Here is a 115,343-nt window from a genome sequence, read left to right as displayed (position 1 = left end):
GCGCGCAGGGGCCAAGGATGCGAGCGCCAAGGGCGCGACCGCCGTCAACTACAGCTATTTCATCCAGGATCCCTTCACTGCCATGATCCGCCAATCGCAGTGCAATCTGGCACCGCCAGCGGGCACAAACTGGGGCTATTATTGCGACAAGGATATGGATGCCCTGTTCGACAAGGTGCGCAACACCTTCGATGCGGCGGAACAGGACAAGGTGATGCAGCAGATCCATGAGAAATATGTCAACGACGCTCTCTTCCTCATGGTGACGCATGACGTTGCCCCACGCGCCATGACGGGCAAGGTCAAGGGCTTCGTCCAGGCGCAGAACTGGTTCCAGGACTTCTCGACCATCTCGATGGATTGAGTGACACACGGGCGCGCCGGTCTTTACGATTCCGGCGTTCCGCATCAGCCGCCCGGCGCGCCCGACTTGTTTGTGCCAATTCAACCGATCGAGTGAGACCCTTATGCTGCTTTATGCGCTCAAACGAATTTTGCATGTCATCCCGGTCACGATTGGCGTCAGCATTGTTTGCTTCATGCTGATCCACATCGCGCCGGGAGATCCCCTCGCGGCGATCCTTCCGTCGGATGCTTCCGCAGAGATGCAGGCGCAAATGCGCAGCTTCTACGGTCTTGATCAGCCACTTCCGGTTCAATATCTGCTCTGGGCATGGCATGCACTGAAAGGTGACCTTGGCACATCGATCGCCAGCGGACGTCCAGTCCTCGGCGAAATTCTCGATGCCTCGGTAAACTCCATCATCCTGGCTGTCGCTGCTGCCTGCATCGGCTTCATCACCGGTTCGGTGCTGGGGTTTCTGGCAGGCGTCTTTCGCGGAACATGGATAGATCGCGCGGCCTCTGCTGTTTCGATGCTTGGCGTCAGCGTGCCTCATTACTGGTTGGGCATGGTTCTCGTCATCGCATTCTCGGTCACGCTAGGCTGGCTGCCGGCCATGGGCGGCGGTCCGGAAGGGTCCACGGGACGCGGGTTCAGCTGGGCCTATCTCCAGTTTTTGATCCTGCCTGCCGTCACCATGTCAGTCATCCCGATGGGCATCATCGCCCGCACTATCCGTTCGCTCGTTGCAGACATTCTTTCGCAGGATTTCACGCAGGCGCTCGCGGCCAAGGGGCTGATGAGCAGGCAGATCATGCGTCACGTCATTCGCAATGTCGCCCCAACGGCGCTTTCGGTCATGGGCCTGCAACTTGGATATCTTCTCGGCGGGTCGATCCTCATCGAAACGGTCTTCTCCTGGCCTGGCACCGGATTTCTTTTGAACGGCGCCATTTTCACCCGTGACCTGCCGATACTGCAGGGCACGATCCTCGTACTCGCGATGTTCTTCGTGCTGCTGAACCTTGCCGTCGACGTGCTCCAGAGCGCCATCGACCCCCGTATCCAGAGGAGCTGACCATGAGCGCAGTCACTGCAGAAATCGGCGCGCCTGTTCTCGTCCCCGTCGCAAAATCCCCTGGCTTCTGGAGCAATGTTCTGCGTCGGCTCGCCCGCGATCCGGTGGCCATGATTGCTCTGGCAATCATTGTCATTCTGGTTCTTATCGCGATTTTCGCGCCTTACATCGCACCATACGATCCATCAAAGGGCAGCGTAATCCGCCGCCTGAAACCGATTGGAACGCCCGGATATCCTCTCGGCACCGATGAGTTGGGCCGAGATATGCTCTCCCGCCTGATCCACGGCGCTCGCCTGTCCTTGATCATGGGCGTGATCCCGGTGCCGATCGCTTTCATCATCGGCTCCACCATTGGCATCATCGCCGGCTATGCTGGCGGCATCGTCAACACGCTTATCATGCGAACGATTGACGTATTCTACGCCTTTCCATCCGTCCTTCTCGCGGTGGCATTGTCGGGCGCGCTGGGATCGGGTCTGACCAATGCGCTCGTTTCGCTGACTGTCGTCTTTATCCCCCAGATTGCCCGCGTTGCAGAAAGCGTCACCACCCAGGTGCGCAAGCTCGACTACGTGGATGCCGCCCGCGCATCGGGAGCTTCCGCAGCAACGATCATTCGCGTTCATGTTCTGGGTAACGTACTTGGGCCGATCTTCGTTTTCGCGACCAGCCTGATTTCCGTCTCGATGATCCTCGCATCGGGCCTCTCCTTTCTGGGCCTGGGCGTAAGACCGCCCGATGCGGAATGGGGTTTGATGCTCAACACGCTTCGCACCGCCATCTACAGCAATCCGTTTGTGGCAGCGCTTCCCGGCGTGATGATTTTCATCACCTCCATTTGCTTCAACCTTTTCTCCGACGGGCTTCGTACAGCCATGGATGTGAAATCATGATCAACCTTGTCGGAGAACCCACACATCTCCTTCCCGTGGGCGAGAGGGGCGGTCCGGCTCAGCCTCTCATTTCCGTAAGGGGCCTGCTGAAGCATTTTCCGGTCAAGGGCAGCGGCTTCCTGAAGCCGAAAAAAGTCGTCCACGCAGTGGATGGCGTGAATTTTGACATCCTGAAAGGCGAAACGCTGGGTGTTGTGGGTGAGAGCGGCTGCGGGAAGTCAACCACCGCCCGCCTGCTGATGCAGCTCATCACGCCGGATCGCGGAGAAATCCTGTTCGATGGTGAGACGGTTGGCGAGACGCTACCGCTCTCGGAATACCGGCGTCAGGTGCAAATGGTGTTTCAGGACAGCTATGCCTCCCTCAACCCACGCCTGACGATCGAGGAATCCATCGCGTTCGCGCCCCGCGTTCATGGCGTTCCGGCCGCCAAAGCCATAGCAAGGGCTCACGATCTGCTGCACCGGGTAGGACTTGAGCCGGTTCGGTTCGCCGGACGCTATCCGCACGAATTGTCTGGCGGTCAACGCCAACGCGTGAATATTGCCCGCGCTCTGGCACTGGAACCGCGTCTGGTCATTCTCGACGAAGCAGTCTCGGCTCTGGACAAGAGCGTGGAGGCACAGGTTCTCAATCTGCTGCTGGACCTCAAGCGCGATTTTGGCCTGACCTATCTCTTCATCTCCCATGACCTTAACGTCGTCCGCTTCATGTGTGAGCGAGTGATGGTGATGTATCTGGGAAAGGTGGCGGAGATCGGCGAACGCGATGCCATCTTCGAACGGACTCGCCATCCTTACTCGTCCGCCCTGCTGGCCTCGATGCCGAAAATGGACCCCGGTGAGAGGACGCTCGAACCGCCTCTTTCCGGAGATCCGCCGAACCCTATCGATCCGCCTGCGGGCTGCCGCTTTCATACACGCTGCTCCTTCGCGGAAGATGTCTGTCGCCAGACCCTTCCGCCCCTCGCCCGCATCTCTGGCGCACAATCCGCAGCCTGCCTGATGGCCATGCCGAATTCAGGCCATAGCGGCGCACCGGTACAAATGGAGGCATGACCTGATGACCGATCCAATGATCGATATCCGTAACCTCTCCGTGACATTCAACCGCGGACGAAAGCCGGTCAAGGCCGTCAACGGTGTCAGCCTTTCGGTAAACAGTGGCGAGGTTGTTGCACTTCTGGGAGAGTCTGGATCGGGCAAGAGCGTGACCATGAGATCGCTTCTCCGGCTCCATCCGAAGGGAACCAGCATAGAGGGGTCCATGCGCGTGGCAGGCAAGGACGTGACAGAACTTTCTGCGCGCGAACTCGCAGACTATCGCGGTGCGACCGTTTCCATGGTGTTTCAGGAGCCGCGCCTTGCGCTCGATCCGGTCTACACTCTCGGTCAACAGATTGAGGAAGCGATCATGCGCCACGAAGGCGTCTCCCGACGAGAGGCAGCTTCGCGGGCTCTTGGGCTTTTCGAAAAAGTCCGTATCCCCTCCCCCGAGCGAAGACTTATGAACTACCCGCATGAAATGTCAGGCGGCATGCTGCAACGCTCGATGATCGCCATGGCGATTGCCTGCAATCCGAAGGTTCTGCTTGCAGATGAACCGACGACGGCGCTCGATGCGACTGTCCAGATCCAGATTTTGCTGCTGATCCGCGAGCTACAAAAGGAATACGGGCTATCTGTCATTTTCGTAACGCACGATATCGGTGTTGCCGCGGAGGTCGCTGACCGGATCGCAGTCATGTATGCCGGGCGGATCGTGGAAGAAGGCAAGGTGGCCGACGTCATCCAGAATCCGAAGCATCCCTATACGAGAGGTTTGCTGGGCGCGCGCGTCGAGCTCGCACACGGACGCGACCGGCTGATCACCATCCCCGGCGCGCCTCCGGACCTCGCAGCCCTGCCGCCGGGCTGTGCATTTGCGCCACGTTGTGCAGAGGCCGCCGCACAGTGCCTCACCGATGTGCCTCGCTTGACAGCGATCGACGGTACGGCAAGTGTCGCCTGCGTAAGATACGCCTAGACGATCCTCGCCATGCCCCAAATCACCTTGATCAATCCGAATACATCGCAGGATACCACGGCGATGATGACGGAAATCGCGCGCAAAGAGCTTCCGCCGGATTTCAGTGTCGAAGGAAGGACCGCTCGCCACGGCGTTGCCATGATCCTGAATGCGTCCCAACTTGAGGATGCTGCCGAAGAGACAATCTCGATCGGGCTTCTGGCATCAGCGAAAAGCAAAGGCCTCATCATTAGCGCCTTCGGAGATCCGGGACTGGAGAAACTGAGAGCCGGATGCAGCATTCCGGTCGTTGGCATTTGCGAAGCGAGCATGATGGAAGCCACCATTGGAAAAAGGCGCTTTGGAATTGCCACGGTAACGCCGGAACTGGTTCCAAGTTTTGCGGCAAAGGCGGATGCCTTGGGTGTCGCCAATCGCTACACCGGAACCCGGCTGACACCGGGCGATCCTGTGGATCTGGCCGGATCTCCCGAGCGGCTGTTTGAAGCGCTGGAGAAGGCTGTGAGGGAGTGCGTTGAACTGGACGGTGCCGATGTCGTCATTATAGGCGGGGGCCCTTTGGGACAGGCCGCCCACGCGCTCCAGAAAGCTTTGGCCGTTCCCGTCATCGCCCCTATCGGATCGGCTGTCCGCTCTATCGTTGCCGAGGTCACGAAACGCGCCGCTCCCGCAGAACATCCAACATAGACCTTGCGGCCGCTCGAATTGAGCGGGAAGATCCTGTGCAACGGCAGTATGGAGCGCGGATGCCAAAAGATCGATCTTTTCTTTTCAGGGTAAGGGAGGCCTTACCTGAACTGCGCCCTGCCGAACGACGTCTGGGTGAATTCGTTTGTGACTTTCCGGGCGAACTGGCCAGCTATTCTGCTCAGGAACTGGCATTGCTTGCCCATGTCTCCAAGGCGACGGTCACCCGTTTCATCCAGCGGCTGGGCTATGCCAACTATGAAGAAGCTCGACGCCATGCCCGGATAGACAAGCAGAGTGGATCGCGGCTTTTTCTGAACAGGGCTGAGGAACCGGGGAGACCGCAAACGATAGAAGCGCATGTTGCGCAAGCCATTTCCAATCTGGAAACGACATTCCTCACCATCTCCGAAAGTCAGATCGAGGCTGCGAGCCAGGCGATGATGACAGCCCGCAAGGTATGGGTGCTCGGGTTTCGCAGCAGCTTTCCCTTCGCCTCCTATCTGCAGTGGCAGTTGACGCAAGTTCTGGAGGAGATCGTTGCCATCCCCGGCCCTGGCCAGACACTTGGGGAACACCTTGTGAGTATCGCTCCCGATGACATGGTCGTATTCTTCGCGTTACGCCGCAGGGTGGCGCAGGGGGAAAACATTCTCGCGCATATTCGGAAGACCAAAGCACAGCTTCTCTATATTACCGATGAAAGTGCCCAGTTCGAGAGCGGGCCGACATGGCATTTTCAGTGCCAGACGCTGGCACCAGGGCCTCTCTTCAACCACACGGCTGTCATGACGCTCTGCCATCTGCTGATCACCCGCTGTCTTGAAAAGGCCGGCGTCGAAGGCAGGAAGCGCCTGCGGCAGATCGAGACGTTAAACGAAAAGCTCGATGAGCTGTAGGATCGAAACCACATCAGCTCGAAACTTCAAATTGACCTTTGGCATCGCTGTACGTGATGCTCTGTGTTGCATCGGATGCCGAAAAGCTCAACGTGATGGGAGGCTGCACGGTCACCCCCTCAGCGAGACTGATGTCACAAGTCGCGGAAGATGGGGGAAACGCATAGGTCGGCACTGCCATTCCGACTGCGGCATTTGACATGACCGTGACCATGATGTCGTTTGTTGGCCAGAAGGTCGCCAGACCTTGAACGAGAAGCGATATCGCGGTGGTAATTGCCAGTGATTGCGTTTGGCTGTTCACTGTGAAGGTATTCGCCAATCCAGTCGTGATCGTACTGCCAGAAGCATTCGTCAGCTGTACAATACTTTGCGCGCCTGCAGCTCCGGCGGAACTGATCAAACTTCCATTGAAGGTATAGGCATTTCCGAGAACAGCGCTCTCCCAGGAATTGATAGGGACGACCTGATTTGTCGAAAGCTGCGTCGATGACGTGTAGACCGTGAGGGTATCGGACCAGGTCACCTGAATGTTCATGAGCGGTGCAGTCAGGACTGCAACGACCTGATATTGGGATGAGGCTTGCGGCACGAGAATGGCAACTGAGCCACCCGTTGTGCTAAGCGCCTGGATTCCATCGACATCGAAGGCGATGTTCAGCAGGAAGTTTGTCACGCGTTCTCCTAATGGTAGAGGTGGCCGACCCCTCCCCCGAGAGATCGGCCACCAGCCCTGTAAACCCTCTGCCCGAAATGCCAGGTTTTCCGAGCAGGAAGCTCTAAAGCGTCAGAAAGACGCTTTACCAGGACAGGGTCAGGTTATCGGGACCGGGCGCGGGTGTCGTATTTGACACTTTAACGCTCCGGCCACCGACGTTATAGGTATGGATCTCGCCCAACGGGATGACGTGCGGCTCAGGCTCTCCTTCGCCAATCGCGATGGTGTAGGGCGTCATGACGCCCGTCACCTGGAGTGGTCCCCGAACCTGCCCTTCCCTCAGAAAGGCAGACTGCCTGCGCGGCACTGTTATGACCGATAGCATGACCGATACCTCAATCCATTGATGCTTCGATTGCCGCCTCAGCTCATGATGAACTGATTGTTCTGGTCGTTATAAGCGACGCTCGCAGTGGAGTTGGTGGTATAGGTTACCGTCAGTGCGTTGCCAGCAACCTGCGAGATGACGATACCGTTGTTCGAATAGCTGGACGTATAGATCTGAATCGTCTCGATCGGCGTGAAGATCGCCTGCTGATTGAAAAGGATGCCAACAGCGCAAATCGGAGCGGAAAGCGCCGCGCCGTTGACCGTCGCACCCTGTACGAGACCGCCGGTCACCATCGCCACGTTGTTGATCTTGAGGTTCGGATCGCCGTTGTTGATCTCATACTGCGTAGTACCGACAGATCCGGGGACACCCGCATCGAAATATCCAGCCGTGTTGAGGTTATAGCTGCTACCGGCAATCGCTGTTGCCTGCGAGCTGGTGATGATCTGGGCACCAGCTTGGGCATTGGTCGTCGATGCGTAGACCGAATACTGCTCCGTCCAGCTGACCACGTTGTTGAGCTGAGGCTGGAAAGTGATCCATGCGGTCTGGAGGCCACCAGCTGACTGCTTTGCAATCGTAACGCTCTGCCCTGCCTGGCTCAGAGCCTGCAGACCTGCCTGATCGAATGCAATATTGAGAGTATAATTTGGCATGGTAATATCCTTATCAAGACTTATGTTGGCGGTATGGGGAGATTCCCCGGCGTCTCGTCATGAGCTCCTCCCCGTTGGTGGCTGCATTCCTTTAGATCAATCATTATGAATCAACCTAAAGGTTTTTTATTTGGATATGCAACCTGAAAGAGAAGTTAGAGGTCTTCTCTGACGGTTTCTTCTTCGTCAGTCATCCTGACGTTTGCGTGCTTCATCTCTTCGGTATTGAAGGGGTGATTTGCCGAAATGACGCTTGAACGCCGTCGCGAAGTTGTTCGGCGATGGATAGCCAAATTCGGCTGCGATTTCGGTGATCGAATCCATGCTTCGCATCAGACGGTAGGCTGCACCTTCCAATCTGAGTTTCCGTTGCCAGGCGAGAGGCGGAAGTCCGAACTCCTGCTTGAAAAGGCGGTTTATGGTGTTGTGGTTGCTATGGAAATTTCTGGCTAGCGACCGGACAGATACAGTCCGCTGCGGATCCTCGCTCATGAAGTTACAGATGCGTTCTACAAGTGGGATGGGCGAGAAGCGGTGATATCCTCCTTCATGAGACCAGATCCCGCAACGACCGAGAATCCGAACGCTTAGTTCGGCCGGCGTTAGGGGCCATGCGATGAAGTCGGTAAATCCGGACGCATAGGTTGTTTCACGATTGGCCAGCGCGGGGGGTACGAGAGCTAGATTATGGACATTCGACGAAACCTTCGTGGGGAATTCGTGTCTGCAGTCGAAGATAGCAAAACCCCAGGACCTTGCCTGGTTCTGCGGTTCTCCGTGGTATAGCTGCAAGCCATTCAACGACTGGATTGCAGTGATGATGATCCCCATGAGATTCTGGTCGGTCGAATGAATTTCGAGCGCGATGGAGGTTCCGGTAATTTTGTGAGTGAAATAGATTGAGTGCATGTTACTACCAAATTGCTGTTTAAACAATTTCTGGTAGCAGATTAGTTGTACTACTCTCGATAGCTGGAATCGATCAAATTTATCACTGGTTGCAATTTGCCGTTCTGCACATATGGAAAATCCGCTGCCACAGGGTGACAGCGGATAGAATAGGTCCGGTGAGAAGGACTGTCATGCGTCTATCTAATCGCTCTGAGGTCGGCTCAATCGCCCGGCGCTTTGAAAAAGCCATAGAGTTTGCCGGGATTGCCGCGCCAGATGGAATTCTTCTCCAGAATTTCACCCTTCATGATGAAGCAATCCAGATCCGCAGTAGAACCTTCCTGCATGACGACGCCATAGTGAATGAACGCGCCTGTGGCCAGGGTGCATCCGTTGCCGATACGGATATGGTCTGATTTGAATGCCCCCTCCTCCAGAGAGTGAGCCTGGATGACACAACCTTCGTTCAACGTTACATCGTCACCAATTTGGACCAGCGAACGCTCGGTCAGATTCGCGCCGCCATCATAGACGCGCTTGCCCATTTTGACGCCAAGCGCTCTCAAGATCATGGGCCTGAATGGTGTTCCCGTAAACAGGTTGGTGATTGGCGAGTCCGCCAGTTTCCAGTGCCGTTCATGCCGCCAGAACGAGATATCATAGATCGTTGTCATGTTCGGCTTCAGAGGGCGGAAACGCAGGCTTGCCCATTCGATGAAGATGTGCAGCACAACGGTGACACCGGCAGTCAGGACGACAGCGCCGAACAAGGCGAGGTGCCCCCAGTCTGTGTAGTAGTTCAGCGCGCGATCCCAGATTGCGAGCGTTGAAAACAGCATGATCCATTGAACCGCAAAGAATGTCAGGCCCGTTGCCGCATTGTGCCTGTTCTTCCTCGGCAGTTGCGCGCGTCGCTCGTCCTCGGTGACCCCTTGGATCAGGTCGACATCGCGTTGAACGATACGGGGGATCTCGAAGGGTGGGGAACCCAACAGTCCTACATTTTCGCGCATCGGGCCATCAACAGGGATCATGACCTTGGTTCCGAGAAGAACATTCTCCCCCGTGCGGCCATTCGGCGGATAGAAGATGTTGTTTCCAAGGTAGTTGCGCTCACCAATCTTGGTTTTTTCCAGGCGGAACGCAGTCGCAGACTTGTTGACGTTGATCATGTACAGACCGTCCGAAACCATTGTCCCGGAGCCGATCTCGCAAAAAAGCGGGTTATCCTGCTGTTGATTGCTGCCAAAGTTGGAACCAGTCTGAACCACCTTGTTCAGTTTCCACCCGAGAGCTCGAATGTAATGAACGATGGCAGAACTGTCGCCAAAAAGAAGGTTGAGCAATCGCGCATTGGTGACAACTTCAACAATGGACTGAAGCCAGAAATGGAAACCATAGAGCTTGTAGGTCCGGTTCGGTCGCAAGACGAAGCTGAATAAACGAGGCAGAATGAGCGCGGCAGCCAATAGACCCGCGAACAAGGCAACCAGCGTTACGGTCGTGCCAATCGCCACGACGCCGATGGATTCCTGGTAGTCGTCGGAAACATTCTGCCAATAGCTGTGGAACCACAGCGGGATAGGAGTGACAAAGACGAACAGCGTAATGACCTGGACGATTTCGTACAGAATACGGCGGGTCGTCGAAATCTGGACCGGAGGAACGGGGCAGTAATTGGCAGTCGTCTGGCTGGCAGGAGAGCCGTGCCAATGCTGATCATCAGGTATCCGCTGCCCCCTCAGGAGCGAGGAGGCATGGCCGAGTTGCGACCGATTACCAATACTCGTATCGATGTCGATCATGCAGCCCATTCCCACAAAGGCATTATCGCCAATCGAGATAGGGCCTGTGTGAATGTATCCCGACTGCGCGCGATAGCCCATGAGCATGGACTCCTTCCGCAGGATGGAATTGTCACCAATCGAAATGAGGTCTGTGCAGACAGGAATTGAGCGGCATTCGATCGTCGTATTGTCGCCCAGACGGGCACCTAGCAAACGCAGGTAGAGGCTGTAGAGCGGACTTCCTCTGAAAAGGACGACAGGTGCCGTTTGTATGAGCGTCTTGACGACCCAGAAGCGGTAATATCGCAAACTCCAGATGGGGATGCATTCTGGTTTCCAACGTCCGATCAGCAGCCACTTCATCAGAATCGCAAAGCCGGACATACCGAAGAAGATAGCAAGCGATAGAAGCGCGCATCTCGCATAGAGCTGGGCGGGATCATCCAGCTTATCGTAGACCCAGTTCAATCCACGATTTAGCAACCATAGATCTGCATATGCATAGACTCCATAGAACAAGAGTTGCGCCGCGCCACAGGTCCAATAGGCGAGATTGCTGGCTCGGTGACGGAGATAGGTTTCCTCAACCGCGGCAACCTCCTCCTCTGGTCCCTTGAGGTGTTGCGCCAAACTTGCAACAGAAGGATGCATGTAGATGTCGCGCATCGAGGTGGTGGCCCACTCTTTGCGCATTCTCAGCTTTGCGCAAAAGCGCGCCAGAAGGAGAGAGTTGGCGCCCAAATCGTCGAAGAAATGATCTTCGATCGAATTGACCTTCATGTTCAGCGCTTCCGACAGCGCATCGGTGATGAACTGTTCTTCATCGTTTGATGGAGGAACATGCGGCCGTTCCTTGCTAACCCTCAAGCTCACGGGCCGCGGCAACTTGCGCGTATCGACCTTGTCGGAAACCGTCATTGGCAATGCCGGCAATTCCTCAAGAAAAGATGGTACCATATAGTCTGGCAGCCGCTTTCGCAGCTCTGCGGCAATGGCGCTCCGAGACATCGGATCGACGCCGGACTTGTATGCATAGTATCCGACGAGCTCCACCCGCCCTGGCTCGATCTCCCAGGTGGTCACGGCAGCCTGCGCGATGGACGACTGCTCCAGAAGCACCGACTCAATTTCGCTCAGCTCGATGCGATAGCCACGGATCTTCACCTGAGTATCGATGCGGCCGTGATATTCGATATCGCCTTGTTCATTGATCCGGCCGAGGTCACCTGTCCGGTAGATGCGATGAGAGGGATTGTTCGGCAGTCCAATAAAGTCGGGAATGAATTTCTGCTCGGTCAGATCCGGACGGTTGAGGTAACCAACAGCAAGTCCGATACCAGCAATACCGATTTCACCCAAGTCTCCCGGAGAAGCAAGCTCGGGAGATTCCGGGTCGAGAAGGACGATTGAGTATGTGGGTAACGGCTTTCCGATTGTGACCGGATGATCAGGAGACAGATAGCACATCGTCGCTGTGACGGTGGCTTCCGTCGGCCCATAGGTGTTCAGGATCTGCCGATCGGGACGCCACCATCGCTGCACCAGATTTTGCGGACAATGCTCCCCCCCAACCAGAATAGCGCGAAGTGACGGAACATCGCTCTCGATGGATGACAGGAGGGTTGGTGAGCACGCCATGCAGGTGATTTCGTTGGCACGGAGGAATTCTGCCAGTTCCTCACCGACAAGCGTCATACGGCCGGGTGCCGGCACAATGGTCGCACCGGCGGCGAAGGGAACCCAGATCTCCTCTGTGGAGAAATCGAAGGCAATCGTCATGCCCTGATAGATGCGGTCTTGCGGGCGATAGCCGTAAGCATCGGCTGCAACGCGCACGAAATTGCAGATGCTTCGATGCGCTACAGCCACCCCCTTTGGGCGGCCTGTCGTGCCTGAGGTATACAGAATGTAGCACAGATCATCGAGGGCTGGACTAACTTCAACCGGCGTAGCCTCGAACCTGGACAAATGCTCGCGGTCGAGCGCGACGACGAGATGGGGTACGGACAAGTTCCTCGCACGATCAGCATAGGCCTCCATCGTCACAAGGAGATTGACATTGGCATCCTCCAGAATGAGTGCCATGCGCTCATCGGGGAAGGCCGTCGCAAGCGGAACAAAAACCGCACCAGCCTTTATAATGGCGAGAATGATGATGTATGTTTCAGCTGAGCGATCAACCAGAAGCGCCACGCGGTCGCCCGGCTTCACATTTTGCTCCATCAACATGCGCGCAAACTGATTGGCGCACGTATCGATCTCCGCATAGGTCCACTGGCGGCAGGCATCGATGACCGCCACTGCATCGCCGCCGGACACGGCGCGTTCCGCAAAGATATGCTCGAGCCTCTCGCCATGCCGGGACGGGGTGGGAGATACTGGACCAAAAAGGATCGGGGCATTCTCTCCGACGTCGGAAAGGACAAGTCCGCGCAAATGTGTCCCAATCAAATTCATAATGTCCACCTGCCTACGCTGCGCCACCGCTGATCATATTTGAGGAGACGGTATTACCGGTTCAGGACTCATAATGATTGCAATGAATTCTTGCAGACTCTCGCCTATTCTAGAGCTGCGCCACACCTATGTTTCGGGGCGCCCGGTTCGGTCAAGACTTCTGTTTGGTTCGCCACTTTTTTTTGCATAGTGTGCTAATTCTTCAGCAGATCGACCAAGATCCTTTTACACATGCCCCGATTCTGACCTTTCGTTTTCACACATTAGCCAGCGCTTCAGCGGAACGAGATATCGGTAGATCCCATCATCAGATGTAGACCTCGACCAAGGCTTAAACAATGAGGCTATGGGTCATGTTCCCCGCGGGGAACTACGACCGAAGGCGAGCTATAGCGAGTTCCCCGCGGGGAACTATTGCCCATTCACCCCCGCTCCGAATCGATATAGGTTTGTAGTTGCGCATAATTGCCGCAGTTCCGGTTTTTTGCGAAACATCACCCTCGTTAGAGACATGTTAACCAAGGCTGCTTCTATCTATCGCAATGCAATTGAGGACCCGAATCGTGAACCGCCATCTAAGTAGCCTTGACTTCATGCAAAGCTTTTCGAGCAAGCTTGACAGCGCGCTTCAGAGCTTGACGCTTGCGCAGTACCCTCCGGACTCGCGTCGCGAAATGCGACTTTTTCCTGCGGCTGAAGTGGCAACGCTGCTCGATGTTTCGGAAGCCTATATTCGCCAGATCGTCCAGAAGGAGAAGGGGCCCACTCCGGAAGTCAGCGGCAATGGACGCCGTATGTACACTCTTGAACAAATTCTAGAGTTGAGAATGATGCTTGCGGAAAACGGCCGCAAGAAGTGGATGAACCCTCGCCGCGTTTCCGGCGAAGCCTGCCAGATCATTTCGGTCACGAATTTCAAGGGCGGCTCCAGCAAGACCTCGACGACGGTGCATCTGGCCCATTACCTCGCCTTGCGGGGTTACCGCGTGCTGCTGCTGGATCTCGATCCTCAAGCCTCGCTCACCAGTCTTCATGGAGCGCTGCCAACCTTTGATCCACGGACAGATGACACTTTTTATGCCGCCATCCGGTTCGATCAACCGCGTCCAACACGCGAGCTCATTCACAAGACGCACATCACCGGTCTCGACGTCATCTGTGCCGGACTTGAACTGACGGAATTCGAAACCGCTGTCGCACTCGAGATGCGCAAAAGCGGCACAAGCTTCCTGCTGCGTGTCTCTCAAGCTCTGGAGCAGGTAACGGACGATTACGACATCATCCTGATGGACTCAGCACCGTCATTGAACTTCCTCACGCTCTCCTCGCTGACAGCGGCAACCGGCGTCATCATTCCGGTGCCGGCCCATATGCTGGACGTGGACGCGACCGGTAAGTTTCTGGAACTGGCATCGTCCTACATGCAGATCCTCAACGATGTTGGCGCATCCGTCTCATGGGATTTTGCGAGGTTCCTGATTACCAAGTATGAGCCGAACGACCATCCGCAGGCCAATATGGCTGCCCTCATGCGTCAAGTCTTCGGTGAGAACCTGCTGCTGAACATGATCATCAAATCAACGGCAGTGGCCGACGCACTGACCTGGAAGCAAAGCCTCTATGAAGTGCAGCGTTCGAGATTTTCGTCACCCAAGACCTACGACAGAGCAATTGAGTCGCTGAACGCATCCAATGAAGAAATCGAAAAACTCATCTGGACTGCATGGGGTCGCCAATGAGCCGTAAAGATTCAAAAGGGATGTTCGCCAATGTGCTGGGACAGATGCAGGCTCCGGCCCCTGCCATTCCGACACAGGCGCCGAATTCCCAGTCTCCACATCTGAAGAAAGTCGCCGACGGCATTCGCCAGATGCAGGAGAGGGGAGAAATTCTCGACCGACTGCTGAAGGAAGGCGACCGCATTGCTGAAATCGATGTAGAAGATATCGCCCAGTCGGCAATTCAGGATCGCTTCGAAGGCGCCTATGACGATAGTGCCATGGCAGAGATGCTGGAGTCGATCAGGCAGCAGGGCCAGATCGTACCCGGCCTTGTTCGACCGACTTCGGACGGAATAAAGCCTTTTCAAATCGTCTACGGTCGGCGCCGTCTGGCTGCCGCCAAGGCTTTGGGTCTGAAGTTTCGGGCGATCGTCAAGGATCTGACCGATGAACAGGCAATCATCTATCAAGGCGAAGAAAACACCAATCGAGATGACCTTACCTTCATCGAAAAGTGCAGTTTCGCTCTGGCCCAACAAGAGGCAGGTTTCAATCGCGATGTTATCTGCGCCTCGCTTTCTACGGGCAAGTCGCACATCTCCGAAATGATCCGCATCGCAACAACAGTGCCGGGAGATATTCTGCGTCTTATCGGTCGTAGCCCCGATACCGGTCGGCGACGCTGGATGGAGTTTGTCGAACACTGGCATCAGGCTGACAATGCCGATGGACAGGTGAGGGCGGCTCTTGCCTATGTCAAGGATGGCGCGGACCGTTTCGCGCTGGCGCTCAACGCGCTGAAAACCCAACAGGTCAAGCAGAATACGTCTTCAGTTCACGAGATCGAAGCGAGTGGATTGATTATCGGAACGCTTGCTCATGCAAAATCGGGCTCGAAAATCAATTTCAACAAGTCTGTTCCGACCGACTTTGCGGAATTCATCGCCGAGCAGCTCCCGCTGCTGCATGCCCAGTATCTGAAGAAAAACAGGAAGGAATAGTCCGCAAAAGAAAAAGGCCCCCGAGACGTCGCCGTCGTGGAAGCCCTTCTCATATCCTTAAGCAAGACAGAGAATCGCACTTTCACGAATCGCAGTCAAGAGTTTTTGGCACCGTTTTGGTGAGCGGATTTCTTTTGCCTATTGAAAGGCAAGGAAGATGCATCTCGAATCTATAACGACGCCCTTTGGGCGGCGGCCGTTGACGCGTGCTCAATTGAAACACCAAGCGACCGCGAATTCCGTCGCTGGGTCTCAGATTGTCGATAAGTGGAAAGTGTTCCGGCACATCGCCGAAGCTCGCTCAAAGCTTGGCCTTCAGGATCGGGCACTTGCAGTGCTGAACGCGCTTCTGTCATTTCTTCCAGGAACCGACATGGACCCCAAAGCGCCATTGGTCGTGTTTCCTTCAAACGAACAACTCTCGCTTCGCGCCCACGGCGTCTGCGCCAGAACGCTACGGAGAAGCATAGCCTCGCTTGTTGAGGCCGGACTGATCTGCCGGAACGATAGTCCAAACGGTAAACGCTATGCCCATCGTTCGCGCAGTGGCGAGATCGAATGTGCTTATGGCTTCGATCTGCGCCCTATGGCGTTACGGGCTACAGAGTTTGCCGAAATGGCAGCCAAAATCGTGGACGAAGCGATGCGCCTGAAGCGAACAAAGGAAGCGATAACAATTTGTCGCCGGGATCTGAGAAAGCTCCTGCAGTTCTACATCGACGAAACACGCTCGGAAGAACTCGTTGCGATTTCCTTGCGCCTGGATGAAATCCTGGCTCATCTTCCACGCCAGGCAACAGCGGCAAACTTGGAAGCGTCGTTGCGCGCGCTTGAAGCTCTGCGCTCTCAACTGCTCAACAGTCTGAATAACATCGAAAAACCGGTTAATACGTCCGCCAATGAGGGACAGGATGACCGCCACAAAGAGGAGTCAGAATCCGAATCCTATATTGAAAGAAGGACCGAAAACCCTTGCGGAGAAGGGACGCAGGCTCAGCTCCACACGAATACGCTCCAGCAGACCGTCGTCAAAGGAAGCCGCATCTCACTGGACGTGATCTTGAAAACGTGCCCCAAAATCCATGAATGCAGTCCTGCAAGACCCTTGAGGGACTTGATATCTCTGTCGCATGCCTGTGAAATTGCACGGGTGGTTCTGGGTATAGACAAGGAACAGTACCTTCGCTGCGTTCGGCTGAGCGGCGAACTGACAGCAAACATTCTTGTGTGCATCGTATACCAACGTCAGGAACAGATCAGATCACCGGGCGCTTATTTCTGCGAATTGCTCAAGCTCCTGATCTCGAATCGCCTTGATGCCGAACAGCTTCTGTTGTCGATGCTGAAACGGAGCTACACCACGGCGCAGGTTAAGCCAGTTCCATCCGAACAGCCAATCGCGGTCTCTCACCAACTTCTGAAGCTCTGTAGCCGAGGAGCACGTGCAGGGAGCACAGAGGAGAAAAGGATGGTTCGAATCAGCACAACAAACTAGAGTAACTCAGCTTGGAGCGTTTGAAGCGCTTGGGACGGTCGGTCAGCCTCGATACCAGCGAAAGCGGAATCCTAGTAGCGGACATTAAATGTCATTTCATGTCTGTTTAACGAGTTATTCACCATGACATCAACGGCTTGGCTTTCTTCCAAAATCGACGTCGATGGCTTGTTGAATGATCTAATATCCGCTGATGCTGCGCTGGTGCGACTTGACGAACGCCTCGGGAAATCGCCCATCCGGGAAGGCTTTCTTGAACGGTTTCATTTCCTCGATGCCTGTGCCTCTTTGTGGATCGATGGTGAACTGGTTCATCTGGAAGATCTCGTTTTGCATGATGCCTCCCAAGACAGCCGGACTCCCAGCCACGAGTTGACGATTGCAAACGACGTTCTTAGGCAACGCAGACGAATTGCGGCCAACAAGATTGACTGGGCGTTGACAGCCTCTGGCATCACTTCATTGCGTGGGAAAAGCCTCATGGAGGACACTCCACGGCTGGAACTGAAATCGCTGATGGTTGACGACGACCGCGAACAGGATGATCTGGACAGCAGCATCGCTGCCATGGATGCTTTGCTCGCAAAGAGTGAAGCCGTGCTGCATGATATCCGCTTCACCAAGCCAGAAGCCAAGGGAAACCTGATCTATGACGAAGATTGGGACGAGGAAGAGCGTCTCGGTGAATGGCTTCAGGTCGTTTCCAGAAATGCGCACTATCCCGCGCTGCTGCAATGTGTCATCGCCCTGGATAGCTGGAATACGCTCCAGGTTTTCCAGCATGGAAACTGGCTTGGGCGTTTGCTTGCCGCCTCACTGTTGCGACAGCGACATCTCGTTACGTGTCAGCATCTTCCCGCGCTGAACCTCAGTCTGAAATTGGTGAGCCGGGAAGATCGCACCACGCGCGATACGAATGTCCGACTTCGGAACCTTCTGGGTGGCATTCGTGCAATGGCAGAATTCGGGTTGAAAGAGCACGATAGACTGTCACTCGCGCATCAGATGATGTCCCGCCATCTGGTTGGACGACGATCATCTTCGAGGCTTCCGCAACTGATCAATCTTGTTTTGTCCAAACCGGTCGTTTCGACGGACATGGCTGCACGTCATTTGAAAATCACACAGCGTGCGGCATTGCGCCTGATCGAAGAACTCAACCTTCGGGAAGTCACGGGGCGAGGGCGTTTTCGCGCCTGGGGCATTCTGTAGCATGGCTGGGTTGAGACACTCGGGTTTCTGAGCCAGGCTCGCGCTTTACGCTTTCTACACGGTCCACAGGCTAGGAATGGCGCGGTGGCCCAAGTGTTCCGGGCCTTGCGAGAGGCTATGTCGAAGGTCAGGACGTTCGAAGCAGCAGATTTGGATGACGTTGCGAACTTGTTCCAGCGGCTTCTTCGAAAGACGTCGCAACCTGCAAACGACGACCTGAGATCCTACTTCCGCCAGATCTTTCTCGATAATGCGCGGCCTGAACCGGCTTTCAGATCACGGGTTCATCTGCGAGACGATGGAAGCGTATCGGGTTTTATCGGGGTTCTCCCGGTTTCGATGCAATTCAAGGACAGGCAGATCCTTGCACTTGATTGCGGGAGCTTTGTTTCCGATGATCGGGATGTCGATCCATTTGCGGGCGCACGCCTGTTGCGGGACGTTCTATCCGGTCCCCAGGATCTCTCCTTTACAGAGACTGCCAATGATATCTCGACAGAAATGTGGAAATCCATGCGGGCCACGGTCCTGGGGTCATACAGTCTCGGCTGGCTGAGGATCTTGCGTCCGGCATCATTCGCCATAGAGGCTGCGACAAACCATATGCGCGCTCTCAAAGTGATGAGGCCATTTGGCCAGGTGTTTGACGGCGTCCTGTCTCGCGCACTTGGGCCCTCAAGTTGGCTCGGCTACGAGCGGACACCGGGTAAGGCAGACGCCTTCTTGACCGAGCCGATTTCAGATTCGGACTTTGCCGAGCTGCTGCCAGGACTACTGACCCAGTACGCAATCCGACCCGTCTGGAGCAACGGACAACTGGAGGCGATGCTTCAGCATGCGACTCGCAAACGCAATTATGGAGAACGTCACCAGCGCGCCGTGAAAAATCGTGGTGGGAAGATCATCGGGCTCTATCTCTTTTATGGCAACAAGGGGGATATCGGCAGAACGGTTCAAGTCGTTTCGGAACCGGGCCTCGAGTCCATCGTCATCGATTGCCTGTTGAGAGATGCATCCGCCTTGGGGCTTGTGGCCATCCGAGGCGCCAGTCAGCCGAGTATCATTCAGGCGATGATCGGCAAGAAATGCGCATTCGTTCCTTCCGCGGCAACCATCGTTCATACGCATGATCGGGAACTTCTGGAGGCGCTGAAGAGCGGTCAGGCGTTTATCAACGGTCTGGTGGGCGAGGGCTGGACCCGGTTCATCGGCGACAGGTTCGAGTGATCCGTGATGTGCGCTATCGCAGGCTACTTTGGCGGAAACTTTTCAGGTGAAACCGGCGCTTCCTATCTGCATCTCATGCTCGACCATCTGAACCATCGCGGACCCGATGGAAATGGCATTCTGATCAATGGCGATGTCGGGCTGGCCCATGCGCGGCTCTCGATTGTCGGACTGGCAGATGGCGCTCAGCCTATGGTCAGCACGGATGGCAATCTTTCCATTTCCTACAATGGAGAGGTGTTCAACTACGTGGAATTGCGCCAGGAGCTGAACAGGAAAGGCCATAACCTCAGATCGAGCTCCGATACGGAGGTCCTTCTCGCGTCCTTCGGTGACAAGGGGCTGAATTGCCTTGCGGATCTTAATGGCGATTTTGCTTTCGCGATCCATGACAGATCCCGGCAACGCCTGATCCTTGCGCGAGACAGGATGGGCGTAAGACCCCTGTTCTACACACAATGTAACGGTGCGGTTTTCTTTGCTTCCGAAGTCCAGGCTTTGCTCGCACTGCCGGGCGTCTCCCATGAGCTGGATCCGATCGCTCTTGATCAAACCTTCACCCTGTGGTGCCCCATATCGCCGCGCACGGCCTATGCTGCGATCAAGGAGGTACCGCCCGGCCACGTCATGGTTCTGGAGGCGGGTATGCAGCGGGTCGATGCCTGGTGGAAGGCAGAATTCCCCGATCGATCCGATCTCGCAATCGACGCGTCTCCTGAAGACCAGCTCGAAGAGCTTGAAGCACTGCTGATGGACGCCATTCGCCTTCGGTTACGTGCGGATGTTCCGGTCGGAGCCTATCTGTCCGGCGGTCTGGATTCCTCCCTGCTGTCGGCATTGGCTGCCAAAATCCATGGCCACGAGCTTCGGACCTATTCGCTGCGTTTCGACAGTGTCGAACATGACGAAGGACGATGGCAGGAAATGATGGCGCAATCGATCGGCTCCCATCATGTCAGCGTAACGTCCTCGCATGACCAGATTCGGGATGACCTGCCGAGGGTCATGCGTTTGATACGTCAACCAATTCTACGCACCGCGCCGGTGCCGCTTCAGGGGCTTGCCCGGTCCGTCAGGGACGATGGCATGAAGGTTGTCCTCACAGGGGAGGGGGCTGACGAAATCTTTGCCGGTTACGACCTGTTTCGAGAGGCGAAGGTAAGGCGGTTCTGTGGCCGCCAACCGTCCTCGACGAGGCGTCCACGACTATTCCAACGTCTGTATTCTTACCTTCCGGGCGTTCAGCAGCAGACACCGGAATATCTGGCTCGCTTCTTCGGTGTCGGTTCGGAAGATCTTCAGGATCCGCTCTATTCTCATCGGCCGCGGTTCAAATCGACAGCATCGGCAAAGCTGTTCTTTTCTTCCGAACTTCGTGGGATCCTTGGCAATTATGATGCAGCGGAAGAACTGGCAAGCCAACTGCCGGAAGACTTCAGGCGCTGGCATCCTCTCAATCAGGCGCAGTATCTGGAGACTCGATATCTCTTGCCGGGTTACATCCTGTCAGCGCAGGGCGACCGGCCGATGATGGCCAACGCGGTGGAGGGGCGTTTTCCGTTTCTCGATCATCGCGTTGTCGAATTCGCCTCACGGCTGCACCCGGATCGCAAACTGAAGGGGTTGCGCGAGAAGCATATCCTGAAGGACGTTGCCCGCCGCCATATACCCGGCGGAATAATCGACAGGCCCAAACAGCCCTATCGCGCTCCCGATGCTGCCAGCTTCGCCAAACCAAAAGGTTCTGACTACCTCAGGACCGTCCTCTCGCCAGAAAAACTGAAAGCCTCTGCATTCTTCAATCCTGCTGCCGTCGGCAAACTTGTTGACAAGGCGATGCAGGGCGAAATTGCAAGCTTCAGAGATAACTCCGCATTCATCGGAATCTTGTCCACGCAGATCCTGGCCGTCGGAACGAGCGACAGCCTCTCCAATTCCAAGAACGGGACCGACCTCAATCATGTCAGATGACACCAAAGCCATCCTTCGCGCCTTCATTGTCGAGAACTTTCTCTTCGGCGACGAGTCACAGCCGCTGACGGCGGACACATCTCTCATCGACAGTGACTATGTGGACTCAACCGGTATCCTGGAGCTTGTGAGCTATCTGGAGGAGAGGTTCGGTATCAAGGTTGCAGATACCGACATCATTCCGGCAAATCTGGATAGCTTGGCCCGGATCACAGCATTCGTCGAGCGAAAGCAGGCAGGTTGACCGGTATATGACGCGGATCGAGCAGTATCTGGTTCACAGCGCACAGCTGCATGCGGGCAAGAACGCAATCATCTCAGATGGAATGCGACTGAGTTATGCTGATCTGCTCGATCGGTCCGCGCGATTGGCCCAGTCGCTCGCCAAAGGCGGCGTCGGCGAAGGTGATCGCGTTATCCTGTTTCTTGATAACGGCTGGGAGCTTGGTATAGCCGTGTTTGCAGTCTGGAGGGCGGGTGCCGTCATCTGTCCGGTCAACCCGTCAACGAAGCCAGCGCGTCTGCAACAGATCGTTCAGGATTGCCAACCATCTCTCATCATCACCGAGCCCAGGCTTGTCGGACACCTGGAGGCGATGGACGGAGGCATTCCTTGCATTGTCGCCGGGGAAGGTCGCAGCCTGAGACAGACGTTCGAGTCAGATCCATTGCCTTTCCTGTCGCGTTCGCCAGAGGCGCTGGCGGCCATTATCTACACCTCCGGCTCTACGGGATTGCCGAAAGGCGTGATGCTGTCCCATGCAAATCTCGACGCTGCCGTCACCTCCATCACATCCTATCTCGGAAACACCTCCGATGATGTTATTCTGGTGGTGCTGCCAATGTCATTCGGTTACGGGCTCAACCAGTTGATGAGTTCAGTGAAGGTCGGCGCGACGCTGGTTATCGAAAAATCCTTCGCCTTTCCGGAACAGATCTACCAGACCCTCGAGAGGGAGGGTGTAACGGGCTGGCCGATCGTTCCCTCGATCGCCGCGATCATGGTGCAGGCGCGTGAACTCGACCCCCGACGGTTTGCCAGTCTGCGCTATGTGACATGTGCCGCCGCGCCTTTGCCGCTTGCCCACCAGGATTGGCTTTGCGATTTCCTGCCGCACGCTGACCTCTTCATCATGTACGGCCAGACGGAATGTACGCGTGCAACGTGGTTGCCGCCCGCTCAACTCAACCAACGCCGGGGCTCGGTTGGAATAGCAATCCCCGGGGTGAAGTTGAAGATCGTCGACGAGGAGGGGAAATCTTTGGCCCCGGGCCACGTGGGTGAGCTTCTGGTTTGTGGACCGAACGTCATGCAGGGTTATTGGCGAAACGAAGAGGCCACTAGCCGCGCGCTTTCCATTGATCCGTCCACCGGAAAGCGCTGGCTGCGAACAGGTGATCTCTTTAGCGCCGATGAGGATGGTTTCGTCAGTTTTGTTTCGCGCATGGACGATGTCATCAAATGTCGCGGCGAGAAGGTTGCGCCGCGTCTGGTGGAAGAGGTGCTTTGCCAGATGCCTGGTGTTTCCGAGGCCGTTGCACTCGGCGTACCACATGATCTGCTCGGTCAGGCGATCAAGGCCGTCATCGTCAGCCAGGAGGCTCAGATGACGGCACGCGATGTTCAGCGATTTTGTGCCCGGCATCTTGAAGAGCATATGGTGCCGAAGCTCGTCGAGTTCAGAAACTCGCTACCAAAAACGCCTTCGGGCAAGGTCAGCCGCAGGCTCCTTATCGAGCCGGAACAGCCCATGGAGTAAGCTGAATGGGACACCAATCAAATCATATCCCTTCTTTTGCTCCGCTGATCCTGGATGCAAAGGCTGAAATTGAGGCGACTGCTAACTGGTTGCGCGAGCGACTTCGCACGGACCTGCGTAAACGCGGACTGGTGCTCGGTCTGTCCGGCGGTATCGATTCCAGCCTCTGCGCGGCCCTGGCTGTCGAGGCGCTCGGAGCAAAGAACGTTTTCGGAGTCTTCATGCCGGAGAATGACTCCGATCCGGAAAGTCTGCGTCTTGGTCAAAAGCTTGCCGCCCGGTTTGGCATCGAGACGATCATAGAGGATATTGGTCCCGCTCTTGCCGCAGCCGGATGCTATGAGCGGCGCGACGGCTTCATTCGTGAAGCGGTGCCGGAATATGGGCCCGGGTGGAGCTCCAAGATCGTCTTCGACAATCCGTTGACCAGTGGCGGCTACAATATCTCCTCGCTTGTTGTTCGGACACCGGACGGAGAGATGCAAAAGGTTCGGTTGAGCGCGAAGGCCTATCTCGGCATCGTGGCAGCAACAAACATGAAGCAGCGCACGCGCAAGCAGATCGAATACTACCATGCCGATCGTCTGAACTTTGCTGTTCTGGGAACCCCCAACCGGCTCGAATACGATCAGGGTTTCTTCGTCAAGAATGGCGACGGAGCTGCTGACATCAAGCCAATCGCGCATCTGTACAAAAGTCAGGTGTTTCAATTAGCAGCCGAACTCGGCGTGCCGGAGGAAATCTTGTCCAGACCGCCTACAACGGACACTTACTCGCTACCTCAGACGCAGGAAGAGTTCTACTTTGCGCTGCCATACCAGAAGATGGATATCTGCCTCTTCGGTCTGGAAAGCGATTTGTCTTCGCAAGAGGTCGCTGGTGCAGTCGGCTTGTCTCCCAAGCAGGTCGACCTGGTCTGGCAGGATATAAAGGCGAAGCGCAAGGTCGCCCGATATCTCCACGCAGCACCGCTGACGCGGCTTTGATCGGAATGATGAAAATTAAGGCATTATCGTTGATGCCTTAATTTTCATCGATTGATCTTGTCAACCATGTTGCGTTGCGGCATGGTTGCGGCCATGAACCATCTCGACCTCACCATTCTTGTCATCGATGAAAACGCTGTCCGTGCAGCGATCATCGATGAAGGTTTGCGCGAGGCTGGGCATCACCGCGTCACTGTCGTTCATGAAGTTCACGGCATCGCCCGGTTGATCGAGAATCTGAAGCCCGACGTCATCATTATAGATATCGAAAATCCCAACCGCGACATGATGGAGCATCTGTTCCAACTGACGCGTTCGATCAGCCGGCCGATTGCCATGTTTGTCGATCGTTCGGATACGGCCTCCATCGAAGCAGCAGTCGATGCCGGCGTATCCGCTTACATCGTCGACGGGCTACGGAAGGAACGGGTCAAGCCCATCCTCGATATGGCGGTGTCTCGCTTCAACGTCTTCAACCGTTTGCAGCGAGAATTGGCAGAGGCTAGATCGGCGCTGGAAGAGCGCAAGGTCATTGAGCGCGCGAAGGGCATTCTGATGAAGATGCGTAATCTTTCCGAAGAGGAAGCCTTCACGCTTCTGCGTCAGACAGCGATGAATGAAAAGAAGCGATTGGCAGACATTGCCCAGTCGGTCGTGACTGCGGCCGGGATGTTGCTGTGATGACAGTTGATCGCGGCACGTCAAAACCTAAGGGCGCGCAATGTACAGGATGACGAACGTGCCGGACAGCAAAAGCAATCTCACGGCTCCATCTTTGGGCGGAGAGCCTCAGCAGAAGGTCCTGCGAGCCGGTTTCATTCCCTTGATGGATGCCTCCGTCCTGATTGCTGCGGTCGAGATGAGCTTTGCTCAGCGCGAAGGTCTTTCCATCGAATTGGTTCGGGATGTCTCCTGGGCTAATGTGCGCGATCGTCTTGCTTTCCGGCAATTTGACATTGCCCATATGCTGTCTCCCATGCCGGTCGCGGCAAGCCTCGAGCTGGGCTCCAATCCATCGCCGACGATGACACCGTTCTCGCTTGGGAGAGGTGGCAATGCCATAACGCTGTCCACGCGTCTGTTCGAGAGGATGCAAGCCATTACCGGGTTGGGAGAAGACGCATCCGCTTTGGGAAATGCCCAGGCGCTTGCGGCGGTTCTCGCTGATATGCGTGATAGAGGCGAGAGCCCACCGACACTGGGCATGACTTACCCGTTCTCGTCGCACAATTACGAGTTCCGCTATTGGTTGGCAGCAGGAGGCATCAATCCGGATCGTGACGTCAAAATGGTCGTCGTGCCGCCGCCGCTGACATCAGATGCTCTGGAGGCTGGTGCTATCGACGGGTTCTGTGTTGGTGCACCCTGGAACATGGTGGCGTCCGAACGCGGGGTCGGGCGTATCGTTGCCGCCAAGCAGGATATCTGGCCCTCGGCACCGGAAAAGGTGATTGGCATGCGCCCGGAATGGGCGGAGGCCAACAGAGACACTGTTCTGCGTCTGATCATTGCACTGGATCAAGCCGCGCGATGGTGCGACGAACCGGCAAACCACGCGCATCTCGCGGAAATCCTGTCGGCTGACCGTTACATCGCAGCGCCCGTCGAGATTATCCGTCAGGTTCTCGCAGGCCGCTTCTCGCTGGATGCCAAGGGAAATCGCCGCATCATTCCAAACTATTTTACCTTCCACCGCCAGGGCGCCAACATTCCGCTGCCGCGTCAGGCGCTCTGGATCTTCAGTCAGATGGTGCGTTGGGGCCAAGTGCGATTCTCTCAACAGGCCGCGGATGCTGCTGCATCGGCATTCCGGCCAGATCTCTATCAAGCCGCGCTCGGGCAGGTCGGCGATCATGACGGCGATCTCGCGCCTGCGGGAAGCGAGCCCGACGATATTTTCATGGACGGCAAGATTTTCGATCCGGCCGCCATCGAGGCTTACGTCAAAAGCTTTGCGGTGCGGGCAGAGGAGAATGGGACGCTGCCGTCGACGCTGGAAACTTGAGGCCTCCTCTTGCTGCGCCTGCTCAGAATGGCAGCAGCTGACCAAGCTCGACGCTTCCAAATTAGGCACACGGACGAGTGCCCAAATTTTGGATCGTCCACTTCAAATCGAAAATAATTCAATCTTTACAGTGTCATGTATTTGACTGCCAGAACTGGCACGCAGCTTGCAAGGATAACAACGCACCGGTCAATGGCGATCGGCAGGCAGATGAGCGTCCGACAGGGCATCATATAGATCATCAGACAACGACGTCGCAGGCTTCCTTGCCGTCCGGCTCCTCCCGCCCGGATGCTGCATTCAAGCACGCGGCGTTTTTTCGTTTTGGCACTCCGTCACAGAGGGGAATGAAAAAAATGACGAAGGCATCCGATACCGGCATCAGCCGCCGTACGATTTTGAAGACGTCCGCGACCGCCGCCCTTCTTGGCGCAGTCAAGACCGCATTTCCCTCGGGAGCATTTGCGCAAGGGGCAGGCCCTGAAACAACCAAAGCCGTACTGGGCTTCATCGCATTGACTGATTCCGCGCCGCTGATCGTCGCAAAGGAAAAGGGACTTTTCGCCAAGCACGGAATGCCGGATGTCGAAGTCGTCAAACAGGCCTCCTGGGGCACGACGCGAGACAACCTCGTTCTCGGATCCGCAGGCAGCGGCATTGATGGTGCCCATATCCTCACCCCCATGCCCTACCTCATCTCTACCGGCAAGGTGACCCAGAACAACCAGCCCTTGCCCATGGTTATCCTGTCGCGTCTCAACCTCGATGCGCAGGCCATCTCTGTGGGTTCTGCCTATGCGGACCTCAAGGTCGGGCTCGATTCAGGAGCGCTGAAGGAAGCCTTTGCCAAAAAGAAAGCTGCCGGTACGCCTGCCAAGGTTGCCATGACCTTCCCCGGTGGCACGCATGACCTCTGGATCCGTTACTGGCTGGCTGCTGGTGGCATCGACCCGGACAAGGATGTGGAAACGATCGTTGTTCCCCCGCCGCAGATGGTGGCCAACATGAAGGTTGGCACCATGGACTGTTTCTGCGTGGGCGAGCCGTGGAACGAACAACTGGTCAATCAGGGCATCGGCTACACGGCGGTCAACACCGCTGAGATCTGGAACAAGCATCCGGAAAAATCCTTCGCCATGCGCGCCGACTGGGTGGAGAAGAACCCGCGTGCGACGAAAGCGCTCTTGATGGCCGTTCTGGAAGCGGCGCAGTGGTGCGACGACATGAAGAACAAGGATGAACTGGCCGAAATCGTCGGCAAGCGCAGCTGGTTCAACGTTCCGCCGAAGGACATTACCGACCGCATCAAGGGTAAATACAATTACGGCAACGGCAAGCTGGTCGAAAACAGCCCGCACTTCATGAAGTTCTGGAGAGACCACGCCTCCTATCCCTACCAGAGCCATGACGCCTGGTTCCTGACGGAAGACATCCGCTGGGGCAAGTTCGAGCCAACGCTCGATATCAAGGCGCTCATCTCCAAGGTCAATCGCGAAGAACTCTGGCGTGACGCCGCAAAGGCCCTCGGCGTGTCCGACATGCCCGCCTCGACATCCCGCGGCAAGGAAACCTTCTTCGACGGCAAGGTCTTCGATCCGGAAAATCCGGCTGCCTACCTGAAGAGCCTCAGCATTTCCCGCATGGCCTGAGCAAACCTGCTTCGAGGGCGCCGATTGCATGCGCCCTCGCACTCGGAATTCAACAAAGGAAAGCGGCCATGTCCGTTACGCAACTGAACATCAAGGAAAGCAAGCAGGTCAGCCCGAAAGCACAGGTGGTGGCCTTTTCTCCTGCCAAGCCGACAAGGTCGATTGCCTCGAAGGTGATCGAAAAGGCTCGCCGCCTGAATGCGACTGTCCTGCCGCCGCTTCTGACGCTCGCGCTTCTGGTGCTTGCCTGGGAAATCCTCTGTTCCTCGCCAACCTCAAGCCTTCCGTCTCCGAGCCGTGTGCTCAGCGAAAGCTGGGAACTGATCATTCACCCGTTCCATGTGGGGCAGGGGGTTGATCAGGGGATGTTCTGGCATATCGCCGCGAGCCTTCAGCGTGTTGCGCTGGGCTATGCGCTGGCCGCTATCGCCGGCATCGCGCTCGGTGTTCTCGTCGGTCAGAGCCAATGGGCGATGCGGGGCCTGGACCCAATCTTCCAGATCCTTCGTACCGTTCCACCGCTCGCCTGGTTGCCCCTGTCGCTTGCCGCCTTCCGGGATGGGAATCCATCCGCAATCTTCGTCATCTTCATTACAGCAATCTGGCCGGTCATCATCAATACGGCTGTGGGCATCCGCAACATTCCGCAGGATTACCAGAACGTCGCCAAGGTGTTGCGACTCAACGGTTTCGAATATTTCGGCAAAATCATGCTGCCTGCAGCAGCGCCCTACATCTTCACCGGCCTGCGTATCGGCATCGGCCTCTCCTGGCTTGCCATCGTTGCAGCGGAAATGCTGATCGGTGGCGTCGGCATCGGCTTCTTCATCTGGGACGCTTGGAACTCGTCTCTGATCAGCGACATCATCGTGGCGCTTGTCTATGTCGGCGTCGTCGGTTTCCTGCTCGACCGCCTCATTGCTTTCGTCGGGCGCCTCGTCACCCGCGGCACTGCCAACGCCTGAAGGATCACGACCATGGCACAATCCTATCTCTCGCTGGAATTCATCGACAAGACCTTCGAGCGCAACGGCACCAAAAGCGAAGTGCTGAAGCAGGTCTCGCTCGGCGTCGACAAGGGTGAGTTCGTTTCCATCATCGGTCATTCCGGCTGTGGCAAATCCACCGTCCTCAACATCATCGCTGGATTGATCGACGCTACATCCGGTGCCGTTTTCCTGGATGGAAAGCATGTCGATGCACCCGGTCCGGAGCGCGCGGTCGTGTTCCAGAACCACTCGCTTCTACCGTGGCTCTCGGTCTACGAAAACATCAACCTTGCCGTCTCCAAGGTCTTTCGTGGCAAGAAGAGCAAGTCCGAGCAGCATGACTGGGTGATGCACAATCTCGATCTCGTGCAGATGGCGCATGCGAAGGACAAACGTCCGGCAGAAATTTCCGGCGGCATGAAGCAGCGCGTCGGTATTGCCCGCGCGCTCGCCATGGAGCCGAAGGTGCTGCTGCTGGATGAGCCTTTCGGTGCGCTGGATGCGCTGACCCGCGCCCATCTGCAGGATGCGGTGATGGAGATCCATGCGCGCCTCGGCAATACCATGATCATGATCACACACGATGTGGACGAGGCGGTTCTTCTCTCCGACCGCATCGTCATGATGACCAATGGTCCGGCAGCAAAAATCGGCGAGGTGCTGGAAGTTCCCATTCCCCGTCCCCGCAACCGCATCGAGCTGGCGTCTGACCGCACCTATCTTAAGTGCCGTGAGGCCGTTTTGAAATTCCTCTACGAGCGTCACCGCTTCGTGGAAGCGGCGGAGTAAGCGAGATGACCCAGAGACTCGTCATCATTGGCAATGGCATGGCGCCGGGCCGAATGCTGGAACATCTGTTTGAACAGGCTCCCGGTGCCTACGAGGTTACGATCTTCAACGCGGAACCCCGCGTGAACTATGACCGCATCATGCTTTCCCCGGTTCTGTCCGGTGAAAAGACCTATGAAGATATCATCATTCATGGTGACGCCTGGTACGAAGCCCATGGCGTGACGCTCTATCGCGGCGACAGGATCGTGGAGATCGACCGCGCCAAGCGCACCGTGACCTCGCAAAAGGGTGTGGTCGCCAACTACGATCGGCTGATCATTGCGACCGGCTCCAACCCCTGCATCATTCCGGTGCCGGGCAAGGACCTGAAAGGCGTTGTCGCCTATCGCGATCTGGATGACGTGGATGCCATGCTTGCTGCTGCCGAGGCGGGAGGAGACGCCATCGTGATTGGCGGCGGGCTGCTGGGCCTTGAGGCCGCTGCCGGCCTCAAGGCTCGCGGCATGAACGTGACGGTTCTGCATGTGATGCCCAGCCTGATGGAGCGCCAGCTTGATCCTGCTGCCGGTTATCTGTTGCAGAAGGCACTGGAGGATCGCGGCATCCATGTTCTCTGCAAGGCCAATACCAAAGCGATTCTTGGCGATGGCAAGGTGGAGGCCGTGGAACTCGAGGATGGCCGGATCATTCCCGCATCCATCGTCGTCATGGCGGTGGGCATCCGTCCGAATGTGCAACTGGCAAAGGATGCAGGCCTCGCGGTTAACCGCGGGATCGTCGTCGACGATGGCATGATGACGTCGGATGGTCACATCATGGCGCTCGGCGAATGCGCGGAAGTTGGCGGCCAGGTCTACGGGCTCGTTGCACCGCTTTATGAAATGGCCCGTATCGCCGCCTCGCATCTGGCGGGTGACAAGACACCGGCCTTCGTTCATTCCGACACGCCGACGAAACTCAAGGTCACCGGCATCGATCTCTATTCGCTGGGTGACTTTGCCGAAGGTCCAGATCGTGAGGAAATCGTGCTGCGCGACGCGACGGCTGGCATCTACAAGCGGCTGGTCATCAAGGAGAACCGTATCATCGGCACCGTGCTCTACGGTGAAACGGCTGATGGCGCCTGGTTCAACGACCTGAAGAAGAAGCAGACCGATATTTCGGAGATGCGCGATACCCTTATTTTCGGCCAGGCCTATCAGGGAGGGTCTCCGCTGGACCCTATGGCGGCCGTTGCAGCCTTGCCGGATGATGCGGAAATCTGCGGCTGCAACGGCGTTTGCAAGGGAAAAATCACCTCGACCATCACGGCTAAAGGCTTGACCTCGCTGGATGAGGTGCGCGCCCACACCAAGGCTTCCGCCTCCTGCGGGTCCTGCACAGGTCTTGTCGAACAGCTGATGACACTGACGCTGGGAGACAAATATAACCCGGCAGCCGTGACGCCCATGTGCACCTGCACCGAGCTCGGGCATGACGATGTGCGCCGCCTGATCAAGGCCAAGGGGCTGAAAACCATTCCCGCCGTCATGCAGGAGCTGGAGTGGAAAACCTCCTGCGGCTGCGCCAAATGCCGACCGGCGCTGAACTATTACCTCGTTTGCGACTGGCCGGATGAATATGCCGACGACTACCAGTCCCGCTATATCAACGAACGTGTTCACGCCAATATCCAGAAGGATGGCACCTATTCCGTCGTGCCTCGCATGTGGGGCGGCGTGACAAACGCGAAGGAATTGCGGGCCATTGCCGACGTGGTCGACAAGTTCCAGATCCCGATGGTGAAGGTCACCGGCGGCCAGCGCATCGATTTGCTTGGCATTGAGAAGGAAGACCTCCCCGCCGTCTGGGCGGATCTCGGGCAGGCCGGTTTCATCTCCGGTCAGGCCTATGCCAAGGGTCTTCGCACAGTCAAAACCTGTGTGGGTTCAGACTGGTGCCGCTTCGGCACGCAGGATTCCACCGGCCTCGGCATCCGCATCGAAAAGTTCATGTGGGGTTCGTGGACACCGGCCAAGCTGAAACTCGCCGTTTCGGGCTGTCCCCGAAACTGTGCTGAAGCCACCTGCAAGGATATAGGCGTCATCTGCGTCGATTCCGGCTTCGAGATCCATTTTGCCGGTGCCGCTGGTCTCGACATCAAGGGCACGGACGTTCTGGGTCTGGTGAAGACCGAGGATGAGGCCTTGGAGGTGATCGTGGCGCTGACCCAGATGTATCGCGAACAGGGCCGCTATCTGGAACGCATCTACAAGTGGGCGAAACGCGTGGGCCATGACGAGGTTCGCGCTCAAATCCTTCACGATACCGAGCGGCGCAAGGCCTATTACGACCGCTTCGTCTTCAGCCAGCAATTCGCGCAGGTCGATCCTTGGTCGGAGCGCGTATCGGGCAAGGACAAGCACGAGTTCAAACCCATGGCAAGCGTCGGTTACGGCGAGGCTGCAGAGTGATCTGGTTTGCGAAAGGATTCATTCCATGAACTGGAAAACCATTGGACATATCGACGATATCCCGCTGCGGGGCGCACGTTGCATCAAGACGCCGGGCATGAACATCGCCGTGTTTCGCACCAGCGAGAACGAGGTTTTCGCGATTGAAAACCGCTGCCCGCACAAGGCAGGACCACTGTCGGAGGGCATTGTGCACGGCAAGTCGGTCACCTGCCCGTTGCACAACTGGGTCATTTCGCTGGAAAACGGGATGGCGCAGGGTGCGGATGAGGGGGAGGTGCGGACCTTCGAAATCAGGAATGAGGACGGTCTGCTGTCGATCCTTCTCGATCAGCCGATGATGGTTGCGGCGGAGTAAGAGCTTGAATATGGCCGGTTCACTCCTCTCGACAGCATGGATTGACCGCGACGGCGGTGCTTTGGCGCGTCATCCTCGGGCTTGTCCCGAGGATCTACAGAGGTCGCAAGTGTTGCAATGCTGGCAGATGGTCGGGACAAGCCCGACCATGACGAAAGGAGCATGCCAGAGAGTAGAGGGCAAAGCTCTCCTGTTATGGAGCACACCACATGCCAACTGAAACACGCACCACCTGCCCCTATTGTGGCGTCGGCTGCGGCGTCATCGCCAAGGTCGAGGATGACGGTCGGGTGAGCGTGAAGGGCGATCCCGATCATCCGGCCAATTTTGGCAGGCTGTGTTCCAAGGGCTCGGCACTGGCGGAAACTCTGGATATGGAAGGCCGTGTTCTGGCTCCGATGGTCCATGGCAAGCCCGTCAGCTGGAATAATGCGCTTGATCTGGTTGCCGAACGCTTCTCTTCCGCCATCCGCGACCATGGACCGGATTCGGTCGCTTTCTATCTCTCCGGCCAGCTTCTGACCGAGGATTACTACGTTGCCAACAAGCTGATGAAGGGCTTCATCGGCTCTGCCAATATCGATACGAACTCGCGGCTCTGCATGGCCTCGTCAGTTGCGGGTCACAAGCGCGCCTTCGGTTCCGATACGGTTCCCGGCACCTATGAAGATCTGGAGCTTGCAGATCTGGTCGTTCTCGTCGGGTCGAACATGGCGTGGTGCCATCCGGTGCTTTATCAGCGCCTTGCGGCTGCCAAGGCGAACCGCCCGCATATGAAGGTCGTGGTGATTGATCCGCGCCGAACCGCCACTTGTGACATTGCAGATCTTCATCTGGCGGTGAGGGGCAATGCCGATGTGGCCCTTTTCAATGGTCTGCTTCATCATCTTGCGCAAGAGGGCCATGTGGATGAAGCTTATGTGGCGCAACACACGACCGGGTTTACTGAGGCACTGATGGCGTGCCAGCACACCAGCCTTAGCGAACTTGCGGAAGTAACAGGCGTATCCACCCTGCAATTGCGGCTGTTCTTCCAGTGGTTTGCAAATACGCGGAAGGTCGTCACCTGCTACAGCCAAGGCGTGAACCAGTCTTCGGTGGGAACGAACAAGGTCAATGCCATCATCAATTGCCATCTTGCCACAGGCAGGATCGGTAAGCCGGGATCTGGACCCTTTTCCCTGACTGGCCAGCCTAATGCCATGGGAGGACGGGAAGTCGGTGGTCTATCCAATATGCTCGCCGCGCATATGGACATCGCCAATGATGCAGATCGTGATCGTGTCCAGCGGTTCTGGCAATCGCCGATAATGGCTCAAAAGCCGGGCCTGAAGGCGGTAGAACTGTTCGAGGCCGTGGCAGCGGGCAAGATCAAGGCGCTGTGGATCATGTCCACCAATCCTGTCGTCTCCATGCCGAATGCCGATTTCGTCAAGGCGGCCATCGAGGCCTGCCCGTTTGTGGTTGTGTCGGACATGTACGGCAGTACCGACACGGCAAGACTTGCCCATGTTCTGCTTCCCTCCGCCGGATGGGGTGAGAAAAGCGGAACCGTTACCAATTCCGAGCGCCGCATTTCGCGCCAGCGCCCGTTTCTGGCCGCCCCTGCCGAGGCGCGAGCCGACTGGTGGCAAATGGCGCAAGTGGGCTGCCGGATGGGTTTCGGTGCCGGATTTGCCTATCAGAACGCCAGCGAGATCTTCCAGGAGCATGCAGCTCTTTCAGCCTTCGAAAACGATGGCAGCCGGGATTTTGATATCGGTGCTCACGCCGCGCTGGAGCGGCAGAAGTATGATGCACTCGAACCCTTCCAATGGCCCCAGCCAGCAGGATCCAAGCCTGACGAGACGCGCTTCTTCGCCAACGGTCGGTTCTATCACCCGGATGGCCGTGCCCGCTTCGTAGCGGTTCCAGCAAATCTCGACCATCGTCCTTCCGCCGAGTTTCCACTCATTCTGAACACGGGACGTATCCGGGATCAGTGGCACACCATGACCCGTACGGGAAGAAGTGCCCGCCTTTCGTCGCACATGGCCGAGCCCTTTGCAGAGATCAGCCCCTCCGATGCCCGGCAGTTTGATCTGGAGGATGCGGATCTGGTGGAACTGACAGGGACCACGGGCGCCAGATGCGTGGTCCGTGCCCTGATCACGGATCGACAGGCTCCGGGCTCGGTGTTCGTCCCCATGCATTGGAACGACAGCAATTCGGCGCGCGCGCGTGTCGATTCCTTGGTATCCAATGAGCGCGATCCGATTTCCGGCCAGCCTGCACTGAAGAACGCTGCCCTTAAAATGCAGAAGTTCGAGGCATCCTGTCATGCCTTCCTGATCTGCCGCGAAAAGCCTCTCGAGCTCGATTTCGACTATTGGGCTATAGCGCCGTGCGACGGCGGGTATCGATTGGAACTTGCAGGTCATCCGCCAACAGATGGCTGGCAATCATGGCTCGTAAGAACACTTCGGCTTCCCGAAAACATGGACATCGTCGGACTGTCTGACGAGCCGACCGGTGCCGTGCGCATGGCCGCATTCGCCGCACAGCAATTGCTGGCCGCGCTCTTCGTGGCATCTCGACCGGTTGCCGTGTCACGTCAATGGGCAGTAGGCCAGTTGATGGAGACGCATGACAGGCGGTCACGCATTGCCTTGATCGCCGGGCGACCACCTGCGGATCAGCCAGACAAGGGCGCCATCATCTGCTCCTGCTTCAATGTCGGGCTTAACGAGATCGCGGCAGTGGCACAAACCGGATGCAACACGGTTGACGCCATCGGAGAGATGCTGAAGGCGGGAACAAATTGCGGTTCCTGCCGTCCCGATATCCGCCGGATCATCGCTGAGCGTCAGGTCATCGCCGCCGAGTGATGGCCATCTGGTCCAGTTCGCTTTGAAACAGGGCAGCGAGCAGGTCCGATTGGCTGACGATACCGACAAGCCTATTGTCGGCATCTACCACGGGCATCTGGTCAAGGCCCTGGTCGACCATCGGCGAGACAAGCGATGTGATGCGCGTTTCGGGAATGGCTGATTGAACCCGCGTCTGCATGATTTCGTCCACCCTGGTGGGCAGCTGCCGCTTGCTGAACAGCGCAAGCATGCGATGGCCAAGCCCAAGTTTCAGCGATCCGTCACTGGAAAGAACGGAGTTCTCGAGGAAGTCTTCCAGACCCACGATCCCGGCGAGCTTACCGTTGGCGTCCACGACCGGCAGTGCCTTCACATGGCGCGTCATGAAAATTCGCCAGACGGATTTCAGGCTTTGGCCCATCGTTGCGAAGATCACATCGCGAGACATGATATCGCTGCAGGTCACTGCGCTGGTCTGCCGCTCGAATGCACGGATCTGCGCCTTGTGAAACAGGAGATCCAGATCCTCCGGGCTCACATCGATGAACTCATCCTGCTCCTGTATCACCGCCTCGATGTCCGATGCCACGACACCGATGCGATGAGAGGGCGCGGGATCTGCCGTTCCCTGTCGGGATGGCTGGCTGCCGGGTGTTGCATGCGGATAGCGCCGGCCCGTCACATTGTTGAAAAGCAAAGCGATCACGAGCAGGATGACGGAATTGAGCGCGATTGGCGAAAGAACGAACCAATAGCCCGCCTTCTGGATTGCCGGACCGCCCAGAACAGCCGTCAGGGCCACGGCGCCGCTTGGCGGATGCAGGCAGTTCAGCATCAGCATGATGGCAATTGCGGCCGAGACGGCTATGGCAGCCGCCAGCAATGGTGCGCCGAGAAACTTCGCGCATGACACGCCAATGATTGCAGCGATCAGGTTGCCGCCGAGGATCGACCAAGGCTGGGCCAGAGGGCTGGCGGGTGCTGCGAAAAGCAGCACGGCGGACGCGCCCATTGGCGCGACAAGCAGTGGAACGCTGGCATCGGACTGGAGGGCGATTGTGCTGACCAGTCCGGTCGCAAGGATGCCGGTCAGTGCCCCCAGCGATGCGCGAAGCTTTTCGCGTGGGCTGGTCGGCACGATTGCCGGATTGAGTTTATGAAAAAGCGACATGCCTGGCATCTCTGCGCAACGGAACGATGCGCTGCAATAGCATGTTGCCCATCCCTTAGGCAGAAGAGATTTTCTAAACTTCAGGGATTGCTGAAATGTTTGCTTCGGAGCGGGGCAGGTGGCATCAATTGCGCGTTGCCGTGCTGGAAGCGAAAGTCCTGCTCGCATCCCCAACAATCGACACGTGGGAGTAGGCGGCGCAGGAGGCCGCCGCTCCATCGCGGTTCAATATGGCTCTGACGATACCCTCGTGCTCATCCCAGGAGTGCTGCAAGCGGCCCTCCAGGCGAAACTGTGCGCGACGAAAGGGTGCGAGGCGTGCCCTTGTCTGGAGCACGGTTTCCTGAATATGCGCGTTGTGGGCGCCGGAATAGAGCCGGTTATGAAACTCGGTGTTAAAGGCTGCGTAGTCTTCCGAAGCTCCGGTCTTTACGATGTCGAAGCTTTCGCGATGCAGAGATTCCAGCTCCTCGCGCTCCTGCGTAGTCATGCGTTCTGCGGAAAGTCGGGCGCAGATTGCCTCCAGTTCAGCCATGGCCTCGAACATCGAGCTCAGAAAATCATCGGAAACATTGGTCACGATAGCGCTGCGGTTAGGCGGACGCTCAACCAGCCCCATGGCGCAGAGTTGTCGAAGCGCTTCACGAACGGGCGTTCGCGAGACCTGGAAGCGGCTGGCCAGCCCACCTTCGTCAAGCTTTGCGCCAGGTCGAAGATCACCACTGATAATGAGGTCGGAGATCGCGCGGACCAACTGTTCGACCGTGTCTCCTGTTCTGACCAGTTCCCTCACAATACCGATGACCTTCTCCAAGCTGCATGCACTTATCCGAGCTTAGCGGAGATTCGGTTAAAGCGAAACGCCATCCTGCACAGCAGCTGGAGATAATGCGTGAATTTTGCGCAGACTAAAATTTTGCCTCAAAATACAGCGCCTCAATTAAAAGTGCATACAGTTTGCGCATTGGACCTCAGGGTTCAAGGGAATTCATACCGGTTTAGCAGCTGTTTCAGGCTGGCATAGGGATTGCATACACTTTTTTAGAGCCGGCAGAAGCCGGATTGAAAAAGGGGAACGACCAATGATCAAGTTGCCTTCCGTATCTCGCAGACAGTTTCTTCAGACGACCTTGGCGGGCGCCGCAGCAGCAGCCACGCCGGGCCTGCTTTCCTCCGCAGCCTTTGCTGCGACGCCGTTGACGATCGGCTTCATCTACGTCGGACCCAAGGATGACTACGGTTATAACCAGGCGCATGCCGAAGGTGCAGCCGCCCTGAAATCCATCGAAGGCATCACGCTGGTGGAAGAGGAGAACGTGCCCGAGACCGTGGATGTCCAGAAGACCATGGAATCCATGATCAACCTTGATGGCGCGAAATTGCTCTTCCCGACATCCTTCGGTTATTTCGACCCCCATGTACTGGCCATGGCCAAGAAATATCCGGATGCGCAGTTCCGCCATTGCGGCGGTCTCTGGACCAAGGAAAAGCACCCTGCCAATGTTGGCTCCTATTTCGGCTACATCCATCAGGGCCAGTATCTGAACGGCATCACCGCCGGTTATGCCTCGAAGAGCAAGAAGATCGGTTTCGTGGCTGCCAAGCCCATTCCGCAGGTTCTCCAGAACATCAACGCCTTCCTGCTGGGTGCCCGCTCTGTTGATCCGTCCATCACCTGCCAGGTCATCTTTACCGGCGAATGGTCGCTGGCCGTGAAGGAAGCGGAAGCCACCAACGCTCTCATCGATCAGGGCGCCGATGTCATTACCTGCCACGTCGATAGCCCGAAAGTCGTCGCCCAGACGGCTGCCGGTCGCGGCGCTTTCGTCTGCGGCTATCACGCCAACCAGTCGGCTCTGGCCGGTGACAAGTATCTGACCGGTGCCGAATGGGCCTGGGGCAATGTCTATACGGACTTCATCAAGACGATGCAGGCAGGCAAGCCAATCGGCAACTTCGTGCGCGGCGGCCTGAAGGACGGCTTCGTGAAAATGAGCCCGCTCGGCAAGGCAGTTTCCGCCGATGCGCGCGCCAAGTTCGAAGCGACGCAGAAGACTATGCTCGGCGGCAATTTCGCGGTCTTCAAGGGCGGCCTGAAGGACAACAAGGGCAATGTCGTCGTGCCCGCTGGCAAGGACTATACCGAGCAGGCGATCGAGCTTGAAAGCATGAACTATCTCGTTGAAGGCGTCATCGGCTCCGTCGCCTGATTGAAGGAGCGGAAGTCATGGCTGCCGAGATCGACATATCCTCCGTGGCTTCCGCCACCCGCAGGTTCACGCTGTCGCGCCTTCAGGAAGAACTCGCGCGCAGGCTGGAGCCACTTGCCATCACCTTTCTCGCCATTCTGGCGGGAATGGGCCTTTTCAGCCTCTTTCTTCTGGCGCTGGGCAAGTCTCCCCTCCAGTTCGTGCAACTGGTCTATGCGGGAGGTTTCGGCACCTGGTTCTCGCTGCAAAACGCATTCAGCCGCGCGGCACCCTTGTTGCTGACGGCTCTGTGCGTGGCACTTCCCGCACGCCTTGGGCTTACCGTCATCGGTGGGGAGGGCGCGCTGGCTCTCGGCGGTCTTGGAGCCGCCGCAATCGCCGTGCCCATGCTGTCTGTTTCGCACGGCTGGCCGCTGTGGATTGCAATGGGTATTGCCGGTTCCGTGGTTGGCGGTCTGTGGATCGCCTTTGCCGGTGCCTTGAAGCACTACCGGGGTGTGAACGAAACGATCTCGTCGCTTCTGCTCACCTATATCGGCATCGCCGTCATGAACCACCTCATTGAAGGTGTGCTGCGCGATCCCGCAAGCCTCAACAAGCCTTCCACCTTTCCGCTGCCAGCAGATGCCATGTTCGGCAAGATCTGGGGCATGGATGTCCACTGGGGTTTCGCCACTGGCATCGTCTGCTGCGTGCTCGCCTGGGTCTTGATCGAGCGAACCACAATCGGCTTTGCGGCCCGCGTTTCCGGCGGCAATCTCCGGGCCGCGCAAATTCAGGGATTGCCCGTCGGCAAGCTCATCGTCGGCTTCACCTTTCTTGCCGGTGCCTTCGCGGGTCTCGCAGGCATGATCGAGGTGGCGGCGGTGCAGGGCAGCGCCAATGGCTCCATCATTGCCGGTTACGGTTACACCGGAATTCTCGTTGCGTTTCTTGCGCGGCATAACCCGCTCGCCATCATCCCGGTTTCCATTTTGCTCGGCGGTGTGGCGGCGGCAGGCGGCTTGATCCAGCGGCGCATGGGCCTGCCGGATGCAACGGTTCTCGTGCTGCAAGGCACTCTTTTCATCAGCGTGCTGTTCTTCGAAACGCTCTATGGCCGCTTCAAGCTCTTCAACCCGGAGATGTGGCGCACGACACGCGCCGGAAAGGATGGCGAGTGATGGAAGAGACCGCACTTGGGCTCTGGGGCGTGCCGCTTGCCATTCTGGCAGGTGCTATTCGCGTATCCACCCCGTTCATTTTCGTCAGCCTCGGCGAAACCCTGACCGAACGCTCCGGCCGGATCAATCTCGGCCTTGAAGGAACGCTCGTTTTCGGGGCCATGTCTGCTTATGCCGTGGCCGTTCTAACCCAGTCCGCATGGCTGGGCGTACTGGCCGCCATGATGGCCGGTGCCGTGTTCGGCCTGCTGCATGGCTTTATCTGCAAATTCCCGAAGGTGAACGATATCGCCATCGGTATCGCCATGATGCAGTTCGGGCTCGGGCTTGCCTTCTTCCTCGGCAAGCCCTTCATCCAGCCGGTTGCGCCAAAGCTTCCGTCCATTCCGCTGGGCGGCTGGTCGGCTTTGCCGCAGGTGCAGGCGGCGCTCACCATCAATGTGCTGTTCATTGTCGGTCTCATCCTGACATTTTCCATCGCCTGGATGCTCAAGAACACCCGCGTCGGCCTCATTCTGCGCGTGGTGGGTGACAGTTCCGATGCCGCGCGTGCCATGGGCATCAACCCTAATACGGTGCGCCTGCTGGCAACTTCTGCGGGCGGGGCGCTGGCGGCAATCGGCGGGGCCTACCTGTCGCTGTTTTATCCCGGCTCATGGAACGAACGCATTTCGTCGGGCCAAGGGTTGATGGCCGTTGCGCTCGTCATTTTCGCCCGCTGGAACCCCAAGGGCTGCCTGTTTGCCTCACTGCTGTTCGGCGGGGCTGGCGCGCTCGGCCCCGCGCTTCAATCGGTCGGCGTCACGCAGGGCTATTACCTCTTCTATGCGGCACCTTACGTGCTGACCTTGATCATTCTCATCATGACCTCTTCGCCGACGACGCGCCTTTCGGGTGCGCCGGAGGAACTTTCGCTGACCAAATGAACATGTGACTGGAGATCTGCCATGAACGGCTTGGGCGGTTTGAACAAATCGGAACACGGTGTCGGTATCGGACTGGTGCAGTTGCAACTGCCCGTTACCGTGACGAAAGAGGATCTGGCGCGGCAGACGCAGCGCGTTGTCGAACTGGTGGGCAAGGCACGACGCAACCAGCCGGGCATGGATCTCGTCATCTTCCCGGAATATGCGCTGCACGGCCTGTCGATGGATATCAATCCCGAGATCATGTGCACGCTGGATGGGCCTGAGGTCGCGGCTTTCAAGGCAGCCTGCAAGGAGCACCACATCTGGGGTTGCTTCTCCATCATGGAGCTCAATCCCGGCGGCATGCCCTATAATTCCGGCATCATTATCGACGATCAGGGAGAGTTGAAGCTCTACTATCGCAAGATGCACCCCTGGGTTCCGGTCGAGCCGTGGGAGCCGGGCGATACCGGCATTCCCGTCATCACCGGCCCGAAGGGCGCGAAGATCGCGCTCATCATCTGCCATGATGGCATGTTCCCGGAAATGGCCCGAGAATGCGCCTACAAGGGCGCGGAAATCATGATCCGTACCGCAGGCTACACGGCGCCCATGCGGGACTCCTGGCGTTTTACCAACCAGTCCAACGCCTTCTGCAATCTCATGGTCACGGCCAATGTCTGTATGTCCGGGTCTGACGGCACCTTCGACAGCATGGGCGAAGGCATGATCTGCAACTTCGATGGCTCGATCATTGCCCATGGCACCAGCGGACGACCGGATGAGATCATCACCGCTGAAGTGCGGCCCGATCTGGTGCGCGAGGCAAGGCTCGGCTGGGGTGTTGAAAACAACATCTACCAGTTCGGTCATCGCGGCTATGTGGCGGTCGCAGGTGGCGCGCAGGATTGCCCCTATACCTACATGCACGATCTGGCCGCCGGTCGCTATCGCCTGCCCTGGGAAGACGGCGTGAAGGTAACGGACGGAACCTCCTGCGGGTTTGAAAAGCCCACACGCCGCTTCGGCGAAATCACCAAAACAGCAGCCGAATAGGGATATCGTCATGGATACGCTGACCAACACAGCCACCAACTTCGTTTCTGCCGATCCCTATCCATGGCCCTATAACGGCAAGCTGCGGCCGGACAATACAGTCTTGATCATCATCGACATGCAGACGGATTTCTGCGGTCCGGGCGGCTATGTCGATCATATGGGCTATGATCTGTCGCTGGTGCGTGCGCCCATCGAGCCAATCAAGGCAGTGCTCGCTGCCATGCGCGACAAGGGCTACCACATCATTCACACGCGCGAAGGCCACAGGCCGGATCTGGCGGATCTGCCCGCCAACAAGCGCTGGCGTTCGCAGCGCATCAATGCAGGCATTGGCGATGCCGGACCCTGCGGACGCATTCTTGTGCGTGGCGAACCGGGCTGGGACATTATCGACGAACTGAAGCCCCTCGAAGGTGAAACCATCATCGACAAGCCGGGCAAGGGATCCTTCTGCGCCACGGATCTGGAGCTGATCCTCAACCAGCGCCGCATCGAGAATATTATCCTCACCGGCATCACCACGGATGTGTGTGTGCACACCACCATGCGCGAGGCGAATGATCGCGGCTTTGAATGCCTGCTGCTGGAAGATTGTTGCGGCGCGACCGATTACGGCAACCATCTAGCCGCGATCAAGATGGTCAAGATGCAGGGTGGTGTGTTCGGCTCGGTGTCGAATTCCAAGGCGCTGATCGAGGCGCTGCCATAACCGACGTTCGGCCAAGGGAAGGATCGATACCCATGACAGGCACCACGCTAGGCCCCACAACAGGCAAGGCACTCTCGCTGGAAACGGTTGGCATGACCATGCGTTTCGGCTCCTTCACGGCGCTGGATGATGTCTCCATCAAGGTCAAGGCAGGCTCGTTTCACGCACTTCTGGGGGAGAATGGCGCGGGCAAATCCACGCTCGTCAAATGCATCATGGGTTTCTATCGCCAGACAAGCGGCCAGTTGATGGTGGAGGATCGCGAGGTCTCGGTTGCTTCGCCGAAGGATGCCGCAGCTCTCGGCCTCGGCATGGTCTACCAGCATTTCACGCTGGTGCCGTCGCTGACAGGTGCGGAAAATCTCGTCATCAGCCGCAATGATGTTCCCGGCGTCATCTCCTGGAAAATGGAGCGTGAGGCGCTGGATGCCTTCATCCAGACCATGCCGTTTCGCATTCCGCTGGATCGTCCGGTACGGGAGCTGGCGGCAGGTGAAAAGCAGAAGCTGGAGATTATTCGCCAGCTTTATCTCGGTCGCCGCTTTCTGATCCTGGATGAGCCGACCTCCGTTCTCACACCTGCCGAAGCGGATGATATGCTGGGCCTTGTGCGCGGCATGACGCAGCAGGGGGATTTGAGCGTTCTCATGATCTCCCACAAGTTCCACGAGGTTATGAAGTTTGCCGATGCGGTATCGGTGTTGAGACGCGGCAAACATATCGGCAGCGGCAGCACTTCCGAGCTTAACCCGCATGATATGGCCGCCATGATGATCGGGAATGTGAAGCTTGCCGAGCTGGATAGCCGCCTGCCGATCAAGAATGACGCCCGCACCGTTCTCGAACTGAAGGACTTGCGCGCGAAAGACCGCAGTGGCCTGAAGACCATCGAGGTGGAAGCGCTCGGCATCAAGGCGGGAGAGATTGTCGGCATCGCCGGGATTTCCGGTAACGGGCAGAAGGAGCTTGCCGAGACGCTGGCCGGTCAGCGCAAGGCAGAAACCGGTGAATTTCTGGTGGAGGCAAAGCCTTATCAGGCCACACGTAAGCAGTCTCGCCAGTTTCGAGTCCGCTTCATTCCCGAAGAGCCGTTGCAGAACGCCTGCGCGCCGAAAATGTCGGTCATGGAAAATCTCTCGCTGCGCAGCTTCGATATCGATCCGTCAGGCAAGCCCCGCTTTTTTCTCGATCGCGCCGCCATGCGTGCAAAAGCCGACGCGCTGATTGCTGCCTTCAAGGTCAAGACCGCCTCGCCATCCTCTCCCATTGCCTCTCTATCAGGTGGCAATGTGCAGCGGGCCGTGCTGGCCCGCGAACTCACAGGCGAAGTCGATCTGCTGATTGTCTCCAATCCCTGTTTTGGACTGGACTTCTCGGCGGTGGCCGAAATTCGGGCCCGCATCATGAAAGCGCGCAATAGCGGCACGGCGGTTTTGCTGTTCTCGGAAGATCTGGATGAGTTGATGGAAATGTCGGACCGCATTCTGGTGATGTCGGATGGCAAGCTCGTCTACGAGACGCCGGCACGCGGCGCAGATATCTCCATCATCGGTTCCCACATGGCAGGACATGGCTGATGCCCACAATCAAGGCGCTTCCCTTCGACTTCCGTTTCGAACCGGCGTCCACGGCGCTGATCGTCATCGACATGCAGCGGGATTTCATTGAGCCGGGCGGCTTTGGCGAAACGCTGGGCAATGATGTGAGCCGCGTTTCGGTCATCGTGCCCGATGTGAAACGGTTGATAGAAGGCTGCCGCAGGGAAGGGCTTACCGTCATCCACACCATGGAATGTCACAGGCCCGATCTTTCGGATTTGCCGGACGCCAAGCGAAACCGGGGGAACCCAACCTTGCGGATTGGCGATGCGGGGCCGATGGGCCGCATTCTCATTGCAGGCGAGGCGGGCACTGAAATCGTGACGGAGCTTGCGCCGCTACCGGGTGAGATCGTCATCGAAAAGCCGGGCAAGGGAGCCTTCTATGCCACTGGTCTTTCGCAGGTTTTGGCGGAAAGGGGCATCACGCACCTCATCTTTGCAGGTGTCACCACGGAGGTTTGTGTGCAGACGACCATGCGCGAAGCCAATGACCGCGGCTTCAACTGCCTGCTCGTGGAGGAGGCGACCGCCAGCTACTTCCCAGAGTTCAAGCAGGCTGCGTTGGAAATGATCCGCGCTCAGGGCGGCATCGTCGGTTGGACCGCCCACCTCGCAGATTTCCTGGAAGGAGTGAACCATGGCTGAAACCATACGGTCGGGCTTTCATGCCGATGGTTGGAAGGAACTGGCGTTTGAAGCGTTCCGCGAGGGCGTGACAATCCACTGGATCAGGCGTTTCGAGGGTGAGGCGCCGGGTGTCGCACTCTTGAAGTATGAAGCTGGAGCATCTGTGCCGCGCCACCTTCACGTTGGGCTTGAAACCATTCTCGTGCTGGAGGGCAGCCAGTCCGACGAGACGGGCCGGTATCCCACGGGTTCCTTCATCGTGAATGCACCTGGTAGCGAACATTCTGTCTGGAGCGAGGATGGCTGCGTGGTGCTGATCCAGTGGGACAGACCCGTCCAAATCCTCAATTAGGTTTATCTCGGCGAGTTTTCACGTGAACTCAGATCGCTGCGCTTTTGGCCACACCGCGCTTTATCCGGCGAGCCTCTGATGCAGCGGATCGCTCGGGATGGCGAGTGCAACCAGATCCTCAGACCGCATCGGCCGACCAAACAGGTAACCCTGTCCTTCCTGGCAGCCCAAAGCTTTCAAGATGTCCCATTCCTCACGTGTTTCTATGCCTTCGGCGACTGCCCGCAGGTTCAGCCCATGTGCCATGGACAGCACGGACTGGATGATGACGAGGCTTGCGGGGTCGGTGGAAAGCCGCTTCACGAAGGACTGGTCGATCTTCAGCTTGTCGAGCGGCATCGCGGTCATGTAGCTGAGGCTTGAATAGCCGGTGCCGAAATCGTCCAGCGCGACTGAAATGCCCATGGCGCGGATGTTTCCAATCAGGTCCAGAACTGCGCGCGAACCCTCCACGAAGGCGGATTCGGTAATTTCCAGATGCAGCCGCTTCGGCGCGAGGCCGCTTTCCAGAAGGGCCAGCTGCACCTCCTCCAGGAGGCCAGCGTCCTGGATCTGGATACCGGATACGTTTACGGCAACCGTCATGTGGTCCGGCCATTTACTTGCCTGTCTGCAGGCTTCGAACAGGGCAAAGCGCCCGAGTTCGCGGATGAACCCACTGGCTTCCGCCACCGGAACGAATTCTGCGGGCGAAACCGGCCCGGCATCGCAATGATCCCAGCGCAAAAGCGCCTCGGCGCCACGCACGGCACCGGTCTTCAGGTCCACCTGGGGCTGATACAAAAGATGAAACTCTCCGCGTCGCAAGCCTTCGCGCATGTCATTTTCGAGCTTGCGCGCCCGTTCCTGGCGACGGGCGAGCTCCGGATCGAATGCGCGCCACCAATGGCTGCCGATCTTGTAAGCACTCTCCAATGCTGCCGCGCAATAATCGAGAATGAGCGAAGGATGTTCGGCAAGGGTCTGCGTTCGAAAGAGACCGATCCTGACATCTACCGGAATGGGCGATGATCCGAGATCGACAGGCTGCGCGAAGGTTTCAGCGATGGCGTCGATAAGCCTTGTCGCGGCGCCCTCTTCATTCAGCGATGCAGACACCACAAAGGAATTGGGGCCAAGCCGTCCCACCAGATGGATTTTCGGCAGCGAAGCCAGGCGTGCTGCTAGGGCCTGTAGCAGTTGGTCGGAGAGCGCACTGCCCAGCACCTTGGCGACCACCTCGAAGCGGTGAAAACCGATGGCCGCGACGATGACAGGCGTATCCTGATTGCCGAGGCGCGAAGCAAATTCCCGGCGGTTGAGCAGGCCCGTCAATTCGTCGGTCTGTGAAAGGCGCAGAAGCTCCAGCTCGTGCAGTCTCTGGGCCGTCTGGTCCCGGACAATCAGACTGCCGACAAAGGAGGAATGATCGGTACGACCGCTTTCAAGATGGAGGATGCGCGGTGAGAGTGTCAGCGCCGCTTCGAAATACCGGGTCTCGTCTCCAGCCTCGGTGGAGAAATGCACGGTCTGCGTAAGCGATTTGCCCTGGTCCAACCCATAGGCGGTGACCATTCGCTTCACTGCCTCAAAGAGATCGGATGGGATGCAATCACCAAGCCGCGACCCTTTCGCATTGCCGCGCTGCCAGTGCAATTCGGTCGACTGGCTGGCCTCGATGATGTTCAACTGATCATCGAAGACGATGACGGCATCCGAGCTTTCCGCGATGATCTGCTGCAGGACCGTGCGCGCCAGGCGGCGGTCCGCAAAGGCGCGACGCAGTAGAAAGCGATTGAAATCGAACTTCTCGCCGATAAAGAGACAAAGTCCGATCAGGACGATCATCCAGATCTGACCCGTCTCAAGATACATCCGGCCCGATTGCTGGACCCAGAATGCTGCGGCTTCCACGCCAAGCACCGCAAGTCCGGCGGCTGCGAGCGCCACCAGAACCGAGGCTCTACGCGCAGCCAGTGCAAGGACGACGACCATTGCGGCCAGAAACAGTTCGGCGACATGCTGGTCTGGCGCCGTCAGCAGGCGGTTTTGCAAAATGGTTTCTGTCGCCAGAATATGGATCAGTGGGCCAGCCAGCGCTCCGTGAACCGGGACGGGATAAATGTCCTTGAGCTCGGTCGCATAGGCTCCGATGACCACGGTCTTGCCGTCCAGCCGCGAGGGCGGAACCTTTCCAGACAGTAGATCGGAAACGGAATAGGTCGGGACGGTCGACGGCCGAATGGAAAAGTCGATTGGAAAGACGCCATCCCTGCCGCTGTAGCTGGCCAGAGCCGCTGCAACCGATTGCACACGAAGACCGTCCGCTTGGTCGGATGTGGAAAAATGGCTGACGAGACCCGCATCATCAAGCTCGACATTGGCGAAGGCCGGCCAGGCCACTTTTCCAAATTGATCAATCGGACGTGTCAGCTCGACGGTCGAGGTTTCTGCGGCTTTTGCATGCTGCTTGAAAATGGGGAGAATGACGCCCCCTCCGGCATTCTCCAACGCCTCGGCGAGCTTGCCATCTTCCTGTGGCGCAGAAGGGGTGCTGAAATCAATATCGAAAAAGATATCTTTGGGATTGGACTGTGAAAGAACAGTCAGGATGTCGGCATAGACGCTGCGCGGCCAGGGCCAGACGCCGACCTTGTCTAGGCTCTCCTTGTCGATCGCCAGGAAGACGACCTGTTGCGAAGCATTTCGCTGAAGCAGGGAGAAGCGAAGATCCGACAGGAGCTGATCGACGAGACCGGTGACCGGTCGAAAGGCTCCAACCGGAATCAGCAGCATCAGCATGATCAGGCCAATGCGCGGAATGTAGGATAGAACGCTTCGCAATCTGCCCGTTGTCATCGTCTCTGTTCCCTACGCGCTCCTACTTACCGTTCCCACCGCCGTTACCGCCGCCATTGCCGCCACCGTTGCCNCGCTTCGCAATCTGCCCGTTGTCATCGTCTCTGTTCCCTACGCGCTCCTACTTACCGTTCCCACCGCCGTTACCGCCGCCATTGCCGCCACCGTTGCCGCCGCCGTTGCCGCCGCCGTTCCCACCGCCGTTACCGCCGCCGTTCCCACCGCCGTTACCGCCGCCATTGCCGCCGCCATTGCCGCCACCGTTGCCGCCGCCATTGCCGCCGCCATTGCCGCCACCATTGCCGCCGCCATTGCCGCCACCATTGCCGCCGCCGTTGCCGCCGCCATTGCCGCCGCCGTTGCCGCCGCCGTTGCCGCCGCCGTTGCCACCGCCATTGCCGCCGCCGTTGCCGCCGCCATTGCCGNCGCTTCGCAATCTGCCCGTTGTCATCGTCTCTGTTCCCTACGCGCTCCTACTTACCGTTCCCACCGCCGTTRCCGCCGCCATTGCCGCCACCGTTGCCACCGCCATTGCCACCGCCGTTGCCACCGCCGTTACCGCCGCCATTGCCGCCACCGTTACCGCCGCCATTGCCGCCACCGTTACCGCCGCCATTGCCGCCGCCGTTGCCGCCACCATTGCCGCCGCCGTTGCCGCCACCATTGCCGCCGCCGTTGCCGCCGCCGTTGCCGCCGCCATTGCCGCCGCCATTGCCGCCACCGTTGCCGCCGCCGTTGCCGCCGCCGTTGCCACCGCCATTGCCGCCGCCGTTGCCGCCGCCATTGCCGCCGCCGTTACCGCCGCCATTGCCGCCGCCGTTGCCGCCGCCATTGCCGCCACCGTTCCCACCGCCGTTGCCGCCGCCGTTGTTGCTGCCGCCGTTACCGCCACCGTTGCCGCCGCTGTTGCCACCGTTTCCGCCGCCGATGGCGCTATTCTCGTTTCGGTCGCCGCTCTGCTTGCCCGAGCTGTTTCCACTGCCTGAACCGCTGCCCGTCGAACTTGAGGCTGCACTGCCGGTGGAGGATGCATTGTTGCCGATGCTTGCTGGGGCATTGTTTGCCTGGGACGCCCCTTCAAGCGCTGTGGCGCCAGCTGCCCGCACTCTTGCGGACGATGGTTCGCCGACGGAAACAGAAGGTGCCGAGGCCGCGCCAGCAACGCTCATGCCTTTATCCCTATCAACCGCTGCGCTCTGGCGTGGACCCACATTGGTTTCCTGGCCCGTCGCGAACGCCTTGACATGGACCAGCCCATGCTCGACCGAGACCTTCGCCGACTTCTTGCCGACGGAAACCCGGAAGCTGGTGCCCTTGACCACGGCGGCAAGATACGGAGTCTGGACCGTTGTATGCGGGCGTGCGCGTTTCTCGATTTCCAGATCGAGCGTTCCGCTTTGCTGGAAGACTTCCGTCGTCGTTTCGAAAAAGCCGGATGTTGTTATACCAGCCATTGTATTGGGCTGGAAGGTGACGCTTTCCTGTCCGCGTGTCAGTTGGACCCGTCCTTTCGGACCGGTGGAAATCCAAGCCTTGTTGGGAATGGTGTCGCCGGCGCGCACCGGTAACCAGTTCGTCTTGTCGACCGTGAAATTGACCTGACGCGTTGCCATGGCAACCTGCCAATCTTCGGCAGCTTTTCCGGGCGAGGCGAAAAGAAACGCCAGCAAAACGACAAGCAACAGACGAACCATGTTTCTCTCCCACATTCACCGTCAGTCTGTGGGAGAGCTCAATTAAGATCTGCTGAATTATGTGTGACAATCTATCAGATTGCCGTTTAATTGCTGCACAGGGTTAAAAAACAGGCAATTTATACTTCGGAACGTCACAAGCGGGAGACTGCCCGCCTCCCGGAGGTGTTTAGTCTAGGGCGGGGTTTGACGTTCGGCATCATGGAATTGACCACCCCCCAACAGTATGGCCATTGCCCGGCGCTGGCTTCCAACAGCAGGAGGCCGCGACATCAGCGGCATTGTCCTTCATGACATGCGCAAAAACCCAGCAGGGCGAGCCAATGGTCCTACATGATATCTCGATCGAGTCCACTCGGCGAGATTAGGGTCATCGTGGGGCTGGAACGCCCTCTGGGAGCAAGACCGGTAGTGTAAGCCCGCAGCATCTTGGCTCCCACACCCTCGTTGACTAGATGCGCGGCGTCTCGACACCCTAGTCCATCAGCAGTTCTACCAAGTCATCACGGTGCTCCGTAGGCAGAACAACGGCGATGGCACGAGGCTGAAGTTTTCCTTTCTATCCTTCGCGTGATAAACCCGCCAGAAAGTCGTGAAAACGATCCGCTTGGATCGTGATGTGATCCCAAAGCGCCTGTTCGGCTTCATTTGAATTGCCGTTGACAATAGCGGTGACAATCCTGTCGTGCTCGGCAAACGACTGCTCAATTCGATTGAGCGAGCGTAGCTGGATGCGGCGATAGGGCTTCAATCGACGATGAAGTGCGCGGGCCTGTTCCTCCAGAAACGGATTTCCGCTGGCCTTGTAGATGACCATGTGGAAGCGCTCGTTCTCGTAATAATAGGCATCTGACCCCTGGTTGACGGCAGCCCGGCATGCTTCGTGCGAGTCCAGCAGTTCCTTCCTTGAAGCCTCGTCCAACCGGCGGGAGGCGAGACGTCCCGCCATGGCTTCCAATCCTCCCATGACCTCGAACATGTGGATCAGCTCAGATGGGCCGACGATGGTGACCGCCGCTCCCCGGCGCGGCTTGATGTCCACCAGGCCAGCCTCCTGCAACTGGCGCAGAGCCTCCCGCACAGGGGTGCGGGAAACACCATACTGTTCAGCAAGGCTCTGCTCCTCCAGCCGATCGCCGGGCCGATAGGTACCCGACACGATGGCTTCCTCAATCTGGTCACGAAGCGACGGAGTGCCATTGGATCTCATATTCATGTCACGCATACCTATCTAATTTTCATGTATACACGAGATTGACATCTGCATGCTTGAAGCGATACCTATCCATATCATCATTGAGCGATCGTACGCAATTATCGTGTACCTTAATCCGACAGGTTCTTGGGAGGAGCCGACACATGATATCGAAGGCCTTGAAAACGTTAACGGCAGCGACAGTCCTGTCGCTCGGCATGCTGGCGGCAGCGCAGGCGGAAAGCGTCCTGCGTATTCGCGATGTGGGCGATATCCAGCAGATGGACCCGTTGCTGAGCACGAATTACCCGATGCGCGACATGTCCTATCTGCTTTGGGACACCCTGTTTGCGATGGACGCCAATTTCGAGGTCAAGCCTCAGATGGTGGACAAGTATTCGATGAGTGCTGACGGCAAGGTCTATGATTTCACCTTGCGCGACAAGCTGGTTTTCCACGATGGCGCACCGGTCACCTCGGCAGACGTAATTGCCTCCGTCAATCGCTGGATGACCAAGGATAGCCTTGGCCAGGAAATCGCCAAGCGTCTGGACAAGATTGAAGCAACGGGCACCAACTCCCTCCGCATCACGCTGAAGGAGCCCTTTGCCCAGCTTCTGAACGGGCTTGGCCGCATGACGGCCTATCCGCTCTTCATCATGCCGGAGCGAATTGCCAAGACGCCCATTGGCGAGAAACTGCCCGCACTCGTTGGCTCTGGTCCCTTCAAGCTTGTGGAATGGCAGCCCGGTGTTAAATTCGTCGTCGAGAAGTTCAAGGACTATGTGCCACGTAGCGAACCGGCCAGCAATCTGGCGGGCGGCAAGGTCGTAAAGGTCGATCGCATCGAGCGTATCACGATCCCGGACGACACGAGCGCGGTGAATGCACTCCTGGCCGGAGAGATCGACTTCGTTACCGAGGTTCCCTACGATCAGCTCGCCATCATCGAGGCGGACAAGAATTTTGTCGTAGCGTCCAAGCCCCTGCTTGGCAAAAGCCTGCAGATCGTGCTGAACCACACGCAGCCGCCACTCAACAACGTCAAGGTTCGCCAGGCTGTGCAGCTTGCCTTGAACCAGCAGGATTTCATGTCGACACTGCTGGGAGACCGCAAGGATCTCTATAAGCTGTGTGCGGCCATCTTCATGTGCGATGCGCCCTATGCGACCGATATCAACAGCGATCGCTACATGAAGCCAAGCGTCGAAAAGGCCAAGGCGCTTCTAAAAGAGGCTGGCTATGACGGCACGCCGATCACCTTCCTGCATCCGACCGACCAGCTGTTCCAGCGGGACATGGGAACGGTTCTCGTTCAGGCGCTGCGCAAGGCAGGGTTTACCGTGGACGACCGCCAAATCGATCTGGCCACCATGTTCTCGCGCCGCAACAACAAAGGTACCCCGGCCGAGGGTGGCTGGAACATGTTCCTGACCGCATTCGGCGGTGACGCCATGATGGACCCGTTGACCAATCCTTATGTGACCGGCGCCTGCGAGAAGGCATTCGTCGGCTGGCCCTGCGACCAGGATCTGCAGGCGCGCTGGAAGTCCTTCCTGCTGGCTGATGGTCAGGCCGCGCGCAAGGATGCGGCGGTGAAGATCCAGGAGCGAGCAAACGAGATCGTCACCTTCATTCCGATGGGGCAGTATTACGGTGTCTCAGGCTGGAGCAAATCGGTTTCCGGCATGATCTCGAGCCCGCTGCATCTCTACTGGAACATTGAGAAGAAGCAGTGACATGAAACGGCGGCGTCATCCTGCGGGATGGCGCCTGCTGTCTTCAGGAGGCAAACATGTCCAATTTCGTCGTCCGGCGGCTTCTGTCGGTCATTCCGATCGCGTTCATCGTTCTGATCACCGTCTTCCTGCTGCTGCATATCGGACCGGGCGATCCGGCCGCGCTGATTGCGGGCGAGAATGCAACGCGAGACCAGATCGAGGCCATCCGCGAACGCCTTTTCCTTGACAGGCCGCTGCTGGAGCAGCTCTTCCTTTACCTGTCGAACGTTGCCCGCTTCGATCTTGGACAATCCGTCTATTCTGGTTTTCCGGTGGTGCAGCTCATTCTTCAACGTGTCGAACCAACGGCAATGCTGGCCGTATCGACGCTGACGCTGTCCGTCCTGATCGCCGTTCCCATGGGCGTCTGGGGCGCATGGCGCGCCGGTTCTGCCATCGATACCTTCCTCATCGTCGCTTCGGTCATCGGCTTTTCAGTCCCGGTCTTCGTGATCGGCTATGTGCTGGTGGACCTGTTTGCACTGCGTGCCGGATGGCTGCCGGTACAGGGCTACAAGCCGCTTTCCACCGGCCTATGGAACTGTCTGCGCAGCATCACGCTGCCATCCATCACGCTATCCTTTCTGTTCTCGGCCCTGGTCGCGCGCATCACCCGCGCCACCATGCTGGAGGTGCTGGCGGAGGATTATATTCGCACTGCCCGGGCCAAGGGCGCCGGCAATGGCCGCATTCTGATGGTTCACGCTCTCAAGAACATTGGCGTGCCCGTGGTGACCGTGGTCGGAACCAGCTTTGCAGCGCTGCTCGGCGGCGTCGTCATCACGGAATCCGTGTTCAACATTCCCGGCATGGGCCGGTTGACGGTCGATGCCATCCTGACCCGCGATTATCCCGTCGTGCAGGGTGTGCTGATCGTGTTTTCCTTCGTGCTGATCGCGGTCAATCTGCTGGTCGATCTTTCCTATGCTCTCTTTGATCCACGGGTGCGCCAATGACGACCGTCCCTTCTCCGGCTACTCCACTGGCCAGATTGCGGCGCCCGGGTCTGGCCGTGTCGCTCAGCATCGCCGCCCTTTCGATCGTCATCCTGATGGCAATTTTCGGACCGCTCATCTTCGGGCTTGGCAATGACCTCAATCCGACCATGCGCCTCAAGCCGCCAAGCGCGCTGGCATGGTTCGGCACCGACAATCTGGGCCGCGATGTCTTCGTCAGAACCATTTCCGGCGCCCGGAATTCGGTCACCGTCGGCGTGTCGACCGCAATCGTGGTGCTTGCCATCGGCGGAACGCTCGGCGTCGTCGCAGGCTATTTCAACTGGGTCGATCGCATCGTCATGCGGCTTGCCGACGGCCTGATGGCCATTCCGGGTATCCTGCTGGCAATCGCTCTCGTATCGGTGCTGGGCGGTGGTCTCGTCACCGTCATCATTGCCATATCTGTTCCGGAAATTCCGCGCACTGCGCGGCTTATGCGAAGCGTGGTGCTGAGCATCCGCGAGCTTCCCTTCATCACTGCGGCGATCTCCGTCGGTTCCTCCACACCGAAGATCCTGCTGCAACACATCGTTCCCAATGCCATCGGCATGCTGAGCGTACAGGCGACCTATGTGTGCGCAGCCGCCATTCTCTCGGAAGCGGCACTGAGCTTCCTGGGTGTCGGCACACCGCCGGACGTTCCAAGCTGGGGCAATGTGATTGCCAGCGGCAAGGAATACTTCCGCCTCGCGCCGTGGATCATCGCATTTCCGGGCCTGCTTCTCTCCATCATGGTCCTCTCCATCAACATTCTGGGTGACCGCCTGCGTGACCGGTTTGACCCGCGCCTGGCGGCAAGGAGGGCCTCATGACCGTTGAACCGTTCCTTAGTGTGCGCAACCTGACCGTCGGCTTCGGCCCCCAGGGTGCCATCCGGGCCGTGCGGGAGGTGTCCTTCGATCTCCAAGCAGGCAAGACGCTCTGTCTTGTCGGCGAATCCGGCTCCGGGAAGAGCGTCACCGCAACATCGATCATGGGCCTGCACAAGCCGGGAAGCGCCAGAGTCGAGGCCGATCGCATGCGTCTCGATGGCATTGACCTGCTGGACTGCGACGAGAAGCAGCTTGCCCGCTTGCGCGGCTCTCTGATGGGCATGATCTTTCAGGACCCCATGTCTTCGCTGAACCCGGCTCTGACCATAGGCTTCCAGTTGCGCGAGGCGCTGCTGCTGCATGAAAAAATGAGCACGCGGGCAGCGAATGCGCGAGTGATGGACGTTTTGCAGCTTGTGCGCATTCCCGATGCCGCGCGCCGCATGACGGCTTATCCGCACCAGCTTTCGGGCGGGATGCGTCAGCGCATCATGATTGCCATGGCCCTGATCTGCCGGCCACGGCTGCTGATCGCCGACGAGCCGACAACCGCGCTCGACGTGACGGTACAGGCGCAGATCCTGTGGCTGCTTTCCGAACTGCAGCGGGAGTTCGGCACCGCCATCATCTTCATCACGCATGATCTCGGCGTGGTGGCGGAAATCGCCGATGATGTCGCCGTCATGTATGCCGGTTCGCTTGTCGAACGTGGTCCGGTTCATTCGATTTTCCAGCAACCGGCGCACGGATATACCGCCGGTCTCTTGCGCGCCACGGCGGAATTCGTTCCCGGCGAACCGAGCCGCGGCAGGCTGGAGGAAATTCCGGGCAATGTACCGAGCTTCTCTCTTCTGCCCAAAGGTTGCAGTTTCGTGGATCGCTGCCGCTTTGCCGCGCAATCCTGTCGTCAGCGCATGCCGGACTGGCGCGATGCAGGCGCGGCCCATTCTTCGCGCTGCGATCAACCCGTGGTCTACGGTGCCGCTGCAATTTCAAATGTCGAGGCTACCCCATGACTGCTGACACAACTGTATTGCGGGCGGAAAATCTGGTCCGGCATTTCAAGACCGGCAAGGGGCAGACCGTTCACGCCGTCAACGATGTTTCGCTCTCAATTGCGCCGGGTGAAACCTTGGCACTGGTTGGCGAAAGCGGCTGCGGCAAATCTACCCTTGGGCGCATGATCATGGGGCTTGACCGCCCCGACAAGGGTTCCGTGAAATTGCTGGGCCAGGATCTCTCCGGCATGGGTCGCCGGGAACTGCACGAGGCGCGACGGTCCGTGCAGATGATTTTTCAGGACCCGTCCGCTTCGCTCGATCCGCGCTGGACGGCGGAAGCGATCGTGCGCGAGCCCCTGGACAATTTCCGCATCGGGACCTCCGCCGAACGGCGCGAGCAGGTGTTGCAGCTTCTCGGCAAGGTCGGGTTGCGGTCCGACCAGGCAAAACGCTATCCGCACGAATTGTCCGGTGGACAGCGCCAGCGGCTGGGCATTGCCCGCGCCCTTGCGACACGGCCCCGTCTCGTTGTTGCCGACGAGCCGGTTTCCGCGCTCGATGTCTCCATCCGCGCCCAGGTCATCAATCTCCTTTGCGACCTGCGGGATGAAATGGAGCTTTCGCTGCTCTTCATTTCACACGATATCGGCGTGGTATCCCATATCAGCAAGCGAATTGCGGTCATGTATCTGGGGCGGATCGTGGAGGCTGGGGAAACCTCGGTAGTACTAAATGCTCCGCAGCATCCCTACACGGTCGGACTGCTGCAATCCGTGCCGAGGCCGCGTCCTGCCGAGCGCCGCCAGCGTGCCCCGCTGGAGGGTGATCCGCCAAGTCCTATCAACCTGCCCTCCGGCTGTGCCTTTCGCACGCGGTGTCCACTAGCGGCCGACCTGTGTGCGAGCGTTGTTCCGCCGCTGCGGTCCATAGCGCCCGGCCGCTTCAGTGCCTGCCATCGCGCCGAAGAGATGACGAACAAGGAGTTGCTGAATGTTTGAATTTCCGACGCCGCTTGCCACCAATCGCTTCGAGGACGATGTTGTTGCGATCCTGACACGGCTGCAGCGTGGTCATCTGCCGGAGCGTCCGATCGCTTTCTACGGCTCATCGTCGTTTCGCCTCTGGGGCACGATGCAGCAGGACCTGCGCTCGCTCGACATCGTGAACCTCGGTTTCGGTGGCGGCACGAACCTGTCCGGGCGCCATTATCTGCACAAGCTTCTGGTTCCGCTCCAGCCTCAGCGCGTCGTTCTCTATTTTGGCGAGAACGACATTGCCAATGACGGGTTGACAGGAAAAAGCACCTTCCAAAATCTGCAAGCGCTTCTCGACGACATCCGGCGTGCGCTGCCCTCTGCGGCGATCTTCGTGCTGGGCACGAAACAGAGCCCCACGCGCTGGATCTATGCCGACGAGGTCGACGAATACAATTCCCTGACCGCAAGCTGTTGTCAGGAACGCGGCGATGCGACCTTCGTCGACGCCTCTGCAGGCCTGATCGGAGAGAACGGCAGACCCATGGGACGCTATTATCAGCCGGACTTCATCCATCTGAATGCTGGTGGCTACGCGGTTTGGGCCGATATCCTTCGGGACGTTCCGGGTCTTTTGACCTGACGCGGGCAGTATCTTCGAGACAGTCATGGCGGTGAACCCGCCATGGCCCATCTTCCTTGTTTTCACCCTTGCCCGAAAGAGAGTGGACCAATGAGTGTCTTGTCCGACGTTCTGGACCTGGTCTTCCGCCGCACGATGAGAGTGACGGTTCCTGCGCAGGCAACCGCTGCCGCGATGCCGAGGCTGATCGAGGATCTTCTGTCTTCGAAGGGCGAAATCACCGGAGTGATGACCGCCAGACACATTCTCGACCGCTACAACGTCATGACGGACGCAGAGAAGCTGCAGTTCTTCACGCATCTGGCAGAGGATCTCGATCTGGATCATGCAGACCTGGAGACGGCTCTCCATGCCTTGAAGGCAAAGCCTGACCGGAAAAGCTACGACCGGTTTCTGGCCGCTGCCGAACCACGACGCCAGGAACTGGCGCGGCGCCTGAACCGAATGCCCGGCGCCACGCGGCTGCTGGTCGACATGCGCGCCGATCTGCTGAGACTGGTACCGCCGGATGACCCCATCGCCCGCATCGACAGTGATTTCCGCCACCTGTTCGCAAGCTGGTTCAATCGCGGCTTTCTGGTGCTGCGGCGCATCAGTTGGGAAAGTCCGGCCCATATTCTCGAAAAGATCATCCGCTACGAGGCCGTACACGCGATCACCTCCTGGGAAGACCTGCGCCGACGTGTCGAACCGGAGGATCGCCGCTGTTTTGCCTTCTTCCATCCGGCCATGCCCGATGAGCCCCTCATCTTCGTCGAGGTTGCGCTGACGAAGGGTATTGCAAGTTCCGTCCAGTCGCTGCTCTCGGATGATCGCACGCCGCTTGCGGCACACGAAGCGGATACGGCGATCTTCTACTCCATCTCCAATTGCCAGGTGGGGCTTGCGGGCATCTCCTTTGGCAACTCGCTCATCAAGCAGGTGGTGAACGATCTGACTGCGGAACTGCCGGGGCTCTCAACCTTCTCCACCCTTTCGCCCATGCCGCTCTTCTCACGCTGGCTTCTGGAGCAGGGCTTCGATGCGTCCGACTGGACCAAGCCACAGCTTCTGGCAGCGGCCGCGTATTACCTGACGTCGGCAAGACGGAACGATGGTCATCACTATGATCCCGTGGCACGCTTCCATCTCGGAAACGGGGCTCTGGTTCATGCCGTGCACGCACAGGCAGATACCTCGCAACGTGGAAAGAAGGATAGCCTTGGGGTGATGACCAACTACCTGTACGATCTTGCCCGGCTCGAACAAAACCATGAAAGCTTCGCCAATCAGAAGCAGGTCGCCGCATCACCGCCAGTGCAAACTCTTACCCAGTCATTTCAGTCCGTCGAGGTTCTTCAAAATGCCTAATCTCCTTTACGATACATTGTTTGCACCCGGCCGGGACAGCGATCGAACCTTCCTCACGGATGTGAGCGGGCAGGCTCTCAGCTACCGTGATTTCCATGCGCTGGCGGCGCGACAGGCCAATGTACTGGCCTCGGCGGGTCTGGTACCGGGAGACAGGCTGGCGGTGCAGGTGGAAAAGACGCCAGAAGCGCTGGCGCTCTACGCAGCCTGTGTCATGGCGGGGATCGTCTTCCTGCCGCTCAACACTGCCTATACGCTAAGCGAACTCGATTATTTCATCACCGACAGCGGTGCACGAGCCGTCGTGTGCGGAGCTGAGACCGCGGCGGACCTGAAGGCGCGATCCGCAGCGAGCATTTCCGTTCTGACCCTGGACGCCGAGGGCAAGGGCTCCCTCACGGATCTCGCCGCAAGCCAACCGCCGACATTTGCAGTGGCCGAACGGGTTGATAGTGATCTCGCAGCGCTTCTCTATACGTCGGGAACGACGGGCCGGTCGAAGGGGGCGATGCTCAGCCACTCCAACCTCCTGTCCAACGCGCGGACGCTGGCCGATCTATGGCGTTTCGACAGCCGCGACGTTCTCCTGCATGCGCTGCCGATCTTCCACACACATGGCCTCTTCGTCGCCTGCAACGTGACACTGATCGCACAGGCTTCACTCATCTTTCTTCCGAAATTCGATCTCCCCACCATGATGCGCATGCTGCCACAGGCAAGCGTACTGATGGGTGTTCCGACCTTCTACACCCGGCTTCTTGGTAACGCTGCTTTCACGCGTGATCTCGTTGCGCATATGCGACTGTTCATCTCTGGTTCTGCGCCGCTTCTGGCTGAAACGCACGTCGAATTCGAAGCGCGCACTGGCCACCGGATCCTCGAACGTTATGGCATGACGGAAACAAACATGTCGGTCTCGAACCCGTATGACGGGGAGCGGCGCGCCGGAACAGTGGGTTTTCCTCTGCCGGATGTGGAACTTCTGATCACCGACCCGGAAAGCGGCGCCATTCTGCCGGCAGGCGAGACAGGGATGATCGAGGTGCGAGGTCCGAATGTGTTCAAGGGCTATTGGGGCATGCCGGAAAAGACGAAAGCGGAACTGCGCGAAAACGGCTTTTTCATTACCGGAGATATCGGTCGTGTGGATGAGGATGGTTATGTCCATATCGTGGGCCGCGCCAAAGACCTCATCATATCGGGTGGGCTCAACATCTATCCGAAGGAAATCGAGATGCTTCTGGATGAGCAGCCCGGCGTTCTGGAAAGCGCCGTCGTCGGCGTGCCTCATCCGGATTTCGGCGAGGCGGTACTTGCCTTCATCGTTGCCCGTCCCGGACAGAGCCCCGACACGAAGGCCATCTCCGAGGCCGCATCGACCAACCTTGCCCGCTTCAAGCAGCCACGGGATATCATTTTGCTGGACGAACTGCCACGCAATACCATGGGCAAGGTCCAGAAGGCAGCCCTTCGCGAGCGCTACAAAAACCGGTACGTGGAATGAAGCAGGCTGTCGTTTTTCAAGTCCGATTGCAATTATCGCTTGTCTGTAGCCAGGATGTGTCGTTAGGCATCTGCAATGTTTGATATGTTGCTAATTTACGACATGCCCATGTTAAGGCTCGCCATTTCAGATTATGATCAGCAATCACATATTTCCATGCAACCAGACCTATGCCAATAATCAGTCAGCGCAAAGAATCGGGGGACGCGAAAGCGATCTGGATTTGGCGCTCCTTAAAACACACAGATGACTGTGAACTGGAGGTCATTATGAACATCAAGAGCCTTCTTCTCGGCTCCGCTGCTGCCCTTGCAGCAGTATCCGGCGCCCAGGCTGCCGACGCTATCGTTGCTGNACTGGAGGTCATTATGAACATCAAGAGCCTTCTTCTCGGCTCCGCTGCTGCCCTTGCAGCAGTATCCGGCGCCCAGGCTGCCGACGCTATCGTTGCTGCTCAGCCGGAGCCGATGGAATACGTTCGCGTTTGCGACGCATTCGGCGCTGGCTTCTTCTACATCCCGGGTTCTGAGACCTGCCTGAAGATCGGTGGCTACGTTCGTTTCCAGACGGGCTTCGGTCGTGACTTGTCCGGTACGTCTGACTGGGATAGCTTCACACGCGCACAGCTCGAAATCGACGCCCGTTCGGACACCGAACTCGGCACGCTTCGTGGCTTCATCGGCCTGCGTGGCGACGCTGACAACTCTTCCAACCGCGGCGTAAACGTCGACCAGGCCTTCATCGAACTCGGTGGCCTCAAGGTTGGTTACTTCTACAACTGGTGGGATGACGGCCTTTCTGGCGAAACCGACGNGCGGCGTAAACGTCGACCAGGCCTTCATCGAACTCGGTGGCCTCAAGGTTGGTTACTTCTACAACTGGTGGGATGACGGCCTTTCTGGCGAAACCGACATTCTGGCTTCCCACACGACCCAGTATAACGCAATCCGTTACACCTACACGGCTGGCGCATTCTACGCTGGCGTTGCTGTAGACGAGCTGGAAGGCGTTATCCACGGCACGAACCGTGACAACAATGTTGGCATCGAAGGCATCATTGGTGGCGCATTCGGTCCGGCAAAGGTTGCTCTTCTCGGCGGTTACGATACCGATCAGGAAGAAGGCGCAGTTCGCGTCATCGCCACTGCTGAACTCGGCCCGGGCACGCTCGGTCTCGCAGCAGCATGGGCTTCCGGCCAGAACGCTTACTACGACACCTCCGAGTGGACTGTTGCAGCTGAATACGCTGTGAAGGTTACCGATCGCTTCAAGATCACCCCCGGCGGCCAGTACTTCTGGAACCTCGATTCCACGGCAACCGGTGGCTTCAACGGCGACCGCGACGGCTGGAGAGCTGGCCTGACGTTCGACTACCAGCTCGCAACCAACCTCTCCACGAAGGTTGCTGTGAACTACCAGGACTTCGACAATCAGCAGGAACAGTGGACCGGCTTCGTACGTCTGCAGCGCGCATTCTGATCTGATCGAACAGATGCTGTTTTGGAGCCCGGCACTCGTGCCGGGCTCTTTTTTTTCTAGGCTGGGCCGGTGTCTTAAACGTGCACTTATCCCCCAATTGACCACAGGAAATAGTTTGGCTGACTTAGTTTTTTCGAGACAGAGGCACTGTTTCGATGTAAATATGATAATGAGTTAGATGTAAGCATTCAGAGCAATTTGTCCCTGCCGATGAGTGTATTCCTGCTGGGAAATGACATTGAACTCCAGTCACGCCATCGATCTCTCCAGTCGATGACCTTAATCTCCTCGGTCACTCCGAGGAGATTTCTGTTTCCGAAGCTTTCATCAGTCGGTTCGTCAGACCAGGAAGTGCAGGTGCGGCTTCGTATGATATGGTGACGTGTCAACGCGCGCCTCGACGCAGAACACCTCTTTGAGGAGGCGCTGGGTCAAAACGGCCTCCGGCGTTCCGCATGCCACTATGCGTCCCTTGTCCAGCACGATCAGTTCATCGCAAAAAAGTGCTGCATGATTGAGATCATGCAACGCGATCACCGTCGTCAGCGGCAATTGCGACACGAGTTTCAGCAGCGAAATCTGATGCTGGATATCGAGATGGTTCGTCGGTTCGTCCAGAATGAGTTCCTGCGGCGATTGAGCCAGTGCCCGGGCGATCTGGACGCGCTGCTTCTCGCCGCCGGACAGGCTTTGCCATCTGTCCAGACGCTTGCCGTGGATCCCAGTGTTTTCCATCGCCCGTTCGACCGCATCCTGATCCTCAAGCGACCAGCCGGAAAACAAGGACCGATGCGGAAAGCGGCCAAGCCGGACGACGTCGCTCACCGTCAGGCTCGCATTCGTCGCTGCATGCTGTTCAACGAAGGCAATTCTGCGGGCCAGTTTCTTGCGCGGCATGGTCTTCAGGTCAGAACCTGCCAAGCTGATGCTGCCCGAAGCCGGCGACTTGAGACCAGCAAGAAGCCTCAGAAGCGAGGTCTTGCCGGAACCGTTGGGCCCGATAAGACCCACCATCTTGCCAGCGGGGATGTCGACAGAGACATCCTTCAGAATGGTTTTCGAACCGATGCCCCAGGTAATGTGGTCTACGACGAAGCTCATGAGGCGCGCTGGAATCTGTAGAGGATGACGGAGAAGAAGGGTACACCGACCAGGGCTGTCACCACGCCGATCGGCAGAACCTGACCTGGGATCAGCGCTCGAGACGCGATATCCGCCAGCACCATGAAGATTGCGCCGACAACAGCGCATGTCGGCAGCAATCGGATGTGCAGCGGCCCGACAAGAAAACGCGCAACATGGGGCACCACCAGGCCAACAAAACCGATCGTGCCGACCATGCTGACAATGGTCGCCGTCATCATTGCGGTCAGCGCAAAGAGGAGCACGCGGGTCCGGCTGACATTCACGCCAAGCGAGGCTGCCGCCTCGTCGCCGAAGGCAAAGGCGTCGAGAACCCGCGCTGACAGCAGACAGAGGACGAGACCCGCTCCAATCACGAGGGATATCAGGGTAAATTCCGGCCAGCGCACGCCGCCAAAGCTTCCCAGCAGCCAGAACATGACATCCCGCGCCTGCTGGGCATTGCCGGACGTGGTCACCACATAGGATGTAGCGGCATTGAACAGTTGTGAGGCAGCCACGCCCGCCAGAATCGTTCGGTCTGCGCCACCGCGAGTCCCGTTGGAGAGCAAGGCCACGAACAGGAATGCCAGAAAGGCTCCGGCGAATGCGCCCACAGACAGCGAAACGGCTCCGGCTCCAACGCCCAGAATGACGATTGCGACTGCCCCGGTCGATGCTCCCGCCGAAATGCCCAATACATACGGCTCGGCCAGCGGATTGCGCAGCAACGACTGGAGAATGGCACCCGACAATGCGAGGCCCGCGCCGCAGAAGACAGCGACCAGTGCCCGGCTCAGCCGATAGTCCCAGATGACCGCCTCATGAATGCGGTTGAGCGTGACATGTGTCCATCCAAGCTTGTTGGATACGGCCAGGAGCGTCGTGGAGATCGGTATCGGAAGATCCCCGATACCGACGCTTAGCGAGACGACGAGCAGGATCAGGCCGAGAGATGCGGCAAGAAGCAGACCCACTCTGACTGCGTTGCTGATCATAAACCCGGCACGATCCGTTCAATTCACTTCTGAAGACCGAGCGTCTTCAACTGTTCGGCGATCTGCTGGGCACCATAGATCGTGCGGATCGTCGGATTCATGGCCTGTCCGTCCATGACGACAATCGCCCCGTTCTTCACAGCGGTGATCTGGCTGACGGCCGGATCGGTCTTCAGGAACTTGATCTTGGCCTCTGGCTTGTCGAGTTCCCAGCGGTTGCGATCAAGGCTGGCAACGACGATCACATCCGGATTGGCTGCGATGATGCTTTCCCAGCCAACGGTTGGCCAGTCGGCTTCGGAGGCAATCGCATTCTTTCCGCCGAGAATATCCGCAATGTAGCCGGAGGGGCTATTCTTGCCGCCGAGATAGGCATCGGCAGTCGGAGAGGGGCTGGAGAACCAGAAAACGTAGGAGAGCTTCTTCTCGCCCGGCGAGATGCTGGCACGAAGATCGGCTTCCCGTTTCTTGAGATCGGCGATCAGGGCCTGTCCACGGTCCTGGACGTCAAAGATCTTCGACAGCTCATCGATCTCCTGAAACAGCGAGGACATGTCCCAAAGCGCGCTGCGGTTTCCATAGCCGTACTTGTCTTTTGCGGCATCCGGGCTCACGCAGGTACTGGGCGAGATATAGCTTGGCACGCCCACCTTTTCGAAGTCTTCGCGTTTCGCCACCTTGCTCGAAGGCCCGATCAGGGTTGGCAACATGGCTGCAACGAAATCAGGATTTTCTGCAAGCAGCGCTTCGAAGGTGGGAAACTCCACGGTCAGCAGTTTCACCTTGGCATTGTCTTCTGCCAGCTGTGGCATGACCTTGCTTGGCCAGAAGGCGGTTGCCGCCATTCTGTCCTTTAGACCCAGCATCAGCATGATCTCGGCACTGTTTTGACCAAGACCAATTGCACGGCTTGGTGCCTTGTCGAAGGTGACCTTTGCGCCGCAGTTTTCGATCGTCAGCGGATACTGGGTCGATGCCGCGTGCGCTGATCCAGAAGAGATGATGGCCGCGAGCGTGAGCCCCGCGACGGCTGCGATCGATCGTGTCAGGTACATTTGTCACCCCAAAATTAGAATGACGGCACCCCTAACCAAGTCCAATCGAAAAAACAAGATAATTTCAATCCACTTTCACCTGATCCCGGAACTACGGATTCAGGCCCGCGCAGCGAGCTGTATTGCGAATATGCGTCTCCATCTCTTCCTTGGCCAGGGCGCCATCATTGCTGCGAAGCGCCTCTATAATGCGCCGGTGCTCGGCAATGGATTGCTTCATGCGCTCGGGATCCGTCATCGGGATCGGCTGACGCTGAGTCTCCGTGATGAGTTCCCGAACTGTCTGATAGAGTGCCTGAAGCATCTGGTTGGAGCAGGCTGACACGATGGTGCCATGAAACTGCAGGTCCGCTTCCACATTCGAAAGAACATCTTGGCTAGCCCAGCACTCTTCCATCGTCGCCGTGGCGGTTTCCATCTCGCTCAGTTGTCGCTGGGTGAGGCGGCCGGACGCCAGCCTTGCTATCTCACCTTCCAGGAATATGCGCGTCTGGAACACGTCGAAAGCCGAATAGCTGTGAGAATATCGCCAGGGCGCCATGTTGGCCGCTGGACCCGCCGCCCGCTCACTGGGAGAGGTAACGAATGTGCCGCGGCCTGCTTCAGTTTTCACCAGCCCCAGTGTTTCCAGCGTCAACAGGGCTTCCCGCAGGGACGCACGGCTCACCCCGAAACGCTCTGACAGCTCACGCTGTGACTGGATCCGCTCACCCGGTTTAAGGGCGCCGGTCTGGATCAATGTCTGGATTTCCCGTGCCACGGTTTGCGGCAAAAGCGTCTTGTTGAGCATTTCCTGTTGTACCCGCAGCCCTTCGTTCAACTCGGTCAATCTATTTTCCGCCATCCATCTTGCAAAGCGGAAAGAGGCATGCTTGTTTGGCCTTACTGGTCTGACCAGTTAGACCATTGTATGTGACATCGTGCATCAAATAACAAGGGGAACCTCATGACACGCGTGACTACATTCGCCGCCGCAATCGTTTCCGGCGTTGCAGCCTTCTTTACCTTGCAAACCGCTCAAGCGGCAGATCTTACCGTCGGTGCCAACATCGGCAACGTGCCGTGGGAATTTCAGGATGCGAGCGGTAAGGTCGTCGGCTTCGAAGTCGACCTCGTCAACGAAGTGGCTAAGCGGTTGGGCAAGACGGTCGAATTCGTCAACACGCCCTTCAACGGTCTTTTCCCGGCTGTACAGTCCGGCCGTATCAATATGGCAATCTCCTCGATCACCATCACCGAAAAGCGTCTGGAATCGGTGACCTTCGCCCAGCCCTATTACGATAGCGACCAGTCGCTGACGGCAACGGCGAAATCCGGCATCAAGGGCCTGAAGGATATGACCAGCAAGGTCGTCGGTGTCGACACGGGTTCGACGGGGGACATGTGGGCGGAAAAGAACAAGGCGCAGTATAAGTTCAGCGACATTCGCCGTTTCGAGGGCCTGTCTCCGGCCATGCTCGATCTCGTGGCTGGCCGTATCGATGGCTACATCAGCGATATCCCGGCGCTCCTTTACTACGTGAAGGACAAGCCGGAGCTGAAGGTGGTTGAGCGTATCCCCACGGGTGAGAAGTATTCCATCATGTTCAACAAGGGCGACAAGCTGGCGCCCCAGGTGAACGATGTGATCACCACGCTCAAGAAGGAAGGTTATATCGCCAAGCTGCACGAAACATGGTTCGGCGCCAAGGCTGAAGCATCCACCTCGACTGTAATGGTCGCGGACATGCCGAAGGGCAAATAAGGCCTGACAGAGCGGCGGTCTCTTCAACCGGAGAGGCCGCCAGCCAAACGGAGCCGCACCGGCATGAATCTCATCAATACATTCTTCAATCTCAAGGTCTTTCTTGAGAGCCTCCCCCAACTGCTTTGGGGCCTCGTCGTCACGCTCGAAATCGGCATCGTCAGTATTGTGGCGGGACTGATCGGCGGACTTTTTCTGGCGGTCGCGAGGCTATACAGCCCTGCCTTCATCAAGCTCCTCATCCGCATCTATATCGATATCTTTCGTTCGATCCCGCTGCTGGTGCTGCTGATCGTCGTCTACTACGCGCTGCCTTTCGTCGGTATCCGGCTGTCACCATTCCTGTCTGCCGTCACCGCTCTCTCTCTTGTGTCTGCGGCCTACACGGCGGAAATTTTCCGCGCCGGAATTGAAGCCATTCCGCATGGTCAATTCGAGGCATCCGAGGCGCTTGGACTGTCCAACCGGCATACGATGGTGGATGTCATCCTCCCACAGGCCATTCGCATCGTCATTCCGCCGCTCACCAACAACTGCATCAACGTGCTGAAGGATACCGCACTGGCCTCCGTCGTTGCCATGCCGGACCTTTTGAAGCAGGCCACACAGGCGCAGGCGCTTGCCGCCAACCCCACACCGCTGATTGGCGCTGCCGTCATCTACATTCTGCTTCTCTGGCCCATGGTGGCTGTGGTCTCGCGCCTGGAGAAACATTTCAGCCGGGGGAAACGCTGATGTCCGCGCAAACGAAAAACATCATTTCCGTGCGCGGGCTGGTGAAGTCATACGGAACCTTCACCGTGTTGCACGGCATTGATCTCGATATTGCGGAAGGCGAAGTGGTCTGCGTCATCGGGCCATCCGGCTCCGGCAAATCGACCCTGATCCGCTGCATCAATCATCTGGAGGCCTTCTCTCCCGACAGCACGATTACCGTTGACGGCATTCGTGTGGAGCCCGGGGCGGCTCTCGCCAAGGTGAGAGCAGAGGTCGGGATGGTCTTCCAATCCTTCAATCTCTTCCCGCATATGACGGTTCTGAAAAACGTCATGCTGGCCCCCATGCGTGTGCGTGGTACGTCGGAAGCGGAAGCGGCGCGCAAGGCCCGCGAACTTCTGGCCCGCGTTGGCATTTCCGAGCAGGCCGAAAAATATCCCGGCCAGCTATCCGGCGGCCAGCAGCAGCGTGTGGCGATTGCCCGCGCACTCGCCATGGAGCCGAAGGTGCTGCTGTTCGATGAACCGACTTCGGCGCTTGATCCGGAAATGGTGGGTGAGGTGCTGGATGTCATGCGGCATCTTGCAGGCACGGGCGTCACCATGGTGGTCGTTACCCACGAAATGGGTTTTGCCCGGCAGGTGGCCGATCGCGTTATCTTCATGGATGGCGGCAAGCTGATTGAAATGGGGTCGCCTGCCGAAATCTTCGACAATCCCCGTGAAGAGCGCACGCGCGGCTTTCTGCGCGCAGTGCTCAATCATTGAACTCTTGAAGTCACAAGGAAATTCATCATGGCCGACCAACCCTCGCTCGATCTCGACTTCGTCCGAAGCCAGTTTCCGGGTCTCAATCGCGGCTGGACCTTTTTCGATAACGCCGGGGGTTCACAGATCCTCCAGCCCGCGATGGACCGGATCAACAGCTTCCTGATCGAGCGCAATGTGCAGATCGGCGGCTCATACGAAGTCTCACAGAACGCAGCCAAAGCGCTTTATGAAGCCCGCACAGCGGCCATGCATTTGGTCAATGCCACCCGGCCGGAAGAAATCGTGTTCGGCAGTTCGACGACGTCGCTCTTGCAAAACCTCGCTCGCGCCATGCAGAGCCAGTTGAACCCAGGCGATGAAATCATCGTCTCGATCAGCGATCACGAATCCAATATCGGCCCCTGGGATCGGCTGCAGGATGCGGGCGTCGTGCTGAAATTCTGGCCGCTCAACAAGGATACGCTGACGCTGGAACTGGCCGATCTCGAAGCCCTGATGAGCGAGCGCACGCGACTTGTCTGCGTCACCCATGCTTCCAATATTCTGGGCTCGGTCAATCCTATCCGCCAGTTTGCCGATTTCGTTCATGAGCGCGGCGCGCGGATCTGCGTGGATGCGGTGGCCTATGCCCCGCACCGCCTTGTCGACGTCCAGGCTTTCGATGTCGATTACTACGTCTTCAGCCTCTACAAGACCTATGGCCCGCATTACGCGCTGATGTACGGCAAGTACGATCACCTGCTGGAGCTGGATACGCTGTACCACTACTTCTACGGCAAGGATAAGGTGCCGGGCAAACTGGAGCCGGGCAACCCCAATTACGAGCTTGCCTACTCGACCTGTGGCATCGTGGATTATCTCAGCAAGCTCGGCGAACAGGCGGGCGATACGGGCAGCGTTCGGAGCCGCATCGAAACGGCATTCAAGGCCATTACCGCGCAGGAAGATGCGTTGACGGAGCGGCTGCTCTCCTATCTCCGCTCCCGCAACGATTGCCAGATTGTTGGCCAGAGCCACAACCGCGAGAGCCTGCGCGTTCCCACAATTGCCTTCCGTTTCGATGGCCGCAACGCCGCCGATCTCTGCAAGGCCATGGATGAGTACAAGATTGCCATGCGGTTCGGCGATTTCCATTCCCGCCGTTTGGCCGAATATCTCGACCTGACCGATCAGGGCGGCATGTTGCGTGTCTCTATGGTGCATTACAATACGCTGGAAGAGGTGGATCGCTTCACGGCGGCGCTGGACCGGATTCTGTCCAGCAATGCCGGTCTGGCGAAGGCAAGCTGAGGGGCGGGCGAGATGCGTTTTGACACCATCATTCGCAATGGCACCGTTGCGACGGCCAGCGACACATTCGTCTGCGATATCGGTATCCGGGACGGGCGGATCGCGGCGCTTTCCACTGGACTGGAGGGTGCAGACGAGGTCATTGATGCGACCGGTCTCTTCGTTCTTCCAGGCGGCATAGACAGCCATGTGCATCTGGACCAGCCATCCGGCGATGGCATCGTCATGGCGGATGATTTCGGTAGCGGCACGCGCTCGGCAGCCATCGGCGGCAACAGCACGGTTCTCGCCTTCTGCATGCAGGAGAAAGGACAGACGCTTCGCGAGGCGCTAAAGGTCTATCACGAAAAGGCGCAAGGCAAATGCCATGTGGACGTCGCCTTCCATCTGGTGATTACCGATCCGACGCCGGAGGTTCTGGGGCAGGAACTGCCTGCCCTCGTGGAGGACGGCTATACCTCTCTGAAAGTCTTCATGACCTATGAAGGCCTGCGCCTGCGCGACGACCAGATCCTGGACACGCTGGATGCTGCCCGTCGCACCGGGGCTCTCGTCATGGTCCATTGCGAGAACGAGGATGCTATCCGCTATCTGATTGGACGGCACGAGGAAGAGGGCAAGTTCGCGCCTAAATATCATGCGACGACCCGGCCCATTCCCGCCGAGCGGGAGGCCACGCACCGCGCTCTCTCACTCGCGGAAATCGTGGATGTTCCAATCGTCATCGTCCACGTGTCCAACCGGGAAGCCATGGAGGAAATCCGGCGCGCCCGCCAGCGCGGCCAGAAGATTGCCGGGGAAACCTGCCCGCAATATCTGATGCTGACGGCGGATGATCTCGACCGTGATGCGCTGGAGGGAGCCAAATATGTCTGCTCTCCGCCACCGCGTGACAAGGCCAGTCAGGATGCGTGCTGGGAAGGGCTGGAGCAGAATGTCTTCGACCTCTTCTCATCCGATCACTGCCCCTTCCGCTATGAGGATGTGCACGGCAAGCTGAACGAGAAGGGCAAACGCCATTTCCGCTGGATACCGAATGGCATTCCGGGTGTTGCGACACGCCTGCCGATCCTGTTTTCGGAAGGTGTCATGAAAGGGCGTATCACGCTCAATCAGTTCGTGGCGCAGACTGCAACCAACCACGCCAAGCTTTATGGTCTTTATCCGCGAAAGGGCACGATCTGCGTTGGTGCTGATGCGGATCTGGCGCTTTGGGATCCGAACCGTCAGGTCACCATCACCAATGATATTCTGGCCCACGGCTCGGATTACACACCTTACGAAGGTGTGGAGGTACGCGGTTGGCCGGTACGCCTTTTCATTCGCGGAAATTCGGTGATGGAATCCGGTGCAATGGTCGAGGAGGCGCCGAGCGGCCATTATCTTAGCCGTCAGCGCTCTTCTCTGGTTTCGAAACCCGCCTGAAACCCTGTATGAGGAATGGTCAGCCGGTGCTGACCATTCTTTCGTCCTCTGCCGCGGCATTCTTGACGAAGCCAGCAATATCGGCATGCGTTGCGAACCACACATCGTCATGCTGCTGGATGTGGGCGATCAACTCTTCAAGAATAAAGATGCGTGAGCGATAGCCCGTGACATGCGGGTGCATGGTCAAGAGAAACAGCCCGCCCTCCTGATAGGCGCGATCGAACTCCCGCTTGAATATATCCAGTACTGCCGGTGGCGGCGTGTATGGGCGGTGCGCGGTAAAGCGGTTCATATTGAAATAGACCGCATCGTCACGGATCCATTCGACCGGCAGTTCCACCATGCCGGTCGCTTCCCCATCTTCCACCAGCTCATACGGATCATCGTCCGCCATCAGCGATGAATCATAGAGCAGACCGAGTTCGCGCTGGATCTTGAGCGTCGCGGCGGAAAAATCCCATGAGGGTGTGCGCATGCCGACCGGGCGAATGCCGGTGATCTTTTCCAGCGTATCAGCCGCGCGGAAGTGCAATTCGCGCTCTTTCTCTGGCGGAACCTTGGTATTCACCTCGTGGATCCAGCCATGCAGGCCGATTTCATGGCCTTCTGCGATGACCTGGCGTTGCTCATCCGGATAGAGCAGGGCGGCTACGGCTGGCACGAAGAAGGTGGCCGGAACTCCCGCCTGTTTCAGCACCTGAAGAATGCGTGGCACGCCGACGCGATTTCCATATTGTCCCTGCGACATGCGGCCAATGGATTCGCCGCCATCGCGCAACTCATTGGTCTCGTGGTCGCTATCGAAGGAGAGGGCAACGGCGCAGCGCGCACCGCCTTGCCAGACCTTCGGCTTCAGCGAGCGCCCAGCGCGCACCTTTTCCACCTTGCCGCGCCAAGTGGCCTCATCCCATTCCCAGGGTTCCATTGTAGAATTCCTCTTTATTCAGCCGCCACGGGCAAGGCAGGGACCGCCGCGAGCAGGCGGCGCGTATAATCATGATGCGGGTTGTCGTAGATCGCAGCCGCATCGCCTTCTTCGACAATCTGGCCGCGATACATGATGGCGACCCGATCGCACAGATGCCGCACGACCGAGAGATCGTGGCTGATGAAGATCAGCGAGAGATCGAGTTCGGAGCGAAGGCGGATCAAGAGATTGATGATCTGCGCCTGGATAGACACATCAAGCGAGGCAACCGGCTCATCACACACCACGACATCCGGCTGCATGGCAAGCGCCCGCGCAATGGCGATGCGCTGGCGTTGCCCGCCGGAAAACTGGTGCGGGAAGCGGTTGGCGAGAGATGGATCAAGTCCAACGGCAGCAAGCCAGGATTGGACGTAGGCGGCGGATTCCGCCCGTGTCACCAGACCATGAGCAATTGGCCCTTCCGCCACGATATCACCAATGCGCATACGCCCGTTCAGCGAGGCAAACGGATCCTGAAAGATGGTTTGGACTCGGGTGGTCACTTTGCGTGGGCTTCGACCTGCACTCATGACCGGCTGGCCATTCAGGCGAATACTGCCGGAGGTGGGAACTGTAATGCCCGCCGCCATGCGCCCCAGCGTCGATTTACCCGAACCAGATTCGCCAACCAGTCCCAGAACTTCGCCGCGCTTCAGGACAAGGCTGACATCGCTTACCGCATGCACCGAGGGATGCGGCTGCGCAATGCCCGATTTGATGGCGAGTTTGAGGAGGAAGCCAGTTGGTTTCTCGAACCGTTTCACCGCATGGTCGATGACGAGATAGGGGCTGCCGAGCGGTGGCAGGTTGGCCGTCTTTTCCTTGCGGGGCGGCGGGGCTGCATCCTCAATGCCGCTGCCGCGCAACAGCAGCTGACCCGGTTTGGCGCGAGAGGGTAGGGCATCCAGCAGCGATTTCGTATAGTCGTGCTGCGGTTTTGTGAGAACGCCCATGGCAGGGCCGATTTCGACAATCTTGCCCGTTTTCATCACGGCCACGCGATCCGCGATGGAAGAAACGATTGCGAGGTCGTGACTGATCCAGATCAGCGTCGTGCCAAGCTCTGCCACCAGTTCCTTCATTTCCGTCAGAATTTCCGCCTGAATGGAAACGTCGAGCGCCGTCGTCGGCTCGTCGCAGATGATGAGTTTCGGGCGATGGAGCAGGGCGATAGCAATGGCCACGCGCTGGCGCATGCCGCCGGAAAACTGATGCGGAAAGAAATCGATCTTGCGTTCCGGTTCCGAGATCCGGACTTGGCGCAATGCCTTGATCGCCCGTTCACGGGCATCCGCAGGGCTGATCTTTTCGTGGGCCTCCAGTGCCAGCCGGATCTGCGTTCCGATGGAGAGCACGGGGTTCAGCGTCATCATCGGGTCCTGAAAGACCATCGAAATCGTCTTGCCGCGAATGGCACGCAGTTCATGCGCAGAGAGGCCGACGAGTTCGCGACCCTCCAGCTTGATCGACGAGCCTTCGACAATCCGGCCCGGTTCATCGATCAGGCCGATAATCGAAAAGCCGGTGATGGATTTGCCTGAACCGGATTCGCCCACCAGACCCAGCACTTCGCCGGATGCGAGAGAGAACGAGACCCCGTCCACGGCCTTGATTTCGCCGCGTGCCGTCGCAAACCAGGTGTTGAGATTGCTGACTTCCAGCAGCGGTGTCTGTGTTGCAGCCATGTTTTGCACGGTCATCGGCGAAGCCTCGGGTTAAGCTGGTCGCGGATCTGGTCACCAACGAGGTTCAGCGACACGATGAACAGAATGAGCGCTATGCCGGGATAGATCGAAATCCAGTAGCGGCCGGACAAGAGATACTGGAAGCCGTTCGCGATCAGCATGCCCAGCGAAGGTTCGGTTGGCGGAAGGCCCACGCCCAGGAACGAAAGCGTTGCTTCCAGCGAGATGGCGCTTGCCACCTGCACCGTTGCCACGACGATGAGTGGCGGCAGTGAGTTCGGCAAAATGTGCTTCAGCACGACCCGCAGCGGCGAAAGGGGAATGGACAGTGCCGCCTCGACATAATCCTTCTGCCGTTCCGCCGATGCCGCACCATGGGCTGTCCGCGCGAAATAGGCGTATTGCGCGAAGATCAGCGCCATGATCAGCTGATAACGCCCTTGGCCCAGCAGAGCCGCGATCACGAAGGCCAGCAGAATGGCCGGGAACGAAAGCTGAAGATCCACAATCCGCATGACTATGCTCTCGTAGCGCCCGCCGATATAGGCCGCCGAGCAACCGACGAGCGCTCCAACCACGAAGGCAACCCCGCCGGCAATAACGCCCATCTGCAACGAAATGCGCAGGCCGTAGATGATGGCGGACAACAGGTCACGTCCTTGCGAATCCGTGCCCAGCCAGTGCGTATAGCCACCGGTGCCGACATAGCCGGGCGCGCGGCGCGCATCGCGCAGCACCAGATTGGCGAGATCATAGGGGTCTTGCGGGGTCACCAGCGGCGCGATCAACGCGATGAAGACGATGGCGAACACAACGATTGCCGCGCCCGTTGCGACCTTGTTGCGAGTGAATTCCTGAACGAAGCGTCCAAACAAGGTGTCTCTCATATCAGGCGCGTCCCTTTCTCAGGCGGGGATCGAGCAGGGCATAGGTAAGATCGACCACGAGGTTTATGACGATGAAAAGAAGGGCAACGAGCATCAGGTAAGCCACCATCACCGGCCTATCGAGCGAGGTAATGCTGTCGATGATCAGCTTGCCGAGGCCCGGCCAAGAGAAAATCGTTTCCGTGACGACCGCGAAGGCGAGCGTGGAAGCCAGCTCCAGACCGAACACGGTGACAAGCGGGATCGAGATCAGCCGAAGGACATGGCGGCTCAACACGGTGAACTCTGTCAGCCCGGCAGCGCGGGCAAATTTCACCGTATCGCTCAGCATCAGTTCGCGGGTACCTGCCCGTGCAAGGCGGATCATCAGCGAGAATTTGAAGAGAGCGAGATTGAGAGCGGGAAGTACCAGATGCTTCCACCCGTCAGCCGTCAGGAAACTGAATTCGAAGCCGCCGATGCTGACGGTTTCTCCACGCCCGCCTGCGGGCATGATGCCGAGCTGAACGGCAAACACCATGATCAGCATCAGGCCGAACCAGAAGGTCGGTACCGAGAAACCCAGAATGGAAATCGCCATGATGGCGCGGGAGATCGGGCTGTGCGGCTTGTAGCCGGCATACATGCCAATCGGTATTCCTACCAGACTGGCGAAGATAACCGCCGTCAAAGTCAGTTCCAGCGTTGCGGGCAGGCGCGACAGGATCAACTCGCTGACCGGCATGTTGTAAACCAGAGAGCGCCCGAAATCGCCATGGAAAACGCGACCGAGAAAAGCGAAATACTGCTGCCAGAGCGGTTGATCCAGTCCGTATTGCGCAATGATGGCGGCGCGAATGTCCTGTGTGGCATCCGGCGAGATGAGCACATCGATCGGATTGCCCACGGCGTAAACACCTGTGAACACAAGCGCAGACATCGCAAAGATCACGATGACCGCCTGCCACAGTCGCTGCAGGATGAAAGCAAGCATAAGTTCCCGTCCTTCAATGGTGAAACCCGTCTTGATGCGGGCTTATCGTTCAGCTGATATGCGACGTGAGATCAGTGCCACTCGTCTTCCAGAAGCGCGCGCGTCTCGGCAACGGCAACGTCCCAGATCGCCAGCATATCTTCGTCCGGCCTCTGGTAGAGCCCGTGATAGTTGCCATCGCCCAGCATTTCCCGCTTGCGGGCCGCATCCACCCGCGCCAGCCGTGCATAATCGGCTTGCGGCTTAGCACCCGTCGGCTGGCGGGGATCGTTGGTTCGGGTCCAGGGAAAGTTTTCCATCCACGAGGCATGCGATGCTGCCGGGTCCGTCGCCTGCACCTTGGCCCAGGTCTTGGGCGCGCGCCACCAGTCGTGGAACTTCACGGAACAATCCGGATGCGCGTTCAGCCATTCGGAGATCACGGCTGTTGCAGGCGTGTTGCCGCCGTGACCGTTGACGATCAGGATGCGGCGAAAGCCTGAGCGGTACATGCTGTCAAGCAGATCGCGGATAACGCCGATATAGGTGGAAAGCGTCAATGTCAGGGTGCCGGGATAGGTCGCGAAGGATGATGCGAGACCGTAGGGCATGACGGGAAAAACCGGCACGCCCAATGGTTCGGCAGCATCCACCGATACTTTCTCGGCCAGGATCATGTCGACCGCGAGACTGAGATAGGCGTGCTGCTCCACGCTGCCGATCGGCAAGATGCAGCGATCATCCTTGGCGGCACGCTCCTCGACCTGCATCCAGTTCATTTCTGCGATTTTCATGAAAGCTCCCACCTTGCCATGACGCCCGCGCTCACTGAGCAAAAAGCAGGCACTCGGCACAAAAAATGACGGGTCGGCGAAGGCTGCCCTCCCCAACCATGATGTTCCATACGGAACTAAAAAAAGAGATTGACAGTCTATTAGCCTACCGTCAAGTTCCATACGGTACAAAATTGAATTGGGGCCAAGCACCGATCATGACCTCGCTGCCGCAACAGTCGTCGTTCGAGACCCTGCTTCGTCAGGGAGGGAAATCATTGGCAGGCGATGTCGATGTCGACCCGCTCGTGGGCGTCAAGCTGTGGGATAACCCGTGCTGGCTTTCCTTCCGGCTCAACTTTCTGGCGCTCCAGTTCAACGTGCCGGTCTACCGCTGGACGGAGAAAGAATTCGGCCTTCCAAGACCGGAATTCGTGGTGCTCTACTCGCTTGGTCTCGCGGATGGCCTGACGGCCAGTGCCATCTGCGCCTCATCCGGCTTCCCCAAGAATACGATCAGCCGCGCCATCCAGAAGCTGATCGACAAGGATATCGTTCGCCGGGAAGTGGACCCGGCGGATCTGCGCAGCTTCGTCCTCTACATCACGGACGAAGGCAAGCGCATCGTTGATGCGGCCATGCAAATGATGGTGGAACGGGAGCGGTCCATGATGTCCGCCCTCACGCCAGCCGAGATGCTGATGCTCTCGGAACTGCTTGCAAAGGTCGTGGTGAATTCCCCTGTTTCGCCCCCAACAATAAACAATGAGGAGAACGAAGAATGAGCATTTTCAAGGTATTGCGCACCGCCTCGCTGGCGGCGGCGCTTCTGGGCAGCGTGTCTGCCTCCGCACTTGCGGCAGATCTGACCATTGGCGTTCGCGCCGGTCCACTGTCCGTCGATCCGCATTTCACCGCAGCAGGCACCCATGCCGAAGCCGTGAAACACATCTTCGATTCGCTGGTGAAATCCGGTAACAATCTAGAGCTTGAGCCCGGGCTTGCTACCAGCTGGACGGCGGTTGACGCCACCACCTGGGAGTTCAAGCTGCGTCAGGGCGTCAAGTTCCACGATGGTTCCGATTTCACGGCTGAGGACGTGAAGTTCTCCATCGAGCGTATTCCGGCGGTTACCGGCCCGAACCCGACAACGATTTATGTGCGTCGTGTGCGCGGCATCGAGATCATCGATCCTTACACGATCCGCATCAAGACCGACGGTCCGGCACCTACGCTGCCGAACGATTTCATCCGTCTCTTCATCGTCTCGCACACGGCAGCCAAGGATTTCTCGGCCAGCGCGGACAAGGCGGCTGAAGGCTTCAATTCTGGCAAGGCCGCCATCGGCACCGGTCCTTACAAGTTCGTCTCCTGGACGCCAAAGGAACAGCTGGTTCTTGAAAAGTTCGATGGCTATTGGGGTCCTAAGGAGCCTTGGGACAAGGTAACCCGCAAGGAAATTCCAAACGATGCGGCGCGTGTTGCGCAGTTGAAGGCCGGTCAGGTTGATATCATCGCCCGCATCCCGTCTTCTGATGTCCCGACGCTGGAGAAGGATACCAAGCTTTCCATCGTTCGGCAGGAGAGTGTCTATCTCTTCAACATCGCGTTCGACTTCCGCGACAAGCCACCGCAGGTCAGCGCCAAGGATGGTTCGCCACTGCCAAAGAACCCTTTCCAGGACCCAAAGGTGCGTGAAGCCTTCGATCTCGCCATCGATCGTGAAGCGCTGACTGAAGTCGCCATGGAAGGCATGGGTGCTGTACAATCGCAGTTGGTCACACCTAACATCTTCGGCTGGAACCCGAATGTGAAGCCAACCAAGGCAGACCCGAAGAAGGCGAAGGCGCTGCTGGCGGAAGCCGGTTATCCGAACGGCTTCAAGGTCACCTTCTCCTTCACGAACGACCGCCTGCCGGGTGACAAGGATGTCGGCACGACGATCGCGCAGATGCTGACGGCGGTTGGCATTCAGGTTGAAGCCAATGCCCAGCCGGGTGCGGTGTTCTTCCCCGCCAATACGCGTGGCGATTACTCCATGACCATGTCCGGCTGGGGAACGCTGACGGGTGAGGCGAACTACACGCTCTCATCGCTAACGCACTCCAATGATCCGGCAAAGAAGCTCGGCGCGTTCAACCTGCGCGGCTACGTCAACCCGACCATGGACAAGCTGATCGAAGATGCAGCCGTGGAAATGGATACGGCAAAGCGCGAGAAGTTGCTGATGGATGCCAATGCACTGGTAGCGACGGATCGTCCCTACCTGGCCGTCGCCTCCACCATCTCGGCCTGGGGCATGAAGAAGACCATCTCCATCGTGCCACGCTCGGACGAGGATACGCTGGCGATGAACATTCGTCCGGCCAAGTGACATTCACTCAATAATGACAGGAGCCAGGCACCCCGCCTGGCTCTTTTCGTTTCGAAACAGGCAAGATGGTTGAGGAGAACAATCAATGAGCAGAATCGCGCTCGCAATTCATGGCGGCTGTGGCGTCATGGCCAAGCTGGATCTGAGCGAGGAGGAATGGGCAGCCGCCCGCGTGGATCTGGGTAAAGCGCTGAAAGCCGGCTGGGCGGTGTTGACGGCGGGCGGTTCGGCACTGGATGCCGTGCAGGCTAGCGTCGTTGTCATGGAAGATTCACCGCACTTCAACGCGGGCTACGGTGCCGCTTTGAATACGAATGGCAAGCATGAACTCGATGCCTCGATCATGGATGGCAGGACGCTTGAAGCCGGTGCCGTCACTCTCGTTCAACGCATTCGCAACCCCATCAAGGCGGCCCGCAAGGTCATGGAACATGGCGATGCCGTTCTATTGGGTGGACCTGCGGCGGATGAGTTTGCCGCTGAGGCTGGTCTCGATATTGTCGAGCCTGACTACTTTACCACCGAGCGACGGGTGAAAGCCTTGGCGGCCATGAAGGCGCATGCGGCAGCCGGGACCGCGGCAAAGGCCAGCGAAGCGGAAAAGCACGGCACCGTGGGCGCTGTTGCGCTCGATGCCCAAGGTCATCTTGCCGCGGCCACGTCCACTGGCGGCTATAACAACAAGCCGGAAGGTCGCATTGGCGACACGCCGATCGTCGGCGCCGGAACCTATGCACGGGATGGCGCATGCGCCGTTTCCGGCACCGGCAAGGGTGAATATTTCATGCGTTATGCCGTGGGGCATGAAGTGGCAAGCCGGGTGAGCTATCTGGGAGAAAGCCTCGAAAAGGCGGCGTCCAAGGTCATTCAGGAGGATCTCAAGCAGCACAATATCGGCGCTGGTCTTGTTGCCGTCGGTGCCGATGGCTCCATCACGGCACCCTACAACACCGATGGCATGTTCCGAGGCTGGGTGACGCCGGAAGGTGAGTTCTATGTCGGCACTCACTCAGAGGTTTTCCACGTTCAGCCTGAGTGATGGAAATCGGGAGGCCGCTTATCATGCGCAGCCTCCCGCCATTACTTACTTGCCTCCGTCGACGCTGATCACCTGACCAGAAACCCAGTTGGCGTAGTCGGAGGCGAAGAACATGACCATGTCGGCGATGTCATCGGCTTCGCCCAGACGCTTGAGCGCAATATTCTGGATCAGCCTCTGCTGCCCTTCTTCTCCCATGGCCATCCACTGACGCTCGGTCGCCGGGTTGGAACGGACAAAGCCGGGCGCAACATTATTGACGGTAATGTTCCAGGGACCGAGCTCATGGGCGAGCTGCCGTGTCAGGCCAATCTGGCCCGCCTTGGCGCTGGCATAGGATTGGATACCCGTCAGCGAAATGCCGAGCCCTGCGCCGCTGGAAATATTGATGATACGGCCAAAGCGCCGGGCCTTCATGGACGGGGCTACCGCCTGCGCCATGAAGAATACGCCAGAAAGATTCACATCCAGAATGGCCTGCCAGTCGGCCTCGGAAATGTCCTCTAGAGGGCGACCCACCTGACCGCGCACGCCACCGGCATTGTTGACGAGAATATCCACATCGCCAATCGACGCGACCGCTGCCTGCACCGCTGCCCGATCACCGACATCAAGCACATGGACCTGTGCGTTCGGTCCGCAAAGCGCGGCAGTTTCCGCCAAAGCTTCGGCATTGATATCACAGAGATGCACAATGGCGCCGCGACTTGCGAAACCTTGCGCAATTGCGCGGCCAAAACCATGTGCCGCGCCAGTTACGATGGCGACCTTGCCTTCGAAGGAAATGTTCATGCGGATGCCCTCGCGAGATCGTCGAGGTTGGATAGCTGCAGAGGACGATGGCCCTCTTCGATCTCGTGGATCATCTCCACCAGTTTCTGCACCATGGGTGTCGGCACATGCGAATCCTTGCCGACCTGAGCAATCGGAAGCACTTGCGCATCCACCTCCGTCTTACGCTTGCGAATCGCTAGATCCCGCCAGATGCCGGAATGGGATTTCACCGAGCGACGGTTGTGCGCGACCATCTCATCGAAGGAGCGATCGGTTTGTTCCTGTGTCGCAAGCGGCCCGAAGGCCGTAGGGTCGAAGCCGTCAAAGGCCTCCGGTTTGATGTTGTTGATGGCGGCGACGGTTGCCACTTCCAGAGCCAGCTTGCGCAGAACCGGACGCGCCTGCGGATTATCCAGCACATCGGCGATGCTGTCATTCGTCAGCGCGGTGCCAAACAGAAGCGCGCCATAGATCAACTTGCCCCAGAGAAAGCCCCAGATGTTGTTGGTGATCAGCGCCTTCGGTTCGAATTGTTTCAACAGGTCGTAAATGCGTTCAGCGCGCTCCGTGAAACGCCCATCCAGTTCGCCGATGACCACCGCGCCGTGGCCGCTATATTGCACAACGCCCGGCTCCAGATAGTCCGCGCCAAAATTCACGAAGCAGCCAACGACGCGGTTTTCGCCCGTAATCCGGGCGATCACCTGCTCGTTCAGACCGTTCTGGGCAGAAACGACGTAGCCGTCTGACGCCAGATGCTCCACGAGATCACGCGCCGCCGCTTCCGTATGATGTGCCTTCACGCAGAGATAAGCCCGTTCGAACTGGCCCTCCACTTCTTCCGGAAGGCAAGCTTTGGCCTTGAATGTTCCTTCGAAGATCGGGCCGGTAATCGTTAGCCCCTTCGTGTTGATGGCGTCGACATGCTCCTTGACGTTATCGACGAAGAGCACGTTCTCTCCGGCACGAAGAAAAGCGGCTCCCAGTGTGCCGCCGATAGCCCCGGCGCCCCAGATCAGGATTGGTTCTTGGCTCATACTGTGCTCCTTCATGCATGCGGCATGTCTTCAACGGGGTAATGGTTCTAAGAGGGTAATGCGGGTATGATAGTCCGCTCGATGTCGACCTCATCAGGCGCATGGCGGTATTCGATGCGGGGGAGTTGGGGGTAGCTATCCTCCAACGTCTCGTCTGCTCCGGTCGCATGGATGATGACGTCAGCCTCTGCGAGTTCGGCTCGAAACGCGGGCATGTCCATAGTCCCCGCGGTGATGTGGGATACATGCGGTGCGAAACGCTCGATTCCGGCTTTCAGGATCGGCAAGAATTCAGGGAAAAGTGAAACCGCTGCGACCTTCGTACGCGAATCCAGCGATGCGAGCGCGCGGCGGGTTTCTTCAGACGGGGTAAAACGTATGGCCATCACATTCGCATCCGGCAGCAGGGTCTTCACCTGCTGCAGCCGGTTGACGATGGTGACGACCAAGTCTGCCGAACGCGCCTCCAGAACGCCTTGCGGGTTTTGCTCCAGCGCGGAAATCGTTGTGAATTCTACGCGTGCATGATTTGCAAGCTTGCGGCCGAGAAAATCCGCATAGCTTCGCGTGGCATCCGGAAAGAGCCCCACCACAAGAACACGAGGTCTGGCTGGGCCATGATCGGACTGGCGAAGGCGCGTGTTGATGGCCGCGATCAGTTCTGTTGGCTGGAAGCCGAGTTTTCTGCTCTGCTCAATTAGATTGTCTATTTGTCTATACAGGTAGACATGTTTCGTTGGATCCGTTGCGCCGCCGCTTTGTCTATCGGCGACGAATGTGCCGGAACCCGGCCGGGTCTGCAGCAGTCCTTTCTCCTTCAGATCCGCGTAGACCTGAGCCACTGTCATCGGCGCAACGCCAACCATTTCCGCAAGCTCGCGTACCGACGGCAGTATCTCGCCCGGTGCGAGTTCGCCGCAGCTGATGCCGTACTCGATCAACCCGTGGAGCTGATTGCGCAAAGGAAGCGGCAGGTTTCGATCAACGGCGAACTTCATGATGATAACTGTGATAATAGGCTAATACGATTATTCTCCATTTGGGGAAGATCGTCAATGAGACGCTGTCAATTTGGATTGACATAATGCACTTCCGCTGAAATCGTATTATTCGGCTATTACGATTTATCTCGTGCTTCTGGTCATGAGTCAGAAGCTCGCGAAGGAGCACAAAATGAGCTATGCCGCATTCGAAGCAGAGATTGCCCGCGTCAATGATGTTCTCTGTTCGGTCAATCTGCTGACCTGGGATTCGCGCACGATGATGCCGCCCGGCGGGCTGGAAGCGCGAGCCAAGCAGATTGCAACACTTGTCGGCATTGCCAGGGACATGGCGACCAGCGACACGCTTCAGCGTTCCATCGAGCATGCGCAAGTGGAACTGGAGGGCGTTGCGCCAAGCGATACCCGCCGTCTGGCCGTCGAACAGGCGAAAGACGCGATTGCCGTGCTGTCCCGAATTCCGGCGGACCTCATCAGTGCAGCGGCGGAACTCAAGACGGTCGCCCAAGGGTCTTGGACCAATGCCCGTGCTGCGAATGATTTTGCGACCTTTGCGCCTTATCTCGAACGCACCATGGAGATGCAGCGGCAGATCGCGCAAGCAATCGGTTACGGTGAGCATCCCTATGATGCGGCGATTTCGGCTTACGAACCGGGCATGAGCTGGTCGCGGCTGAAAACCGTCTATGACGATCTGAGCAAGGGACTGCTGCCGCTTCTGGAGCGGGCCAAGCAGGTGCGAACGCGTGGCAATATTCTGGAACGCAGCTATCCGGTCGAGAAGCAGCGAGACTTTTCCAGCAAGATGGCGGCGCGCTTCGGCTACGATTTCAATCGCGGTCGTCTGGATGATGCCGTACATCCGTTCGAGATTTCCTTCACCAGTTCGGATGTGCGCATTACCGGACGTTTTCGGGAGAACTGGCTGCCGGCGGGTCTGTTCGCCGTCTGGCACGAGGCAGGTCACGGCATGTACGAGCAGGGCGTGGCACATGCCTTCTCACGCTCGGTCTTTGCCACCGATTTCATCAACCTTTATGCCGTTGGCGGCGCAAGTTTCGGTGTTCACGAATCCCAATCACGCCTGTGGGAAAACCGCGTTGGCCGCTCGCGCCGCTTCTGGGAACTTCACTTCAAGGAACTGCAAGCCAGCTTCCCGGATCAGCTGGCGGATGTTGATGCAGATGCCTTCTGGCGGGCCGTTAACGCCACGCGGCCCGGCTTTATTCGCGTTGAGGCGGATGAGCTGACCTATGATTTTCACATCATGCTTCGCTCGAAGATCGAGGCTGGATTAATGGCCGGAGACATTCGTGTGTCGGATCTGCCCGCAATCTGGCGGGAGGAGGTGAAGGCCTATCTGGGTCTTGACGTGCCGAATGATACGCTGGGCGTGCTGCAGGATGTTCACTGGTCGTCGGGGCTGGTCGGCTCGTTCCCCACCTACACGCTGGGCAACATCATGTCATCGCAGTTCTTCGCCGCTGCCAATCGTGAAACGGAGGTCTCGGGTGGTCTCGAGACAGGCGATTATGAGCCCTTGAAAAACTGGTTGAACTGCAATGTTCATCAGTTCGGGCGCTCTAAGTCGCCCAGCCAGTTGCTTATGGATGCGACAGGCTCCGATTTGTCCGTGACAGCCTATCTCGATGATCTCACGCGCAAGGTCCAAGCGCTGGAAAGCTGAAACTGTTCGTCAAACTGCTTTCAGATGCTCTGCGACGGCAAGTTCTGCCAGTTGCAGAGCTGCTTCCCGCGTGGCTGCTGCGGCAATGAAGCGGCCGTTGTGGCAGAAGGTGGCACCTGCCACGCCGCTTACATCGGCCAGTGCCTGACCGGTCAGGCCTGCCCAGGCTTTTGGCAGATCCGCGCGCAATTCGAAACTGTCACTGACCCGACGGATGCCAGTGAGGCACCAATCCTGATCGCGCGGGTGCACGACAAAAAGGAGATGCTCCGCGCCCGCTTTTACGATGGCGGGGCGGAAAGGCATTCCCATGGGCAGTTCCAGAACCTGGCTCTCTCCGGCGGCGGCGATCGCCTCCATCACCATGGATTCGGCGCGCAGCTTGGCGGCGTCTTGCTTCAGGTTCGCCTCCACGAAGCTGCGAGCAATGACGAGCGCGACATGAAACGCCCGGTCGTCGGCTTCCGGTGACTTATCATCGAAAACCGGCTTCAGCGTTTCCAGAAGAACCGGCAAAGTGAGATCGGCCAGCGGTCCAGCTGCCGATGGGTTCAGTGCCCCATTGTCCATGAGATCGATCGGCAGAACGAAGTCCTGATCGAAGCTTTGATGAAGGGTGACGACGTCCTTTTCTGGAACCTGCAAGGCACGCAGATAATCCTGCCCGTAATGCCGCCAGACCAGACCAAAAGAGCTGAACGGTTGACCGTCATCGCGCAAGGGCGCGCCGCGCTGGTGATGATCGAATATGCGGGCGTCCGGATCGAATGCCCCGCCGACATCGTAGATGATGCGGTCACCTGCCGGTGTGATCCACTCCGGTGCGCGGCTGCGTACGATGCGAGCCTGTGGATACAGGCGCGTGAGGACGACACTCGACAGAAGCTCATCCGCGTGGAAACCGCCGGAATGCGTTACGAGGAATTCTGGAGCCATGCCGAAACGCCCGATTGAGTTGAGATCATCAAGGTCGTTATCGGCTGACGCTTCAGAGTTCAAGAGGTTTGCTGCCAAAGGGAGCACCGTCAATCTTGATATTTATCAAATTTGACGTTGCTCACCCCGGCGCAATACATCAAGGCATGTAGGTCTGGACGGCACCCGACTGCTGGCTCCAGCCTGCGTACCAGGTGTTGAAGAGCTTGAACTGCGCCTCCACATAGCCGCGCTGGCTTTCCGTCAGTTCGTCGGTTTCGTTGAAGTGCAGCGTGTATTCGCTCTCACCCTTCAGCACCATCATGTACTTGAAGAAGAGAACCAGATCCGGGCCTTCGTCGAAGGAGGAGAGTACGCCGAGCGCGCTTTCCAGTTCGAGTGCTCGGGTGCGAGCGTCGAAATCGCCTGCAGCGGCGGCCTGTGAAAGCTTGCAAAGGTGAAGAACTTCCTTCGGCAGCACATTACCTATGCCCGTGATGGCACCGCTTGCGCCGCAATTGACATAGCCGTGGAAGACGGCCGTATCGACGCCGATCATCAATGTCACCTCGTCAGCGCGGCTGGTGATGTTCTCCGCCGCATAGCGCAGGTCGTCAGCGCCGCCGAACTCCTTGAAGCCGACGAGGTTCGGGTGATCGGCGCGTAGCGCGAAAAACAGGTCGGCGCGGGTGGCAAAGCCATAATAGGGGCTGTTGTAGATGACGGCCGGAAGATCGGGTGCTGCAGAGAGGATCGCCTTGAAGTGCGCCTTCTGTGCGGAGATGACGGAGCCGCGCGACAGGACGCGAGGAATGACCATCAAACCCTTTGCGCCAACCTTCTGCGCATGAGCCGCATGGGCCACTGCCGTTGCCGTGTTGACCGCACCGGTGCCGACGATGACCGGAACGCCAGCCTTGGCCAGACGCTCCACGCCTTCCATGCGCTGCGCATCCGTCAAAAGCGGCCAGTCACCCATAGAGCCGCAGTAGATAACGGCTGACATTCCCGCTGCAATCAACTCCTGACCCTTGCGCACCAGCGCGTCGAAATCTGGCGTGCGATCTGCTTTGCAAGGAGTCATCAGGGCAGGCATGACGCCTGAAAATACGGAAGTTGCCATGCGTCTATTCCCTCTGTTCGCCCGCGCAAGGGCGGCGGCTATCCTCTGGCCGCATTTATAGATCTTTGTATTTTATTTGTCGACAAGAAATTTAGATGATCAGATTTCTATCTTCAGCCGCTCGCCTTGTACCAGCAGCTTCTGAACCTGAGCGACGATCTGCTCGGCATGATCGCGGGCCAGGCGTTCGGCCGCATCAAGATCCCGTTGCTCCAAAGCTTCGATAATGTCCTCGTGTTCTTGAACGAACCGCTGGGGCAAACGGTCGTTGTAAGACTGGTAATAGAGCCGGAGTATGCGCCTTCCCTCATCCAGCAAGCGCTTGAAAAGGCCTGTAAAATAGGCATTTTTTCCCGCTTCCGAGATCGCCAGATGGAATTCCGCATTTGTCGCTATCATCGCCAGCGCATCCTGTGCCTGAACGGCAGCTGCAAAATGCTGCTGCTTTTCCCGGATGACGCTCAGATCCTTGGGGTCATGATTCTGTGCCGCCAGTTTGGTCGTGACGCGATACATCAGCACCAACGCATCGAAATAGGTGTGCATGTTCAGGAAATCGATCGGCGCGACAAGCGTCGACCGATTGGGCAGAGTGTGGATCAAGCCTTCTGCTGCTAGTCGTACCAGTGCCTCGCGGATCGGCGTTCGCGACATGTTGAAGCGTTCGGCTAGTTGAACCTCGTCAATCGCGCTTCCCGGTTGCAACACGAGATCGAGAATTTCATCGCGCAGCACATCATAGGCCAGCTTGACGCCTGAGCCTCTTTTGCGATCGCTACCTGTTGCAGCTTCTGGTTCCATCCGCCCTTACACCCCGTCCGTGATTTGGGGCGAAGCTAGGCATTCACGCGTGTGGTGTGAAGCGTTTTGTCTCTGGTCAGCGTAGTGAATGCCGCTTACAACACAAAAATGAACACGAAACTCGTTGTAACGGATAAACCAGAGCCGAATGAGCTTGGCGCCATCGGTGAAAACCTCTCAGCCTTCAACGACGCCGATGTCGGGCCGTCGGAGCGCAGAACTCTGGCAATTCTTGTTCGGGACGAGGCGGGCGCTCTCAAGGCGGGCATCAATGGCTATACCGGCTGGGGCTGGCTTTTCACGCAATGGCTGTGGGTGGATGAAAGCCTTCGCGGCCAAGGCATGGCAGGCCGCATGCTGCAGGCGGCAGAGGATGAAGCAAGGGCCCGAGGCTGCCATTCCGCCTGGATAGATACTTTCAATCCCGTCGCTGAAAAGGCTTATACCCGTCAGGGCTATGCAGTCTTCGGCGAACTTCCGGATTTTCCCATCGGGCGCACCCGGAAGTTTCTGAAGAAAAAGCTCTGACTATCCTGCCAGTCGACCGCCCTTCAGCGGTTCCGGTGCACCTGTCGTGGTGGGGAAGCTGATCGGCATGTCGCGAAGCACGCGCACGGCGAGGAAGGCGAAGCATTCGGCCTCCACCGCATCACCGCGCCAACCCAGCGTTTCCGCCGGTTGAACCTCGACCTTGGCACGTTCGCCCAACATCTTCATCAGCGTCGGATTATGGCGACCGCCACCGCTGACGAAGAGCTTTTCAGGTCGCTGCGGCAGCAGATCCAGCGCCTTGCCAACAGCCGATGCTGTGAAAGCTGTCAGGGTGGCCGCACCATCCTCCAGCGAAAGCCCGTCTGCCATGCCGGCGCCAAAGTCGAAACGATCCAGCGATTTGGGGAACTTTGCCGTCAGATAAGGATGTTGCAGAAGCTTTTGCAGGCGCTCCTCGTTCACCGTGCCTGAAGCTGCTATCAGGCCATCGCGATCCATATCGCCGCGACCATGCTGCTTGATCCAGTCATTGATCGGCGCATTGGCCGGGCCCGTATCGAAGGCTACGACATGGCCTTTTCCGTTGCTCCAAGTGGTGTTTGCAACGCCGCCGAGATTGAGAATGGCCGCAGAGCCATCCTGCGAAACGCCTTTCAGCAAAGCGGAATGATAGGCAGCGGCGAGCGGCGCACCCTGTCCCCCGGCGCGCACATCAGCGCTGCGGAAATCATAGGCAACTTTGCAGCCCAGAAGCTCTGCCATCAACTCGCCATCGCCCAGCTGGCGCGTCGCGCCAATGCGGCCCGGCTGCGGGGCGCGGTGCAGAACCGTTTGACCGTGGAATCCGACAACGCCGATCTCTGCCATGGAAAGGCCGGTGCTTTCCACGAGTTCACGCACGGCTGTCGATTGCGCCCGTGTCAAAGCTTCCTCTGCACGAGTGAAGATCTCCGGTTCAGGCCCTTCGAAATTCCATTTGCGCGCCTGAGCAAGCGTTTCCTCCAGCAGATCACGAACCGACTGGTCGTAGGGTGCCAGCGTATAGGCACCGAATTCCTCGATCCGCTCGCCATCGGTTTTCAGGAGAGCAACGTCGATGTTTCCATCGAGAACGGTTCCGGTCATCAAACCTACAGCCCAGATCGGTTGCATCAGTCTCTCCTTAGTATCGGTTGATGACATCGCTTAACGCTGCCCTTAGCGCAAAAATACCGCTGTCGAAATGGCGGGTGGGGTGAACGCGGTTGGTCAGAAGCGTCCAGGCCCGACCGCGCTTGAAATCGATCCAGAGAGCAGTGCCGGTAAAGCCCGTATGGCCGATGACGCTGTCATTGCAAAGCGATCCGCCGGACCAACCGGCATAGGGGCGTTCCCAGCCATGAGTACGTTTCTGCGACAATGGCTGGCGCATCCATTTCACCACAGGGTCATTCGTCAGGTCGCGCTGCAGAAGATCGCGTGCATAATCCAGAACCGCATCAGCCGTGCCGAACAGCCCTGCGTGGCCAGAGCCTTGCAGCGCATAGCAGTTCTCGTCATGCACATCGCCGCAAATCATGCGGTTGCGCCAGGCGCAGAACTCGGTCGCGGCTGTAACCTTAGGGTCGCCTGAAAAGGCAAAGCCGGAACCGGCATCCATTTCGCGAATGTGTTTTCCTGCCAGCCGCTCCAGCGCAATGCCGAGAAGGATATAGTTGATGTCGGAATAGGCCGGCTCCCCCCGTTTCCACTCGCGTTGAAGCACGAAAGCCCGCAAGCGGTCAGGGTCATCGCCATAGGTATAGATCGGCTCGACAGCCGGAAAGGGCGTCTGGTGGCCGAGACATTGGCGGAAGGTAACCGTGCGCTCCCAGCAGTTCGGCGCATATTGCCGAAAATCCGGAATGACGGTGGTGAGCGGCGCATCGAGATCGATGGTGCCAGCCGCTGCCAGTTCCAGAATGCGACGCGTCGTGAATATCACTTTGGTGAGCGACGCAAGATCGAACCATGTATCGACGGTCATGGGGCGTTCGCCGCCGACCTTTTGCGCCAAGCCAATGGCGCGGGTCAGGCGATTGCCTTGGATGTCGATCATGCCAAGTACGCCGCCGGGAATGCTGCCTTCGTCGATGCTGGTCTTCAGCAACGCAAAGGCGGCTTCGAACGGGGCGGCAAGATCGGCAGTTTCTGGCATGGTCAAATCCGGGTTTCAGGCATTGGCGGCTGGCGGAATACGCACGCGATGATCCTGCGCGAGGGTGAACCATTGCGCGGGCTGAGGCTCATATCCGGCTGGACGCAGAAGCGTTGGCACGGCTTCCAGGTTCAGCTTGAAGCCTTCGCGACGACGCTCCATGGTCGGCACTGCGGCAATCAGCTTCTTCGTATAGTCATGTTGCGGGTTGGAGAGAACCGAGCGCGCATCGCCGATTTCAACGATCTGCCCGCCGTAAAGCACGGCCACGCGATGGGCAATCCGCTCCACCACGGCCATATCATGTGAGACGAAGAGATAGGCGAGATTGCGCTCTTTCTGGAGATCGATCAGCAGGTCGAGCACCCGCGCCTGAACCGAGACATCCAGCGCCGACACCGCCTCATCCAAAACCAGAATGGAAGGATCGAGCATGAGAGCGCGGGCAATGCAGAGGCGCTGACGTTGGCCGCCGGAAAATTCATGCGGATAGCGGGCGAGGCTATCGCTCGGCAGGCCGACGCGCTCCAGCAGCGAGACCATCCGGGCTTGGACATCTTTCGTGATGCCTTGCCCGGTTGCAAGCACCGGCTCGGCCAGCAGGCTTTGCACGTCAAGGCGCGGGTTCAGCGAGGCATAGGGGTTCTGGAACACCATCTGCATCGGTTTTTGCGATTGCGTGGCCTGCTGTGCATCAGCACGGAATGTCCCACGCGTTGGGTTCACCAGACCCAGCAATGCACGCGCCGTGGTGGACTTGCCCGAACCGCTTTCTCCGACAATGGCCAGCGTTTCCCCCGGCAGGATATCGAAATCGACGGATTCCACCGCATGAATGGCGCCAATGGAGCGGCGAAGAAGACCGCCAGTGGCGGGAAAGCGAACGGTGAGACCTTCCACCGAAAGGCAGGCCTTCGCTGCCGATGGCGAAAGGCGCGGCGCATCCTCCCGCACATGGTTGCCATTGGTGAAGTGCGGAACCGCCTTCAAGAGATGCTGCGTGTAGGGGTGCTCAGCATGATCGAGGATCTGGTCCGCCGCCCCCTGCTCAACCACCTGTCCCGCTTGCATCACCATCACACGGTCTGCAATGCCTGCGACGAGGCCGAGATCATGCGTGATGAAGATGAGGCCGGTGCCGGTTTCTCGCTGAAGTTCTGACAAGAGCGCCATGATCTGCGCTTGTACGCTGACGTCGAGCGCCGTTGTCGGCTCATCCGCAATCAGCAGGCGAGGGGAGGCGGCGAGCGCCATGGCGATCATCACCCGCTGGAGCATGCCGCCGGACAGCTGATGCGGATAGTAACCGAGACGGCGGGAGGCATCGGCAATGCGCACGCGATCCAGCGCGCGAAGCGTCTCGGCCCGGGACTCTGAACCACTCTTACCTTGCAGGCGGAACACTTCCTCGATTTGCTTGCCGATGGTGACGACGGGGTTAAGCGAGGTCATCGGCTCCTGAAAGATCATGCCGATTTCGGACCCGCGGACGCGCTCAAGCTCATGCTCGGCGAGTGTTGCGAGATCCACCGTGCGGCCGTTCGAGGCGGCGAAATCGATCCGCCCATTCAGAATCCGCCCGCCGCCGTAATCGATCAGCCGGTTGATGGACAGCGCAGTGACTGACTTGCCGGACCCACTCTCGCCGACAATGGCCAGCGTTTCACCGGCATCGAGCGTGAAGCTGGCATCGCGGATGATCGGCTTGACGGTGTTGCCTTTGCCGAAGCCAACGCTGAGGTTTTGAACCGAGAGAAGCTGTGTCATGCCGCGACCCTGCGCATACGTGGATCCAGAAGATCGCGCAGCGCATCTCCCAACAGGTTGAAGCCGAGAATGCCGAGCATGACGGTGAGGCCCGGAAAGATCAGCAGCCACGGTGCCATTTCCATGAGGTTTATGCTGTCGGCCAGCATGAGGCCGAGCGAAGAATTCGGCGGCTGTGTGCCAAGGCCGAGGAAGCTCAAGCCCGATTCCGTCAACAGCGACCATGCCAGCGCCAGCGTCACCTGCACGGTCAAAGGTGCCACGAGGTTCAGCATGAGGTGCCGCGTCAGGATATAGCTGGTGGAACTGCCGAAGGTGCGGGCCGCATCGACGAAATCCCGCGCCCGGATGGACAGGGCAGGACCGCGCACCACGCGGGTGAAGATCGGCGTATAGACAAAAGCAATCGCGAGAATGCTGGTAAAGGTGCCGGGGCCGACCACGGTAATGAACAGCAGCGCCAGCAGAATGGCCGGAAACGCCAGCAGAACATCCATCAACCGCATCACCACGCCATCCCACAGGCGACCGAACCATGCGGCAGTCAAACCAAGGATGGTGCCAACAATGGCTGCAATGCCCACCGAGGAAAAGGCAACGAGAAACGACTGGCCGATGCCGATCATCAACCGGCTCATCACATCGCGACCGAACATGTCGGTTCCCATCCAGTGAGCCGCACTTGGCCCCTGAAGCCGGTCAATGCGGAACTGTTTCAGCGGATCGTAAGGCGTGAGGCCAAACCATGCGGCAAGGGCGATCGCAAGATAGAGGCAGACGATGAACGCGCCGATCCGCCCGCTCGAATGGCCGAGCAGTCTCGTGAGGAAGCTTCTCATGACCGGCCTCCGAGACGAATGCGCGGGTCGAGCATGACATAGGCGAGATCAACCAGAAGATTGACGATCATGAAGTTCAGCGCCACGAACAGAACGGCACCCTGCACCAGCGCATAATCCCGCTGAAGAATGGCCTCCAGCGTCATGCGGCCAAGGCCGGGCAGCGCGAAAATCTGCTCCACCAGCACGGCACCGCCCAGCAGATATCCGAACTCGACACCGCTGAGGGTCACAACCGGGATCAGCGCATTGGGCAGGGCGTGCCGCCAGATGACATGGCGTTTGGATACGCCCTTGCTGCGGGCCGTTCTGACATAATCGTCGCTCAGCACATCCAGCATCGCGGAGCGGGAAATGCGGGTCACGGAGGCGGTGAAAGAAAGCCCAAGTGTCAGCGCGGGCAGTATCAGCTGGCTGAGATTGCCAAGCGGGTCCTGTGCGAACGGAATGTATTCGCCCATGGACGGCAGGATACCGAAGCCCGCCGAGAGAACGTAGATGATGCCAAGACCGATGACGAAACTGGGCGTCGATTGGCCGATCATCGCGAAAATCCGCACGCCGAGATCAGAGCCGCGCCCACTGCGCGTGGCGGCGAACACGCCAAGCGGCAGGCCGCAGCAAATGGCAATCAGCATGGAAAGAACGGCAAGCTCCAGCGTCAGCGGAAAGCGCTGGAGGATCACGTCCAGCACTGGCTTTCCATAGGTAACCGACAGGCCGAGATTGCCGGAGATAACGCCGGACAGCCATTTGCCATATTGAACGAGCCAGCCTTGATCGAGGCCGAAATAGGCGGCAAGCGCCTGGCGCTGATCCGGCGTCAAAAGGCCCGCTTCCGTGCCGAGCATGGCCGTGATGGAGTCACCGGGTACGAGGCGGATGGCCACGAAAACCAGAATAGAGACGCCCAGCATCACAAGAGGGAATGTGACGAGACGTCGTAGCAGGTAGTTCATCGTGTCATCCGCCTCGAACTCTTGATTACTTCAACGAAACCTTGGAAAGCCCGAAGAGCGATCCATCAGGGGTTGCGACGAAGTTTTGTACGTTCTGCTGCTGTGCCGTGTAGGAATAGCCGGTGTAGAGCCAGATCCACGGCGATTTTTCAGCAAGATGCTTGTCGAAGGCAGCAAAGATTTCCTTGCGCTTGGCAATATCGGTTTCCACGCGGCCCTTCTGCATCAGATCATCCAGCGTGTCATCGACGTAGTTTGATACCTTTTGCAGGTTGCCGGCCTTGGTCCAGTAACGGTTATACATGGTGTAGGGATCAGCGCGGCCGCCGTTGAGAGCCACGGCCATATCGAAATCACCCTTCAGCCAGGTGTCGACATAGACGTTCAGTTCCATCAGCTTGATATCGAGCTTGATGCCGATCTCCTTCAGTTGCGACTGGATCACCTGCGCTTCGGAAGCAGCGGTTGGCGGCTCGCCGGTTGCTGCGATCACGGTAGCCGAAAAGCCATCCTTGAAGCCAGCATCAGCCATCAGCTTCTTCGCCTTCTCCAGATCCTTCTTGTAGCAGAAGAGAGAGTTCGGATCCGAACGATAGAGCGGCATGGTCAGAGGGCCGGTGATCTGGCCTTCACCCAGAAGGGCGGTATCCAGAACATCCTGCCGGTCGATGGCGCAGGAAATGGCCTGACGAACGGCCAGTTCCGTCATCGGCTTGCGCGATGGGTTGAGTTGCAGCACGTGGTAGGAGAGGACCGGCTTGCGGTTCAGCGTCAATCCGGCAACCTTTGGCACGAGCGTTGCGACCAGCGGATCGTTCAGTAGGGCGAAATCCACCTGCTTGGCGCGAAGGGCTGCGAGAATGGCGTTTTCATCCGGCAGGACGCTAATGTCGATACCATCGACACCCACCTTACCGCCAGCCCATTCGGCATTGGCTTTCAGCACTTCCTTCTGGTTCGGCTCCCACTTTTCCAGCTTGAAGGGGCCGGTGCCGACAGCTGCCGTGCCGATCTTGCCGCCGGTGATTTCGGACGCCGGGACGATGGCTGCATTGATGCTGCCCATGGCTGTCAGCAAGGGCACATCCGGCTGGGAGAGGTTGAAGACGACAGTCTTGTCATCGGGCGTATCGATGCTGGCGATCGACAGATAGTTGGCGCGCGCGGCGGCACCGGTCGCCTGATCCAGAATACGGGTGAAGGAGGCCTTCACATCGGCGGATGTAACAGCCGCGCCGTTATGAAACTTCGCCGCAGGGTCCAGCTTGAAGGTCAGCGTCTTGGCATCGGAAGAGAAGGTCCATTCCTTGGCAAGAGCCGGAACGACCTTGAGATCACCATCAAGGCGCACCAGCGGTTCATAGATGAGTTCGAGCAGGCGAATGGACGAAAAGGCCGTCTGCTTGTGCGGGTCGAGGCCGGTTGCATCCTGCGCCCAGGCCATTTTCAACGTTGCGGCAAGGCTTGGAGTGGCAGTGGCACCCATGAGGCCACCAACGACGGCAGCACAGGCCAGCCATTTACAGGCGATTTTCAGTGTCATGCTCATTCTCCCTCTGGTGAGCTGGTCCCGAAGCTTCTGAAGGCCGGGCACTCAGCGAAAAATTCGTTCAGGCCTGCGCCTCTGCAATTGCCTTGCGAAGAAAACCGTCATGCCGGGTCAGCGCGAGATCTGCATCCTGCGCTTCCATGCCTGTGAGGATCATCAGGATTGCGCGCTTCACGTTATTGCCGCTCTTCTTCAGGTGGCTCTCCGCAATGTCCGCAGAACACCCCGTTGCCTCGGCAATGATGCGGATAGCCCGCGCCTCGAGCTTCTGGTTACTGATGGTCAGATCCACCATCAGGTTTTCATAGGTCTTGCCAATGCGGATCATGCTGGCCGTTGTCAGCATGTTCAAGACCAGCTTTTGCGCGGTGCCGGATTTCAGACGCGTGGAGCCGGTTACCACTTCCGGCCCGACGACCGGCGCAATTGCGATGTCTGCCATCTCGACCAGCGTCGAATGCGGATTGCAGGTCAGTGAAATCGTCTTCGCGCCGATGGATTGCGCATAAGTCAGCGCACCGACCACATAGGGTGTTCTGCCGCTGACCGCGATGCCGACAACGACATCCTTGGCAGACAGGTTGATCTCTTGCAGATTGCGCTTGCCTTCTTCCACATCGTCTTCCGCACCCTCCACGGCATGCAGAATGGCCTTGGGACCGCCTGCGATCAGACCGACCACCATGCCCTCAGGCACGGAGAAAGTGGGCGGGCATTCGGATGCATCGAGAACGCCAAGCCGGGCGCTCGTTCCCGCACCAATGTAAATCAGGCGGCCGCCTTCGCGAAACGCGCGGACGATCTCGTCCACGGCCTTCGCGATTTCAGGGATAACACGGGCAACCGCCGCCGGAACCAGTTCATCCTCCCGATTCATGACGGTCAGAATGTCTTGCGTCGGAAGTAGATCGATCGACATGGATTTGGGATTGCGAGCTTCCGAAACCAGCTGCTCAAGTTCGGCCATCAGGTGCTGGTGCGACATGGATCCTCGCTCATCATTTTTTAACAGACTATGATCGTATATTCCGACTGTCAACGAGAAAAGGAATATATTATTCCTTAAGGGTCATGTCCAAAATGGTCGCCTGATCAGTTCGTCGTCGGGGATTAAAGTCGCCTTGCGAGAATGATCGAGCCGCTCACCGCATCGCCATCGGCAGGCTTCAAGCGGCGGCGTACATCGGGTGAAAGCCACGGCTCAAGAGGGCCGGAAAGACCCCCCAGTAGGGTAACCAGAGGCGCACCGTATTCTATCAGCCTGCGCACCAGCGCATCGATCTGCTCGGCACCCGCCTGCACGATCTGCCGTGCTGCCGCATCCCCTTGGTCGGCATGGCGCAGAACCAGCGGCGCGAAGGTAGCGTAATCGGTGGCGGTTGCCTTATCCATCCAACCAACGATCTTCGCAGGCGTGTGGTCGAAACGGTTCAGCACTTCGTTCAGCAGGGCTGTCTTTTCGCGCCGCCCATCGAAAGCCCGCAGAGAAAACTGGATGGCCTTCAGGCCGAGGTCGGCACCGCTGCCCTCATCGGAAATGGGAAAGCCATAGCCACCGGCGCGCAACTCCTGCCCGCCGACAATGGCAAGCCCGATGGAGCCCGTACCTGCAATGACGATGCCGCCATCTTGGCCGGAATGGGCTCCTAAACAGGCGGCTGCTCCATCTGAGGTGAAGCATATGCTGCCGAAAGGATGTGGTAGTGCTTCCAGTTCTTCGCGGGATCCCGCCCGTGTGAGGCCTGCAATGCCGATCCCGGCTTTGACGTTGCGAGCCTCTAAGGGATTAAGGCCCGCTTCTTCCGCAGCCCCCGTCCAGGCCCGCATAACCGAGGCCCAGGCGTTTTCGACGCCCAGCCGCGTGGTGGCAGGGCCAGAAAGACCCTGACCCAGCACGTTTCCCGCCTCATCCACCAGTCTCGCACGGCAGCCAGTGCCGCCGCCATCGACACCGAGAAAGAGCACCTGGTCCTTCAACTCGGCTGTCATCGGGACACCCGCCGGATGTTTGCGCCGCATTGGGAGAGCTTGCGGTCCAACTGCTCGTAGCCGCGGTCCAGATGATAGACGCGCTTGATGACCGTTTCGCCCTCTGCCGCAAGCGCTGCCAGAACGAGACAGACGGAGGCGCGCAGGTCCGTCGCCATGACCGGCGCACCCTTGAGGAACGGCTTGCCTCGCACCAGAGCCACCGCTCCGTTCAGGGCGATATCGGCTCCCAGACGGCCCAGTTCCGGCACATGCATGAAGCGGTTTTCGAAAATGGTTTCGCGAATGACGCTTGCTCCATCCGCAAGGCAGGCCATGGCCATGAACTGCGCCTGGAGGTCTGTCGGAAAGCCGGGATAGGGCTCAGTGGTGATATCGGCATGTTTGATCCGTTCACTGCCGTTCACCACCACCCCCCGGTCTCCGGGCCATACGGTTGCACCCATGCTTTCCAGCACTTGCAGAACGGATGCCATATGCTCCATGCGCGCATTGACAAGCTCGATCCGCCCGCCGGTGATCATCGCAGCGGCGGCATAGGTGCCTGCTTCCACACGGTCGGGAATGGCATGGTGGCTGGAAGGCCGCCAGTTCGTTTCTCCCTTCACCAGAAGGCGATGCGTGCCAGCGCCTTCGATCTCGGCACCCATGGCGGTCAGGCAGGCGACGAGATCCACCACTTCCGGCTCGCGGGCCGCATTCAGGATTTCCGTTTCACCCTTGGCACAGCAGGCCGCCATCAATGCAGTTTCCGTGGCACCAACCGATGGCCCTGATAGAACGATACGCGCACCTTTCAGGCCGCCATTGGTAGACGCAACGATGTAGCCGCCCTCGACAAAGACTGTGGCGCCGAGTGCGGTCAGAACCTTCAGGTGCATATCAACCGGCCTTGCGCCAATCGCGCAGCCGCCGGGCAAGGAAACGCGGGCGGCACCGAACCGGGACAGGAGAGGGGCCAGCACAAGAATGGAAGCGCGCATTTTGCGCACCGTTTCATAATCCACTTCGCCCGGCGTCAGTTGCGCTGCGTGAATGGTGGTGCCTGCCGCATCCTGTCTCAGTTCCGCGCCATACTGGGAAATAATCCGCAGCATGTTCTCCACATCCGAGACCTTCGGCAGGTTCGTCAGCTCCAGCGGATGGGGAGAGAGGAGCGCTGCGGCGATTTGCGGAAGAGCGGCGTTCTTGGCTCCGGAAATCGGCACTGCGCCATCCAGCCTGTTGCCGCCAGTGATATGCAGTTCGTCCATGGGCTCGTCATCCGGTCAAAGACTGCGACATGCAGGATTCGGGGGGTGACCGATCATAGGATAGGCGCTATAATATTCCAGATAATTTTTAAATTTCGAATAGCTTATTCCGCGGAGGGATCATGTCGGTTCTCAAGGTTATCCAGGCGAAGCTGGATTCCATGACGGATGCCGAGCGCCAGATCGGCCAGTTCATCATCGATGATCCCGACCGCATGGTTCAGCTTTCCTCGGCCGAACTGGCGGCTGCCACTGGGCGCAGCCAGTCCAGCGTGGTCAAGTTCTCGCAGAAGATCGGCTATGATGGCTATCAGCAGCTGAAGCTTGCCGTCACCAAGGCCAAGGCACAGGAATGGCGCGTGCCTTCCGGCATGATCCACGGCACGATCGATGCAGGCGATAATTTCGTCACTATTCAGCAGAAGCTGGTGGCGAGCAAGGTGTCTGCCATGCAGCAGACCATGCAGGTGAACGCCGAGGATGAGGTGACGCAAGCGGTTGCAGCACTCGCCAAGGCACGCCGTATTCATCTGGCGGGTATCGGTGCCTCATCGCTGGTGGCGCGAGACTTTTCCTACAAACTGCTGAAGCTTGGCCTGATGGTGCTGATGGACCGCGACCCGCATGTGCAGATGGCGAATGCCGCCTCGTTGGGCGAGAGTGACGTTCTGTTCGCCATTTCGCAATCGGGCGGCAATAATGAGACGATCCGGCTGGCGGAACTGGCGCGCACATGTGGCGCCAAGGTGATCACCTTGACAGGCCTGCACGGGAACAAGCTGGCACAACTCGCCGACATCTCGCTGCATACGGTAGCCGACGAAGAGCGGGTTCGCTCCTCCGCCATCACGTCACGCGATGCGCAGCTTGCCATCTGCGATCTCGTTTTCCTACTGCTGATTGCCAAGCTTCCTGGCGCAAACGATGCCATCCACGCCAGCGAGGCGGCGGTTTCCATCCTCAAGACTTAGGTAGAGGGCGCTACTTGATAGCGCCCGCCGTCATGCCATTGATGAATTGCCGTGACAGAGCGATGTAGAGAATGATGATCGGCAGTGCCGAGAGCGTGAGGCCGGAAAACAGCACGCCCCAATCCGTGCCGAACTCACCCATGAAGGTCGTCAGGCCCTGCGGCAGGGTTTTCAAACTGTTGTTCTGAATGAAGATCAGCGGGAAGAAGAAGTCGTTCCAGATGGGTACCACGTTCTGGATTGCGGCAATCACCATGGCAGGACGCACCAGCGGCAGCATGATGGACCACATGATGCGGGCCTCGTTCGCCCCATCCATGCGCGCTGCATCTTCCAACTCGTTTGGCAGGCTGCGAATGAAGCCGGTCATGATGAAGACGGTCGTCGGCAGGCCGGTGGCGACATAGATGAAGATCAGCGAGAGCCGCGAGTCGATCAGGCCGAAATCGCGCATCTGGATGAAGAGGGGAATGATGGCAAGCTTCAGCGGCAGGGTCAGGCCCGCAAGGAAGAACAGCAGGATAAGGCCAGAGCCGCGAAACTCGTAGCGGGCAATGGCATAGGCCGCCATAGTGCCGAGAATGAGGATCAGCGCTATCGATGCGCCGGTGACGATGAGCGAATTGCCCATGTAGAGCAGAAAATCCGTCTCGTTCCACACCCGCAAAATGCTCTTCACATTGGTGAAGTCTGGAATTGAGAACGGCGACTGGAAAATCTGAGCATTGGTTTTGAAGGCGGAAAACACCATGATGACGATAGGAGCCAGCATGACGATGCTGTTGCCGATCAGAAGAATCTGGATCAGCCCATCCCAGCCGAAGGTGCGGAATGTGCTGCTCTCGACGGATTTCCTCATAGCTGGATCTCCCGCTTGCGCAGCCGGATGGTGATGACGCTGGAAACCACGGCGATGAACAGGAAGATCAGCACGGCGAGCGCACTGCCGGGACCAAAGTTTTCAGCCGACGCAGACATGCTGCCGAAGGCAGTCCGGTAGAAGTAGAGGCCAAGCACGTCTGTTGCACCATGCGGCGAGCCATCGACGCCACCCATGATGAAGGGCAGTTCAAACCAGTTGAACGCACCGACGAAGAGCAGCGTGAAGACAACGGTTGCGGAAGGCGCGACCAGCGGCCAGACGATCTTGCTCATCTTCACCCATTCGCTTTCGGTTTCCATCCGCACGGCATCCAGGATTTCAGAAGGAATGCGCTGCATGCCTGCCAGGAACACGAGTGTCGGGAAACCCACCATGTGCCACGCATTGGCAACGACAATCGCTGTCAGGGCGGTCGAATCCTGCCCCAGCCATGGCTGGGCCAGACTGCCAAGTCCGACCGCGCGAAGGGTGGCGTTCACCGCACCGAACAGCGGATGATAGAACAGTTTCCACAGCAGGCCGACGATGACGGTGGACAAGACCACCGGCAGGAAGACTGCGATACGATGGAAGCGCGCGCCCCAAAGCTCGCGCCACAGGCAATAGGCGAGAATGAAGCCAAGGCCGTTCTGCAACACCATCAGGGCGAAGAAGACGAAGATATTGTGTTTGAACGCGTTGATCGTTCGTTCCGAGAACGGAAACTCAAACAAAACGCGATGGAAATTATCAAACCAGATGAAATCGCCACGAGCCAGCCCGTGCCATTCATAGAAGGCATAGGCGAAGGCCGATAGGATCGGATAGACGAGAAACAGACACATGAAGGCAATGGGCGGCACGACGAGTGCTGCAATCCATAATCTTCGACCTGTCAACTGGCTGGAAATCATCAGACGATCCTGCACGGCCTGCGAGGGAAAGGGTCGCCCTATTCAGGCGACCCATTGAGATGTTACTTTTTGAACGGCGCGTACCAGGCAGCCAGACCATCGGTCATCGACTTGCCGACATCGGCGGGTGTCGCCTGACCATTCAGCATCTTGGAAACGCCAGCCTGGATGAGGTTGGAGCCCGTGGGTTCGCCGTAACGGAAGTTCACCAGCGTCATATAGGCGATGGAGTTCTTGTTCAGCTCTGCCACCTTGGCCAGAAGCGGGCTGTCGAAGGTGACGCCCGGAACCGCGGACACATTGCTGAGGCGGTTGGCAAAGGCCTGCGCGAATTCCTTGCTGGCCGCGTAGTTCAGGAACTTGACGGCGGCAGCCTCATCCTTTGGCTTGGCATTGGCACCGAAACCGGAATCGAAGAACAGGCCGACGAGCTTCTCGTCTTCCGCCTTCAGGCCGGGGGCTGCGAAGACACCCATCTTCAGCGCCGGGTTCTGCTTGGCAAAGTTTGCCAGTTCGAAGGAACCGCCTGCGAACATGCCTGCCATGCCGGAGGTAAAGAGCTGCTGGGCGGAGGCGTAATCAAGACCGACGAAACCTTCCGGGAAGTATTTGGAGATTTCCTTCAGCTTCGTCAGCGCCTCGACATAACGCTTGTCGTTGAAGTCTGTCTTGCCCGCCATCAAGTCTGCATAAAATGCCTTGCCCATGATGGAGGAGGTGAGTGCCGAAACGATGGTTTCGTTCTGCCACGCGGTTGCCGTGCCGTTCGCGAAAGGCATGACACCCGCGGCCTTCAGCTTTTCGCAGGCAGCGATGAACTCATCCCAGCTCTTCGGCTCTGTGATGCCGTTCTTCTGGAAGATTTCGGTGTTGTAGATCACCAGCATGGTCTGGCTTGCAGCAGGCACCGCATACAGCGTCTTGTTGGAGCGCATGGTGACAGACGCGAGCGCGGCTTCGGAGAAGCCCATGACCGCTGGAATCTTCTTGTCGTCGAGCGGCATCAGGTAGCCAGCGCCGGCAAGACTTTCGATGCCGCCATAGGTGCGCGTCATCATCAGGTCCGGACCCTTGCCACCGGCAAGTGCTGTGGAAAGCACCGTGTTGTAGTTGGTGGCCTCAAACGCCTCGAACTTGATGGTGATATCAGGGTTCGCCTTGGTGAAATCGGCGAAGAACTTTTCGTATTCGGCCTTGTCTTCCTGGCGCCAGGTCCAGAATGAAAGCTCGGTAGCGAAGGTCGCGGTTGCTGACAACAGGCTTGTGCAGGCGATGGCTGCTCCCAAAAGAAGTCTTTTCATGTGTTCCTCTCTCTTTGTTTTATCATTCACAGGGTAACCATCCTCACATCGCCAGGCGTTGTGAGGTCTTGCTGCTGAAGAAGTGGAGCTTGTCCGCCATAACGCGGATCTTGACCGGCGTATCGGGCGCGTATTGCGTATCCGGCGTGCAGCGAATGGAAACCGGTGCTCCTTCGCCCATCTTGACATAGACGTAGGCGCTGTCTCCCAGATATTCGGTGTAAACCACCTGTGCGGCAAAGCCTTCGCCCTGAAGATCGGGAGAAATGCTCATTCCATCCGGGCGCACGCCCATCAACAACTCACGATCTGCGGCAGAGGGCAGGCGTGTCAACGAAATCGCGCCAATGCCGGGCGCGATCAACCGATCTCCCTCGCGCTCGACACCAAGCATCGCCATGCGCGGCGAGCCGATAAAGTTCGCCACGAAGGTATTGGCCGGTGTCTCATAGAGTTCACGCGGAGAACCGAACTGCTCGATCCGGCCGCCATTCATCACAACAATCCGGTCTGCCAGGGTCATGGCCTCCACCTGGTCATGCGTGACATAGATGGTCGTGCCGCCGATCTCGCGGTGAAGGCGGGCAATCTCAAGCCGCACCTCCGAGCGAAGTGCTGCATCGAGATTGGACAGCGGCTCATCCAGCAGCAGAAGTTGCGGCTTGCGCACAAGCGCGCGCCCGATGGCCACACGCTGGCGCTGACCGCCTGAAAGCTCGCGCGGCTTGCGCTCAAGCAGAGGTTCAAGCCGCAGCATGCGCGTTGCTTCCGCAATGCGCGCCTCCACTTCCGCCTTGCTCAACCCCATCAGCCGCGCACCGAAGGCCATGTTCTCGTAAACGTCCATGTGCGGATAAAGCGCATAGGACTGGAACACCATGGCGATGCCGCGGCGTGAGGGGGCCACCTCGTTCATGCGCTTGTCGTTCAGCAGGAACTCGCCATCCGTAATCGGGTCCAGCCCTGCGATGAGGCGCAGAAGAGTGGATTTCCCGCAGCCGGAAGGGCCAACGAAGACGATGAGTTCGCGATCATTCACATCGAGATCGATGCCATGCAAGACCTCTACGGCCTTGAAACGCTTTTTGATTCCGCGCAGTGACAATCGAGCCAAGTGGCAAACTCCGTGTCTGATCGGTCAAAGCTGCTGGGCAGCGGTTGGCTGCCTCAGCACTTGTTCTATGTGGGAAATCGTTTCCGCCGCACTGGTGTGATAGATGCTGTTCCACCCGAGGCGACGGGATGTGCGAATATTGTCCAGCGTATCGTCCACGAAAATGATCTGGTCTGCCCAAACATTCTCGCGTTCCTGTACAGCAAGATAGATGTCTTCGGCAGGCTTCTCCATGCCCATTTCATGAGACAGGTAGCAGGCGTCGAAAAACTCCGGCCCCAGAAGCTCTTCTATGATGTGCCGCCAGTGAATGGCTTGCGTGTTCGAAAGGCAGACGACCCGATGCGCCACCCGGAGCTGGCGCACATAGCTGGCCATCTCTTCCAGCACGCCGCTCAGAAGTGCGGTTTCCGCCGCAAGAACTTGTTCAATCGTGAGGCCGTAAATGTGCTGAACCCGGTCGAGATAATCACCTTCGCTGATCCGCCCAAGGCGAAATAGCATATTGGCTTCAGCCAGGCCGGCATCGGGAGCGGAACCGCCACTCCACCGACCGCCTGCCTCGAGCGCAGTCCTGCGCCTGTCAGCATTCAGCTCGATGAAAACTCCGCCGACATCAAAAACGAAGAGCAGCTGATCGCGCTGTTGTGTCTGCCCGCCCATCCAATGCCCTCCACAGGTCAAACCCGTAATGGGAAGGAGAACGCCCTACATCCTTCCGTTCTCGCTCACATTGGCAAATCGCGGAGGAATTATCAATTCCTAATATCGTAAAAATCTAGAATAAAATATTTTGAGTAAGGGGGCCGGTCCTACGACCGACCCGCTCAGGAGTTTCAGCTGTTGTGAACAGCCAGCAGATCCTCATAGCAGGAGGCATTGCTTGCCAGCACGGGATGACCGGCCATCAGGTTTTCACCCGATAATGGATAGGGCAACACGCGTCCGCCCGCTTCCTGCACAAGGCAGAAGCCTGCCATGCAATCCCACGCCCGCATGACAGGCTCATAATAGCCAACAAGCCTGCCGGATGCGACATAGGCGAGCATCAGGGCGCCGGAGCCATTGCGAATGAAGTTGCCGCCGCGTGCGAGAACATTCGTGATGATTTCGCCAACGCGCTCAGGCGTCACATGGTTGTTACTGCCAATGCCCGTCAGTGCGTTCTGCATGTTGCGGCTGGGGTCCAAAGTCAGAACCTTGCCGTTGAGAGTAGCGCCCTGTCCGGCCGCCGCGGCATAGTGCTCCTCCAGGCATGGCACATAAATGACGCCGATGACCGGCTTTTCGTCCTTCACGACGGCAATCGAAATGCACCAGGTGGGCATGCCGTTGACGAAGGGTGCCGTGCCGTCGATCGGGTCGACGATCCATGTATAGCCGGACGTGCCTTCCTCAAGACCGTCTTCCTCGCCCAGAAATCCATCGTTCGGGAAGGCATCGGCCACACGCTGACGAATGAGCTTCTCGACATTGCGGTCTGCCACCGACACGACATCATGCAGATCGCGTTTCGTCTCAATCACCAGAGTATCGCGACGGTTGAAGTAATCGAGGGCCACTGCGCCTGCTTCGACCCCAAGCGTATTAGCCAAAGAAAAACGTGTCTCGAGGTCGTTATCCATTACAGTCATTTCCATTCCTTTTATGCATCGATCAACGCGATACCGCGATTCTTGAACCCGAGTGTGACGTCGCTTGCTGCCGCGAGGCTATGCTCCACATCATGATCGATGATAAACAAGGTGCCGACTTCCGTTTCCACTTCATATTCCACATGGCCGCCCAGATAGGCGGAATGCAGAACGCGACCGGGTAGGCCCGTACCGCCCGACGCACCAATCTGGATTGCACCGGGACGCACCGCGAGTTTGGCACTGCCGCTGCGGGGCTGGCGTGTCGGGACGCGATGTTCGATGCTGCCCACGCGGATCACTGCGCTGCTGCCCTCGAGACCAATCACCTCGCATGGGATGACATTTGCCTCGCCCATGAAATCGGCGATGAAGGAAGAGGCCGGCGTCTCGTAGAGTTCGCGCGGTGCGCCCGACTGTGCGATCTGACCATCCTTCATCACCACAATGCGGTCCGAAACGGCCAGTGCCTCGTCCTGATCGTGGGTCACGTAGACGGCTGTGAAACCGAGACGCTGCTGCAACTCCCGGATCTCGGTGCGAACCCGGCGGCGAAGCCGTGCATCCAGGTTGGAGAGCGGCTCATCAAGCAGCAGAACCTGCGGCTCCAGCACCAGCGCGCGGGCAACCGCCACGCGCTGCTGCTGGCCACCGGAAAGCTCTGCCGGCAGACGATGGCCCATTCCGCCGAGGCCAACAAGCTTCAGGCCCTCTTCTGCCTTTTCCTTCGCCTCATTCTTTTTGAGGCCTGAGGAGAGAAGACCGTAGGCGACATTCTCCACCGCGCTCATATGCGGGAAGAGCGCGTAGGACTGAAAGACCATGGAAACATCACGTTCATTTGCGGGCAGCATGGTGACATCCTTGCCACCAATCAGTATGCGACCGGAGGTCGGGTGTTCCAGCCCTGCCAACATGCGCAGCGTGGTGGTCTTGCCGCAGCCGGATGGCCCCAGAAGTGTGACCAGTGTACCCGGTTCGATGGTGATCGACAGATCGGGGATGGCCGTGAATGAGCCGAAGGTTTTGCGGACGTGTTCGAAAACGACTGAACCGGCTTTGACGTTGATCATGCGGTTTTCTCCTGACCGAGAGGAAGAGTTTGTGCCTTTTGCTGTCCTGCTACACGATTTTCGCGGCGCAGACGGCGTTCGCCTACCAGAAGCTGGAAGCCTGCGATCACGGTGATCATGACCACGATGAGCATGGACGAGTAAGCAATTGCCACGCCGTATTCGCCATTTTCGACCAGCCCGACGATATAGGACGTCGCCATGTTGTATTGCGCGCTGACGAGGAAGATGACGGCGCTGATGGAGGTGATCGCCCGCACGAAGGAATAGACCAGCGCTGCGGTGATTGCCGGACGAAGCAGCGGCAGAACCACCTTGCGGATGGTGCGGAAGCTGTCGGCGCGGAGCGTGAGCGATGCCTCGTCCAGGCTCTTGTCCAGCTGGCTCATGGCTGCGATGCCGCCGCGCACGCCAACCGGCATGTTTCGGAACACGAAGCAGGCGATGAGAATGAGGGCGGAACCTGTCATTTCCAGCGGCGGCAGGTTGAAGGCCATGATGTAGCTGACGCCGATAACCGTGCCGGGAATGGCAAAGCTCATCATCAGGGCAAATTCGAACAGGTTGCGACCTGCAAATTTCTGGCGGACGATGATGTAGGCGGTCAGCAGGCCAACGGCGGCCGTCAGCGGTGCCGAGATCAGGGCAATTTCCATCGTCGTCCAGAAGGAGTTCCAGGCCACGCCGGTCCAGGCGATCTGGCCGTTGTGAATGCCGACGGAGAAGGCGCGGACGTAGTGATCGATGGTCAGCGTGTTATCGAGGCCCCAGGTTTTCACGAAGCCGCCGACGAGGATCATGCCGTAGACGACAACGGTGAAGATCATCCATGGAATGACGATGGCATGAACCCCGATGGAGAGGGAGCGGGGAAGCGCGATATGCGCACCGCTGTCGCCCTTGCCAGTGACGGTCGCGAAGTTCTTGCCAGCCAACCAGAAGCGCTGTGCCAGGAAGGCGCTGAGCGTGAAGCAGAGCAGCACGACGGCGAGCACGGCTGCACGGGACGGGTCATTCTGCGAACCGACGACGGCGAAAAAGATTTCCGTCGAGAGAACGCCGTGACTTCCGCCAAGCACCAGCGGGTTGCCGAAATCGGCCATGCTTTCAATGAAACCGATGAGGAAGGCATTGGCGAGGCCGGGTTTCATCAGCGGCAGCGATACCTTCCAGAACGTGCGCCAGCGATCTGCGCGAAGCGTCTGCGAGGCTTCTTCCATGGAGGGACTGACGCCTTCTACAACGCCGATCAGCACGAGAAAGGAAATGGGGGTGAAGGAGAGCACCTGCGCGATCCAGATGCCGGTCATGCCGTAGAGCCAGCGACCCGGTTCTATGCCGAACCAGTGCGACAGGGTTTCCGTCACGACACCGGCGCGACCGAAGAGCAGCGTCAATGCAAGTCCGATGACGAAGGGTGGCGTGATGATCGGCAGAACGGTCAGCAGCCGCAGACCCTTCTTGAACGGAAAGCGCGTGCGCGTCGCAACCAGAGCAAAGGCAAGGCCAAGAATGGTCGAGCCGGTCGCCGTCATGATGGCCAGGAACAATGTGCGCCAGGCAACGCCGCAGCGTGAACCGCCCACAAGGCATTCGAGGCTCCAGATGCCGGGGTCGCGCATATTCTTGATGAAGCCGTCAGGATTGAACGAGCCATCAAAATCCTGAAGCGCAGCCACCATCATGCTGCCGATGGGATAGAAAACGAAGACACCGACAAGGAAGATGAGCGAGGTGATACACGAGACGATGAAGGCATCGCCCTTCATGAAGCCACGTTCCGCCAGACCGAAAGACAGCGTCAGGACAAAGACGAATGCCAGCAGAACGGCGCCTGCCCCCATGGAAGGTTGCCCATCGGCAAGTGTTCCGAACAATCGCTCGCTGATCGACCATGTGAAGCCGGAAAAGCCGATCGCCAACCCCTGCAAGGTCAAAAAGGCAAGTCCGAGGCTACCCGCCGCGACCAGCACTGCGCCTCGTTTGGCCGGATCCTTGATCGTGCGCGCAAAGGCCGCAATCGCCAGGAACACAACGGCGCCCAGAATCCAGATGCGCCCGAAGGAGGCGATCTGCAGCAGGCCCGGCGCACTGCCCTTCGACATGGGGAAGGAGGAAAGCCAGCTAAGGCCGAAGAAGCCGCCATCGATGCGGTACCATGGGACAAGCGTCAGCGCCGCCGCCCCCAGAGCCAGAACAATATCCAGCCTGCGATTGCCATGTCTCATGGTCAACCTCGTGTTCTAGAATGTCTTTTTAGGAAAGAAGAGGAGGCGACGTGCAGGTTCGCACGCCGCCGGCCTTATCTCATCGGATCAGTTGGCAACCGCGCCGACTTCCTTGTCCCACCGCTCCAGCAGCGCCTTGCGCTTGGCAGGCTCGCCATAGGTCTTGAAGTCGTAATTGATCAGCTTGATGTCCTCGAAGCGCGGGGCTTCCTTCGGGATCTCGGCCTTCTTGTTGGATGGCAGCTGGAACGACTTCGCATCCTTCATGCGCGACTGCACTTCCGGCTTCAAAGACCAGTCATACCAGATCTTGGCGTTATCCATGTTCTTGGCGCCCTTGACGATCGACATGGAGCCAATTTCGTAACCAGTTCCTTCACAGGGCGCGATGGACTTGACCGGGAACCCTTCTGCAGTCTGTGCAACCGCATCATGCATGAAGACGATGCCAAGCGCCGTTTCACCGCGTGCCGCCGCCTTGACCGGCGCAGAGCCGGACTTGGTGTACTGCGAGATGTTGGTGTTCAGCTTCTTCAGATATTCGAAGGCCTTGTCTTCACCCATGATCTGCACGAGAGAGGCAAGCGCTGTGTAAGCGGTGCCGGACGAATTGGGGTTGGCGATCTGGATTTCGCCCTTCAACTCCGTGGCCAGAAGGTCTGCCCAGCACTTCGGCTCCTTGTAGCCCTTTGTCTTGAAGATTTCCGTGTTGTAACCCCAGCCCAGAGCACCGGCGTAAACGCCGACCGTCTTGTAGTTCGCGCTCTCGGCCTGGCTCTTTGCCCAGTCCGTCAACTGATCGAGCATTGGTGACTTGTATTCCTGGGTCAGGTTTTCAGACGCTGCCTGGAGATGGGGGTCTCCGGTGCCTGCCCACCAAAGGTCGGTCTTTGGGTTGCGGGCTTCAGCGCGGATCTTGGCATAGGCTTCGCCGGATGACATGCGCACCATGTTGACCTTGATGTCGTGCGCCTTTTCGAAGTCGCCCTTCATCTGCTCGCAGATAACGACGTCGGCGGCGCAGATCAGGTTCAGTTCGCCCGCTGCGTGGGCGGGAATGGCACTCAGTGCCGTGCCTGCAAAGAGCAGGGTGGAAAGAAGTGTCAGGCGCATAAGGTCTCCTCCTGTTTTAAGCGTCTGGTCGAAAACTCCAGGCAAGGCTTCGCCGGTCGGCTGGCTGATGGGAGCTGCCGAGGTGATGGAAAAGCCTTGCAAGGTTACTGGGTGGGCGGGTGGATCTCCGTATCGAAGCGGGCAAGCAGCCTGCTTCTCTCTTCCGGGGAACCAAAGGTGGCGAAATCGTAATCCACCATCTTGATCAACGAGATATCTGGCGCTCCGGGCGGAAGCGATGCTTTTGAATTCGAAGGCACCTGGTTCTGGTCCGCCTGCGCGCCGGTTGCCTGTCCCTCCGGACTTAAAGCGAAATCGACGAAGCGCCTTGCCAGATCGCGGTTCTTCGTGCCCAGCACGATACTGACTGCGCCGATCTCGTAGCCTGTCCCTTCGCAAGGGGCGACAATCACGAGTGGCGCACCCGCTTCCTTCTGGGTTACGGCATCGTGCATGAAGGATATGCCGATCAGCGTTTCTCCCCGGGCGGCTGCCTTGACCGGCGCAGATCCTGCCTTTGTATAGTCCGCGATGTTGCGGTCCAGCGCCTTCATGTAGGTGAAGGCTTCGTCTTCGCCGAAAAGCTGGATCAGCGTTGCAAGCGTCGTGAAGGCAGTTCCGGACGAGTTTGGATTACCGGACTGTATCTTGCCGCGATAGGCTTCGCTGATCAGGTCTTTCCAGCAGTTGGGCGCTGCAAGATTGGCTTTCTTCAAAAGCTCCGAATTATAGGCAAAGCCCAGGGCACCGGCATAGATTCCGGCTGCGCGTCCTCCGGACATGTCAAAGAAGTTCTGCGCCCAGGGAAGCACATCGGTTTCGTGTTTCGAGGTGTAGGCTTCCAGCAGGTTTTCGGATGCGGCCTGCAAATGGGTGTCACCCGTGCCGCCCCACCATACATCGACGCTCGGATTGTTTTTTTCCAGGCGGATCTGATCGAGGATTTCACCGGTGCTCTTGCGTTGCATGGAAACGGTCAGGCCGCTATGGCGCTCGAAGGCCCGCTTCATGGTCACGCACCAGGCCTCATCCACCCCGCAAAGGATGTTGAGCGGCTCTGATCTTGCTTGCGAGCCGAAAGCCAGTGTCGTCACCAGCCCCAGCGCAATAGCACCCAACCTAAACACGAATTCCTCCCCGCCGGAACCTCCCCGTTCCGTAGGCTCTGAACATCGCACAGGCGAGAAAATTCACAATCCCTTGAATGGTTACCGATTTTTCACTGCAGTGCCTAACCGCATGTCAAACCTTACAAATATTACAAAATTGACATTGCCGGTCATCAGCCAGCCTTTGATCATTTTCGGTAACCCCCCTAATATCATGATGGGGAGGACTACAGAGTGCTGAATCAGAAGGTAAGAATTCTGATCGTCGAGGACGATCCGGATATGGCAGAGCTTATCTCCGATCTCGTGGAGGCGGAGGGCTGGACGCCACGGCTTGCCGCTTCGGCTGAGGTGGCCATGGATCTTCTCACCCAAGAGCCTGTGCATCTCATTCTGGTCGATCATAATCTGCCCGGCATCTCCGGCCGTGCCTTTGCGCAGCGGGTTCGCGCCCAGATGAACGTGGGCATCGTGATGGTAACGGCTGCCGGAAGCGCGACGGATCGCGTGCTGGGGCTTGAAACGGCAGCCGACGATTATGTCGTCAAACCGTTCGAGCCGATTGAACTCACCGCACGCATCAAGGCAGTGCTGCGTCGTACGATCCCGTCCCTGAAGGCGGAAAAGGAGGCCGAGCGGGATCACGGCAATCCGTCGCTGAGGCTTGGCGACTGGCTGATTGATCTGACCGCGCGGCGGGCCGTGTGCATGAGTGATCGCAGCAAGACATTGACCGCCGCAGAATTTGCGCTTCTCGAAATTCTGGCGGAAACACCCAATCACCCGGTCAGCCGCTCGCACATCCTTGATCGGCTAGGCGCCGAGACGGACCGCTTCATTGACCGTAACGTGGATGTGCTCGTGCTGCGGCTGCGGCGAAAAATCGAGCGCAATCCCGATCTGCCGCTCCACATCAAGACACGGCGCGGAAAGGGATATGTTCTGCACACCGATGACGGTGAGTTGGCACCTTGATTAACCGGCCCTTCCTATCCTCGATCGCCTTTCGTCTGCCCTTTGCCATCGCCTTCATCTGCGCCTCGGTGGTGGTGCTTTCGGCGGTCGCTATCTACGGCCTGCAAAAGGCGCGTACCGAAATGGCGACCTACAGTCTGCAGGCCTTTTCGAGCCTTGCCAGAGCCTCACTTGTTTCCCGTCAGGTTTCCGACCTGGTCTCGAGCGCTCCGTTCCTCATGAATGCGACGTCCCCCTATCGGGTTTCCAGCGAAAGCCGGGCCGTTGTGGCGCAAGTGGATGGCTTGTTGCTGGCCATGGAGCCGCAGAAGGATGACGATTTTATCCGGGGGTTCTCCAATCGGCATATTCGGGACCTGTTGCAGGAGATCCGTACCCAGACGCTGGCGCTGGCAGCGGATGCAGAGGCCGCGCAGGCGCGCAAGGCTGATGCGGCGGCAGCTCTCGGCGAGATTGCGACAGGCCGCAATATTGCCGATCTCGAATTGCGGCGGCGGCTGAACACCATTGTACAATCGGCTTCCAATTCCGACAGCCTGTTCCAGCTTGGTGAGTTGAAGCGCCGCTACGTCTCGGAAACCGCGCTTTTCAAAAGTCTGGTCGATGCGGGTCCCAGCCTGCCGCTGGCAGAGCTTCAACCCTACGAGCGGGTCTTTCAGGCACAAACAGAATATCTCCTGGAAATGTTTTCGATCCGGGGCGCTGTGGCACGGCTCCATTCCGTCTCCCGCGACTTGTCGCATGCAACCGAGATGCAGACGGAAGCGGTGGCGAGAGGGTTGAATGAAGGGCTCACCTCCGCATCCAACGCGCTCAGTCGCCTGCTGATCATGGTCGCGCTCGCTTCGCTGCTGGTGCTGGTACTGGCGACGATTTCAATCCGCTCGGTGATGCGGGTATCGCGCGGGATTGTTGCCTTGTCGAACGGCATGAATGCGCTGGCCAAAGGCGAGCACAATGTCGGCCTTCCTGTCTATGCGGGCAGCGAAACGGAACTGGTACACCTGTCTGACGCTTTCCGCGCCTTCAAGGAGAGCGTCGATCGGGTGACGCGCTTGCGCCGCACGGCAGAGGCGGCTGCCCGTACCATTCGCTCTACGTTCCGTACCATGAATGAGGGGATCGCGCTTTTCGACGCGACGGGTCGCCCGATTACAATGAACCGACGGGTCATCGAACTTGTCGGTCGCACCGGTTCCTCACGCAAGTTCTCTCTGCGTCGTTTTGTCGAGACGATTCCGGAAATCGATCCCGCTCTTCTGCCGACACAGGGCGACCCCGGCGCGTTGATCGAGCGTTTCGTGGTCCGCCAGCGAACGCCTGACCAGCGGGTGATCGAAGTTGCGCTGTCGCGCCAGCCGGATGGCGGTATCGTGCTGCTGGCTCGCGATGTCACCGCACTCGACCGTCAGGAGACGGAAGCCGCCAAGGCGCAGCGACTGGATGGCTTCATGCGCATGACCCACCAGTTGAGCCATGAAGTCGGCAACATGATCGGCATCATAACGGGCAGCCTGGGCCTGCTGGAGCGTGAAGCCGGCTTCAACGAGCGCCAGAGACGGCACATCAACCGCATCCGCAAAGCCGCCGATCGCGGCAGCTCGCTTGCCAGCAGCATGTTGTCGATCGGTAGCCAGCAGCCGATCAACCCGGTCCTGATCGATATCGGCGCGGTGCTGAAAGGCATGATGGACGTGCTGGAAATTGCCGTCGGCAGCCGCAGCCGCGTTTCGTTGCAGCTTGAAGAGCCGCTTCCTCCTGTCGCGCTCGACGCCGCGCTCTTCGAGCAATCGATTCTCAACCTGTGCCTGAATTCGGCGGCTGCGATGCCTGATGGCGGAGAGATCACCGTACGTGCTCAGGTGCATGCATCGACACTGGTCGTATCGGTTCAGGATACCGGGCTTGGAATGAGTGCAGAAGCGATCGACCGGGCATTCGAGCCCTATTTCACCACACGGGGCAGCGATGGCGGGGCGGGACTGGGGCTTGCCGTCGTATACGGTTTCGTTCGCCAGAGCGGCGGCGAAGCAAACATAGCCTCGACGCTGAACGAGGGCACGACTGTCGAGCTTCGTTTTCCTGTTGGATAGGGATTGGATCTGACCACTGAACTGGGTGGTCAGATCCTTCTACTTCAGGCCGCGACGGATGTCCTGGCCTTCGCCGCGTCTCTGTCGTTCAGGTAGGTGATCAGATCCTCGATCGCGATCAGCGGCAGACCATGTTCTTTCGCGAAGATCTGCAGGTCGGGAAGGCGGGCCATGGTGCCGTCATCCTTCGCCACTTCGCAAATGACCCCGGCCGGGAATCGGCCTGCCAGTTTGCACAGTTCGACGGCCGCCTCCGTATGGCCGGGACGCGCGCGTACGCCACCCTGCTTGGCGCGCAATGGGAACATGTGTCCCGGACGTGCAAACTCCTCCGGCTTCGATTTGGGATCCACAAGTGCGCGTACAGTCGCTGCACGATCGGCAGCAGAGATGCCCGTCGTCGTTCCCGGCAGGTAGTCTACCGATACGGTGAACGCCGTTTTGTGCAGCTCTGTGTTGTTGGGCACCATCAACGGCAGTTTGAGTTGATCGATACGCTCACCCTCCATTGCGATGCAGACGAGGCCGCGCGCCTTGTTCATCATGAAAGCGATGTGTTCGGAGGTGGTGGAATCAGCAGCGACGATGATGTCGCCTTCATTTTCGCGGCTATGATCGTCGACCACGATGATCATCTTGCCGCTTTCGATTGCGGCGACCGCTTCTTCAATACTGGAAAAACTCATTTCAACTTGCCTTTCAAGGGTTAAGCCATTTCTGGCTGCGTTCTTTGCGTATCCTTTCGGGAACACGCGAAAACTGCCCTTGGGCGAACAGGCATTCACACGCGCAGGCCACGGCGGCCCGAGCGCACTCTGCTTGCTCTCTTCCATCCGGACTATACCGTCGGCTCCGGAGTTGCACCGGATCTGCTGACCCTTCACCTCATCAGCGAAGGCGCTCGCGGGCTTGGGGTTTGCACCTTTTACCGCCGGTGGGGAATTTCGCCCCGCCCTGAGAACATCTACAAGATAGGTAGATCATCGTCTCTATTGCAAGTACTTTTGTGAAGATATCGGTACGGAAACTGTTAACGGTCAAAAAATTCGCGCCATTGGTTCTCGCCGACAAAACAGTCCGATTTGGGTTCTGTCGCGATCTTCCAGACGTCGGCCGGTGGTTGCAGCCCGCTGACTTCCATGATCAGCTTGCGCCGAACGGCCACTTCGAAATCCTCGATCTTTTGAACCGGCAGGACGAAGGATCCCGGTCCACCGATGACGCAATCCTTGTAATATCGATCAAGGCCCGTCGTTGTGCCCGAAGGACGCAATACCAGCGCCAAGCCATTGATAATGATGCCGGACGCTATGGCCTGATCGCGTGCAGTTTCGACAGGGCCGCCCATATTGTTCGGGCCATCGCCTGACACATCGATCACCTTGCGCATTCCTTCGAACCGGTTTCCACCGATCGTCGATGTACCAAAGGTAATAGCAGCGGATATGGATGTGCGCCTTTGTGTGGCAATCGGCCTTGCCGCCAGTTTATCTGCGAAAGCTTTTGCATCCGCGCCGGTTTCGATGATTTGCCAATCGAGAACGGAAGACGGGTCCACTTCGCCCGCCCATTCATAATAGGTGATGGCGATCTTGCCGATCAGCCCCATTTTCACGGCATTGATGAAGTCTGGATGCTGAAGAGCCGCAACATAGCCTTCACGCTGTATCCTGACCTCTTCATGGTCCATGGAGCGGGATGTATCGACGGCGAGAACCAGTTCGACATCCACCTCATTTCCGCGCGTTGCAACGGGGACGCTATGAAGGCTGGTCAGGCTCAAGAGGACTGCAAGTGTGGAAAGCATGGCATTCTCTTCACAAGCATTCGGATATTCGCAACTGTAACACAGGTTGCGCCCAGCACGAGTGAGCGAATGAACAGCCATTTCACATTTCGGTGAAAGCTTAGGCTCTCACAGTTTAGTCAGGTCGGTTGGCCGGTTCTGGAGTATGGCCTCCATCGAGAAGAAGCCGGTAACGGTCGAGAAGTCGAAGTCGGTGATGAGCTTCTGATAGAAGGCGTCATAGCCGCGCATTCCGCGCGTCACCACTTTCAGCAGATAATCCCAGTCCCCGCCAATGCGATAGAAATCCACCACCTCCGGCAATTTGTCGACATGCTTGCGAAATGCCTCTGCCCAATCCTTGGAATGATGACGTGTGCGGATCATGACGAAGACGGTGAGATCGAGGCCTACTGCGGGGAGATCGACTGACGCCTGTGACCCGGTAATGACGCCGCTTTCCTGCAATCGCTGCAGCCGCCGTCCGCAGGCGTTTTGGGACAAGCCAACTTGCTCAGCCAGCTCTCGCTGCGAAAGAGCTCCATTGATTTGCAAACATGTGAGAATGCGCCGATCAATGCTATCGATTTTCGCGATTTCTTGGGTCATTTGAAACAGGCTCCGGCAGAATTTGGCGAAAATAGATGATGAAATCACCGTCCTGCAATCGCTAACTTTACCTTACAGGATTCGAGGG

General features: G+C 58.2%; 101 protein-coding genes, 1 pseudogene and 1 riboswitch (1 of these 103 only partly in view). Of the genes and pseudogenes, 55 read left to right on the top strand and 47 right to left on the bottom strand.

Annotated features, from left to right (window positions below; genetic code table 11):
• From ASD54_RS24065 to ASD54_RS24035, 7 genes are all read left to right on the top strand, one after another.
• Positions 1-364: the 3' portion of an ABC transporter substrate-binding protein gene (locus ASD54_RS24065; protein ID WP_062557193.1), read on the top strand. The gene continues 1,196 nt to the left of window position 1, outside the view; only the last 364 of its 1,560 coding nucleotides appear in the window; its start codon lies beyond the left edge, outside the window; the stop codon is at positions 362-364.
• A gap of 103 nt (positions 365-467) precedes the next feature.
• Positions 468-1,421: an ABC transporter permease gene (locus ASD54_RS24060; protein WP_062557119.1), complete on the top strand. Its 954-nt coding sequence runs from the start codon at positions 468-470 to the stop codon at positions 1,419-1,421.
• Positions 1,422-1,423: 2 nt separating this feature from the next.
• The gene (locus tag ASD54_RS24055; RefSeq protein ID WP_062557118.1) at positions 1,424-2,317 is read left to right on the top strand and encodes an ABC transporter permease; all 894 of its coding nucleotides are present in this window, start codon (positions 1,424-1,426) and stop codon (positions 2,315-2,317) included.
• On the top strand, positions 2,314-3,375 hold the full coding sequence (locus ASD54_RS24050; RefSeq protein WP_062557117.1) for an ABC transporter ATP-binding protein: 1,062 nt from the start codon (positions 2,314-2,316) through the stop codon (positions 3,373-3,375). Before ASD54_RS24055 ends, ASD54_RS24050 begins: the two co-directional genes overlap by 4 nt.
• A gap of 4 nt (positions 3,376-3,379) precedes the next feature.
• Positions 3,380-4,342 carry an ABC transporter ATP-binding protein gene (locus ASD54_RS24045; protein ID WP_062557116.1) on the top strand — a complete coding sequence of 321 codons (963 nt, stop codon included), beginning with the start codon at positions 3,380-3,382 and terminating at the stop codon, positions 4,340-4,342.
• A 12-nt stretch (positions 4,343-4,354) separates the two neighbouring features.
• The gene (locus ASD54_RS24040) at positions 4,355-5,032 is read left to right on the top strand and encodes an aspartate/glutamate racemase family protein (protein WP_062557115.1); all 678 of its coding nucleotides are present in this window, start codon (positions 4,355-4,357) and stop codon (positions 5,030-5,032) included.
• 59 nt (positions 5,033-5,091) lie between these two features.
• The gene (locus ASD54_RS24035) at positions 5,092-5,931 is read left to right on the top strand and encodes a MurR/RpiR family transcriptional regulator (protein WP_062557114.1); all 840 of its coding nucleotides are present in this window, start codon (positions 5,092-5,094) and stop codon (positions 5,929-5,931) included.
• 13 nt (positions 5,932-5,944) lie between these two features.
• On the opposite strand, the gene ASD54_RS24030 is transcribed toward ASD54_RS24035, so the two are convergent.
• From ASD54_RS24030 to ASD54_RS24010, 5 genes are all read right to left on the bottom strand, one after another.
• Positions 5,945-6,607: a hypothetical protein gene (locus ASD54_RS24030; protein WP_062557113.1), complete on the bottom strand. Its 663-nt coding sequence runs from the start codon at positions 6,605-6,607 to the stop codon at positions 5,945-5,947.
• A gap of 124 nt (positions 6,608-6,731) precedes the next feature.
• Positions 6,732-6,974, bottom strand: a complete 243-nt coding sequence (locus ASD54_RS24025) for a hypothetical protein (RefSeq protein WP_062557112.1) — start codon at positions 6,972-6,974, stop codon at positions 6,732-6,734.
• Positions 6,975-7,012: 38 nt separating this feature from the next.
• Positions 7,013-7,636, bottom strand: a complete 624-nt coding sequence (locus tag ASD54_RS24020; RefSeq protein WP_062557111.1) for a hypothetical protein — start codon at positions 7,634-7,636, stop codon at positions 7,013-7,015.
• Positions 7,637-7,822: 186 nt separating this feature from the next.
• A complete protein-coding gene (locus tag ASD54_RS24015) occupies positions 7,823-8,545 on the bottom strand; it encodes an AraC family transcriptional regulator (RefSeq protein WP_062557110.1) in 723 nt (240 codons plus the stop codon).
• A gap of 203 nt (positions 8,546-8,748) precedes the next feature.
• Entirely contained in the window at positions 8,749-12,771 is a 4,023-nt protein-coding gene (locus tag ASD54_RS24010) for a Pls/PosA family non-ribosomal peptide synthetase (protein ID WP_082547368.1), read from the bottom strand.
• A gap of 563 nt (positions 12,772-13,334) precedes the next feature.
• Here ASD54_RS24010 and repA point away from each other — a divergent pair.
• The 17 genes from repA (at position 13,335) to ASD54_RS23925 (ending at position 35,257) form a co-directional block, all read left to right on the top strand.
• Positions 13,335-14,510, top strand: coding sequence for a plasmid partitioning protein RepA (gene repA / locus ASD54_RS24005; RefSeq protein WP_062557109.1), 1,176 nt, complete (start codon positions 13,335-13,337; stop codon positions 14,508-14,510).
• Positions 14,507-15,493, top strand: coding sequence for a plasmid partitioning protein RepB (gene repB, locus ASD54_RS24000; protein WP_062557108.1), 987 nt, complete (start codon positions 14,507-14,509; stop codon positions 15,491-15,493). The genes repA and repB overlap by 4 nt, the downstream gene beginning before the upstream one ends.
• Before the next feature lie 157 nt (positions 15,494-15,650).
• Positions 15,651-16,988, top strand: a complete 1,338-nt coding sequence (gene repC / locus ASD54_RS23995; protein ID WP_062557107.1) for a plasmid replication protein RepC — start codon at positions 15,651-15,653, stop codon at positions 16,986-16,988.
• A 123-nt stretch (positions 16,989-17,111) separates the two neighbouring features.
• Entirely contained in the window at positions 17,112-18,200 is a 1,089-nt protein-coding gene (locus ASD54_RS23990; protein ID WP_062557106.1) for an RHE_PE00001 family protein, read from the top strand.
• 84 nt (positions 18,201-18,284) lie between these two features.
• Positions 18,285-19,427 (top strand): hypothetical protein, encoded by a 1,143-nt coding sequence (locus ASD54_RS23985; protein WP_244484839.1) that lies wholly within the window; start codon positions 18,285-18,287, stop codon positions 19,425-19,427.
• 6 nt (positions 19,428-19,433) lie between these two features.
• A complete protein-coding gene (gene asnB / locus ASD54_RS23980; protein WP_062557104.1) occupies positions 19,434-21,398 on the top strand; it encodes an asparagine synthase (glutamine-hydrolyzing) in 1,965 nt (654 codons plus the stop codon).
• Positions 21,388-21,642, top strand: a complete 255-nt coding sequence (locus ASD54_RS23975; RefSeq protein ID WP_062557103.1) for an acyl carrier protein — start codon at positions 21,388-21,390, stop codon at positions 21,640-21,642. The genes asnB and ASD54_RS23975 overlap by 11 nt, the downstream gene beginning before the upstream one ends.
• 7 nt (positions 21,643-21,649) lie before the next feature.
• Positions 21,650-23,158, top strand: a complete 1,509-nt coding sequence (locus ASD54_RS23970; RefSeq protein ID WP_062557102.1) for a class I adenylate-forming enzyme family protein — start codon at positions 21,650-21,652, stop codon at positions 23,156-23,158.
• A gap of 5 nt (positions 23,159-23,163) precedes the next feature.
• Positions 23,164-24,144, top strand: coding sequence for an NAD(+) synthase (gene nadE / locus ASD54_RS23965; protein WP_062557101.1), 981 nt, complete (start codon positions 23,164-23,166; stop codon positions 24,142-24,144).
• 93 nt (positions 24,145-24,237) lie between these two features.
• On the top strand, positions 24,238-24,825 hold the full coding sequence (locus ASD54_RS23960) for an ANTAR domain-containing response regulator (protein WP_062557191.1): 588 nt from the start codon (positions 24,238-24,240) through the stop codon (positions 24,823-24,825).
• A 58-nt stretch (positions 24,826-24,883) separates the two neighbouring features.
• Positions 24,884-26,149 (top strand): CmpA/NrtA family ABC transporter substrate-binding protein, encoded by a 1,266-nt coding sequence (locus tag ASD54_RS23955; RefSeq protein WP_244484838.1) that lies wholly within the window; start codon positions 24,884-24,886, stop codon positions 26,147-26,149.
• Between the two features lie 356 nt (positions 26,150-26,505).
• Entirely contained in the window at positions 26,506-27,798 is a 1,293-nt protein-coding gene (locus tag ASD54_RS23950; protein WP_062557099.1) for a CmpA/NrtA family ABC transporter substrate-binding protein, read from the top strand.
• Between the two features lie 68 nt (positions 27,799-27,866).
• Entirely contained in the window at positions 27,867-28,763 is an 897-nt protein-coding gene (ntrB, locus tag ASD54_RS23945) for a nitrate ABC transporter permease (RefSeq protein ID WP_082547367.1), read from the top strand.
• A gap of 12 nt (positions 28,764-28,775) precedes the next feature.
• Positions 28,776-29,576 (top strand): ABC transporter ATP-binding protein, encoded by an 801-nt coding sequence (locus ASD54_RS23940; protein ID WP_062557098.1) that lies wholly within the window; start codon positions 28,776-28,778, stop codon positions 29,574-29,576.
• A 5-nt stretch (positions 29,577-29,581) separates the two neighbouring features.
• Positions 29,582-32,032: a nitrite reductase large subunit NirB gene (gene nirB / locus ASD54_RS23935; protein ID WP_062557097.1), complete on the top strand. Its 2,451-nt coding sequence runs from the start codon at positions 29,582-29,584 to the stop codon at positions 32,030-32,032.
• 25 nt (positions 32,033-32,057) lie between these two features.
• Complete coding sequence (gene nirD / locus ASD54_RS23930) at positions 32,058-32,390, top strand: nitrite reductase small subunit NirD (RefSeq protein WP_062557096.1); 333 nt, start codon at positions 32,058-32,060, stop codon at positions 32,388-32,390.
• Positions 32,391-32,599: 209 nt separating this feature from the next.
• Positions 32,600-35,257 carry a nitrate reductase gene (locus tag ASD54_RS23925; RefSeq protein ID WP_062557095.1) on the top strand — a complete coding sequence of 886 codons (2,658 nt, stop codon included), beginning with the start codon at positions 32,600-32,602 and terminating at the stop codon, positions 35,255-35,257.
• Here ASD54_RS23925 and ASD54_RS23920 read toward each other — a convergent pair.
• Together ASD54_RS23920 and ASD54_RS23915 are read right to left on the bottom strand one after the other, a co-directional pair.
• Entirely contained in the window at positions 35,241-36,410 is a 1,170-nt protein-coding gene (locus ASD54_RS23920; protein WP_062557094.1) for an HPP family protein, read from the bottom strand. The two genes, ASD54_RS23925 and ASD54_RS23920, sit on opposite strands and share 17 nt — an antisense overlap.
• A 124-nt stretch (positions 36,411-36,534) precedes the next feature.
• The gene (locus ASD54_RS23915; RefSeq protein WP_062557093.1) at positions 36,535-37,224 is read right to left on the bottom strand and encodes a GntR family transcriptional regulator; all 690 of its coding nucleotides are present in this window, start codon (positions 37,222-37,224) and stop codon (positions 36,535-36,537) included.
• Positions 37,225-37,492: 268 nt separating this feature from the next.
• Here ASD54_RS23915 and ASD54_RS23910 point away from each other — a divergent pair, with 268 nt between their 5' ends.
• Genes ASD54_RS23910 through ASD54_RS23875 form a run of 8 tightly spaced genes read left to right on the top strand, consistent with a single transcriptional unit; the run spans position 37,493 to position 45,038 of the window.
• A complete protein-coding gene (locus tag ASD54_RS23910; RefSeq protein ID WP_062557092.1) occupies positions 37,493-38,620 on the top strand; it encodes a BMP family ABC transporter substrate-binding protein in 1,128 nt (375 codons plus the stop codon).
• Between the two features lie 17 nt (positions 38,621-38,637).
• Positions 38,638-39,783 carry an ABC transporter permease gene (locus ASD54_RS23905; RefSeq protein WP_062557091.1) on the top strand — a complete coding sequence of 382 codons (1,146 nt, stop codon included), beginning with the start codon at positions 38,638-38,640 and terminating at the stop codon, positions 39,781-39,783.
• Entirely contained in the window at positions 39,783-40,709 is a 927-nt protein-coding gene (locus ASD54_RS23900; protein ID WP_062557090.1) for an ABC transporter permease, read from the top strand. The genes ASD54_RS23905 and ASD54_RS23900 overlap by 1 nt, the downstream gene beginning before the upstream one ends.
• Before the next feature lie 21 nt (positions 40,710-40,730).
• Positions 40,731-41,747, top strand: coding sequence for a formamidase (locus ASD54_RS23895; RefSeq protein WP_062557089.1), 1,017 nt, complete (start codon positions 40,731-40,733; stop codon positions 41,745-41,747).
• 10 nt (positions 41,748-41,757) lie between these two features.
• On the top strand, positions 41,758-42,459 hold the full coding sequence (locus ASD54_RS23890; RefSeq protein ID WP_062557088.1) for an isochorismatase family cysteine hydrolase: 702 nt from the start codon (positions 41,758-41,760) through the stop codon (positions 42,457-42,459).
• Between the two features lie 32 nt (positions 42,460-42,491).
• On the top strand, positions 42,492-44,036 hold the full coding sequence (locus ASD54_RS23885) for an ABC transporter ATP-binding protein (RefSeq protein ID WP_062557087.1): 1,545 nt from the start codon (positions 42,492-42,494) through the stop codon (positions 44,034-44,036).
• Positions 44,036-44,704 carry an isochorismatase family cysteine hydrolase gene (locus ASD54_RS23880; RefSeq protein ID WP_062557086.1) on the top strand — a complete coding sequence of 223 codons (669 nt, stop codon included), beginning with the start codon at positions 44,036-44,038 and terminating at the stop codon, positions 44,702-44,704. The genes ASD54_RS23885 and ASD54_RS23880 overlap by 1 nt, the downstream gene beginning before the upstream one ends.
• Entirely contained in the window at positions 44,697-45,038 is a 342-nt protein-coding gene (locus tag ASD54_RS23875; RefSeq protein WP_062557085.1) for a cupin domain-containing protein, read from the top strand. The genes ASD54_RS23880 and ASD54_RS23875 overlap by 8 nt, the downstream gene beginning before the upstream one ends.
• Before the next feature lie 60 nt (positions 45,039-45,098).
• Here the strand turns inward: ASD54_RS23875 and ASD54_RS23870 are convergent, their stop codons facing one another.
• From ASD54_RS23870 to ASD54_RS23855, 3 genes are all read right to left on the bottom strand, one after another.
• Positions 45,099-47,876, bottom strand: coding sequence for an EAL domain-containing protein (locus tag ASD54_RS23870; protein ID WP_062557084.1), 2,778 nt, complete (start codon positions 47,874-47,876; stop codon positions 45,099-45,101).
• Positions 47,877-48,349: 473 nt separating this feature from the next.
• Positions 48,350-49,570 (bottom strand): FecR domain-containing protein, encoded by a 1,221-nt coding sequence (locus tag ASD54_RS27490; RefSeq protein ID WP_082547366.1) that lies wholly within the window; start codon positions 49,568-49,570, stop codon positions 48,350-48,352.
• A gap of 559 nt (positions 49,571-50,129) precedes the next feature.
• Positions 50,130-50,780, bottom strand: coding sequence for a GntR family transcriptional regulator (locus ASD54_RS23855; protein WP_062557189.1), 651 nt, complete (start codon positions 50,778-50,780; stop codon positions 50,130-50,132).
• A gap of 149 nt (positions 50,781-50,929) precedes the next feature.
• On the opposite strand from ASD54_RS23855, the gene ASD54_RS23850 reads away from it, so the two are divergent.
• The 10 genes and pseudogenes from ASD54_RS23850 to ASD54_RS27345 form a co-directional block, all read left to right on the top strand.
• The gene (locus ASD54_RS23850) at positions 50,930-52,504 is read left to right on the top strand and encodes an ABC transporter substrate-binding protein (RefSeq protein ID WP_062557082.1); all 1,575 of its coding nucleotides are present in this window, start codon (positions 50,930-50,932) and stop codon (positions 52,502-52,504) included.
• A 56-nt stretch (positions 52,505-52,560) separates the two neighbouring features.
• Positions 52,561-53,502: an ABC transporter permease gene (locus ASD54_RS23845; protein WP_062557081.1), complete on the top strand. Its 942-nt coding sequence runs from the start codon at positions 52,561-52,563 to the stop codon at positions 53,500-53,502.
• Entirely contained in the window at positions 53,499-54,356 is an 858-nt protein-coding gene (locus ASD54_RS23840; RefSeq protein WP_062557080.1) for an ABC transporter permease, read from the top strand. Before ASD54_RS23845 ends, ASD54_RS23840 begins: the two co-directional genes overlap by 4 nt.
• Complete coding sequence (locus ASD54_RS23835; protein WP_062557079.1) at positions 54,353-55,372, top strand: ABC transporter ATP-binding protein; 1,020 nt, start codon at positions 54,353-54,355, stop codon at positions 55,370-55,372. The genes ASD54_RS23840 and ASD54_RS23835 overlap by 4 nt, the downstream gene beginning before the upstream one ends.
• Positions 55,369-56,355, top strand: a complete 987-nt coding sequence (locus tag ASD54_RS23830) for an oligopeptide/dipeptide ABC transporter ATP-binding protein (protein ID WP_062557078.1) — start codon at positions 55,369-55,371, stop codon at positions 56,353-56,355. Before ASD54_RS23835 ends, ASD54_RS23830 begins: the two co-directional genes overlap by 4 nt.
• Positions 56,348-56,974 (top strand): GDSL-type esterase/lipase family protein, encoded by a 627-nt coding sequence (locus ASD54_RS23825; protein ID WP_062557077.1) that lies wholly within the window; start codon positions 56,348-56,350, stop codon positions 56,972-56,974. Before ASD54_RS23830 ends, ASD54_RS23825 begins: the two co-directional genes overlap by 8 nt.
• A 90-nt stretch (positions 56,975-57,064) precedes the next feature.
• Entirely contained in the window at positions 57,065-58,324 is a 1,260-nt protein-coding gene (locus ASD54_RS23820; protein ID WP_062557076.1) for a malonyl-CoA decarboxylase, read from the top strand.
• Positions 58,317-59,828, top strand: a complete 1,512-nt coding sequence (locus ASD54_RS23815; RefSeq protein WP_062557075.1) for a malonyl-CoA synthase — start codon at positions 58,317-58,319, stop codon at positions 59,826-59,828. The genes ASD54_RS23820 and ASD54_RS23815 overlap by 8 nt, the downstream gene beginning before the upstream one ends.
• 368 nt (positions 59,829-60,196) lie before the next feature.
• A pseudogene (locus tag ASD54_RS27350) lies at positions 60,197-60,641 on the top strand (porin); the annotation flags it as partial.
• Position 60,642: 1 nt separating this feature from the next.
• Positions 60,643-61,307 (top strand): porin (locus ASD54_RS27345; protein ID WP_244484837.1); only part of this gene is annotated, 665 nt, incomplete at its 5' end.
• 339 nt (positions 61,308-61,646) lie between these two features.
• Here ASD54_RS27345 and ASD54_RS23805 read toward each other — a convergent pair.
• From ASD54_RS23805 to ASD54_RS23790, 4 genes are all read right to left on the bottom strand, one after another.
• On the bottom strand, positions 61,647-62,408 hold the full coding sequence (locus ASD54_RS23805; protein WP_062557074.1) for an ABC transporter ATP-binding protein: 762 nt from the start codon (positions 62,406-62,408) through the stop codon (positions 61,647-61,649).
• Positions 62,405-63,427 (bottom strand): iron ABC transporter permease, encoded by a 1,023-nt coding sequence (locus ASD54_RS23800; RefSeq protein WP_062557073.1) that lies wholly within the window; start codon positions 63,425-63,427, stop codon positions 62,405-62,407. Before ASD54_RS23800 ends, ASD54_RS23805 begins: the two co-directional genes overlap by 4 nt.
• Positions 63,428-63,450: 23 nt before the next feature.
• Positions 63,451-64,482, bottom strand: coding sequence for an ABC transporter substrate-binding protein (locus ASD54_RS23795; protein WP_062557072.1), 1,032 nt, complete (start codon positions 64,480-64,482; stop codon positions 63,451-63,453).
• Positions 64,483-64,573: 91 nt separating this feature from the next.
• The gene (locus ASD54_RS23790; protein ID WP_062557188.1) at positions 64,574-65,272 is read right to left on the bottom strand and encodes a FadR/GntR family transcriptional regulator; all 699 of its coding nucleotides are present in this window, start codon (positions 65,270-65,272) and stop codon (positions 64,574-64,576) included.
• Positions 65,273-65,428: 156 nt separating this feature from the next.
• Between ASD54_RS23790 and ASD54_RS23785 the strand changes: the two genes are divergently transcribed.
• The 5 genes from ASD54_RS23785 (at position 65,429) to hydA (ending at position 70,428) form a co-directional block, all read left to right on the top strand.
• Positions 65,429-66,226, top strand: coding sequence for a transporter substrate-binding domain-containing protein (locus ASD54_RS23785; protein WP_062557071.1), 798 nt, complete (start codon positions 65,429-65,431; stop codon positions 66,224-66,226).
• Positions 66,227-66,289: 63 nt separating this feature from the next.
• The gene (locus tag ASD54_RS23780) at positions 66,290-66,961 is read left to right on the top strand and encodes an amino acid ABC transporter permease (RefSeq protein ID WP_062557070.1); all 672 of its coding nucleotides are present in this window, start codon (positions 66,290-66,292) and stop codon (positions 66,959-66,961) included.
• Complete coding sequence (locus ASD54_RS23775; protein ID WP_062557069.1) at positions 66,961-67,710, top strand: amino acid ABC transporter ATP-binding protein; 750 nt, start codon at positions 66,961-66,963, stop codon at positions 67,708-67,710. Before ASD54_RS23780 ends, ASD54_RS23775 begins: the two co-directional genes overlap by 1 nt.
• A gap of 27 nt (positions 67,711-67,737) precedes the next feature.
• Complete coding sequence (locus ASD54_RS23770) at positions 67,738-69,003, top strand: cysteine desulfurase-like protein (RefSeq protein ID WP_062557068.1); 1,266 nt, start codon at positions 67,738-67,740, stop codon at positions 69,001-69,003.
• 12 nt (positions 69,004-69,015) lie between these two features.
• A complete protein-coding gene (gene hydA, locus ASD54_RS23765) occupies positions 69,016-70,428 on the top strand; it encodes a dihydropyrimidinase (protein WP_062557067.1) in 1,413 nt (470 codons plus the stop codon).
• Positions 70,429-70,447: 19 nt separating this feature from the next.
• On the opposite strand, the gene ASD54_RS23760 is transcribed toward hydA, so the two are convergent.
• The 5 genes from ASD54_RS23760 to ASD54_RS23740 all read right to left on the bottom strand — a co-directional run bounded on the left by ASD54_RS23760 (position 70,448) and on the right by ASD54_RS23740 (position 75,719).
• Positions 70,448-71,356 (bottom strand): polysaccharide deacetylase, encoded by a 909-nt coding sequence (locus ASD54_RS23760; protein ID WP_062557066.1) that lies wholly within the window; start codon positions 71,354-71,356, stop codon positions 70,448-70,450.
• A 14-nt stretch (positions 71,357-71,370) separates the two neighbouring features.
• On the bottom strand, positions 71,371-73,101 hold the full coding sequence (locus ASD54_RS23755; RefSeq protein WP_244484836.1) for an ABC transporter ATP-binding protein: 1,731 nt from the start codon (positions 73,099-73,101) through the stop codon (positions 71,371-71,373).
• Positions 73,098-73,973 (bottom strand): ABC transporter permease, encoded by an 876-nt coding sequence (locus ASD54_RS23750; protein ID WP_062557065.1) that lies wholly within the window; start codon positions 73,971-73,973, stop codon positions 73,098-73,100. Before ASD54_RS23750 ends, ASD54_RS23755 begins: the two co-directional genes overlap by 4 nt.
• Position 73,974: 1 nt before the next feature.
• On the bottom strand, positions 73,975-74,946 hold the full coding sequence (locus tag ASD54_RS23745) for an ABC transporter permease (RefSeq protein ID WP_062557064.1): 972 nt from the start codon (positions 74,944-74,946) through the stop codon (positions 73,975-73,977).
• Positions 74,947-75,017: 71 nt separating this feature from the next.
• Entirely contained in the window at positions 75,018-75,719 is a 702-nt protein-coding gene (locus ASD54_RS23740; RefSeq protein ID WP_062557063.1) for a creatininase family protein, read from the bottom strand.
• Positions 75,720-75,916: 197 nt separating this feature from the next.
• Here ASD54_RS23740 and ASD54_RS23735 point away from each other — a divergent pair, with 197 nt between their 5' ends.
• From ASD54_RS23735 to ASD54_RS23725, 3 genes are all read left to right on the top strand, one after another.
• Positions 75,917-76,483, top strand: coding sequence for a MarR family winged helix-turn-helix transcriptional regulator (locus ASD54_RS23735; RefSeq protein WP_062557062.1), 567 nt, complete (start codon positions 75,917-75,919; stop codon positions 76,481-76,483).
• The gene (locus ASD54_RS23730) at positions 76,480-78,072 is read left to right on the top strand and encodes an ABC transporter substrate-binding protein (RefSeq protein ID WP_062557061.1); all 1,593 of its coding nucleotides are present in this window, start codon (positions 76,480-76,482) and stop codon (positions 78,070-78,072) included. The genes ASD54_RS23735 and ASD54_RS23730 overlap by 4 nt, the downstream gene beginning before the upstream one ends.
• 85 nt (positions 78,073-78,157) lie before the next feature.
• The gene (locus ASD54_RS23725) at positions 78,158-79,111 is read left to right on the top strand and encodes an isoaspartyl peptidase/L-asparaginase (protein ID WP_062557060.1); all 954 of its coding nucleotides are present in this window, start codon (positions 78,158-78,160) and stop codon (positions 79,109-79,111) included.
• Positions 79,112-79,156: 45 nt separating this feature from the next.
• Here ASD54_RS23725 and ASD54_RS23720 read toward each other — a convergent pair whose 3' ends face one another.
• From ASD54_RS23720 to ASD54_RS23710, 3 genes are read right to left on the bottom strand one after another with little or no spacing between them, the layout of a single operon-like run.
• Positions 79,157-79,903: a glucose 1-dehydrogenase gene (locus tag ASD54_RS23720; protein WP_062557059.1), complete on the bottom strand. Its 747-nt coding sequence runs from the start codon at positions 79,901-79,903 to the stop codon at positions 79,157-79,159.
• Entirely contained in the window at positions 79,900-80,922 is a 1,023-nt protein-coding gene (locus ASD54_RS23715) for a 2-dehydropantoate 2-reductase (protein ID WP_062557058.1), read from the bottom strand. Before ASD54_RS23715 ends, ASD54_RS23720 begins: the two co-directional genes overlap by 4 nt.
• 47 nt (positions 80,923-80,969) lie before the next feature.
• The gene (locus tag ASD54_RS23710) at positions 80,970-81,920 is read right to left on the bottom strand and encodes a GntR family transcriptional regulator (RefSeq protein ID WP_062557057.1); all 951 of its coding nucleotides are present in this window, start codon (positions 81,918-81,920) and stop codon (positions 80,970-80,972) included.
• A 175-nt stretch (positions 81,921-82,095) separates the two neighbouring features.
• Between ASD54_RS23710 and ASD54_RS23705 the strand changes: the two genes are divergently transcribed.
• Entirely contained in the window at positions 82,096-83,610 is a 1,515-nt protein-coding gene (locus ASD54_RS23705) for a carboxypeptidase M32 (protein ID WP_062557186.1), read from the top strand.
• 9 nt (positions 83,611-83,619) lie between these two features.
• Here ASD54_RS23705 and ASD54_RS23700 read toward each other — a convergent pair whose 3' ends face one another.
• From ASD54_RS23700 to ASD54_RS23690, 3 genes are all read right to left on the bottom strand, one after another.
• Entirely contained in the window at positions 83,620-84,546 is a 927-nt protein-coding gene (locus tag ASD54_RS23700; RefSeq protein ID WP_062557185.1) for an MYG1 family protein, read from the bottom strand.
• Between the two features lie 139 nt (positions 84,547-84,685).
• A complete protein-coding gene (locus ASD54_RS23695; RefSeq protein WP_062557056.1) occupies positions 84,686-85,648 on the bottom strand; it encodes a dihydrodipicolinate synthase family protein in 963 nt (320 codons plus the stop codon).
• Positions 85,649-85,747: 99 nt separating this feature from the next.
• A complete protein-coding gene (locus ASD54_RS23690) occupies positions 85,748-86,449 on the bottom strand; it encodes a GntR family transcriptional regulator (protein WP_062557055.1) in 702 nt (233 codons plus the stop codon).
• A 108-nt stretch (positions 86,450-86,557) separates the two neighbouring features.
• Here ASD54_RS23690 and ASD54_RS23685 point away from each other — a divergent pair, with 108 nt between their 5' ends.
• Entirely contained in the window at positions 86,558-86,977 is a 420-nt protein-coding gene (locus ASD54_RS23685) for a GNAT family N-acetyltransferase (RefSeq protein ID WP_062557184.1), read from the top strand.
• Here ASD54_RS23685 and ASD54_RS23680 read toward each other — a convergent pair whose 3' ends face one another.
• From ASD54_RS23680 to murA, 9 genes are all read right to left on the bottom strand, one after another.
• Positions 86,978-88,093 (bottom strand): anhydro-N-acetylmuramic acid kinase, encoded by a 1,116-nt coding sequence (locus tag ASD54_RS23680; RefSeq protein ID WP_062557054.1) that lies wholly within the window; start codon positions 88,091-88,093, stop codon positions 86,978-86,980.
• 10 nt (positions 88,094-88,103) lie between these two features.
• Positions 88,104-89,117: a serine hydrolase domain-containing protein gene (locus ASD54_RS23675; protein WP_062557053.1), complete on the bottom strand. Its 1,014-nt coding sequence runs from the start codon at positions 89,115-89,117 to the stop codon at positions 88,104-88,106.
• Positions 89,118-89,132: 15 nt separating this feature from the next.
• Positions 89,133-90,884 carry an ABC transporter ATP-binding protein gene (locus ASD54_RS23670; RefSeq protein ID WP_062557052.1) on the bottom strand — a complete coding sequence of 584 codons (1,752 nt, stop codon included), beginning with the start codon at positions 90,882-90,884 and terminating at the stop codon, positions 89,133-89,135.
• The gene (locus ASD54_RS23665) at positions 90,881-91,723 is read right to left on the bottom strand and encodes an ABC transporter permease (protein ID WP_062557051.1); all 843 of its coding nucleotides are present in this window, start codon (positions 91,721-91,723) and stop codon (positions 90,881-90,883) included. Before ASD54_RS23665 ends, ASD54_RS23670 begins: the two co-directional genes overlap by 4 nt.
• Positions 91,720-92,682, bottom strand: coding sequence for an ABC transporter permease (locus tag ASD54_RS23660; RefSeq protein ID WP_062557050.1), 963 nt, complete (start codon positions 92,680-92,682; stop codon positions 91,720-91,722). The genes ASD54_RS23665 and ASD54_RS23660 overlap by 4 nt, the downstream gene beginning before the upstream one ends.
• Positions 92,683-92,707: 25 nt before the next feature.
• Positions 92,708-94,168, bottom strand: coding sequence for an ABC transporter substrate-binding protein (locus tag ASD54_RS23655; protein WP_244484843.1), 1,461 nt, complete (start codon positions 94,166-94,168; stop codon positions 92,708-92,710).
• Positions 94,169-94,292: 124 nt separating this feature from the next.
• A complete protein-coding gene (gene murQ / locus ASD54_RS23650) occupies positions 94,293-95,216 on the bottom strand; it encodes an N-acetylmuramic acid 6-phosphate etherase (protein WP_062557048.1) in 924 nt (307 codons plus the stop codon).
• 125 nt (positions 95,217-95,341) lie between these two features.
• The gene (locus tag ASD54_RS23645; RefSeq protein WP_062557183.1) at positions 95,342-96,220 is read right to left on the bottom strand and encodes an N-acetylglucosamine kinase; all 879 of its coding nucleotides are present in this window, start codon (positions 96,218-96,220) and stop codon (positions 95,342-95,344) included.
• The gene (gene murA, locus ASD54_RS23640; protein ID WP_062557047.1) at positions 96,217-97,473 is read right to left on the bottom strand and encodes a UDP-N-acetylglucosamine 1-carboxyvinyltransferase; all 1,257 of its coding nucleotides are present in this window, start codon (positions 97,471-97,473) and stop codon (positions 96,217-96,219) included. Before murA ends, ASD54_RS23645 begins: the two co-directional genes overlap by 4 nt.
• 122 nt (positions 97,474-97,595) lie before the next feature.
• Between murA and ASD54_RS23635 the strand changes: the two genes are divergently transcribed.
• On the top strand, positions 97,596-98,444 hold the full coding sequence (locus ASD54_RS23635) for a MurR/RpiR family transcriptional regulator (protein ID WP_062557046.1): 849 nt from the start codon (positions 97,596-97,598) through the stop codon (positions 98,442-98,444).
• 10 nt (positions 98,445-98,454) lie between these two features.
• Here the strand turns inward: ASD54_RS23635 and ASD54_RS23630 are convergent, their stop codons facing one another.
• The 10 genes from ASD54_RS23630 to ASD54_RS23585 form a co-directional block, all read right to left on the bottom strand.
• Complete coding sequence (locus ASD54_RS23630; protein WP_062557045.1) at positions 98,455-99,303, bottom strand: carbohydrate ABC transporter permease; 849 nt, start codon at positions 99,301-99,303, stop codon at positions 98,455-98,457.
• The gene (locus ASD54_RS23625; protein WP_062557044.1) at positions 99,300-100,220 is read right to left on the bottom strand and encodes a sugar ABC transporter permease; all 921 of its coding nucleotides are present in this window, start codon (positions 100,218-100,220) and stop codon (positions 99,300-99,302) included. Before ASD54_RS23625 ends, ASD54_RS23630 begins: the two co-directional genes overlap by 4 nt.
• 62 nt (positions 100,221-100,282) lie before the next feature.
• Positions 100,283-101,521, bottom strand: coding sequence for an extracellular solute-binding protein (locus ASD54_RS23620; RefSeq protein ID WP_062557043.1), 1,239 nt, complete (start codon positions 101,519-101,521; stop codon positions 100,283-100,285).
• Positions 101,522-101,564: 43 nt separating this feature from the next.
• A complete protein-coding gene (gene ugpC / locus ASD54_RS23615; RefSeq protein ID WP_062557042.1) occupies positions 101,565-102,635 on the bottom strand; it encodes a sn-glycerol-3-phosphate ABC transporter ATP-binding protein UgpC in 1,071 nt (356 codons plus the stop codon).
• A gap of 24 nt (positions 102,636-102,659) precedes the next feature.
• Positions 102,660-103,298, bottom strand: a complete 639-nt coding sequence (locus tag ASD54_RS23610; protein WP_062557041.1) for an HAD-IA family hydrolase — start codon at positions 103,296-103,298, stop codon at positions 102,660-102,662.
• Positions 103,299-103,471: 173 nt separating this feature from the next.
• The gene (locus ASD54_RS23605) at positions 103,472-104,269 is read right to left on the bottom strand and encodes an inositol monophosphatase family protein (RefSeq protein WP_062557182.1); all 798 of its coding nucleotides are present in this window, start codon (positions 104,267-104,269) and stop codon (positions 103,472-103,474) included.
• A gap of 11 nt (positions 104,270-104,280) precedes the next feature.
• On the bottom strand, positions 104,281-105,342 hold the full coding sequence (locus tag ASD54_RS23600; protein WP_062557040.1) for an ABC transporter ATP-binding protein: 1,062 nt from the start codon (positions 105,340-105,342) through the stop codon (positions 104,281-104,283).
• Complete coding sequence (locus ASD54_RS23595; protein WP_062557039.1) at positions 105,339-107,570, bottom strand: iron ABC transporter permease; 2,232 nt, start codon at positions 107,568-107,570, stop codon at positions 105,339-105,341. Before ASD54_RS23595 ends, ASD54_RS23600 begins: the two co-directional genes overlap by 4 nt.
• A gap of 87 nt (positions 107,571-107,657) precedes the next feature.
• Positions 107,658-108,683, bottom strand: coding sequence for an ABC transporter substrate-binding protein (locus ASD54_RS23590; protein WP_062557181.1), 1,026 nt, complete (start codon positions 108,681-108,683; stop codon positions 107,658-107,660).
• 104 nt (positions 108,684-108,787) lie between these two features.
• Complete coding sequence (locus ASD54_RS23585; protein ID WP_156379364.1) at positions 108,788-109,693, bottom strand: ABC transporter substrate-binding protein; 906 nt, start codon at positions 109,691-109,693, stop codon at positions 108,788-108,790.
• A gap of 333 nt (positions 109,694-110,026) precedes the next feature.
• Here ASD54_RS23585 and ASD54_RS23580 point away from each other — a divergent pair, with 333 nt between their 5' ends.
• Both ASD54_RS23580 and ASD54_RS23575 read left to right on the top strand, forming a co-directional pair.
• The gene (locus tag ASD54_RS23580) at positions 110,027-110,767 is read left to right on the top strand and encodes a response regulator transcription factor (protein WP_062557037.1); all 741 of its coding nucleotides are present in this window, start codon (positions 110,027-110,029) and stop codon (positions 110,765-110,767) included.
• On the top strand, positions 110,764-112,860 hold the full coding sequence (locus ASD54_RS23575; RefSeq protein ID WP_062557036.1) for an ATP-binding protein: 2,097 nt from the start codon (positions 110,764-110,766) through the stop codon (positions 112,858-112,860). The genes ASD54_RS23580 and ASD54_RS23575 overlap by 4 nt, the downstream gene beginning before the upstream one ends.
• 44 nt (positions 112,861-112,904) lie before the next feature.
• Here the strand turns inward: ASD54_RS23575 and ribB are convergent, their stop codons facing one another.
• From ribB to ASD54_RS23560, 3 genes are all read right to left on the bottom strand, one after another.
• Positions 112,905-113,546 (bottom strand): 3,4-dihydroxy-2-butanone-4-phosphate synthase, encoded by a 642-nt coding sequence (ribB, locus tag ASD54_RS23570; RefSeq protein WP_062557035.1) that lies wholly within the window; start codon positions 113,544-113,546, stop codon positions 112,905-112,907.
• Positions 113,547-113,677: 131 nt separating this feature from the next.
• A riboswitch (FMN riboswitch) is annotated at positions 113,678-113,826 on the bottom strand.
• 64 nt (positions 113,827-113,890) lie between these two features.
• A complete protein-coding gene (locus ASD54_RS23565; protein WP_062557034.1) occupies positions 113,891-114,667 on the bottom strand; it encodes a DUF1194 domain-containing protein in 777 nt (258 codons plus the stop codon).
• 108 nt (positions 114,668-114,775) lie between these two features.
• Positions 114,776-115,255: an Lrp/AsnC family transcriptional regulator gene (locus tag ASD54_RS23560; RefSeq protein WP_062557033.1), complete on the bottom strand. Its 480-nt coding sequence runs from the start codon at positions 115,253-115,255 to the stop codon at positions 114,776-114,778.
• Positions 115,256-115,343 lie beyond the last annotated feature (88 nt).

Origin of the sequence: Rhizobium sp. Root149 (genome assembly GCF_001427345.1) — a bacterium.
GTDB classification, from domain to species: domain Bacteria; phylum Pseudomonadota; class Alphaproteobacteria; order Rhizobiales; family Rhizobiaceae; genus Neorhizobium; species Neorhizobium rhizoryzae.
Note: the sequence above shows the minus strand (reverse complement) of the source record. Positions and strands in the feature narration are given on the sequence as shown.

Coding starts and splice junctions, on each gene's coding strand:
- ASD54_RS24055 (WP_062557118.1), top strand. CDS start 1,424: ATGAGCGCAGTCACTGCAGAAATCGGCGCGCCTGTTCTCGTCCCCGTC.
- ASD54_RS23870 (WP_062557084.1), bottom strand. CDS start 47,876: ATGACAACGGGCAGATTGCGAAGCGTTCTATCCTACATTCCGCGCATT.
- ASD54_RS24045 (WP_062557116.1), top strand. CDS start 3,380: ATGACCGATCCAATGATCGATATCCGTAACCTCTCCGTGACATTCAAC.
- ASD54_RS23780 (WP_062557070.1), top strand. CDS start 66,290: ATGAATCTCATCAATACATTCTTCAATCTCAAGGTCTTTCTTGAGAGC.
- ASD54_RS23605 (WP_062557182.1), bottom strand. CDS start 104,269: ATGACTGTAATGGATAACGACCTCGAGACACGTTTTTCTTTGGCTAAT.
- ASD54_RS23620 (WP_062557043.1), bottom strand. CDS start 101,521: ATGAAAAGACTTCTTTTGGGAGCAGCCATCGCCTGCACAAGCCTGTTG.
- ASD54_RS23735 (WP_062557062.1), top strand. CDS start 75,917: ATGACCTCGCTGCCGCAACAGTCGTCGTTCGAGACCCTGCTTCGTCAG.
- ASD54_RS23900 (WP_062557090.1), top strand. CDS start 39,783: ATGGAAGAGACCGCACTTGGGCTCTGGGGCGTGCCGCTTGCCATTCTG.
- nirB (WP_062557097.1), top strand. CDS start 29,582: ATGACCCAGAGACTCGTCATCATTGGCAATGGCATGGCGCCGGGCCGA.
- ASD54_RS23560 (WP_062557033.1), bottom strand. CDS start 115,255: ATGACCCAAGAAATCGCGAAAATCGATAGCATTGATCGGCGCATTCTC.
- murA (WP_062557047.1), bottom strand. CDS start 97,473: ATGGACGAACTGCATATCACTGGCGGCAACAGGCTGGATGGCGCAGTG.
- ASD54_RS23645 (WP_062557183.1), bottom strand. CDS start 96,220: ATGACAGCCGAGTTGAAGGACCAGGTGCTCTTTCTCGGTGTCGATGGC.
- ASD54_RS23895 (WP_062557089.1), top strand. CDS start 40,731: ATGAACGGCTTGGGCGGTTTGAACAAATCGGAACACGGTGTCGGTATC.
- ASD54_RS24010 (WP_082547368.1), bottom strand. CDS start 12,771: ATGAATTTGATTGGGACACATTTGCGCGGACTTGTCCTTTCCGACGTC.
- ASD54_RS23850 (WP_062557082.1), top strand. CDS start 50,930: ATGATATCGAAGGCCTTGAAAACGTTAACGGCAGCGACAGTCCTGTCG.
- ASD54_RS23785 (WP_062557071.1), top strand. CDS start 65,429: ATGACACGCGTGACTACATTCGCCGCCGCAATCGTTTCCGGCGTTGCA.
- ASD54_RS24035 (WP_062557114.1), top strand. CDS start 5,092: ATGCCAAAAGATCGATCTTTTCTTTTCAGGGTAAGGGAGGCCTTACCT.
- ASD54_RS23905 (WP_062557091.1), top strand. CDS start 38,638: ATGGCTGCCGAGATCGACATATCCTCCGTGGCTTCCGCCACCCGCAGG.
- ASD54_RS23675 (WP_062557053.1), bottom strand. CDS start 89,117: ATGCCAGAAACTGCCGATCTTGCCGCCCCGTTCGAAGCCGCCTTTGCG.
- ASD54_RS23830 (WP_062557078.1), top strand. CDS start 55,369: ATGACTGCTGACACAACTGTATTGCGGGCGGAAAATCTGGTCCGGCAT.
- ASD54_RS23950 (WP_062557099.1), top strand. CDS start 26,506: ATGACGAAGGCATCCGATACCGGCATCAGCCGCCGTACGATTTTGAAG.
- ASD54_RS23880 (WP_062557086.1), top strand. CDS start 44,036: ATGCCCACAATCAAGGCGCTTCCCTTCGACTTCCGTTTCGAACCGGCG.
- ASD54_RS23795 (WP_062557072.1), bottom strand. CDS start 64,482: ATGTACCTGACACGATCGATCGCAGCCGTCGCGGGGCTCACGCTCGCG.
- ASD54_RS23820 (WP_062557076.1), top strand. CDS start 57,065: ATGAGTGTCTTGTCCGACGTTCTGGACCTGGTCTTCCGCCGCACGATG.
- ASD54_RS23715 (WP_062557058.1), bottom strand. CDS start 80,922: ATGAGCCAAGAACCAATCCTGATCTGGGGCGCCGGGGCTATCGGCGGC.
- ASD54_RS23600 (WP_062557040.1), bottom strand. CDS start 105,342: ATGATCAACGTCAAAGCCGGTTCAGTCGTTTTCGAACACGTCCGCAAA.
- ASD54_RS23815 (WP_062557075.1), top strand. CDS start 58,317: ATGCCTAATCTCCTTTACGATACATTGTTTGCACCCGGCCGGGACAGC.
- ASD54_RS23740 (WP_062557063.1), bottom strand. CDS start 75,719: ATGAAAATCGCAGAAATGAACTGGATGCAGGTCGAGGAGCGTGCCGCC.
- ASD54_RS23910 (WP_062557092.1), top strand. CDS start 37,493: ATGATCAAGTTGCCTTCCGTATCTCGCAGACAGTTTCTTCAGACGACC.
- ASD54_RS23690 (WP_062557055.1), bottom strand. CDS start 86,449: ATGGAACCAGAAGCTGCAACAGGTAGCGATCGCAAAAGAGGCTCAGGC.
- ASD54_RS23700 (WP_062557185.1), bottom strand. CDS start 84,546: ATGGCTCCAGAATTCCTCGTAACGCATTCCGGCGGTTTCCACGCGGAT.
- ASD54_RS23960 (WP_062557191.1), top strand. CDS start 24,238: ATGAACCATCTCGACCTCACCATTCTTGTCATCGATGAAAACGCTGTC.
- ASD54_RS23970 (WP_062557102.1), top strand. CDS start 21,650: ATGACGCGGATCGAGCAGTATCTGGTTCACAGCGCACAGCTGCATGCG.
- ASD54_RS23745 (WP_062557064.1), bottom strand. CDS start 74,946: ATGCTTGCTTTCATCCTGCAGCGACTGTGGCAGGCGGTCATCGTGATC.
- ASD54_RS23630 (WP_062557045.1), bottom strand. CDS start 99,303: ATGAGGAAATCCGTCGAGAGCAGCACATTCCGCACCTTCGGCTGGGAT.
- ribB (WP_062557035.1), bottom strand. CDS start 113,546: ATGAGTTTTTCCAGTATTGAAGAAGCGGTCGCCGCAATCGAAAGCGGC.
- ASD54_RS23885 (WP_062557087.1), top strand. CDS start 42,492: ATGACAGGCACCACGCTAGGCCCCACAACAGGCAAGGCACTCTCGCTG.
- nirD (WP_062557096.1), top strand. CDS start 32,058: ATGAACTGGAAAACCATTGGACATATCGACGATATCCCGCTGCGGGGC.
- ASD54_RS23845 (WP_062557081.1), top strand. CDS start 52,561: ATGTCCAATTTCGTCGTCCGGCGGCTTCTGTCGGTCATTCCGATCGCG.
- ASD54_RS23710 (WP_062557057.1), bottom strand. CDS start 81,920: ATGAAGTTCGCCGTTGATCGAAACCTGCCGCTTCCTTTGCGCAATCAG.
- ASD54_RS23705 (WP_062557186.1), top strand. CDS start 82,096: ATGAGCTATGCCGCATTCGAAGCAGAGATTGCCCGCGTCAATGATGTT.
- repC (WP_062557107.1), top strand. CDS start 15,651: ATGCATCTCGAATCTATAACGACGCCCTTTGGGCGGCGGCCGTTGACG.
- ASD54_RS23670 (WP_062557052.1), bottom strand. CDS start 90,884: ATGACACAGCTTCTCTCGGTTCAAAACCTCAGCGTTGGCTTCGGCAAA.
- ASD54_RS23755 (WP_244484836.1), bottom strand. CDS start 73,101: ATGACCGTGCAAAACATGGCTGCAACACAGACACCGCTGCTGGAAGTC.
- ASD54_RS23725 (WP_062557060.1), top strand. CDS start 78,158: ATGAGCAGAATCGCGCTCGCAATTCATGGCGGCTGTGGCGTCATGGCC.
- ASD54_RS23750 (WP_062557065.1), bottom strand. CDS start 73,973: ATGAGAGACACCTTGTTTGGACGCTTCGTTCAGGAATTCACTCGCAAC.
- murQ (WP_062557048.1), bottom strand. CDS start 95,216: ATGTCGCACCAGCACCTGATGGCCGAACTTGAGCAGCTGGTTTCGGAA.
- ASD54_RS23660 (WP_062557050.1), bottom strand. CDS start 92,682: ATGAACTACCTGCTACGACGTCTCGTCACATTCCCTCTTGTGATGCTG.
- ASD54_RS23990 (WP_062557106.1), top strand. CDS start 17,112: ATGACATCAACGGCTTGGCTTTCTTCCAAAATCGACGTCGATGGCTTG.
- ASD54_RS23920 (WP_062557094.1), bottom strand. CDS start 36,410: ATGTCGCTTTTTCATAAACTCAATCCGGCAATCGTGCCGACCAGCCCA.
- ASD54_RS23890 (WP_062557088.1), top strand. CDS start 41,758: ATGGATACGCTGACCAACACAGCCACCAACTTCGTTTCTGCCGATCCC.
- ASD54_RS24020 (WP_062557111.1), bottom strand. CDS start 7,636: ATGCCAAATTATACTCTCAATATTGCATTCGATCAGGCAGGTCTGCAG.
- ASD54_RS23925 (WP_062557095.1), top strand. CDS start 32,600: ATGCCAACTGAAACACGCACCACCTGCCCCTATTGTGGCGTCGGCTGC.
- ASD54_RS23565 (WP_062557034.1), bottom strand. CDS start 114,667: ATGCTTTCCACACTTGCAGTCCTCTTGAGCCTGACCAGCCTTCATAGC.
- ASD54_RS23680 (WP_062557054.1), bottom strand. CDS start 88,093: ATGCAACCGATCTGGGCTGTAGGTTTGATGACCGGAACCGTTCTCGAT.
- ASD54_RS23685 (WP_062557184.1), top strand. CDS start 86,558: ATGAACACGAAACTCGTTGTAACGGATAAACCAGAGCCGAATGAGCTT.
- ASD54_RS23775 (WP_062557069.1), top strand. CDS start 66,961: ATGTCCGCGCAAACGAAAAACATCATTTCCGTGCGCGGGCTGGTGAAG.
- nadE (WP_062557101.1), top strand. CDS start 23,164: ATGGGACACCAATCAAATCATATCCCTTCTTTTGCTCCGCTGATCCTG.
- ASD54_RS23665 (WP_062557051.1), bottom strand. CDS start 91,723: ATGAGAAGCTTCCTCACGAGACTGCTCGGCCATTCGAGCGGGCGGATC.
- ASD54_RS23855 (WP_062557189.1), bottom strand. CDS start 50,780: ATGAGATCCAATGGCACTCCGTCGCTTCGTGACCAGATTGAGGAAGCC.
- ASD54_RS24060 (WP_062557119.1), top strand. CDS start 468: ATGCTGCTTTATGCGCTCAAACGAATTTTGCATGTCATCCCGGTCACG.
- asnB (WP_062557104.1), top strand. CDS start 19,434: ATGTGCGCTATCGCAGGCTACTTTGGCGGAAACTTTTCAGGTGAAACC.
- ntrB (WP_082547367.1), top strand. CDS start 27,867: ATGTCCGTTACGCAACTGAACATCAAGGAAAGCAAGCAGGTCAGCCCG.
- ASD54_RS23595 (WP_062557039.1), bottom strand. CDS start 107,570: ATGAGACATGGCAATCGCAGGCTGGATATTGTTCTGGCTCTGGGGGCG.
- ASD54_RS23790 (WP_062557188.1), bottom strand. CDS start 65,272: ATGCTCAACAAGACGCTTTTGCCGCAAACCGTGGCACGGGAAATCCAG.
- ASD54_RS23585 (WP_156379364.1), bottom strand. CDS start 109,693: ATGAAGCGGGCCTTCGAGCGCCATAGCGGCCTGACCGTTTCCATGCAA.
- ASD54_RS24025 (WP_062557112.1), bottom strand. CDS start 6,974: ATGCTATCGGTCATAACAGTGCCGCGCAGGCAGTCTGCCTTTCTGAGG.
- ASD54_RS23695 (WP_062557056.1), bottom strand. CDS start 85,648: ATGGCAACTTCCGTATTTTCAGGCGTCATGCCTGCCCTGATGACTCCT.
- ASD54_RS23805 (WP_062557074.1), bottom strand. CDS start 62,408: ATGAGCTTCGTCGTAGACCACATTACCTGGGGCATCGGTTCGAAAACC.
- ASD54_RS23625 (WP_062557044.1), bottom strand. CDS start 100,220: ATGATTTCCAGCCAGTTGACAGGTCGAAGATTATGGATTGCAGCACTC.
- ASD54_RS23835 (WP_062557079.1), top strand. CDS start 54,353: ATGACCGTTGAACCGTTCCTTAGTGTGCGCAACCTGACCGTCGGCTTC.
- ASD54_RS24040 (WP_062557115.1), top strand. CDS start 4,355: ATGCCCCAAATCACCTTGATCAATCCGAATACATCGCAGGATACCACG.
- ASD54_RS23610 (WP_062557041.1), bottom strand. CDS start 103,298: ATGGGCGGGCAGACACAACAGCGCGATCAGCTGCTCTTCGTTTTTGAT.
- hydA (WP_062557067.1), top strand. CDS start 69,016: ATGCGTTTTGACACCATCATTCGCAATGGCACCGTTGCGACGGCCAGC.
- ASD54_RS23940 (WP_062557098.1), top strand. CDS start 28,776: ATGGCACAATCCTATCTCTCGCTGGAATTCATCGACAAGACCTTCGAG.
- ASD54_RS23730 (WP_062557061.1), top strand. CDS start 76,480: ATGAGCATTTTCAAGGTATTGCGCACCGCCTCGCTGGCGGCGGCGCTT.
- ASD54_RS23590 (WP_062557181.1), bottom strand. CDS start 108,683: ATGCGCCTGACACTTCTTTCCACCCTGCTCTTTGCAGGCACGGCACTG.
- ASD54_RS23655 (WP_244484843.1), bottom strand. CDS start 94,168: ATGGGTGCCACTGCCACTCCAAGCCTTGCCGCAACGTTGAAAATGGCC.
- ASD54_RS23770 (WP_062557068.1), top strand. CDS start 67,738: ATGGCCGACCAACCCTCGCTCGATCTCGACTTCGTCCGAAGCCAGTTT.
- ASD54_RS23635 (WP_062557046.1), top strand. CDS start 97,596: ATGTCGGTTCTCAAGGTTATCCAGGCGAAGCTGGATTCCATGACGGAT.
- ASD54_RS23840 (WP_062557080.1), top strand. CDS start 53,499: ATGACGACCGTCCCTTCTCCGGCTACTCCACTGGCCAGATTGCGGCGC.
- ASD54_RS24015 (WP_062557110.1), bottom strand. CDS start 8,545: ATGCACTCAATCTATTTCACTCACAAAATTACCGGAACCTCCATCGCG.
- ASD54_RS23760 (WP_062557066.1), bottom strand. CDS start 71,356: ATGGAACCCTGGGAATGGGATGAGGCCACTTGGCGCGGCAAGGTGGAA.
- ASD54_RS23975 (WP_062557103.1), top strand. CDS start 21,388: ATGTCAGATGACACCAAAGCCATCCTTCGCGCCTTCATTGTCGAGAAC.
- repB (WP_062557108.1), top strand. CDS start 14,507: ATGAGCCGTAAAGATTCAAAAGGGATGTTCGCCAATGTGCTGGGACAG.
- ASD54_RS23800 (WP_062557073.1), bottom strand. CDS start 63,427: ATGATCAGCAACGCAGTCAGAGTGGGTCTGCTTCTTGCCGCATCTCTC.
- ASD54_RS23825 (WP_062557077.1), top strand. CDS start 56,348: ATGTTTGAATTTCCGACGCCGCTTGCCACCAATCGCTTCGAGGACGAT.
- ASD54_RS24050 (WP_062557117.1), top strand. CDS start 2,314: ATGATCAACCTTGTCGGAGAACCCACACATCTCCTTCCCGTGGGCGAG.
- ASD54_RS23720 (WP_062557059.1), bottom strand. CDS start 79,903: ATGAACATTTCCTTCGAAGGCAAGGTCGCCATCGTAACTGGCGCGGCA.
- ASD54_RS23875 (WP_062557085.1), top strand. CDS start 44,697: ATGGCTGAAACCATACGGTCGGGCTTTCATGCCGATGGTTGGAAGGAA.